The 115,343-nt window shown below is 71.5% G+C and carries 88 protein-coding genes and 2 pseudogenes (1 of these 90 running past the window's edge); 41 read left to right on the top strand and 49 right to left on the bottom strand.

Annotated features, from left to right (window positions below; genetic code table 11):
* Positions 1-439 carry the 5' portion of an FHA domain-containing protein gene (locus ACWCV9_RS17225; protein WP_450787507.1) on the bottom strand. The gene continues 113 nt to the left of window position 1, outside the view, so only the first 439 of its 552 coding nucleotides appear in the window; it begins with the start codon at positions 437-439; the stop codon falls past the left edge of the window.
* Positions 440-631: 192 nt separating this feature from the next.
* On the opposite strand from ACWCV9_RS17225, the gene treZ reads away from it, so the two are divergent.
* The gene (gene treZ, locus ACWCV9_RS17220) at positions 632-2,377 is read left to right on the top strand and encodes a malto-oligosyltrehalose trehalohydrolase (protein WP_450787506.1); all 1,746 of its coding nucleotides are present in this window, start codon (positions 632-634) and stop codon (positions 2,375-2,377) included.
* A 70-nt stretch (positions 2,378-2,447) separates the two neighbouring features.
* Here the strand turns inward: treZ and ACWCV9_RS17215 are convergent, their stop codons facing one another.
* From ACWCV9_RS17215 to ACWCV9_RS17200, 4 genes are all read right to left on the bottom strand, one after another.
* On the bottom strand, positions 2,448-3,392 hold the full coding sequence (locus ACWCV9_RS17215) for an aminoglycoside phosphotransferase family protein (RefSeq protein WP_450787504.1): 945 nt from the start codon (positions 3,390-3,392) through the stop codon (positions 2,448-2,450).
* A gap of 51 nt (positions 3,393-3,443) precedes the next feature.
* A complete protein-coding gene (locus ACWCV9_RS17210; RefSeq protein ID WP_450787502.1) occupies positions 3,444-4,571 on the bottom strand; it encodes an aminopeptidase P family protein in 1,128 nt (375 codons plus the stop codon).
* A gap of 214 nt (positions 4,572-4,785) precedes the next feature.
* Complete coding sequence (locus ACWCV9_RS17205) at positions 4,786-5,349, bottom strand: PDZ domain-containing protein (RefSeq protein ID WP_450787500.1); 564 nt, start codon at positions 5,347-5,349, stop codon at positions 4,786-4,788.
* Between the two features lie 152 nt (positions 5,350-5,501).
* On the bottom strand, positions 5,502-6,368 hold the full coding sequence (locus tag ACWCV9_RS17200) for a LysR family transcriptional regulator (protein WP_450787498.1): 867 nt from the start codon (positions 6,366-6,368) through the stop codon (positions 5,502-5,504).
* Positions 6,369-6,474: 106 nt separating this feature from the next.
* Between ACWCV9_RS17200 and ACWCV9_RS17195 the strand changes: the two genes are divergently transcribed.
* The gene (locus tag ACWCV9_RS17195; RefSeq protein ID WP_450787496.1) at positions 6,475-7,197 is read left to right on the top strand and encodes a CTP synthase C-terminal region-related (seleno)protein; all 723 of its coding nucleotides are present in this window, start codon (positions 6,475-6,477) and stop codon (positions 7,195-7,197) included.
* Here the strand turns inward: ACWCV9_RS17195 and phsA are convergent.
* Positions 7,185-9,002 carry an O-aminophenol oxidase PhsA gene (gene phsA / locus ACWCV9_RS17190; protein WP_450787697.1) on the bottom strand — a complete coding sequence of 606 codons (1,818 nt, stop codon included), beginning with the start codon at positions 9,000-9,002 and terminating at the stop codon, positions 7,185-7,187. The two genes, ACWCV9_RS17195 and phsA, sit on opposite strands and share 13 nt — an antisense overlap.
* A 263-nt stretch (positions 9,003-9,265) precedes the next feature.
* Between phsA and ACWCV9_RS17185 the strand changes: the two genes are divergently transcribed.
* A complete protein-coding gene (locus tag ACWCV9_RS17185; RefSeq protein WP_450787494.1) occupies positions 9,266-10,804 on the top strand; it encodes a hypothetical protein in 1,539 nt (512 codons plus the stop codon).
* On the opposite strand, the gene cyc2 is transcribed toward ACWCV9_RS17185, so the two are convergent.
* Positions 10,797-12,959, bottom strand: coding sequence for a germacradienol/geosmin synthase Cyc2 (gene cyc2 / locus ACWCV9_RS17180; RefSeq protein WP_450787492.1), 2,163 nt, complete (start codon positions 12,957-12,959; stop codon positions 10,797-10,799). The genes ACWCV9_RS17185 and cyc2 overlap by 8 nt on opposite strands.
* Before the next feature lie 178 nt (positions 12,960-13,137).
* On the opposite strand from cyc2, the gene ACWCV9_RS17175 reads away from it, so the two are divergent.
* Together ACWCV9_RS17175 and ACWCV9_RS17170 are read left to right on the top strand one after the other, a co-directional pair.
* Complete coding sequence (locus ACWCV9_RS17175; protein WP_450787490.1) at positions 13,138-13,920, top strand: alpha/beta hydrolase; 783 nt, start codon at positions 13,138-13,140, stop codon at positions 13,918-13,920.
* Entirely contained in the window at positions 13,917-15,179 is a 1,263-nt protein-coding gene (locus tag ACWCV9_RS17170; protein ID WP_450787488.1) for a cytochrome P450, read from the top strand. The genes ACWCV9_RS17175 and ACWCV9_RS17170 overlap by 4 nt, the downstream gene beginning before the upstream one ends.
* Here the strand turns inward: ACWCV9_RS17170 and ACWCV9_RS17165 are convergent.
* The 3 genes from ACWCV9_RS17165 to ACWCV9_RS17155 all read right to left on the bottom strand — a co-directional run bounded on the left by ACWCV9_RS17165 (position 15,156) and on the right by ACWCV9_RS17155 (position 18,020).
* The gene (locus tag ACWCV9_RS17165) at positions 15,156-16,355 is read right to left on the bottom strand and encodes a damage-control phosphatase ARMT1 family protein (RefSeq protein WP_450787486.1); all 1,200 of its coding nucleotides are present in this window, start codon (positions 16,353-16,355) and stop codon (positions 15,156-15,158) included. The two genes, ACWCV9_RS17170 and ACWCV9_RS17165, sit on opposite strands and share 24 nt — an antisense overlap.
* A 22-nt stretch (positions 16,356-16,377) precedes the next feature.
* Positions 16,378-17,025, bottom strand: coding sequence for a ScbR family autoregulator-binding transcription factor (locus ACWCV9_RS17160; RefSeq protein ID WP_385840640.1), 648 nt, complete (start codon positions 17,023-17,025; stop codon positions 16,378-16,380).
* Between the two features lie 332 nt (positions 17,026-17,357).
* The gene (locus tag ACWCV9_RS17155; RefSeq protein ID WP_450787484.1) at positions 17,358-18,020 is read right to left on the bottom strand and encodes a Tat pathway signal sequence domain protein; all 663 of its coding nucleotides are present in this window, start codon (positions 18,018-18,020) and stop codon (positions 17,358-17,360) included.
* 616 nt (positions 18,021-18,636) lie between these two features.
* Between ACWCV9_RS17155 and ACWCV9_RS17150 the strand changes: the two genes are divergently transcribed.
* Together ACWCV9_RS17150 and ACWCV9_RS17145 are read left to right on the top strand one after the other, a co-directional pair.
* Positions 18,637-19,335: a DUF6230 family protein gene (locus ACWCV9_RS17150; protein WP_450787695.1), complete on the top strand. Its 699-nt coding sequence runs from the start codon at positions 18,637-18,639 to the stop codon at positions 19,333-19,335.
* A gap of 5 nt (positions 19,336-19,340) precedes the next feature.
* Entirely contained in the window at positions 19,341-19,790 is a 450-nt protein-coding gene (locus ACWCV9_RS17145; RefSeq protein WP_450787483.1) for a DUF6114 domain-containing protein, read from the top strand.
* A gap of 60 nt (positions 19,791-19,850) precedes the next feature.
* Here the strand turns inward: ACWCV9_RS17145 and ACWCV9_RS17140 are convergent, their stop codons facing one another.
* Both ACWCV9_RS17140 and ACWCV9_RS17135 read right to left on the bottom strand, forming a co-directional pair.
* On the bottom strand, positions 19,851-20,816 hold the full coding sequence (locus ACWCV9_RS17140) for an ABC transporter substrate-binding protein (protein WP_450787481.1): 966 nt from the start codon (positions 20,814-20,816) through the stop codon (positions 19,851-19,853).
* Positions 20,817-20,894: 78 nt separating this feature from the next.
* The gene (locus ACWCV9_RS17135; protein ID WP_450787479.1) at positions 20,895-21,314 is read right to left on the bottom strand and encodes a CBS domain-containing protein; all 420 of its coding nucleotides are present in this window, start codon (positions 21,312-21,314) and stop codon (positions 20,895-20,897) included.
* 243 nt (positions 21,315-21,557) lie between these two features.
* Here ACWCV9_RS17135 and ACWCV9_RS17130 point away from each other — a divergent pair, with 243 nt between their 5' ends.
* Positions 21,558-21,983: a CBS domain-containing protein gene (locus ACWCV9_RS17130; RefSeq protein WP_385840634.1), complete on the top strand. Its 426-nt coding sequence runs from the start codon at positions 21,558-21,560 to the stop codon at positions 21,981-21,983.
* Between the two features lie 13 nt (positions 21,984-21,996).
* Here ACWCV9_RS17130 and ACWCV9_RS17125 read toward each other — a convergent pair whose 3' ends face one another.
* The 8 genes from ACWCV9_RS17125 to ACWCV9_RS17090 form a co-directional block, all read right to left on the bottom strand.
* Positions 21,997-22,665 (bottom strand): ABC transporter permease, encoded by a 669-nt coding sequence (locus ACWCV9_RS17125; RefSeq protein WP_450787477.1) that lies wholly within the window; start codon positions 22,663-22,665, stop codon positions 21,997-21,999.
* On the bottom strand, positions 22,662-23,315 hold the full coding sequence (locus tag ACWCV9_RS17120; RefSeq protein WP_450787476.1) for an ABC transporter permease: 654 nt from the start codon (positions 23,313-23,315) through the stop codon (positions 22,662-22,664). The genes ACWCV9_RS17125 and ACWCV9_RS17120 overlap by 4 nt, the downstream gene beginning before the upstream one ends.
* Positions 23,312-24,430, bottom strand: a complete 1,119-nt coding sequence (locus ACWCV9_RS17115; protein WP_450787474.1) for an ABC transporter ATP-binding protein — start codon at positions 24,428-24,430, stop codon at positions 23,312-23,314. The genes ACWCV9_RS17120 and ACWCV9_RS17115 overlap by 4 nt, the downstream gene beginning before the upstream one ends.
* A 52-nt stretch (positions 24,431-24,482) precedes the next feature.
* A complete protein-coding gene (locus ACWCV9_RS17110; RefSeq protein WP_450787473.1) occupies positions 24,483-25,805 on the bottom strand; it encodes a PP2C family protein-serine/threonine phosphatase in 1,323 nt (440 codons plus the stop codon).
* An 81-nt stretch (positions 25,806-25,886) separates the two neighbouring features.
* Complete coding sequence (gene msrB / locus ACWCV9_RS17105; protein ID WP_450787471.1) at positions 25,887-26,294, bottom strand: peptide-methionine (R)-S-oxide reductase MsrB; 408 nt, start codon at positions 26,292-26,294, stop codon at positions 25,887-25,889.
* A 23-nt stretch (positions 26,295-26,317) separates the two neighbouring features.
* Positions 26,318-27,709, bottom strand: coding sequence for a UDP-N-acetylmuramate--L-alanine ligase (gene murC, locus ACWCV9_RS17100; RefSeq protein ID WP_450787470.1), 1,392 nt, complete (start codon positions 27,707-27,709; stop codon positions 26,318-26,320).
* Positions 27,710-27,814: 105 nt separating this feature from the next.
* Entirely contained in the window at positions 27,815-28,288 is a 474-nt protein-coding gene (locus tag ACWCV9_RS17095; RefSeq protein WP_385840625.1) for an indole-3-glycerol phosphate synthase, read from the bottom strand.
* A 129-nt stretch (positions 28,289-28,417) separates the two neighbouring features.
* Entirely contained in the window at positions 28,418-29,254 is an 837-nt protein-coding gene (locus tag ACWCV9_RS17090; RefSeq protein WP_450787468.1) for a pyrimidine reductase family protein, read from the bottom strand.
* 37 nt (positions 29,255-29,291) lie between these two features.
* Here ACWCV9_RS17090 and zapE point away from each other — a divergent pair, with 37 nt between their 5' ends.
* The 8 genes from zapE to ACWCV9_RS17050 all read left to right on the top strand — a co-directional run bounded on the left by zapE (position 29,292) and on the right by ACWCV9_RS17050 (position 36,631).
* Positions 29,292-30,410, top strand: coding sequence for a cell division protein ZapE (gene zapE / locus ACWCV9_RS17085; RefSeq protein ID WP_450787466.1), 1,119 nt, complete (start codon positions 29,292-29,294; stop codon positions 30,408-30,410).
* A gap of 153 nt (positions 30,411-30,563) precedes the next feature.
* Positions 30,564-30,959, top strand: a complete 396-nt coding sequence (locus ACWCV9_RS17080) for a hypothetical protein (RefSeq protein WP_450787465.1) — start codon at positions 30,564-30,566, stop codon at positions 30,957-30,959.
* 99 nt (positions 30,960-31,058) lie between these two features.
* Positions 31,059-31,637 (top strand): carbonic anhydrase, encoded by a 579-nt coding sequence (locus tag ACWCV9_RS17075; RefSeq protein WP_385840620.1) that lies wholly within the window; start codon positions 31,059-31,061, stop codon positions 31,635-31,637.
* Between the two features lie 8 nt (positions 31,638-31,645).
* Positions 31,646-33,130 (top strand): SulP family inorganic anion transporter, encoded by a 1,485-nt coding sequence (locus ACWCV9_RS17070; RefSeq protein WP_450787463.1) that lies wholly within the window; start codon positions 31,646-31,648, stop codon positions 33,128-33,130.
* Between the two features lie 80 nt (positions 33,131-33,210).
* A complete protein-coding gene (locus ACWCV9_RS17065; RefSeq protein WP_450787461.1) occupies positions 33,211-34,023 on the top strand; it encodes a slipin family protein in 813 nt (270 codons plus the stop codon).
* A gap of 9 nt (positions 34,024-34,032) precedes the next feature.
* Positions 34,033-34,878, top strand: coding sequence for a PPK2 family polyphosphate kinase (locus tag ACWCV9_RS17060; RefSeq protein WP_450787460.1), 846 nt, complete (start codon positions 34,033-34,035; stop codon positions 34,876-34,878).
* A 17-nt stretch (positions 34,879-34,895) separates the two neighbouring features.
* Positions 34,896-36,422 carry an FAD-dependent oxidoreductase gene (locus ACWCV9_RS17055; RefSeq protein WP_450787458.1) on the top strand — a complete coding sequence of 509 codons (1,527 nt, stop codon included), beginning with the start codon at positions 34,896-34,898 and terminating at the stop codon, positions 36,420-36,422.
* Positions 36,423-36,448: 26 nt separating this feature from the next.
* Positions 36,449-36,631, top strand: coding sequence for a hypothetical protein (locus tag ACWCV9_RS17050; RefSeq protein WP_385840613.1), 183 nt, complete (start codon positions 36,449-36,451; stop codon positions 36,629-36,631).
* On the opposite strand, the gene ACWCV9_RS17045 is transcribed toward ACWCV9_RS17050, so the two are convergent.
* Positions 36,623-37,294, bottom strand: a complete 672-nt coding sequence (locus ACWCV9_RS17045; protein WP_450787457.1) for an ABC transporter — start codon at positions 37,292-37,294, stop codon at positions 36,623-36,625. The genes ACWCV9_RS17050 and ACWCV9_RS17045 overlap by 9 nt on opposite strands.
* Positions 37,291-38,175 (bottom strand): ABC transporter ATP-binding protein, encoded by an 885-nt coding sequence (locus tag ACWCV9_RS17040; RefSeq protein ID WP_450787456.1) that lies wholly within the window; start codon positions 38,173-38,175, stop codon positions 37,291-37,293. Before ACWCV9_RS17040 ends, ACWCV9_RS17045 begins: the two co-directional genes overlap by 4 nt.
* A gap of 59 nt (positions 38,176-38,234) precedes the next feature.
* On the opposite strand from ACWCV9_RS17040, the gene ACWCV9_RS17035 reads away from it, so the two are divergent.
* Positions 38,235-38,951 (top strand): peptidyl-tRNA hydrolase, encoded by a 717-nt coding sequence (locus ACWCV9_RS17035; RefSeq protein ID WP_450787454.1) that lies wholly within the window; start codon positions 38,235-38,237, stop codon positions 38,949-38,951.
* A gap of 37 nt (positions 38,952-38,988) precedes the next feature.
* Here ACWCV9_RS17035 and ACWCV9_RS17030 read toward each other — a convergent pair whose 3' ends face one another.
* Positions 38,989-39,906, bottom strand: coding sequence for a GNAT family N-acetyltransferase (locus ACWCV9_RS17030; RefSeq protein ID WP_450787452.1), 918 nt, complete (start codon positions 39,904-39,906; stop codon positions 38,989-38,991).
* Between the two features lie 161 nt (positions 39,907-40,067).
* On the opposite strand from ACWCV9_RS17030, the gene ACWCV9_RS17025 reads away from it, so the two are divergent.
* The 4 genes from ACWCV9_RS17025 (at position 40,068) to ACWCV9_RS17010 (ending at position 45,445) form a co-directional block, all read left to right on the top strand.
* On the top strand, positions 40,068-41,522 hold the full coding sequence (locus tag ACWCV9_RS17025) for a multinuclear nonheme iron-dependent oxidase (protein WP_450787450.1): 1,455 nt from the start codon (positions 40,068-40,070) through the stop codon (positions 41,520-41,522).
* Between the two features lie 289 nt (positions 41,523-41,811).
* On the top strand, positions 41,812-42,522 hold the full coding sequence (locus ACWCV9_RS17020; protein WP_450787448.1) for a DUF4142 domain-containing protein: 711 nt from the start codon (positions 41,812-41,814) through the stop codon (positions 42,520-42,522).
* A 97-nt stretch (positions 42,523-42,619) separates the two neighbouring features.
* The gene (locus tag ACWCV9_RS17015) at positions 42,620-43,405 is read left to right on the top strand and encodes a TIGR04222 domain-containing membrane protein (protein ID WP_450787447.1); all 786 of its coding nucleotides are present in this window, start codon (positions 42,620-42,622) and stop codon (positions 43,403-43,405) included.
* Between the two features lie 396 nt (positions 43,406-43,801).
* Entirely contained in the window at positions 43,802-45,445 is a 1,644-nt protein-coding gene (locus ACWCV9_RS17010) for an alpha/beta hydrolase (protein ID WP_450787445.1), read from the top strand.
* 12 nt (positions 45,446-45,457) lie between these two features.
* Here ACWCV9_RS17010 and hemQ read toward each other — a convergent pair whose 3' ends face one another.
* Positions 45,458-46,189 carry a hydrogen peroxide-dependent heme synthase gene (gene hemQ, locus ACWCV9_RS17005; protein WP_385840602.1) on the bottom strand — a complete coding sequence of 244 codons (732 nt, stop codon included), beginning with the start codon at positions 46,187-46,189 and terminating at the stop codon, positions 45,458-45,460.
* A 5-nt stretch (positions 46,190-46,194) separates the two neighbouring features.
* On the bottom strand, positions 46,195-47,649 hold the full coding sequence (hemG, locus tag ACWCV9_RS17000; RefSeq protein WP_450787444.1) for a protoporphyrinogen oxidase: 1,455 nt from the start codon (positions 47,647-47,649) through the stop codon (positions 46,195-46,197).
* Positions 47,650-47,737: 88 nt separating this feature from the next.
* On the opposite strand from hemG, the gene ACWCV9_RS16995 reads away from it, so the two are divergent.
* Positions 47,738-49,129, top strand: a complete 1,392-nt coding sequence (locus tag ACWCV9_RS16995; RefSeq protein WP_450787442.1) for an FAD-dependent oxidoreductase — start codon at positions 47,738-47,740, stop codon at positions 49,127-49,129.
* A gap of 6 nt (positions 49,130-49,135) precedes the next feature.
* Here the strand turns inward: ACWCV9_RS16995 and ACWCV9_RS16990 are convergent, their stop codons facing one another.
* The gene (locus tag ACWCV9_RS16990) at positions 49,136-49,405 is read right to left on the bottom strand and encodes a hypothetical protein (protein ID WP_385840599.1); all 270 of its coding nucleotides are present in this window, start codon (positions 49,403-49,405) and stop codon (positions 49,136-49,138) included.
* A 91-nt stretch (positions 49,406-49,496) separates the two neighbouring features.
* Between ACWCV9_RS16990 and ACWCV9_RS16985 the strand changes: the two genes are divergently transcribed.
* Complete coding sequence (locus ACWCV9_RS16985) at positions 49,497-50,321, top strand: rhomboid family intramembrane serine protease (protein WP_450787440.1); 825 nt, start codon at positions 49,497-49,499, stop codon at positions 50,319-50,321.
* A 3-nt stretch (positions 50,322-50,324) separates the two neighbouring features.
* On the opposite strand, the gene hemE is transcribed toward ACWCV9_RS16985, so the two are convergent.
* Positions 50,325-51,383 carry a uroporphyrinogen decarboxylase gene (gene hemE / locus ACWCV9_RS16980; RefSeq protein WP_450787438.1) on the bottom strand — a complete coding sequence of 353 codons (1,059 nt, stop codon included), beginning with the start codon at positions 51,381-51,383 and terminating at the stop codon, positions 50,325-50,327.
* A gap of 130 nt (positions 51,384-51,513) precedes the next feature.
* Here hemE and ACWCV9_RS16975 point away from each other — a divergent pair, with 130 nt between their 5' ends.
* The 3 genes from ACWCV9_RS16975 (at position 51,514) to ACWCV9_RS16965 (ending at position 54,608) form a co-directional block, all read left to right on the top strand.
* On the top strand, positions 51,514-52,191 hold the full coding sequence (locus ACWCV9_RS16975) for a DUF3000 domain-containing protein (protein ID WP_450787436.1): 678 nt from the start codon (positions 51,514-51,516) through the stop codon (positions 52,189-52,191).
* Positions 52,192-52,479: 288 nt separating this feature from the next.
* The gene (locus tag ACWCV9_RS16970; protein ID WP_158925899.1) at positions 52,480-53,136 is read left to right on the top strand and encodes a response regulator transcription factor; all 657 of its coding nucleotides are present in this window, start codon (positions 52,480-52,482) and stop codon (positions 53,134-53,136) included.
* A 182-nt stretch (positions 53,137-53,318) separates the two neighbouring features.
* Positions 53,319-54,608, top strand: a complete 1,290-nt coding sequence (locus ACWCV9_RS16965; RefSeq protein ID WP_450787434.1) for a ribonuclease D — start codon at positions 53,319-53,321, stop codon at positions 54,606-54,608.
* 58 nt (positions 54,609-54,666) lie between these two features.
* On the opposite strand, the gene ACWCV9_RS16960 is transcribed toward ACWCV9_RS16965, so the two are convergent.
* The 3 genes from ACWCV9_RS16960 to ACWCV9_RS16950 are packed head-to-tail and all read right to left on the bottom strand — an operon-like array spanning position 54,667 to position 57,676.
* A complete protein-coding gene (locus tag ACWCV9_RS16960; protein WP_450787432.1) occupies positions 54,667-55,497 on the bottom strand; it encodes a carbohydrate ABC transporter permease in 831 nt (276 codons plus the stop codon).
* The gene (locus ACWCV9_RS16955; RefSeq protein ID WP_450787430.1) at positions 55,494-56,390 is read right to left on the bottom strand and encodes a carbohydrate ABC transporter permease; all 897 of its coding nucleotides are present in this window, start codon (positions 56,388-56,390) and stop codon (positions 55,494-55,496) included. Before ACWCV9_RS16955 ends, ACWCV9_RS16960 begins: the two co-directional genes overlap by 4 nt.
* Entirely contained in the window at positions 56,357-57,676 is a 1,320-nt protein-coding gene (locus ACWCV9_RS16950) for an ABC transporter substrate-binding protein (protein ID WP_450787429.1), read from the bottom strand. Before ACWCV9_RS16950 ends, ACWCV9_RS16955 begins: the two co-directional genes overlap by 34 nt.
* Positions 57,677-57,832: 156 nt before the next feature.
* Here ACWCV9_RS16950 and ACWCV9_RS16945 point away from each other — a divergent pair, with 156 nt between their 5' ends.
* The 4 genes from ACWCV9_RS16945 to ACWCV9_RS16930 all read left to right on the top strand — a co-directional run bounded on the left by ACWCV9_RS16945 (position 57,833) and on the right by ACWCV9_RS16930 (position 64,720).
* Entirely contained in the window at positions 57,833-60,217 is a 2,385-nt protein-coding gene (locus ACWCV9_RS16945; RefSeq protein WP_450787427.1) for a glycoside hydrolase family 2 protein, read from the top strand.
* Positions 60,217-61,275, top strand: coding sequence for a LacI family DNA-binding transcriptional regulator (locus tag ACWCV9_RS16940; protein WP_450787425.1), 1,059 nt, complete (start codon positions 60,217-60,219; stop codon positions 61,273-61,275). The genes ACWCV9_RS16945 and ACWCV9_RS16940 overlap by 1 nt, the downstream gene beginning before the upstream one ends.
* A gap of 101 nt (positions 61,276-61,376) precedes the next feature.
* Complete coding sequence (locus ACWCV9_RS16935) at positions 61,377-62,594, top strand: thiolase family protein (RefSeq protein ID WP_450787423.1); 1,218 nt, start codon at positions 61,377-61,379, stop codon at positions 62,592-62,594.
* Positions 62,591-64,720 (top strand): 3-hydroxyacyl-CoA dehydrogenase NAD-binding domain-containing protein, encoded by a 2,130-nt coding sequence (locus tag ACWCV9_RS16930; protein ID WP_450787422.1) that lies wholly within the window; start codon positions 62,591-62,593, stop codon positions 64,718-64,720. Before ACWCV9_RS16935 ends, ACWCV9_RS16930 begins: the two co-directional genes overlap by 4 nt.
* 63 nt (positions 64,721-64,783) lie before the next feature.
* Here the strand turns inward: ACWCV9_RS16930 and ACWCV9_RS16925 are convergent, their stop codons facing one another.
* Together ACWCV9_RS16925 and ACWCV9_RS16920 are read right to left on the bottom strand one after the other, a co-directional pair.
* Positions 64,784-65,800, bottom strand: a complete 1,017-nt coding sequence (locus ACWCV9_RS16925) for a hypothetical protein (RefSeq protein ID WP_450787420.1) — start codon at positions 65,798-65,800, stop codon at positions 64,784-64,786.
* Positions 65,801-65,951: 151 nt separating this feature from the next.
* Positions 65,952-70,313 carry a LamG-like jellyroll fold domain-containing protein gene (locus ACWCV9_RS16920; protein ID WP_450787418.1) on the bottom strand — a complete coding sequence of 1,454 codons (4,362 nt, stop codon included), beginning with the start codon at positions 70,311-70,313 and terminating at the stop codon, positions 65,952-65,954.
* Positions 70,314-70,704: 391 nt separating this feature from the next.
* Here ACWCV9_RS16920 and ACWCV9_RS16915 point away from each other — a divergent pair, with 391 nt between their 5' ends.
* Entirely contained in the window at positions 70,705-79,281 is an 8,577-nt protein-coding gene (locus ACWCV9_RS16915) for a ricin-type beta-trefoil lectin domain protein (protein WP_450787416.1), read from the top strand.
* Between the two features lies 1 nt (position 79,282).
* Positions 79,283-79,807 (top strand): SMI1/KNR4 family protein, encoded by a 525-nt coding sequence (locus ACWCV9_RS16910; RefSeq protein WP_450787414.1) that lies wholly within the window; start codon positions 79,283-79,285, stop codon positions 79,805-79,807.
* 192 nt (positions 79,808-79,999) lie between these two features.
* Here the strand turns inward: ACWCV9_RS16910 and dctA are convergent, their stop codons facing one another.
* Together dctA and ACWCV9_RS16900 are read right to left on the bottom strand one after the other, a co-directional pair.
* On the bottom strand, positions 80,000-81,403 hold the full coding sequence (gene dctA / locus ACWCV9_RS16905) for a C4-dicarboxylate transporter DctA (protein ID WP_450787413.1): 1,404 nt from the start codon (positions 81,401-81,403) through the stop codon (positions 80,000-80,002).
* A complete protein-coding gene (locus ACWCV9_RS16900; RefSeq protein WP_450787411.1) occupies positions 81,400-82,518 on the bottom strand; it encodes a PrpF domain-containing protein in 1,119 nt (372 codons plus the stop codon). Before ACWCV9_RS16900 ends, dctA begins: the two co-directional genes overlap by 4 nt.
* 147 nt (positions 82,519-82,665) lie before the next feature.
* Here ACWCV9_RS16900 and ACWCV9_RS16895 point away from each other — a divergent pair, with 147 nt between their 5' ends.
* Positions 82,666-83,574, top strand: a complete 909-nt coding sequence (locus ACWCV9_RS16895; protein WP_450787410.1) for a LysR family transcriptional regulator — start codon at positions 82,666-82,668, stop codon at positions 83,572-83,574.
* Positions 83,575-83,586: 12 nt separating this feature from the next.
* On the top strand, positions 83,587-83,970 hold the full coding sequence (locus ACWCV9_RS16890; protein ID WP_385840577.1) for a PIN domain-containing protein: 384 nt from the start codon (positions 83,587-83,589) through the stop codon (positions 83,968-83,970).
* 44 nt (positions 83,971-84,014) lie between these two features.
* On the opposite strand, the pseudogene ACWCV9_RS16885 reads toward ACWCV9_RS16890, so the two are convergent.
* The 10 genes and pseudogenes from ACWCV9_RS16885 to ngcE form a co-directional block, all read right to left on the bottom strand.
* Positions 84,015-84,185 (bottom strand): annotated as a pseudogene (locus ACWCV9_RS16885) (RNA polymerase subunit sigma-24); the annotation flags it as partial.
* A gap of 24 nt (positions 84,186-84,209) precedes the next feature.
* Complete coding sequence (locus ACWCV9_RS16880) at positions 84,210-85,733, bottom strand: amino acid permease (protein ID WP_450787408.1); 1,524 nt, start codon at positions 85,731-85,733, stop codon at positions 84,210-84,212.
* 121 nt (positions 85,734-85,854) lie between these two features.
* Positions 85,855-87,783, bottom strand: a complete 1,929-nt coding sequence (dxs, locus tag ACWCV9_RS16875) for a 1-deoxy-D-xylulose-5-phosphate synthase (protein ID WP_450787406.1) — start codon at positions 87,781-87,783, stop codon at positions 85,855-85,857.
* Between the two features lie 166 nt (positions 87,784-87,949).
* Positions 87,950-89,272, bottom strand: coding sequence for a sugar ABC transporter permease (locus tag ACWCV9_RS16870; protein WP_450787405.1), 1,323 nt, complete (start codon positions 89,270-89,272; stop codon positions 87,950-87,952).
* Positions 89,269-90,060 (bottom strand): ATP-binding cassette domain-containing protein, encoded by a 792-nt coding sequence (locus ACWCV9_RS16865; protein WP_450787404.1) that lies wholly within the window; start codon positions 90,058-90,060, stop codon positions 89,269-89,271. The genes ACWCV9_RS16870 and ACWCV9_RS16865 overlap by 4 nt, the downstream gene beginning before the upstream one ends.
* A 209-nt stretch (positions 90,061-90,269) precedes the next feature.
* Positions 90,270-91,367: a substrate-binding domain-containing protein gene (locus ACWCV9_RS16860; protein ID WP_450787694.1), complete on the bottom strand. Its 1,098-nt coding sequence runs from the start codon at positions 91,365-91,367 to the stop codon at positions 90,270-90,272.
* 133 nt (positions 91,368-91,500) lie between these two features.
* Complete coding sequence (locus ACWCV9_RS16855; protein WP_385840571.1) at positions 91,501-92,700, bottom strand: ROK family transcriptional regulator; 1,200 nt, start codon at positions 92,698-92,700, stop codon at positions 91,501-91,503.
* 204 nt (positions 92,701-92,904) lie between these two features.
* Complete coding sequence (locus tag ACWCV9_RS16850) at positions 92,905-93,828, bottom strand: carbohydrate ABC transporter permease (protein ID WP_450787402.1); 924 nt, start codon at positions 93,826-93,828, stop codon at positions 92,905-92,907.
* 4 nt (positions 93,829-93,832) lie between these two features.
* The gene (locus ACWCV9_RS16845) at positions 93,833-94,759 is read right to left on the bottom strand and encodes a carbohydrate ABC transporter permease (RefSeq protein ID WP_450787400.1); all 927 of its coding nucleotides are present in this window, start codon (positions 94,757-94,759) and stop codon (positions 93,833-93,835) included.
* A 37-nt stretch (positions 94,760-94,796) separates the two neighbouring features.
* On the bottom strand, positions 94,797-96,242 hold the full coding sequence (gene ngcE, locus ACWCV9_RS16840; protein WP_450787398.1) for an N-acetylglucosamine/diacetylchitobiose ABC transporter substrate-binding protein: 1,446 nt from the start codon (positions 96,240-96,242) through the stop codon (positions 94,797-94,799).
* Positions 96,243-96,613: 371 nt separating this feature from the next.
* Here ngcE and ACWCV9_RS16835 point away from each other — a divergent pair, with 371 nt between their 5' ends.
* Positions 96,614-100,417 (top strand): GH92 family glycosyl hydrolase, encoded by a 3,804-nt coding sequence (locus tag ACWCV9_RS16835; RefSeq protein WP_450787396.1) that lies wholly within the window; start codon positions 96,614-96,616, stop codon positions 100,415-100,417.
* Positions 100,418-100,435: 18 nt separating this feature from the next.
* On the opposite strand, the gene ACWCV9_RS16830 is transcribed toward ACWCV9_RS16835, so the two are convergent.
* Positions 100,436-103,702 (bottom strand): GH92 family glycosyl hydrolase, encoded by a 3,267-nt coding sequence (locus tag ACWCV9_RS16830; protein ID WP_450787394.1) that lies wholly within the window; start codon positions 103,700-103,702, stop codon positions 100,436-100,438.
* Between the two features lie 135 nt (positions 103,703-103,837).
* Complete coding sequence (locus tag ACWCV9_RS16825) at positions 103,838-104,929, bottom strand: lytic polysaccharide monooxygenase auxiliary activity family 9 protein (RefSeq protein WP_450787392.1); 1,092 nt, start codon at positions 104,927-104,929, stop codon at positions 103,838-103,840.
* A 203-nt stretch (positions 104,930-105,132) separates the two neighbouring features.
* Here ACWCV9_RS16825 and ACWCV9_RS16820 point away from each other — a divergent pair, with 203 nt between their 5' ends.
* Entirely contained in the window at positions 105,133-105,498 is a 366-nt protein-coding gene (locus ACWCV9_RS16820; protein ID WP_450787390.1) for a hypothetical protein, read from the top strand.
* 74 nt (positions 105,499-105,572) lie between these two features.
* Here the strand turns inward: ACWCV9_RS16820 and acnA are convergent, their stop codons facing one another.
* Positions 105,573-108,290, bottom strand: coding sequence for an aconitate hydratase AcnA (gene acnA / locus ACWCV9_RS16815; RefSeq protein ID WP_450787388.1), 2,718 nt, complete (start codon positions 108,288-108,290; stop codon positions 105,573-105,575).
* Positions 108,291-108,507: 217 nt separating this feature from the next.
* On the opposite strand from acnA, the gene ACWCV9_RS16810 reads away from it, so the two are divergent.
* The 3 genes from ACWCV9_RS16810 to ACWCV9_RS16800 all read left to right on the top strand — a co-directional run bounded on the left by ACWCV9_RS16810 (position 108,508) and on the right by ACWCV9_RS16800 (position 112,216).
* A complete protein-coding gene (locus ACWCV9_RS16810; RefSeq protein WP_450787386.1) occupies positions 108,508-108,840 on the top strand; it encodes a hypothetical protein in 333 nt (110 codons plus the stop codon).
* A gap of 148 nt (positions 108,841-108,988) precedes the next feature.
* Complete coding sequence (locus tag ACWCV9_RS16805) at positions 108,989-110,518, top strand: helix-turn-helix domain-containing protein (RefSeq protein WP_450787384.1); 1,530 nt, start codon at positions 108,989-108,991, stop codon at positions 110,516-110,518.
* Positions 110,519-110,656: 138 nt separating this feature from the next.
* Complete coding sequence (locus tag ACWCV9_RS16800; protein ID WP_450787382.1) at positions 110,657-112,216, top strand: hypothetical protein; 1,560 nt, start codon at positions 110,657-110,659, stop codon at positions 112,214-112,216.
* A 25-nt stretch (positions 112,217-112,241) separates the two neighbouring features.
* Here the strand turns inward: ACWCV9_RS16800 and ACWCV9_RS16795 are convergent, their stop codons facing one another.
* Positions 112,242-113,768 (bottom strand): hypothetical protein, encoded by a 1,527-nt coding sequence (locus ACWCV9_RS16795; RefSeq protein WP_450787380.1) that lies wholly within the window; start codon positions 113,766-113,768, stop codon positions 112,242-112,244.
* Positions 113,769-114,063: 295 nt separating this feature from the next.
* Between ACWCV9_RS16795 and ACWCV9_RS16790 the strand changes: the two genes are divergently transcribed.
* Together ACWCV9_RS16790 and infA are read left to right on the top strand one after the other, a co-directional pair.
* A complete protein-coding gene (locus tag ACWCV9_RS16790) occupies positions 114,064-114,861 on the top strand; it encodes a GNAT family N-acetyltransferase (protein WP_450787378.1) in 798 nt (265 codons plus the stop codon).
* 66 nt (positions 114,862-114,927) lie between these two features.
* Positions 114,928-115,152 carry a translation initiation factor IF-1 gene (infA, locus tag ACWCV9_RS16785; protein ID WP_385840556.1) on the top strand — a complete coding sequence of 75 codons (225 nt, stop codon included), beginning with the start codon at positions 114,928-114,930 and terminating at the stop codon, positions 115,150-115,152.
* 68 nt (positions 115,153-115,220) lie between these two features.
* Here the strand turns inward: infA and ACWCV9_RS16780 are convergent.
* Positions 115,221-115,343, bottom strand: a pseudogene (locus ACWCV9_RS16780) (neutral zinc metalloprotease); the annotation flags it as partial.

Below are 115,343 nucleotides of genomic sequence, written 5' to 3'. Positions count from 1 at the left end.
CGAGGTCCCTCAGGACCCACAGCTCGCCCTCGCGCCGGAGTTCGGCGTGCTCACGGGAGACCGTCTCGTGGGTCAGGCGCAGCCCACTGGCGGGGTCGCGGCCGATGCGCAGCGGTCCGCGCTGCGCGGGGTGCGGCAGCAGCAGCTTGGGCAGCCGCTCGGCCTGCCAGGCCCGGCGCAGCCGTACCGTGAAGCCGGAGACGGCCTCCACGGTGCCGAGGACCGCCCGGGAGAGGCGGTTCTCGCGGGGCAGGTCGGCCACGAGGACGGCGAGTTCGTCGGCATGGCGGGCGGCGAGCGCCAGCTCCATGCGGTGCACGAACGTGTCGTGCGAGATGCGGCCCATCGCGACACCGTCCCGCAGCACCTGCAACGCCTTGTCGCGCTGCGCGTCGGACAGCCGCGCGGGATAGGTGGGGAACTCGAAGGACGACGTCACGGAGGTGATTGTCGGTCAGTGAACCCCTGGTGTCCAGAAACCGTGGAATCGGTGCCCACCTGCGAGTACTGCCACGACACCGATCGGGAAAGGGATCGAATGCGGAGGCGGATCGATCGTCCTGGCGGCACGATGGGACCGCGGGACATCACGGTGAGCAGGCGATCCATCACAGACGAAGGGGAACCGTCCGTGCAGTTCGAGGTGTGGGCACCGCAGGCAGACCGAGTGACGCTCCAGTACGCGGGCGACACGCGCGCGTTGGCGCGCGATCCCGCGCGGGCGGGCTGGTGGACGGGGGAGGCGGAGGCCGAGGACGGCACCCGGTACGGGTTCGCGCTGGACGACGGTCCCGTGCTGCCGGACCCGCGCTCGCGCCGCCAGCCGGACGGCCCGGACGGGCTGAGCGCGGTCGTGGACCACGGACGGTACGCGTGGCGGGCGTCGTGGGCGGGGCGCGGGCTGCCGGGTGCGGTGCTCTACGAGCTGCACGTGGGCACGTACACCCGCGAGGGCACCCTGGACGCGGCCGCCGACCGCCTCGGTCACCTGGTGGAACTGGGCGTGACACATGTGGAGTTGATGCCCGTGTGCCCGTTCCCGGGGCGGCACGGCTGGGGGTACGAGGGGGTGTCGCTGTGGGCGGTGCACGAGCCGTACGGCGGCCCCGAGGCTTTGAAACGCTTCGTGGACCGGGCGCACGAACTGGGGCTGGGCGTCGTGCTGGACGTCGTGCACAACCACCTGGGCCCGTCCGGCAACTATCTGCCGCGCTTCGGGCCGTACTTCACGGATACGCACACCACCCCCTGGGGTGCGGCGGTGAACCTGGACGCGCCCGGTTCGGACGAGGTCCGGGCCTTCCTCGTCGGCAGCGCGCTGGCGTGGCTGCGGGACTACCGGATCGACGGGCTGCGGCTGGACGCGGTGCACGCGCTGTACGACACGCGCGCGTGCCACTACCTGGAGGAGCTGTCGGCCGCCGTGGACGGGCTCGCCGAGGAGGTGGGGCGCCCGCTGTTCCTGATCGCCGAGTCGGACCTGAACAACCCGCGGTTCATCACCCCGCGCGCGGAGCAGGGCCTGGGCCTGCACGCCCAGTGGAACGACGACTTCCACCATGCGCTGCACACCGCGCTGACCGGTGAGTCGCAGGGCTATTACGCCGACTTCGCCCAGGCCCCCTTCGCCGCGCTCGCCAAGACGCTCACCGGCGGGTACTTCCACGACGGCGGTTACTCCAGTTTCCGGGGCCGGCGCCACGGGCGTCCGCTGGACCGCGCGCGCGTGGCCGGGCACCGGCTGCTCGGCTACAGCCAGACCCACGACCAGGTCGGCAACCGCGCCCAGGGCGACCGGCTCGCGGCGTCCCTCTCCCCCGGTCTGCTGGCCTGCGCGGCCACGCTGACGCTGACGGCGCCGTTCACACCGATGCTGTTCATGGGCGAGGAGTGGGCGGCCGGCACGCCCTGGCAGTTCTTCACCGACCACACCGATCCGGAGCTGGCCGAGGCGGTACGACAGGGCCGGCGGCGGGAGTTCGCGGCGCACGGCTGGGCCGCGGAGGAGGTCCCGGACCCGCAGGACCCGGCGACCCGCGAGCGGTCCTGCCTGGACTGGTCGGAACCCGGCCGCGACCCCCACGCGCGCGTGCTGGCCTGGTACCGGGAGCTGATCGCACTGCGCCGGGACCAGCCCGACCTCACCGATCCCGACCTCACCGACATCAAGGTGGCCTACGACGAGGACGCCCGCTGGCTGGCCTTCCGGCGCGGCGACGTACGGGTGGCGGTGAACCTGGGCAAGCAGCCGGCGGCGATCCCGCTGGGCACCGCCCGGGTGGAGGTCCTCGCCGCCTGGTCCCCGGTGTCAACCCCGGGCCCGGACGGCCTGCTCCACCTCCCGGCAGAGTCCTCCGTGGTGCTGACCCAGCCCTGAGACAGGGTGCTGCACGGCGACGGGGTCGCGGGAAGGGCGGTGTGCGCGGGCTCGTCGGGGCAGGGGGCCGTCACGGGTCAGGGGTGTCTTCCTTGAAGTCCGTCACCCGTTCCAGAAGGATCGGCTCCCACGCCCGCCGCAGCTGGGTTCGCAGCAGGGTCGGGGAGCCTCCCGCGCGGCCCTCGATGTGGTCGGTGAGCCGCATGACGGTGTCGCAGCGGGCGAGCCACAGGCCGCGCAGGCAGGGGCGGGCGCCGTACCCGGCGAGGGTCGCGGCGCGGACGGCGGCCGGCGAGCCGACGGCGAGGGCGAGTCCGGCGATGTCCTCGGCGGGGTCGCCCACGGCCGCCCGGGTCCAGTCCAGGATGCCGCGCACCCGGCCGTCGGCGCTGACCACCACGTGCTCCCCGGTCAGCCCGTGGTGGGTGAGCACGGCGGTGCCGGGCTGCGCGGCGAGCTGGGCGGCGCCCGCGGGGGTGAGCTGGAGCAGCCGGGCGGCGTCGAACTCGTCGGCCGCGGCGAGCCGTTCCGCCGCGTGCACGGCCATCCGGCGCAGCGCCTCCAGCGAGCGCGGGGCGGTGCGCGGCACACCGAGCGCCTCGGCCTGGCGTGCGGGCACCGCGCGCAGCCCGGTGAGCAGCCCGGCGAGGTCGGCCTCGCCGAGGGCGGAGACGTCGTGCTCGTCGGCCGTGCCGCCGGGCACCTTGGTGTCGAGGGTGTAGGCGAGACCGGGCGCCCAGTCGCCGTGCGCGACGCTGGTGGGGACGGCGAGCGGCAGATGCGGGCGGACCAGGTCCCGCAGCCGCAGTTCCCTGCGGCGCAGCGCCGAGGCCTCCCGGTCGGGCGCCAGGCGCAGCACCTGGCGGGTGCCGACGTACCAGGTGTACTCATGGCCCTCGCGGACCGGACGGACGTCGGGTCCCGCGGTGCCGGCCGCCTTGTCGCCGCTGTCCTTGATCAGCGAACGGACCAGTCTGCGGACGGTCTCCGCGGTGGGTGTCGGTGCCTCGGTCATGGTCGGATGTCGCCGTTCCGGGTGTCGTCGAGGGTGTGTCTCCTGAGCCTCTCAGTCCACTATGACCATCTCACGCGTGGTGGTGTTGAAACGGCGGCCGCCGTCCTCCGTGACGGTGACGATGTCCTCGATCCGCACGCCGAAACGGCCCGGCAGATAGATGCCGGGCTCCACGGAGAAGCACATGCCGGGCACGAGCGGCTGCTCCTCGCCCTCGATCATGTACGGCGGCTCGTGCGTGGTGACGCCGATACCGTGCCCGGTGCGGTGGATGAAGTACTCGCCGTACCCGGCGTCGGCGATCACCGCGCGGGCGGCACGGTCGACCTCCTGACAGGCCACGCCCGGCCGTACCGCCCGGAAACCCGCCTCCTGGGCGGCGCGCACGGTGTCGTGCACCCGGCGTTCCTCCTCGGTGGGCTCGCCGACGTGGACCGTGCGGGTGGTGTCGGAGCCGTAGCCGTCCTTCAGCCCGCCGAAGTCGAGGACGACCATGTCGCCGTGCCGGATGACACGGTCGCCGACCTCGTGGTGCGGGTTGGCGCCGTTGGGGCCCGAGCCGACGATGGTGAAGTCGACCTGGGAGTGGCCGAAGCGGCGCAGCAGGTCGGCGAGGTCGCGGCCGATGTCGGACTCGCGGCGGCCGGCGAAGGGAACCTTCCGGATCTCCTCGAACGTTGCATCGGCAGCCGCTCCGGCGGCTGCCAGGAGTTCCAGCTCGGCGGCGTCCTTGACGGCGCGCAGCATGGGCAGGGCGTCGGTGAGGGAGGCGTAGGAGGTGTCGGGCAGCGCCCGTTGCAGGCCGAGCAGATGCATCGCCCAGGTGTTGTCGCTGATGCCGAACCGGCCGCGGGCGTCGAGGAGGGCGGCGGTCACGGCGTACGGATCCTTGCCGTCGGTCCAGTCGCGCAGCGCCGGCGCGGCGGCGCCGGCCGCCTGCTCGGCGTCGGGCGCCTCCAGCGTGGGCACGACGAGGACGGGGTCACGGCCGGCGGCGAGGACGAGCACGGTGAGCCGTTCGGTGACCGCGGTCGGCGTGTAGCCGGTCAGCCAGACCATGTCCGGGCCGGGTGCCACGAGCAGGCCCGCGAGGCCCGCGTCGGCGGCGGAGCGGGCGGCGCGTTCCATACGGGCCCGGTAGTCGGCGGCGTTGAAGGGCGCGGGCGCGCTACCGGTCATGACTGGCCTCCGTAGCGGACGGGAGAAGCGGGCGGGGATGTCTCTCGGGCAGCATCCTGCCCGGAAGCACAGGGCCCCGCGAGCCGGTCGCACGGCGTCGGGCGGGACGCGGTCCGCGCCGAGGTGGCCCCGGGGCATGGGACCGTCATGACGCGCGGGACGGGTGGTGAGCCCCAGCAGGTTTTCCGGGACCGGCCTGACCTGGCCGGCCCGGTCAGATCACCACTCCCGGCACCACCGTCAACTGCTCGTAACCCCCGCTGCTGTGACGGATGGTGAGCAGCACGCCGCTGCCGGGCCGGGCGTGGGCCACCGCGCGGGCGAGGTCGGCCGCGGTGTCGACCCGGACGGCGCCGAACTGGAGCAGGACGTCCCCGCGGACCAGACCGGCGGTGTAGCCGGGCCCCGGCACATGGACGCCCACCACCAGCGCCCCGACCTTCCCGGCGTCGACGGCCTCCACGCCCAGGGTCGCCGCGGGCCCTGCCGGGGCGGGGCTCTGGGTGGCGGCGGGGCCGGGTCCGGTCGAGGGGGCGGGCCTCGGTTCCGGGCGTTGCAGCTCGGCGAGTCTGCTCATGCCGATCACAGTGGCGCCGACCGCTCCGATGCCGACCCCGGACAGCACCAGCACGGCGCCGGTGAACAGGCCGAACAGCAGGGTCCGCAGCCGCCGGCCGCGCCGGCGCGCGGCGTGCGGGCGGCGGGCGGGGCCGGGGGTGCCGGTGTCACGCGGGTCCTGTCCGGGCATCGGCTTGGGACGCAACGCAGTCTGTTCCATGGTTCGCTCGCCTCCGGCTGGTGCCTACCCGGGGCGCCGGGCCGCGACAAGACACGAACGAGTGAGACTGGCCGGAGCGTGGTGCAGGGTATCCATCCCCTGAGGGTGCTCGTCGCCCCCCGCGGGTGGCCCCCTCCGCCGCCCGCACCCCCTCATGCATCCGGCACCAGCCTGCTCATGAGCTGGGCCGCCGCTCCCCTCGGGGTTCCGCCGTGGAGGAGTTCCGTGCGGTGGACGAGGCGGGGGTCGGTGAGGGGGACGGCGGTCGTGCCCGGTACGGCCTCGGCGGTCGAGCGGGGCAGCAGGACCAGACCGTGGCCGGCGGCCGCGAGGGCGGTGAGGGTGCGCAGGTCGGTGCCCTCGTAGCGCAGGGCGCGGCGGAAGGCGCCGCCACCGGTGGCGGCGCGCAGCTGCGGTAGCGGCAGGGCGGCGTCGGGCGCGTCGAGCCAGCGGGCGTCGCTCAGGTCGGCGAGGCGCAGGCCGGGGCGGCCGGCGAGAGGGTGGGCGGCGGGCAGCAGGACGCTCACGGGCTCCTCGGCGACGCCGTGGGTGCTCAGCGGTGCCACATCGGACAGCCGCAGCGGATCGCTCGGCGCGGCCAGCCCGTCGACGAGGCCGAGATCGGCGGTGCCGGTCGCGACGGCGGCCGGGATCTCCTCGCGGGTGAGCACGCGCAGGGTGACGCCGGAGGGCGGCAGTGCGGCGAGGACGGCGGCACCGAGGGCGGTGGGTGTGGTGGCGAGGGTGAGGCCCTGGGCGGGCGCGGCGGCCATGCGGGCGACATCCGCGCGGGCCGCGTCCAGGCGCAGCAGCAAGGGACCCGCGTGCTCCAGCAGCCGCTCCCCGGCCGCCGTGGGCGTGACCGGACGCCGGGTCAGCAGGGCCGCGCCCAGATCCAGTTCGAGCGCGGCGATGTGCTGGGAGACCGCCGACTGGGTGTAGCCCAGCTCGCGGGCGGCCGCGGAGAAGGAGGCGAGGCGCGCCACGGTGACGTACGTGCGCAGCAGATGGGGGTCCATGCGGCTCAGGATCCCACCCTGCGGGGCCTGCACCATCAGCTCTGCTTATCGACCGTGCATGAATCATCGTTGGACGTGAACAAGTGGCCGAGCCGAGGATGGGGCCATGACGAACACCGCCACCGTCGCCCTCGTCGGCGACCGCTCCCCGAACGTCGTGTCGCACACGCGTGTGCCGCTCCTGCTGGAGGCGCTGGCCGCGCAGGACCGGCTGGTCCTGGACGCCTACTGGATCCCGTCCGAGGACGCCGAGGCCGACGGAGCCGTGCGCGGTTTCGACGCGGTGTGGGTGCTGCCGGGCAGCCCGTACCGCAGTGAGGCGGGCGTCCTCGCGGCCGTACGGACCGCGCGCGAGGAGGGCATTCCGTTCCTCGGCACGTGCGGCGGCTTCCAGCACGCGCTGCTGGAGTACGCGCGGAACGTGTGCGGGCTGAGCGGGGCCGCGCACGCCGAGAACGACCCGGGCGCCGAGGATCCGCTCATCGAGCCGCTGGCCTGCTCGCTGGTCGGGCACGAGGCCGCGGTGGTCATCGAGCCGGGCTCCCTGGCCGAGTCCGTGATCGGCTCGGCGCGCACGGTCGAGCGGTACTTCTGCGCATACGGGCCCTCCCGCCGCCTCGACCCGCTCCGCGCCCATGGCCTGCGCTTCTCCGGTCACGACGAGGACGGCCGGGTCCGGGTCGCCGAACTGCCCGGGCACCCGTTCTTCCTGGCGTCGCTGTTCCAGCCGGAGCTGGCCGGCGACGGCTCGCGCCCGCACCCGATCGTCCGGGCGCTGGCGCGGGCCGCCGTCGAGCACGCGGCGGCGCGGCTCGCTCAGCCCGTGTGACCCTCGCCATGGCCGCCATGGCCGCCGTGCGCCGCGTCGTGGCTGAACTTCATGGCCTCGGCCGGCATGACGACGAAGGGCCGCATCATGCCCTCGTCCTCGTGCTCCAGCAGATGGCAGTGGTACATGAACCGGCCGTACGCGCCGTCGAAGCGGCCCATGACGCGCAGCAGCTGGCTGCCGGGCACCCGGAAGACGTCCTTGTAGCCCCGCTCGTTGGGGGCGAGCGGGATCACCCGCCCGGTGTCGTACCGGATCGGGGTGCGGGTGCCGCCGACCGCCGGGTCGAAGCCGGACACGTCGTAGGCGTCCCGGCCGAGCAGCTGGAAGTCGGCCAGGTGGATGTGCATGGGATGCACGATCGGCGCCAGGTTGAGGAAGCTCCACTGCTCGTAGCCGCCCTCGGGGACGGTGAAGCCCAGACCGTCGTTGAACGTCCGTGCGATGCGCCGGTAGGTCTTCGTGGTGCCGTCGGGTCCGGTGACCTGGACGATGCCGTCGGCCGGGAGGGTCAGTCCGGCGGCGTCCTCGACCTCGGTCATCTCCCAGATCTCCGGGTGGCCGCCGCTGCCCCTGGTGGGCGGCGGGGTCAGCAGGATCAGGCGATGGCCGTGCGGGAGGTCGTGGGTGAGGCGGCGGAAGGAGCCGGAGAGGACCGCGGGCAGCTCGAAGGTGTCCTCCTCGCAGGCGTCCCGGACCCGGAACTCCAGGACGTCGGGGTGGCGCACGTCCCCGGCCGGGTCGGGCACCCCGGCCGGCTGGTTGCGGCCCTTGTTCACCAGCCTGAGCGTCCGGCCGGCCAGCGCCCGGAAGTCGACCAGGAGGTCGAACCGCTCGGCCGGGGCCGCGGTCAGGGCGGGCAGGTCCGCGTCGAAGTCGACGGGCACCGGGCGCGGCAGCAGCCCGCCGTCGCTGCCGATCTGGTGCACGGTCCCGGGCACCGGTGTGCCGTCCTCGTCGATCAGTACGAGGTCGTAGATGCGCGCGTTGGAGGCGTTGAGCAGCCGGAAGCGGTACCAGGCCGCGTCCACGTCGGCGTACGGCCAGATGCGGCCGTTGACCGTGGTGTACGGGCCGGTGAAGGGCAGCGTGACCGGCTTCCCGGTCTCCGGGTTGCTCTGCTGGACGATGACCGTCTTGTGCAGCAGCCGGCCGTTGAGGCGGCCGTCCTCGTCGGTGTCGAGGTTGCGGTCGGCGATGATCAGCGGGATCTCCCGCTCGCCCGAAGGCAGGTGGAGGGCGTCCTCCTCGTCGTCACGGAGGAGGTAGGTGCCGAACAGGCCGGACATCACGTTCCACCGGGTGATGTTCATGGCGTGGTCGTGGTACCACCACTGCACCGCCTGGTGGTCGTTCGGGTACTCGGACAGCTGGGCGTCGCCGTGGCCGACGGCGTTGTCCGCCCAGCCGTCGTTGCCGCCGCCGGTCTGGGCGCCGTGCAGATGGGTCACCGTCCAGGCGGGCAGCGCGGCGACGTCCTTGTCCGGCTCGACGCCCTCGCGGCCGGGCTCGGTGGAGGCGGGCGGGGTGCCGGGCGCGCGGGCGGGCACCTGGACCGCGGTGACCGGGTACTCGGACTCCTTCGGTATGCGGTTGGTCCAGGCGATCCGGACGCGCTGTCCGCGCCGCACCTCGATGGTCGGGCCGGGCACATGGCCCTCGTAACCCCACATCAGGGTCGGCGGCAGCTGCGGGTGCAGCCGCACCCAGGTCGGACGCTGGGCGATCTCGGTCTCGTGCCGGACGTCGCCGGCGGCCGGGCGCAGGACGGGCGGGACGGTCAGCGGCGCGAGGTACGGCGTCAGTTCGGCCGTGACCGGCGGCTGTTCCGCCCCCTCCGGTCCGTGTTCCGGATGCTGTCCGGCTGCTTCGACGGTTCCCGCGATGAGGTCGGTCAAGATGAACACCCCCGTGTGTTCTGTGGTGGTTCCCCCTTGTCCCGCAAGACTCCCGGCGGGCCGACGGCGTTCCGTGAATGCCCCGTTCCGCACGCGAACGTCCGGAAACAGTCGGTCCGGGCAGGCCGGCCCGGGCGGTGTTGTCAGTGGGCGCTGTTACGTTCTGTGACATGAGCGATCGTCTTCTGCGGCAGCTGCGCCGGCACCGGCACCTCGCCGAACTGGCCGCCTTCCCCTTCGGCTTCGACCTGGACCGGGCCGCCCGCGGCCATGTCGAACCCGTCCGCCTGGCCTCGGGCGGCCCGCTGGAGGTGCTCGCGGGCGACGACACCGGAGGCACCTTCTTCCGCTGCCCCGACGGGTCCGTGCTGTACGCCGACTCGGAGGGCGGCGCCGGGATCGTCGGGTCGAGCGTGGACGAGGCGCTGGAGATCCTCATCGGCCTGCCCGGCTGGCCGGATCACCTCGATCTGTCACCGGCGGACGGCGCGGAGACGATCCTCGCGCGCGTGGCGGAGACGGAGGAGGAGCTGCGCGAGTGCTACGGCATCGACGCCGAGCGGGCCGAGCTGCGCGCGGCGCTCGGGCTGCCGGAGCGCTCCCCGGTGGAGCTGGTCGGCATGCTGCACGCGGCCCTGCTGCGCACCGAACCGGAGCATGTGCTGCTCAACGCCGAGGAGGGGCTGGCCTACCAGCTGCTCGACGGCCATCCCCGTCCGCCGCTGTGGGAGCGGGTGCTGGCCGAGGGACGGGCCGGACTCGCCCGGCTGCGCGCCGGGGACACGGCTGTGGCCGGCGATCCGGTGCGGCGCCGACTGGTGCTGCGGGCCGCACAGTTCGACCGCGCGGACGGCGATCTGCCCCTGCTACGGCTGCTGCTGCGCCGGGAGGCGGAGTCGTCCATGACGGACGAACTGCGGCTCGCGGCCGTCCTGGTGGGCCTGCACGGCGATCCGGCGGACCTGCCGCTGCTGCACGAGGTGCGGGAGACGGACTTCGACACCTGGTGCGGCCTCGGCGGGATACCGGAGCCGGACGCCGACGGGGCCGCGCTGCGCCGCTGGGCCGAGGGGCTGGACGCGTCCCTGTTCGGCACCGACCCGGCCGACGAGCCGGAGTCGACCTGGACCGACCTGGCTGCCGCGCAGGGGCTCACCGAACTGGCCCGGGTGGCCCTGATCCGGCGGCTGGACGCCATCGAGCTGAACCAGAGCCTGCTGCGCCGGCCCGGCGACCCCACCGCGCTCGACCCGTCCCCGCTCGCCGCCCTGGCCTTCGACTTCGAGCACCTCGGCGACCTGGACCAGGCGCTGCGCGCCCAGCGGCTGTACGCCGCGCTCCGGGACAGCGCCTGGGACCGGGTGTCGGCCCTGCACGACCAGGCGCGGCTGGAGCGGGCGACGGGCCGGCTCGTCCCGGCCGCGCGGTCGCTGGCCCGGCTGCGGGAGATCCTCACCGCCCCGGGTGACGACTCGCTCGGGTACTGGCGGGAGGTGAACCTCGGCCGCTATCTCGCCCAGGAGCACTACGCGCTCGTCCGCGCCCTGGCCGACGCGGACCTCCTTGCGGAGGCGCGTGCGGCCTTGGCGGGCGGCGGTGCGATACGCGCCGAGCTGCGCGGGGCGGCCCGGGCGGGGCTGGACGAGACCGCGGCGGAGGCGGCGGAGCACATCGCCGCGGCCGAACGGCGGACCGCGGAGGTCAGCTGACGAGCTGGAGGGGTGGTGCCGGGGTGTGGCCGGGCAGGAAGCCATGGGCCCGGCGGCCCAGCCACTCGGCCTTGTAGCGGTCCACCTTCCGGTGCCAGTTGAGAATCCCGGCCAGCCAGTTCTGGAGGTCCAGGACATAGGCGTCCATCGCCGCGCGCGCCTCCTTCGACAGTGCGAAGTCGTCGCAGAGCACGGGTAGTTCGTGCGCGATGACATGCTCGAACTGCTGCATGCGCTGGGTGGTCAGGTCGTGGACGACCCGGAGCGCGGTGGGATAGTCCATGCCGAAGAAGTTCTGTACGACGAGGACGGCGTTGTGCATCTCGCCCTCGTACTCGATCTCCTTCTGGTACGAGAAGATGTCGTTGAGGAGGCACGCGTAGTCGATGGCGGCGTTCTCCAGGGAGCGCACCGGGCCGCTGCGGTAGACCTCCGGCGGGATGGCGGGGCCCTGGCCCATCCGGCACAGGCTCAGGGTGAGGTCGGAGCCGAAGGTGGAGCGGCGCATCTCCAGGTAGTCGACCGGGTCGGGGACGCGGTTCTGCATCTGGTTGGACAGCTCCCAGACCCAGCTCTCGGTCATCGTGTCCACGGACGCCTTGATGGTGCGCCGCTGCTCGGCGGTCATGGTGGCCGTCGTGCGGGTCCACAGGTCGATCAGCCCGCGCTCCATGGCGTTGGCGGGCACCAGGGCCGGCTCGCCCTCGACGGGCATGCACGCGGAGAGCCGGGCCGTGGTCAGCCGGGCAGCAGCCAGGTCCCGGCGGTGGCCGTAGACGAGCGGGTAGTAGTCGTCGCCGTAGGTGCCCCAGGCGAGCCACTGGGCGCTGAGGTCGAGGGCCTCGGGGGTGGCGTCCGGGTCCAGGCCGGCGGAGCACAGGGCGAGGTCGTAGGCGGCGAGCTTGTCCTCGTCCCAGACGCCTTCCTGGAGGATGCCCATGCGGTGCGACCAGGTGACGAGGTTGGTCCGGGCGCTGTCCAGGTGCGCGCTCAGCTGGAGCGGGTACGGCATGCGGAACTCGGGCAGCACGGACGGGCCGACCTTCTGGTACGGCACGTGCGCGTAGGCGCGCAGGCGTTCCTGGGCGGCCGAGGCGAGCAGTGCGCCGATGTCGGCCGCGGAGGTGCCGGGCCCGCTCGGGAGCTGCCACGGCGACCGGGAGCGCGCGCCCTTGTTCATGTAGCGGCTGGAGCGCATGTGCCACTCGTGGCCGCCGGACTGCCAGTCCTGGAGCCCCTTGGTGTAGGCGGCGACCGCGGCGACGTCGACGGGGGTGAGGCCCTTCTCCAGGGCGACGGCGGGGACTTCGGTGAGCGCGGTGTGCTCGAACTGGTGCAGCCGGGAGGTGAGGATGTCGTTGACGGTGTCGGCGGCCTCCTGGGTGGTGCAGCCGAAGAACTTCTCCAGCACGAGGACGCCGTTGCTGTTCTCGCCCTCGTCCTCGACCTCGCGCTGGTAGGAGAACAGGTCGTTGCGCAGATGGACGGCGTCGGAGAAGGTCTCCATCAGCACGCGCAGCGGCCGGGTCCCGGCGACCGCCGCGGGCACCTCGGCGGTCGCGTACTCCACGAGCCCCGCCGACCAGGGCGCGCCGCCCACCTTGCGGCGCATCTCGATGTACTCGACGGGGTTGGCGATCCGCCCCTCGTTGATGTTGGACAGCTCCCACATCGACTCGTTGAGCAGGTGCTCGGTGGCGACGGCGAAGCGGCGGCGCCAGGCCGCCGACATCGAGGGCACGGTGCGCTCCCACAGGTCCTTCAGGCCCGCCTCGACCGGGTTCGCGGGCTCGGGCACCTCGGTCGCGAGGTCGAGCGGCATGAACAGCGGCAGGCGGTCCAGGTGGGCCTTGCCCGCGGCGCGGTCCTGGGTGCGCTTGAACATGTCAAGGAAGTGGTCGTCGAAGAAGAACACCCACACATACCAGTCGGTGATCAGCGAGAGGGCGGGTCCGTCGCAGTCGGGGTGGGTGTAGGCGCACAGGAGCCCGTAGTCGTGCGCCTCCAGGTCGGCCTGGTCCCAGATTCCGGAGCCCTCCAGCATGCCCATCTCGCGTGCCCACTCGGTCGAGTGGGCACGGGCCTCGTCGAGGTGCGGGTTGAGCCGCGCGGGATACGGCATGTAGAAGTGCGGGAGTTCGAACGGCTGCGTCATGGCCGGGGCCCTACCCGGGCCCTCCATGGCCCATCCACCGGGAGACACATGATCACACCATCGCGTGAAGTGTCGTCGAAACACGGATGTTCCCGCGCGCCGGTGTGCACGGGGGCGCCGGGCGGCGCGTTGTGCCGGTGCCCTTGCCGCGGCCGTGCGGGGACGTCACGGTAGGCCCATGACCTCCTTCGTACTGCCTCATGAGGTGCACGGCGACGGCGCCCACAAGGTGTTCGCGGTGCACGGCTGGTTCGCCGACCGGTCCGCCTACGCGGCCGTCCTGCCGGACCTGGACCGTACGGCCTTCGCTTACGCGCTGGTGGATCTGCGCGGCTACGGCGAGGCCCGCGACGCCGGTGGCGCGTACACGACCGCCGAGGCGGCCGGGGATCTGCTGGTGCTGGCCGACCGGCTCGGCTGGGCGCGGTTCTCGGTGATCGGGCACTCCATGGGCGGCGCGGTCGCGCAGCGGCTGCTGGCGCTCGCCCCGCACCGGCTGCGCCGGATCGTCGGGGTCTCCCCCGTGCCCGCCTCGGGCATGCCGCTGGACGGCGAGCAGGGCGCCCTGTTCACGGAGGCGGCGCACAAGGCGGAGAACCGCAGGGCGATCATCGACATCACCACCGGGGGCCGCCGTCCGGCCGCCTGGCTGGACCGGATGACCGCGCGCTCGCTGGAACGCAGCGACGCCACGGCGTTCCGGACCTGGCTGGACTCCTGGGCGGGCGAGGACTTCCACACGGAGGTCAAGGGCAGCGAGGTGCCGGCGCTGGCGGTCGCGGGCGAGCTGGATCCGGCACTGTCGGCCGAGGTCATGACGCAGACCTGGATGGCCTGGTATCCGCGGGCGCGGCTCGTCAGCCTGCCGGGGGCCGGGCACTACGCCATGGACGAGACCCCGCTGGAGCTGGTCCGCACGGTCGAGGACTTCCTGCGCGCGGACGGGGACGCACCGGCGTGAGCGTGCGCGCGACGCCGCCGGTCCCCGACGTCTTCGACCCGCGCCGCTATGCGGCCGGGGTGCCCTACGACGACTACCGCGTGCTGCGCGACCACCATCCGGTGGCCTGGCAGGAGGAGCCCGAGGTGCTGGGCTGGCCGGCCGGGCCGGGTTTCTGGGCGGTGACCCGGCACGCGGACGTGGTCCGGGTGCTCAAGGACGCGGCGACGTTCTCGTCGTACCTCGGCGCGACGCAGATCCGGGATCCGGAGCCGGCGGATCTGCCGTTCATCCGGCGCATGATGCTCAATCAGGACCCGCCCGCCCACGGGCGGCTGCGCAGGGTGGTGAGCCGGGCGTTCACCCCTGGGCGCGTGGACCGGTTCGCCCAGGCCGCCCGGGAGCGGGCGCGCGGTCTGCTCGCCGGGGCACTGTCGGCGGCGCGGGCGGGTGACGGCACCCTCGACCTGGTCGGCTCCGTCACGGACGAGTACGCGCTGCTCAACCTGGCGGATCTGCTGGGGGTGCCGGAAAGCGACCGGGGCCTGCTGCTGCACTGGACCCGGCGGGTCATCGGCTACCAGGATCCGGACGAGGCGGGGCCGCAGGTGCGGGACGCGGCGGGCCGCCCGGTCAATCCCCGCTCCCCGGCGCTGCTGGCGGACATGTTCGGCTACGCCCGCCGGCTGGCCGCGCACCGGAGACGGTGTCCCGCCGACGACATCCTGACCACTCTCGCCCACGACCCGGATCTCGACGACGCCGACCTGGAGATGTTCTTCTTCCTGCTCACGGTCGCGGGCAACGACACCGTGCGCAGCGCGGCCCCCGGCGGCCTGGCGCAGCTCGCCGCGCACCCGGAGGCGTACGAGCGGCTGCGCACCGGGAAAGCGGAACCGAGCCCGGCGGTGGAGGAGTTGCTCCGGCTGCATCCGCCGGTGCTGACCTTCCGGCGGACGGCCGCCCGGGACACCGAACTGGCCGGCCGGCGGATCCGGGCGGGTGACAAGGTCGTGGTGTTCCATGCCTCGGCCAACCGCGACGAGCGGGTGTTCGCCGACCCCGACCGGCTGGATCTCGCCCGCTCGCCCAATCCGCACGTGTCCTTCGGCGACGGCCCGCATGTCTGCCTCGGCGCCCACTTCGCCCGGTTGCAGCTGCGGATCCTCTACGAGGAGGTGCTGTGCGCCCTGCCCGAGCTACGGCTCGTCGGGCCGCCGGTGCGGCTGGTGTCGAACTTCATCAACGGCCTCAAGTCACTGCCGGTGCGGGCCGCGTGAGGCGTTGACCTGGATGAGGGCGTGGGTGCCCGCGGTGCGCCAGCGCTGTCCCTCCGCCGCCACCAGGGCACTCTCGGTGGCGGCGGTCAGGCCGGTGATCACGTCGGACTTCAGGGTGCGCAGCGCCGCGACCGGGCCGGGGAACCAGGCGGTCGCCTCCTGGAAGGACGTGGTCGGCGGCCACCACCGGTCGCCCACCAGACGCCGGTAGTTGAGGTCGCCCTTGAAGACGGTGAGCGCGGCGGCGGCGAACTCGGCGCGCAGGTCGTCGGGCATGTCGGCGTACGGCAGGGGGGCGCACGAGAAGGGGTGCGCGCGCACGGTCAGCCGGCCGTCGGCCAGCGCCGACCAGAGCGCCCGGCCGTGTCCGGCGGCCGCGCCGCCCGCCGCGCGCAGCCGGTGCAGGGCGTCGACCACGTCGGCGGTCGTGGCGTCGGAGACGTAGTACGGGTACGGCTTGACGTGCAGCACGGCGCGGGCGGCCCGGCCCTCGGCGAGCAGATGGGCGATGAGCAGCAGGTCGGGGGCGAGTTCGCGGCCCGCGTTGTCGGCGACCAGGACCAGGGTGCCCGTGCCGCCGGGCGGCAGCAGCCGCCACAGGGTGTCGCTGTCGTCGGCGACCAGCGCGGGCGCCGGCTCGCCGGCCTCGGCGCCCGCGGCGGAGAGCCGGAAGCCGAGGTCGGCGCGGTTGCCCCAGAGCGAGCCGTGCAGCAGGGCGTGCGCGCGCTCGGCCGCGGGCCGGTCGTGCAGCTCGTCCAGGGCCGCCAGTTCGGCGTCGGTCTCCGGGGCGTCCAGTTCCGCGCGTTTGAAGGGGCGGAAGGGGTCGATGCCCTGCCAGGCGCCGGGCCCGAACCAGCCGACGGCGTCCAGCAGCCGGCGGTAGAAGTAGCTCTCGGCCCACAGCCACGGCACCTCGTACCAGGACCGGCCGGTGTGCTCGGCCAGGCCCCAGGCGTGCCACCGGTCGCGGTCCGGCGCGTCGCCGGGCAGCGGCTCCACCGTGCCCTCGGTGCAGCTCTTCAGCAGCTCGTCCAGGGCCCTGTGCTGCCCGGGGCCGTATGGAAAGGCGTCCCGCACCTGCCGGATGATCGCGGGGTGCCGCTCGGCCAGCACGCTGTGCGGGAACGAGCCGGGTTCGTTGCCGAGGATCACGGGTGCGAACGGGGTGTCGGGCATGTCGATCACCGTACCGCGGCGGTCAGGCGGTCCTGGTCTCCCGCTCCAGCTGCGTGGCGAGGGTGACATAGCGGGGGCGGCGGTGCACCGGGACCAGGCTCCGGATCAGCAGGTGCCACATCTCGGCGATCCGGCGCGGAAGCCGTCCCACCGGTTCGAGGGAGCGTCCGGCGACACGGGTGCCGATGAAGAAGCAGACGAGGGAGTGGGCGACGACGCCGACGTCCAGGTCGCTGTGCACGTCGGCCTCTCGGATGGCTCCGCTGAACTTGCGGGTGGCGAACTCCAGCGCCTCGGTGAAGGGGTGCCGCAGCGGCGGCCGTACGGCGACGTCCGCGGTGGCCAGCCGGAGTCCGGCGCGCGGCACCGGGTCCTCCACGGCGAGCCGGGCGACGCCGAACGTGCAGCGCATGAGGGCCTCCAGCGAGGAGTAGCCGCGACTCTCGACATCGGCCACGACCGCTTGCGCGGACTTGAACTGGAGTTCCAGGATGGCGTGGGCGAGGTCCTCCTTGGCGGCGAAGTGGAAGTACAGCGCGCCCTTGGTGACCTTCGCGTGTGCGACGATGTCACTCAGACTGGTGGACTCGTAGCCGTGCCGGTCGAACAGATCGGCGGCGGCCGTGATGATCGTCGACCGGGTCTGCTCAGCGCGTAACTGCCTCGCCATCGGTGGACCCCTCCTCGCGGCTCGGACGAACAGGACATGCGGTTTGTTTTAGCCCCTTGCACACGATAACTCACCGAATGCCAGCGGGAATCCCCGGATTGATCGCCACGATACGAGGCCGACGGCCGGCTCCTCAACGGGGCCGCACGCGGGAGCAAAACAGCCGATTCGGTCTGTGACCGGCCCCGGGACCGGAAAGCCGTGCGACAGGGCGGGTGTCACGGGGAACTCCGCACACGAGAAGAGCCGCCGGCGACGGCACTCCGTGACGGAGGCCACGCACGGCGGCTCGGGATCCTCGGTGCCGGCCTCGAAGCCGACCGGGCCCGGGGTCAGTTGACGAAGACCCTGGCTCCGTTGTCGGTGACGGGGGCGTACTTGGCGGTGAAGTAGCCGCTGGAGAAGCAGAGCGAGGATCCGGACACCTTGGTGAACTGCTGGTTGGTGAAGGCGATGCTGTTGTCGGTGTTGTCGGCCTTTCCGGTCAGGGCGGGGGCCTGGTAGACGCAGGTGACGGTGCCCAGCAGGGTGGTCAGCTTGACCGTGGTCTGGATGGTGGAGCCGCTGGCGGGCGAGACGGTGAGGGTGCCGTCGGAGGCGACCGTCGCCGAGTAGGGCAGGTTGTTGACGGTGATGCCGCTGACGCCGAGCACACCGGCGACGTTGCTGGTGCAGCTGCTGCTGTCGAAGGTGTGCGCGACGACCGACTCGGTGGCCGTGCCGGGCGCGGTGGGGTTGCCGGTGACCTTGGCGGTGAACTGCGAGGACTTGCAGCTGACCCCGCTGGTGCCGGTCGCACTGGAGTAGAGGGTGGCGGAGGTGCCGGAGGCGAGGGGCGCGGTGAGGGTGTCGCCCACGGCGGCCGCGGTGCCGCCGGCGCCGCCGGCGCCGCCGGTGGTGAGGACGGCGCTGCCGTCGGCGGAGGCGGGACCGGCCGTCGCGAGGGCGAGCGCGGTGGCCGTACCGGCGAGGGCGAGGAGGGTACGTGTGCGCATGCGGGTGCCTCTTTCCAGGAGTGGGGGGACGGGTGGGGTGAGGTGGGGGGTGGGCGTGCGGATGCGGCCGGAGGCGGGGGGTTGACCTGCGGCCGCACCCGGACAGGGCAGGGCCGGGCACGGAGAAGGAGGAGAAGCGACCGTGCCGAAGGCGTGCCGAAGTCATGCCGGAGGTGAGCCGGCGAACGCGGCGGCCGTCGGGATGAGCGGTCGCCGAATCGCCGTACGGGCGGAAGCGGTTGCCGTGCGTGCCGGGAAGCGGGGCTCGCGGCCTTGCCGCCGCCCCTGCTGCAACTCGGTGGATCCGGCGCCACGGATCCGTGGAAACACCGGAAGTTGTAGACCTGATGAACCATCAACGTCAAGGCTGAAAAAGGCAGTTGATGGGGACGGAAAGCGGTGCACGCATGTCCGACACCGTTTTTTCACATCTCCCTTGACCCCCCGAAGTAACCGGCGGTAACTTCCTGGAAGCTACCGCCGCGTAACGAGAAAGCCCTTGCACCCGCCGGGAGTGCGAGGAGGCGTCCGCGGCGGCCGCTGTCCGCGCCAGGACACGCGCCACTGGAGCCCAACCCGCATCCGATCCACTCGATCCATGCCCATGGGAGCAGACATGGCCTCGTCCCCGGACGTCCCGTCCACCGGCAACACCCCCGAGAACCCGGAAAGCGGTTCCCCGTCCGCACGCCCGAGCGCCGCCGGAACCGCCGCGGGCGGCGAAAGACGGGGGCGGGTCCGGGCCCGCAGGGCCGCGGTGATGGCGGTGCCCGCCACCCTGATCGCCGCCGGTCTCGCGGTGCTCACCGCGCAGGGCGCGCTCGGTGTGCAGTTCGCGATCTCCGGCATGCCGTTCACCGTCACCGCCACCGAGCTGAACGGCACCGGGTTCGAGCAGTTCGGCGGGCTGGACAACATGGCGGACGGCAGCCCGAACGCCGGGGACTCCGGCGGCCAGGTGCTCATCGTCACCTCGGCGATCAGGAACGCCACGCTGGACCACCTGTGCCAGAGCGTCGACCTCGGCGGCACCAATCTGCTGATCACCGCGGGCAGCGGCGCGCAGAAGGTGCAGGCGAGCGATCTCACCACCGACTCCACCGAGTTGTCGGGCAACGCGGAGTTCAACAACATCGAGATCGGCAACGACGCCAGCACGCTGACCAAGGCCGGCAAGAAGGGCCCGATCGGCGTGTTCAGCCAGCAGGCCGACACCGTGCACATCGGCAATCTGCGCCAGACGAACTACGCCACGACCGCCGGTGTGTTCAAGCTGCCGGGCCTCAAGCTCCGCTTCAGCGACTCGGGTTGCTGAGCACCGTGCCGGAGCGTCCACGCCGGGGAGCGCGGCTCGCCTTCCGCGGCTGGCGGGCCCGCCGGCCGTTCTGGGGCGGGCTGCTGCTCGCCCTGGGCGGCGGGGAGATCCTGCTGACCGAGAAGGCCTCGCTGAAGGTCGTCATGCACATCGGGATGCAGGGTCTGGCCGGCTATCTGCTGCCCGCCCTGATGCTGCTGCTGGGTCTGCTGATCCTCTTCAACCCCGCACAGCGGCTCTTCTACTCCGTCACCGGCATCCTGCTGTCCCTGGGCACCTGGCTCACCTCCAACCTGGGCGGCTTCTTCATCGGCCTGCTGCTGGGCGCGACCGGCAGCTGCCTCGCCTTCGGCTGGCTGCCCGACCAGGAACCGCGCGTCGGCCGCCGGGAACGCCGCAGGCGGGCCCGGGCCGCGGCGCAGGCGGCACAGACGGCACAGGCCGAGGGCGCGTGAGGGGGCTGCCCCCCTCACGCGCGCGCGACCGCCGGCCCCCGGCCCCCGGTGACGGGTGGTTCAGCCGAGGCCGGCGGAGCCCAGCCACGCCCGGGCCACGTCCAGCGGGTCCTTCTTCTGGGCCTGGACCTGGGTGTCCAGGTCCCGCAGGGTCGCGGTGTCCAGCTTGGCCGAGACCGCGTTGAGCGCGTCCACGCCCTTCTTCGGCAGCGCGCCCTTGCGCACGAGCGGCTGGATGTTCTCGAAGCCGAAGAGGTTCTGCGGGTCCTGGAGGACGACGAACTTCTCCTTGGAGATGGTCGGGTCGGTGGTGAAGATGTCCGCGACCTGCACGGTGTTCCGTTGCAGCGCCGCCTGGGTGAGCGGGCCGCCCGCGTCCAGCGCCCGGAAGGACCTGAACTCCAGACCGTAGACCGACTTCAGGCCGACCAGGCCCTGCCGCCGGGCCTGGAACTCCGGCGAGGCGCCGATGACCAGGTCCTTCGCCAGGGGCTTCAGATCGGCGATGGAGGACTTCCCGGTGAGGCCGTACTTCCGCGCGGTGGCCGCGTTGACCGTCACCGAGTCCTTGTTCTGCGCGGCGGACGGCTCCAGCAGGGTGAGCCCCGCGTCCAGCTTCGCCTCGATGGCCGAGGTGGTGGCCGCGGTGGTCTTCGGCGCGGCCTTGGGGTCCAGGTAGGCGAGCAGTGCGCCGTTGTACTCCGGCAGCACCTGCACCGAGCCGTTCTTGAGCAGACCGTAGGTGGTCTCACGGCTGCCGATGTTGGGCTTGTAGGTGACCTTGATCCCCTTGGCCTTGAGCGCCTCTCCGTAGAGGTCGGCGAGCAGGGTGCTCTCGGGGAAGTTGTTGGAGCCGACGACGACCGTGCCGGCGCTCGCCTTGCCGCCGCCGTCCGACAGGGGGTCGCGGGAGCTGCCGTTGTGGGAGGAACAGCCCGTCAGCAGGGCTGTCGCCGCCGCGAGGACGACCGCCGCCGCGCCCCGACTCCGCCGGATGGGCCTGCTGTTCTGGGTTGTTGAAGTCACCCGCCGATCCAACCCAGGTCGTTCTCGGTCAGTCAAGGGCGTCGGATCATCAATTTACCTGGCGTTACGATCAGGTGCTCAGGCGTTCGGCGGGGCCTCGCTGATGTGGGCGAGGACCGAGTCCGGGTCCCGGACCAGGGCCAGGTCGCCCAGGCTGAGGGTGCCGACCAGCCGGTCGTCCTCCAGCACGGGCAGCCGTCGTACGGCGTGTTCGCGCATCAGCCGGATCGCGTCCTCGACCGGGTCCTCCGGCGAGCAGGTGTACAGATCGCCGCTGCACACGTCGCCGGCCGCCGTGGTCGCGGGGTCGCGGTGCTCGGCGACGGCCCGGACCACCAGATCGCGGTCGGTCACCAGGCCGAGGACATGGCCCGACTCGGCGACGACGACGTCCCCGATGTCCCGCTCCCGCATCAGCCGCGCCACCTCGGTGAGCGGCGTCCGCTCCGTCACCGTCGCCGGGTCCGGCGTCATGATCTCCCGGACGTGCTGCACCATGACCGCCTCCCTGGGCCTCGCGGTACGCCGGTCCCTGCGGCCGGCGCGCTCCGGGTACCCGGCGCCGCCCGGCCCACCCGCGCGACCGGCCCACCCGCCCTGCCGGCCCAGCCGCGCGGACAGCCCACCCACGTGGTCGGCCCCGCCGTTTCGTCCCGCCGCCGGTGGCTACCCGGTGTCGCGGACCGCCCGGCGGTCCGGCCTGCCCCTGTCCCTGCTCTCTTCCCTGCCCAGGAGGTACCGATGAGCCGGCGGATTCGAGACGTGATGTCGTGCGGTGCGGTGGCGGTGGAGCCGATGACCACCGTGGAGCGCGCGGCGCTGGTGATGCGGGAGCACGACGTCGGTGACGTTCTGGTGGCCTACGACTGCGATCTGTTCGGCGTGCTCACCGACCGGGACATCGTGGTGCGGGCGCTCGCCGAGGGCCGGGACCCGCACACCACCCCGGTCGGCCAGGTGTGCAGCAAGCCGCCGGTGGTGACGGTGTCGCCGGAGGACACCACCGACCACGCCATGGAGCTGATGAGCCGGCACGCCGTGCGCCGGCTGCCCGTCGTGGAGCGCGGCGGCTGCCCGGTCGGCATGGTGAGCATCGGCGACCTGGCCACGGTCGAGGACCCGCACTCCGCGCTGGCCGACATCAGCGCCGCCGACCCCGGCCACTGAGCGCCCGCGCGGCTCAGCGGCCGCGGCGCACGCCCGGCGACACCGTCAGCCGGGCCACCGCCCAGAAGACCCCGAGGGTGACGAGGGCGAGCCCGGCGACCAGGGTGGCGCCGCCGACGACCTTCTCGTAGCTCTTCTGGTAGAGCCCGTCGATGATGTACCGGCCGAGGCCGCCGAGGCTGACGTACGCGGCGATGGTGGCGGTGGAGATGATCTGCACCGCCGCGTTGCGCAGACCGCTCAGGATCAGCGGCAGCGCGACCGGCACCTCCACCTGGAACAGCACCCGTGCCTCGGACATGCCCATGCCCCGCGCCGCGTCCACCGGGGACGGGTCGACGGAGCGGACCGCCTCGTAGGTGGTGACGAGGATCGGCGGTACGGCGAGCACCACCAGCGGGATCATCACCGGGAGCAGACCGAAGCCGATCCAGATGAACATCAGTACCAGCAGGCCGAAGCTGGGCAGCGCCCGGCCGGCGGTGGCGATCAGGGACAGCGCGGTGCCGCCGCGGCCGTAGTGCCCGGTGACCAGGCCGACCGGCAGGCCGATCAGGGCGGCGATCAGCAGGGCCTCCCCCGCGAAGGCGAGGTGCTCGGCGAACCGGGTGGGGATCCCGTCGTAGCCGTGCCAGTGGGTGCTGTCGGTGAAGAAGGCGCGGGCGAAGTCGAGGACGTTCACCGGGCGGCCCCCGAGCGTGCCATCCAGGGCGTCAGCAGCATCCGGAGCAGGACCAGCGCGCCGTCGGCGAGGGCGCCGAGCACTCCGATGGTCACGACCGCGTTCACGGCCAGGGCGGGCCGGTGGTAGGTCATGGCGTCGTAGAGCAGATTGCCGAGCGCGCCCTGGTTCCCGATGAGCATGCCGACGCTGACCAGGGAGATGCTCGACACGGTGGCCACCCTGAGGCCGGCGATGATCGCGGGTACGGCGATGGGCAGCTGCACCTGGAGATAGCGGCGTACCGGGCCGAAGCCCATGGCGCGGGCGGCGTCCAGGGTCTGCGGCGGCACCGAGCGGACGCCGTCCACGATGGCCGGGACCAGCACCACCAGGCTGTACAGCGCGAGCGGGATCATCACCGTGGTCTCGCTCTGCCCGAAGTAGTCGATGAGGACGACGAAGAGGGCCAGCGACGGGATGGCGTACAGGACGGTGGTGACGCCGAGGACGGGCGGGTAGAGCCAGCGCAGCCGCACGCACAGCTGGGCGACGGGCAGCGAGACGAGCAGCCCGGCCAGCACCGGCAGCAGGGCCTCGCGCAGATGCAGTCCGACGAGGCCGGCGTAGCTGTGCTGGAGGTCGCTGGGGAGGTCGAAGAAGCCGTTCATCGTACGGCCCCCGCGTCGCTGTCCGCGGTCGCTTGGCGGTGGGCGGCGCGGATGGCCTCGCCGATGTCCTGCTGGGAGACCACACCGACGGCGCGTCCCTCGCCGTCCACGGCGACGGCCCAGCCGGTCGGGGAGAGGACGGCGCCGTCGAGCGCCGTGCGCAGCGAGTCGACGCCGGGCACGAACGGCCTTCCGTACGGCAGGAGTTGGTGCCGGTCGACGGGGCCGTCGCCCTGGTGCCAGCCGAGTGGCCGGCCGTCCTCGTCGGTGACCAGCAGACAGGGGGCGTCGGCGCGGGAGGCGAGCTGCTCGGGCCCGGCGTCGGCGGGGACGAGCGGCGCGGTCCGCAGGCCGAGCCCCGCCGAGGAGAAGAAGGACAGCCGGCGGATGCCCCGGTCGGCGCCGAGGAAGTCCTCCACGAAGGGGTCGGCGGGCGCGCTGAGCAGGTCTGCGGGCGAGGCGAACTGGGCGAGCCGGCCGCCGGTGCGCAGTACGGCGACCATCGTGCCCAGCTTGACCGCCTCGTCGATGTCGTGGGTGACGAAGACGATGGTCTTGCCCAACTCCTCCTGAATGCGCAGGAGTTCGTCCTGGAGCTGCTTGCGGACCACGGGGTCGACGGCGGAGAACGGCTCGTCCATCAGAAGCACCGGCGGGTCGGCGGCGAGCGCGCGGGCCACGCCGACCCGCTGCTGCTGGCCGCCGGAGAGCTGGTAGGGGTAGCGCCGGGCGAGCGAGGTGTCGAGGCCGACCCGCGCCATCAGCTCCGCGGCCCGGTCCCGGGCCTGCCGCCTGCGCTCGCCGAGCAGCCGGGGCACGGTGGCGATGTTGTCGAGGACGGTGCGGTGCGGGAAGAGTCCGGCGTGCTGGATGACGTAACCCATCGAGCGGCGAAGGGTGTTGACCGGCTGCCGGCGGATGTCGGTGCCGTCGAGGAGGATGCTGCCCTCGGTGGGCTCGACCATCCGGTTGATCATCCGCAGCGTGGTCGTCTTGCCGCAGCCGGAGGGGCCGACGAGGACGGTGATCGCGCGATCCGGTATGTCCAGCGACAACCGGTCGACCGCGACCGTGCCGTCCGGGTACCGCTTGGTGACTGCGTCTATCCGTATCAAAGCGCCGCGTACCCTTCGGGTCTGACCGGTCCTGGACTGATGCGGGTCGAGTCTAGACCGCGGGGTGACCACGATCGGGTGAGGTGGGGGCCCTGCCGGTTTCCGGGCGGGTGGTGCGGCGGGGTTGCGGGCGGGCGCCGAGGACGGCCACGTCGTCCTCGGCGTTCCGGGCGTCCAGGTGGCCGAGGACGGTGTCGAGGATGGCGTCGAGACCGGCGTCGGGGGCGAAGCGGAGGGCGGCCAGCCGGGCGAGGGAGTCGTCGATGTCCTCGCCGCGGCGTTCCACGAGCCCGTCGGTGAACAGCACCAGCGTCTGCCCGGGCTCCAGGGTGTGGGTGGTGACGTCGTACCCGCCGAGCCCGGTGCCCAGCGGCGGTCCGACCGGCACCGGCAGCAGGGTGGCGGCGCCGTCCCGGTTGATCAGCAGGGGCGGCAGGTGACCGGCGCTGGCCAGCGTCAGCTGGCCCCGGGCGGGGTCCACCCGGACGAGCAGACAGGTCGCGGGCCGGTGCTCGGCCTCACCGGCGGCGAGGTCGTCCATCTGCCGCAGCACCCGGTGCGGCGGGAGGTCGGCGGAGGCGATGGCGCGCAGCGAGGAACGGTAGGCGTTCATGTCGACGGCGGCCTCCAGCCCGTGCCCCATGACATCGCCGACGACCAGCAGGGTCCGGCCGAAGTGCAGCCGTACCGTCTCGCACCAGTCGCCGCCGACCAGGGCGCGCCGGCCGGCCGGGAGGTAGCGGGTGGCGACGTCCAGGTTGGGGTGCGGCCGGCCGGGCTCGGCGAGCAGGGCGCGTTGCAGGTCCACGGCGGTGCGGCTGACCCGCTCGTGAGCGCGGGCGTGCCTCAGGTGGGAGGCGGCGCGTTCGGCGAGCAGGGCGAGCAGCTCGCCCTCCGCGTCGCCGGGCGGCCGCCCGGCGCTCGCCCACACCAGGACGCCGTACGTGTCGTCGCCGCTGGTCAGCGGCGCACAGAGCGCGGTCCGGCGTTGGGTGCCGGCGGGCTGCTCCAGCCAGGTCCGTGCCGGCGTGTCCAGCACCGGTACGGCCGTCTGCCGGGCCACGGCGGTGGCCCAGCGGGCGTCGGGCAGCAGGTCGGTGTCCCCGGTGATCGCCGTGTACCCGGAGAGGGTCCGCCCGTGGCGGAGCAGTACGGCGGCGGCCCCACCGGTCAGCCGTACGGCGGCCCGGGTCAGCTCCGTGCAGGTCGTGGCCTCGTCGAGGGTGGTCCCGATCGCGGCCAGGGCCGTGCGCAGCGTGCCCGTCGGCACGGCGGCGGGCTGCGTGTCCGCGCAGGGCTCCCCGGCACCGCCGTCGCGGCGGTGGCGCAGGCCGACGGCCACGGGCCGGCGGCGGGACCGGATCCAACGCGGCACACCCAACACCCTCACAGCGTCTCAAACCAGAACAAGCAGGACAGGCCGGTCCAGCCGCTGCTCGGCGCCGACGGCCGAGCCTCAGGCCTGGTCCGGGGTCAGCCGCAGCGAGATCGAGTTGATGCAGTAGCGCTGGTCGGTGGGGGTCGGATAGCCCTCGCCCTCGAAGACGTGTCCGAGGTGGGAGCCGCAGCGGGCGCAGCGCACCTCGGTGCGGACCATGCCGTGGGACCGGTCCTCGACCAGTTCCACGGCGTCCGTGTCCTTCGGGTCGTAGAAGGACGGCCAGCCGCAGTGCGACTCGAATTTGGTCTGCGAGGTGAACAGCTCGGCACCGCAGGCCCGGCAGGAGTACACGCCCTCGGTCCTGGTGTCGGTGTACTCACCGGTGAAGGCCGGCTCGGTGGCGGCCTGGCGCAGCACCGCGTACTCCCCCGGAGTCAGCTCCGCGCGCCACTGCTCGTCCGGCTTCTCGACCTCGTACGACATGGGTCCTATCCCCTCACTGCTGCTTACTGCCGCGCCAGGCGGTCCAGGATCAGCGGGCCCAGGTCGGTCACGTCGCCCGCGCCCATGGTGAGAACGAGATCGCCCGGCTTCGCCATTCCCGCGATCACCTCGGGGATCTCCGCCTTGTCGGACACGGCGGTCACCTCGGCGCCCGCCGCGCGCGCGGCCTCGATGATCAGCTCGCTGGTGACGCCCGGGATCGGGTCCTCCCGGGCCGGGTAGATGTCGAGCACGGCCGAGGCGTCCGCGAGGGCCAGCGCCTGGCCCATCTCCTTGCCCAGCTCCTGGGTGCGGGAGAACAGGTGCGGCTGGAAGACGACGAGGATGCGGGAGTCGCCGGCGGCGGCCCGCATGGCCTCCAGGTCGGCGGTCATCTCGGTCGGGTGGTGCGCGTAGGAGTCGATCACCTGCACCCCGGACGCCTCGCCCTTGAGCTGGAGGCGCCGCTTGACCCCGGTGTAGGCGGCCAGCGCGGGCGCCAGCTCGGCGGCCGGGATGCCGAGGGCGGCACCGGCGGCGAGCGCGGCGACGGCGTTGAGCGCGTAGTGCCGGCCGGGCACGGAGACGGCGAAGGTCAGCTCCTGCCCGTCGAGGACGGCGGTGACCTGGCTCTTCAGGCCCTGCGGGACGATCGACAGCACGCGTACGTCGGCGTCCTCGGCCTCGCCGTAGGTCACGGTCCGCACGGAGCCGGCCAGCCGCCGGGTCAGTTCGCGCGCGCCCTCGTGGTCGGCGGAGATCACCAGCGTGCCGCCGGGCACGATCTTTCCGGCGAAGGTCTCGAAGGACTCGTAGATCTCGTCCATCGAGGCGTAGTTGGCGTGGTGGTCCAGCTCGACGTTGAGGACGATGGCGACCTCGGGGGCGTACCGGTGGAAGCTGCGGTCCGACTCGTCGGCCTCGGCGACGAAGATGTCGCCCGTGCCGTGCAGCGCGTTGGAGCCGGGGGCGTCCAGGTCGCCGCCGATGGCGTACGACGGCTCCAGCCCCAGCTCGGTGAGCGAGACGGCCAGCATCGAGGTGGTCGTGGTCTTGCCGTGCGTGCCCGCCACGGCGATCGGGCGCAGCCCGTCCATCAGGGCGGCGAGTGCGTCGGAGCGGTGCACGGTGGGGATCTCCAGCTCGGCGGCGCGGGCCAGCTCGGGGTTGTCCTTGCGGATCGCCGACGACACGACGACACAGCTCGCGTCGTCGGCGAGGTGCTCGGCGGCGTGCCCGATGTGCACGGTCACGCCGAACGAGCGCAGCGCCTCGGCGGTCGCCGACTCCTTGGCGTCGCTGCCGGCGACCTTGGCCCCGCGCTGCGCGAGGATCTTGGCGATGCCCGACATTCCGGCGCCGCCGATGCCGATGAAGTGCGGTCGGTCCATGGCGGTAGGAAGGCCGGGTGCCATGCGTTTCTCCCCAGGGGCGGTACGTGACTAGAGCGGGCCCTAGCCTATGCGCTGCGGCACCGGGCCCCGCGCAGCGAGGGCCGACCGGCTCCGCGCGGGCGTCGGCTAGGCCTTGCTGTGCGAGAACAGCTTCAGGACCGGTACCCCCACCTTGTGCCGGGCCCGGGAGGCCCAGTCGCGGTGGAAGAACTCCTCCACGTAGTGCGGGTCCGTCAGCACGATCACCTCGTCGGCGGAGACCGAGGCCACCAGGTCCTTCAGCGCGTCCAGCGGGTGGTCCTCGACCAGCGAGCCGTGCGCCTCGCTGCCGGCCGCCCGCAGGGCCGCCAGGGAGACCTCCAGCGCCCGCCGGCCGACGCTGAGCGCCTCCTCCCCCTCCGGCGTCTCTCCTTCGCGGACGGCCTCGTCGAGTTCGCCCAGCGCGATGTCGTCGATGGCCCGCAGCAGCCGGTCCGCCTGGTCTCCGCGCGGCTGGAGCAGCACATGGAAGGTCACCGGCTCCTCTCCGTGCAGGGTGGTGACGAACTCCACGTCGGCGGACGTCAGGGCCTTCTCGATCATCAGAACGCTTGTGAACACCAGGCGCCTCTTCTCCTTTGGGGCCCGGACAAGGCCCTTGCGGAAACCATCCTTCCCCGTGATCGCACGGGTACTGCCGGACTAAGTCTGCCCGCCGGGAGCTAACCGGAACGGTAGATTCCGCTGAATTCAGGACCGCTGGTAACGACCGAACAGAAATCCGTCCTCTTCCAGCAGGGACGCGAGCGAGAACCGGCGCGGCACGGTGACCGACGGCCCCCCGGCGATCCGCTGGGCGTCACCGGCGGTCAGCATCGGCGAGACGGTCAGACACAGCTCGTCCAGCACCTCCGCGGCGACCAGCTGGCCGAGCAGCCGCGGACCGCCCTCGGTGAGCAGCCGGGTGTGACCGAGCCCGGCGAGGGCCTCGACGGCCCGCGCCGGGTCGACGCCCATGCCTTCGCCGGCGATCACGACCCGGGCGCCGGCCCGCTCGGCGGCGGCGACCCGGTCGGGGGCGGCCGCGGCACCGGTGAGGATCAGCGTGGGCACCGTGGGCGAGGTGAACAGGGGCAGCGAGTAGTCCAGGTCCAGGCTGGCGGTGACCACCGCGACGGCCGCGGCCGGGGCCTGTCCGGCGGCCTTGCGGGCCCCGGCGAACTCGGCCCGCGCGCGGGCCGGGCGGTAGCCCTCCATCCGCACCGTCTCCGCGCCGACCACGATGACGTCCGCGAGCGCCCGCAGCGTGCCGAAGATCCGCATGTCGGCGGCGCTGGAGATGGGCTGGGAGCGGCCCTCGTGCTGGGCGGCGCCGTCGAGCGTGGAGACCATGTTGGCCCGCAGCCACGGCCGCGGGGCGCCCTGGGCCGGCGCCGGGTAGGCGTACGCGGCGGCCAGCTCGGCGAGGCTCCACTCACGGTCCGCGAGCGTCCCGGCGTCCGACGCACCTCCGGCGCCCTCGGCGCCAGGGGCCGTACCGGCGGTCTGGGCTGCTGTTTCGTCGGTCACAGGGAACAGGCGTCGCATGCCGTGCAGTCTGACACGGCGCTTAGCATGGATAACCGTGTCGTCCTCCACCACCGCCCCCGGTTCCGCCCCGCTGACCGACGCGGGCCCCTTCTCCCTGTGCGAGCGTGAGCCGCACGTGCCCGCGGACCGGCTGGTCGCCGAGATGGTGCCGCCGCCGCGCTTCGACTCGGTGCGCTTCTCGACGTACATCCCGGACCCGAAGCAGCCCAGCCAGACCGAGGCGGTCGGCGTGCTCGAGGGCTTCGCGGCCGGGCTCGGCGGGGCGCACGCCTCCGGCGCCGGGCGCCGCGGGTTCTTCGGTTTCGGCCGCGGGAAGGCGGCCAAGGCCCCGGCGGGTCCGCGCGGGATGTATCTGGACGGCGGCTACGGCGTCGGCAAGACCCATCTGCTCGCGTCCCTGTGGCACGCCACCCCGGCCGAGCCCGCGCTGAAGGCGTTCGGCACCTTCGTGGAGCTGACCAACCTGGTGGGCGCGCTCGGCTTCCAGCAGACGGTACGGACCCTGTCCGGCCACCGCCTGCTGTGCATCGACGAGTTCGAGCTGGACGACCCGGGCGACACGGTGCTCGTCTCGACGCTGCTGGGCAAGCTGGTCGAGGCGGGTGTGGCGCTGGCCGCGACCTCCAACACGCTGCCCGGGAAGCTGGGCGAGGGCCGGTTCGCGGCCGCCGACTTCCTGCGCGAGATACAGGGCCTGTCGGCGCACTTCCGCAGCCTGCGCATCGACGGCGAGGACTACCGCCACCGCGGTCTGCCCGAGGCGCCGTCGCCGTTCACCGACGAAGAGGTGACGAAGGCGGCGTACGCCACCGAGGGCGCCTCGCTGGACCACTTCCCGCATCTGCTGGAGCACCTCGCCCGGGTGCACCCGAGCCGGTACGGCGCGCTGACCGACGGCCTCAAGGCGGTGTGCCTCACCGATGTGCGGCCGGTGCCGGACCAGTCGACCGCGCTGCGCCTGGTGGTGCTCGCCGACCGGCTCTACGACCGCGAGGTCCCGGTGCTGGCCTCGGGGCTGCCCTTCGACCGGCTGTTCAGCGAGGAGATGCTGAAGGGCGGCTACCGGAAGAAGTACTTCCGCGCGATCTCCCGGCTCACCGCGCTGGCCCGGGACGCCAAGGGGCTCGTGCACGACAACCGGCACAGCGACTAGTTCACGCCACCCGACAGCGCTTTCCACGCTTCCTTCGGCACGTAACCCTCCGTTAACCCTGCAAAGGACTTTGCAGGGTTAATCTGTTTCTTGACCAACCATTGACCAATGTTTGGTCCAAGCGAGAGGCGTGGACTTCCCGGAGGGGGGCGCATGTTCCGAGGTACGACGACCCGCACCCGGCTCGCCCTGCTTGCCGTCACCCTGCTCGCCCTCAAGTTCTTCGCCCTCACGGGCCCCTTCGCAGCCGCGCACACGCTGAGCCATGCGAAGGCCAAGGCCACTTCCGGAACCGTGCTGTCCGCGCATCCCGTGCGCCACAAGCCCAGCACCCTGCGCGACGGTGGCGGCACCCAGGACGCCGCGTCCACCCAGCATCTGCGCGACCGGCAGCGCGGCTCCGGCCACGGATGGCCGGCGGATCGCGCACCGATATCCCGGCAGTCCGCCGACGCGCGGACCCCGGGCGTGACCGGCGCCCCGCACCCGCACGCCCCGAGAAGCTCCAGAGCCCACGCCCCGGCGGCGCTTCAGGTCTTCCGCTGCTGACGGCCGCTGACAGCCGCGCCGCGCCGCGGCTCCGCTCCCCCCACCCCTGTCGTGCACGTCCGACGCGCCACGCAGGCGCGCCAGGAGGAACCCACACACATGCAGCCCCTCATCGACAACGCCCGTACGTTCGGACAGCGCCCTGAGGAGTTCGCCCCGCTCGCCGAAGGCCAGTCCCCCGAGGTCCTCTTCATCACCTGCTCCGACTCCCGGGTCGTCCCGGCCCTGATCACGGGCGCCCGCCCCGGCCAGCTCTTCGAGCTGCGCACCGCGGGCAACATCGTCCCGCCGCACACCTCCGAGCAGCCCACCAGCGAGGCGGCCACCATCGAGTACGCCGTGGAGGTGCTCGGCGTCCGCGACATCGTCGTGTGCGGCCACTCGCACTGCGGTGCCGTCGGCGCGCTGGTGCGCGGCGACGACCTGACCGCCGTACCCGCCGTACGCGACTGGCTCGCGCACGCCACCCCGCGCCCGGCCGGCGCGCCCGAGGACCCGGAGGTCGCCGAGGGCGTGCAGGCCCATGTCCTGACCCAGCTGCTGCGGCTGCGCTCGTACCCCTGCGTCGAGCGCAGACTGGCGGACGGCCGGCTGACCCTGCACGCCTGGTACTACGAGGTGCACACCGGCTCCGTACGGACGCACCGCCCGCAGACCGACACCTTCGAGTCCCTGTGAGCGCGCCGATGACCAGCAACGACACCACTCCGATAGCCCGTTTCCCCTATCTGCGGCAGGACTTCGCCGCCTCGCTCGTGGTCTTCCTGGTCGCGCTGCCGCTCTGCGTGGGCGTGGCCGTCGCCTCCGGGGTCCCGGCCGAACTCGGCCTGGTCACCGGCATCGTGGGCGGCATCGTCACCGGGCTGATGCGGGGCAGCAGCCTCCAGGTCTCGGGGCCGGCGGCCGGCATGACCGTGCTGGTCTTCGAGGCGGTCAAGGAGTTCGGGCTGCCGATGCTCGGTGCGCTCGTCCTCGCCACCGGACTGCTCCAGGTGGGCATGGGCCTGCTGCGGCTCGGCCGCTGGTTCCGCGCCATCTCGGTCTCCGTCGTGGAGGGCATGCTGGCCGGGATCGGGCTGGTGCTCGTCGCCGGACAGCTGTACCCGGCGCTCGCCGCGAAGGCTCCCGACTCCGGCCTGGGCAAGATCGCCGGGCTGCCCGGGGCGTTCGTGGACGCCCTGGGCGAGGGCAGGGCGCTGGCCTCGCTCGCGGTGTGCGCGGGCACCGTCGCGGTGCTGCTGCTGTGGAAGCACGTCCCGGCGAAGGTGCGCACACTTCCCGGCCCGCTGGCCGCGGTCGGCCTCGCCACGGTGGCCGTGTTCGCGCTGGACCTGCCGGTGGCCACCGTCGAGGTGCAGGGGCTGCTGGGCTCGGTCCAGCCGCCGCCGCTGAGCGCGTTCGGCGAGCTGGCGGCCGTCGGCGCGCTCGGCACGGTCCTCGCGTTCACGCTGATCGCGTCCGCCGAGTCGCTGTTCAGCGCGGCGGCCGTGGACCGGCTGCACTCCGGCCCACGCACCCGGTACGACCAGGAGCTGGTCGCCCAGGGCGTCGGCAACGCGCTGTGCGGGGTGCTCGGCGCGCTGCCGATGACCGCGGTGATCGTGCGCAGCGCGGCCAACGTCCAGGCGGGCGCCCGCACCAAGGCCTCCCGGGTGCTGCACGGCGTATGGCTGCTGCTGTTCACCGCGCTGCTGCCGGGCGTGCTCGGCTACATCCCGATCCCGGCGCTCGCCGGCATCCTGATCTATTCCGGGGCGAAGCTGGTCCCGGTCCGGGCGCTGGCCGCGCTCTGGCGCGAGCAGCGGGGCGAGGCGGTGGTCCTCGCCGCCACGGCCGTGTCCATCGTCGCGGTCAGCATGTTCGAGGGGGTGCTGATCGGCCTGGCGCTGGCGGTGGTCAAGACCGCCTGGGAGGCCTCGCACGGCAAGCTGGAGATCGTCGACAAGGGCGCCGGCCCCATCGAGGCGTATCTGTCGGGCAACGCGACCTTCCTGCGCCTGCCGAAGATCCTGGACACCCTGGAGTCGCTGCCCCAGGACCGCCCGGTCCGCCTGGACCTGTCCGGGCTGCACCATCTGGACCACGCCTGTCGTACGGCCCTGGAGAACTGGGCCGAGCGGCACAGCGCGGCCGGCACCGAGCCGGTGCGGGTGCTGACCGCCGCCGCGTAATCCCGGCATGGCCGCTTCGGCCGCCGCGGGCATATCGTTGCAGCAACAGACAAACCAGACCTCTGTGCGAGGAGGTCGACATGGTCCAGGAGCTGCTGGGAGCGATCGCCGCGGCGGCCGTCTTCGGTCTGGTGTATCTCGCGATGGCGGCCCGCGTGGTCAAGCAGTACGAGCGCGGGGTGCTGTTCCGGCTGGGCCGGGTGGCCGGTGACGCCCGGACGCCCGGCTTCAAGCTGATCATCCCGTTCGTCGACCGGCTGCAAAAGGTCAACATGCAGATCGTGACGCTGCCGGTCCCCGCCCAGGAGGGCATCACCCGGGACAACGTCACGGTCCGCGTGGACGCGGTCGTCTACTTCCGGGTGATCGACCCGACGAGCGCGCTGGTGAAGGTCGAGGACTACAAGTTCGCGGTCTCGCAGATGGCGCAGACGTCCCTGCGCTCGATCATCGGCAAGAGCGACCTGGACGACCTGCTCTCCAACCGCGAGAAACTCAACCAGGGGCTGGAGCTGATGATCGACAGCCCGGCCGTCGGCTGGGGTGTCCAGGTCGACCGGGTGGAGATCAAGGACGTGTCCCTGCCGGACACGATGAAGCGGTCCATGGCCCGCCAGGCCGAGGCCGACCGGGAGCGCCGGGCCCGGATCATCAACGCGGACGCGGAGTTCCAGGCCTCCAAGAAGCTCGCGGAGGCGGCCCAGCAGATGGCCGGGACGCCGGCCGCGCTGCAACTCCGGCTCCTCCAGACCGTGATGGCGGTGGCCGCGGAGAAGAACTCCACGCTGGTGCTGCCGATCCCGGTGGAGCTGCTGCACTTCCTGGAGCGGGGCGGACAGGGCGGGCAGCAGCAGGCGCTGCCCGACGGGGACGGCGAGGTCCGGGGTGGTTAGGGGCTGCGGGTGACCGGGGAACTCCGCGATGTGCTGCGGCTGCCGGTCGGGGAACCGGTCGAGCTGGCCGCGTACGACAGCCGGGCCACGCCCGAAGCGCCCGGCGGGAAGAAGGTGTCCCGGGCGGACACGGGCCGGATGGGCGCGTGTCTGGCCGAGTTGCAGGAGCGGCTGTGGGCCGCCGGGACCGCGGGGGACCGGCGGCGGGTGCTGCTGGTGCTCCAGGGCATGGACACCAGCGGCAAGGGGGGCACGGTCAAGCATGTCATCGGCCAGTTCAACCCCTCCGGCTGCCGGATCCGGGCGTTCAAGGCGCCGACGGAGGAGGAGCGGCGGCACGACTTCCTGTGGCGGGTGCGGCAGGCGCTGCCCGAGCCGGGCGAGATCGGCATCTTCGACCGCTCGCACTACGAGGACGTCCTCATCGCCCGCGTCCGGCATCTCGTCCCGCCCGCCGAGATCGGCAGCCGCTACGGCCTGATCAACGACTTCGAACGGTCCCTCGCCGAGGACGACGTGACCCTCGTCAAGTGCTTCCTGCACATCTCGTACAAGGAGCAGCGGCGCCGGCTGCTGCGCCGGCTGGACCGCCCGGACAAGCAGTGGAAGTTCGCCCCCGGCGACATCGACGAGCGCTCCCGGTGGCCCGCCTACCAGGAGGCCTACCAGCTGGCCCTGGAGCACTGCGCGGCGCCGTACGCGCCCTGGTACCTGATCCCCGCGGACCGCAAGTGGTACCGCAACTGGGCCGTCAGCCGGCTGCTGCTGGAGCATCTGACGGCCCTGGACCCGCAGTACCCGAAGCCCGGGTTCGATGTGGCGGAATGCCGGGACCGGCTGCTGAACCAGAGGTAGGCGGGTACCCGGCGCGCATGCGCGAGCAACCGCAACTCACGGATTCGTACTGGCTGCGGACCGCCCCGGGGCCCGAGCTTCCCGCCCTGGACGGGGATCTGGACGCCGATGTGGCCGTCGTCGGCGCGGGCATCGCCGGGCTGAGCACCGCACATGCGCTGGCCCGGGCCGGGCTGCGGGTGGTGGTGCTGGAGGCCGGGCGGGTGGCGGCCGGGGTCACCGGCTACACCACCGCCAAGCTGACCGCCCAGCACACCCTGGTCTACGACCGGCTGCGGCGCACCCGTGGCCCCGAGGCCGCGCGGCTGTACGCCCGCTCCCAGTCGGAGGCGATCGAGCATGCCAAGGGGCTGGTGGACGAGCTGGGCATCGACTGCGAGTGGGAGACCCGGGACGCCTACACCTTCGTACGGGACCAGGCGCGGGTGGACGAGGTGCGGGCGGAGGCGGAGGCCGCGCGGGAGGCGGGGCTGCCGGCCGCGTTCACGACCAGGACCGGGCTGCCGTTCCCGGTGGCGGGCGCGGTCCGGGTGTCCGGACAGGCGCAGTTCCACCCGGTCAGGTATCTGCGGGCGCTCACCGAGGATCTGCTCGCGCGGGGCGGGCAGGTGTACGAGCGGACGCGGGTCGTCGGTCTCCAGGAGGGCGGGCGGCCCTGCCGGGTGACGACCGAGGCCGGCCACACGGTGACCGCCGGGGACGTGGTCGTCGCCACCCACTACCCGGTGTTCGACCGCGCCCTGCTGTTCCCCCGCCTCTCCCCGCGCCGGGAACTGGTGGTCGCCGGGCCGCTGGGCGACGGCGCCGACCCGGAGGGCATGTACATCACGCCGGAGGAGAACACCCGGTCCGTGCGCACCGCGCCGTTCGGGGCGGACGGGCAGCGGCTGCTGGTGGTCACCGGGGAGCACTTCACGCCCGGCACCGGCGATGTGCGGGCCGGTCTCGACGCCCTCGCCGGCTGGGCCGAGCGGCACTTCCCCGGCGTGACGCTGAACCAGGCCTGGGCCACCCAGGACAACGACGCCACCGACACCGTGCCGATGGTGGGCCCGCTGCACCCGGCCGCCCGGCACACCTATGTGGCCACCGGCTTCGGCGGCTGGGGGCTGAGCGGCGGCATCATGGCCGGGCTGCTGCTGACCGCGCTGATCACCGGCCGGGACTGCGCCTGGCGGGAGCTGTACGACCCGCGCCGGCTGAAGCCGGTGGTGCGGGAGGCACCGGCACTGCTGAAGACGCAGGCGGAGGTGGCCCGGCACTTCGTCGGCGACCGGCTCAAACCGCCGGCCTCGACGGACGACATCGCGCCCGGCGACGGCGCCGTGGTCCGGGCGGCCGGCGGCGGGCGGGTCGCCGTGCATCGGGACGACGCGGGTGAGCTGCATGCGGTCTCGGCCCGCTGCACCCACCTGGGCTGCCTGGTCGGCTTCAACCGCGCCGAACGCGCCTGGGAGTGCCCCTGCCACGACTCCCGGTTCGCCGTCGACGGCAGCGTGCTCCAGGGTCCGGCGGTGCACCCGCTGGAACGGCGGGAACCGTGACGGCCGCCGCTCACTACGCTGGACGTATGAGCGACGAGGACTACTGCACGGTCGCCGCGGCTCCGCGGCCGCCGCAGGCCGACGGCCCGCCGTACGCCGAGTGCGTGCTGTGCCGGCAGCCCACGGAGTACCCGGAGTCGTACAAGGGCATCACGCTGTGCCCGGTGTGCGAGTGGCAGGAGGCGCAGCGCACCGCCTGTTCAGGGTGAGCGGCGCGCGGTGAGACCCGCGGCCAGGGCGAAGGCGGCCGCCGTGAGGACGGCCGCCCCGGCCAGCGGCAGCAGCGACAGCGGCGCCCGGCCGGTCTGCGAACCGATCACCAGACCACTGACCGCGGCCTGCGCCGGGGACCCGGTCACCACCACCGCGAGCAGCGCGCCCAGCAGCATCGCCGGGACCGCGCGGCCGGTGGACCGCAGCACCGGCCGGTTGGTGAGCGCGCCGACGGCCGCGCCGAGCAGCGCGCAGACGAGGGTCGCCGGCAGCCCGGCCGCGGCCGCCCGCAGCCGGGGCACCGGGATCCGGTGGCCGTTGCTCGCCGCGTCGCTGACCAGTGTGAAGACCGCGGTCGCGGCCACCCCGAGCAGCACGGCCGCCAGCAGCGCGGTCAGCAGACAGGCGAGGTGGGCCCGGACCGGCCCGCGCGCGGCGGCCACACACGCCTGGGCCGCGGGCGGCTCCGCCGTGACACAGATCCGTACCAGCCAGGCGGCGACCGGCAGCAGCCCGGCGGCCGTGTAGCCGAGCGAGTCGAGGATCGGCTCGCCGCTCTGCACACCGACCCCGAGGAAGGCGACGTAGAGGATCACCGGCGGCAGCCACCGCTGCGAGCGCAGCAGCAGGTCGGCCTGGTAGCGCAGGAGTGCGGTCATGGGCGGTCCTGGAAGTGGTCGGGGGCAGCCGCGGGGTCCGGGGGCGTGGCGACGCTCGCCACGTGCCAGGGCAGGTCGGCCGTGAGCAGCGCGCGCAGCAGGACGTCGGAGCGGGCGGCGGGGACGGTGAGCCGGTAGGTGCCGGGCGTGGTCTCCTCGGCGGAGGCGAGGGCGCGCACCGCGTCCGGCGGCAGCTGTCCGCCGGCCGGTCCCCGGACCGTGATCCGGGCGAGCGGCCCGGTCTGCGGACGCGGCGTCGCGGTACGGCGCTCCAGCCGGCCGTCGGTCACGGCGTACGTGGCGTCCGGCGCCCCGGCCAGCCGGCGGGGGTCGTGGTCGACGAAGACGACGGCGCCCCCGGCGGCGGTCCGCTCGGCCACCGCCCGCTCCAGCTCGGCCCGCGCGGCCGTGTCCAGCCCGGTCCACGCCTCGTCCAGCACCAGCAGTTCCGGCTCGCCGAGCAGGGCCTGGGCGACGGCGACCTTCTGGCTGCTGCCCTTGGACAGCCGCGCCATCGGCGTACCGGCGTAGGCGGCGGCGCCGAACCGCTCCAGCCAGGTGCCCGCGGCGCGGGCGGCGTCGGCGCGGCCGAGGCCGTGGACGGTGCCGAGGTGGGTCAGATAGCCGATCGTCGTGAAGGGCAGGGCGGAGGGAAAGCGTTCGGGTACGTAGGCGGTGCGCGGGCGGCCGGTGACCCGGCCCTCGGTGGGTGCGTCGAGGCGGGCCAGCAGCCGGAGCAGGGTGGACTTCCCGGTGCCGTTCGCCCCTTCCACCCGGATGAGGGTGCCGGGGGCGACGGTGAGGTCGACCCCGCGTAACACCCAGGGGCCGCGCAGGCCGTAGCGGCGGCCGACGGCGGTCAGGCGCAGGTCATGGTGCATGGGGCCATTGTGGTCGGCCGGGCGGGGTGCGGGGGCCGCGCCCCGTAGAGTTGGCCGGTGTGAGCAGTGTTTCAGCGCCCCCCGGAGACAGCCCCTTCCACGCCGACCGCACGGTCCGCGACGAGGCACCGCAGTTCGTGCTGCCCCTCGTGGTGCGGATCGAGCGTGCCGCGCCGCCGGCCCGTACCGACGCGCTGGAGACGGCCGCGCGGGCGGTGCTGGTGCTGCTCGGTGACACCCGGGCGCTCGGTGACGGCGAGTGGGCCGAGGCGGTACGGAACTGGGAGGACGCCCGGATCCGCAAGGTGGTCCGGCGGGCCCGGGGCGCGGAGTGGCGGCGGGCCGAGGCGCTGCCCGGCATCACGCTCACCGGAACGTCCGCGCAGGTACGGGTCTTTCCGCCCGTCCCGCTGGACGGCTGGCCCAAGGAGCTGGCCAAGCTCCAGGTGTCGGGCACCGAACTGGACGACCCGGAGCCGCCGCCGGCGGCCGGCTCCGCCGAGCCGGTGCTGTGGCTCAACCCCGAGCTGGAGATGTCGGCCGGCAAGGCGATGGCGCAGGCCGGGCACGGCGCCCAACTGGCCTGGTGGGCACTGTCCGACACGGAGCGCACCGCCTGGCGGGACGCCGGCTTCCCGCTGGCCGTCCGCACCGCGGACCCCGCCGCCTGGCCGGAACTGACCCGCTCGGGGCTGCCGTTGGTCCGGGACGCGGGCTTCACCGAGATCGCCCCGGGCTCCTGCACGGTCGTGGCGGACCATCCCGCCCTGCGCTGACCGCCCGCGCGGCTGACCGCCCGCGCGGCGACGGACCTCAGGAACCGGCGCGCGGCAGGGGGAGGGAGCGGGCCTCCTCCAGGACGCGGTAGCCCGTGCTGGTGTACAGGCCCATCGCGACCTCGTTGCCGCCCCACACGGTGAACATCAGCACCGAGTCGCCGGCCGCGAGCGTCGCCTGTTCACCGGCCGTCATCGCGGCCCGGCCGTAGCCCTTCCCCCGGTGCTGCTCGTGGATGTACAGGGAGTAGCCGTAGCTGACCCCGGGAAGGTACCCGTGCTTCAGCCAGCCGGTGCCGATCCGCTCCCCCGCCGCCTCCAGCACCAGGAAGGTGTGGTCCGGCGTGTCGAGGCCCTCGGGGACCAGCTCCGCGAAGTCCCGGTCGGCCTTGCGTACGGCGTCCTCGGGGCTCAGGAACCCGGCCCGGATGATGTCCCCGGCGTACTGGGCCTTCTCGGCGGCGACCCACTCGGGATACTCGTCCGGCGTCATGGGCCGCACGGTGACGCCGTCCAGCGCGTCCGGCGGGGAGTCGATCGGCCGGGTCCGGAACTGGGCGCGGACGCCGTACCCGGCGAACAGCTCGCCGGCGGGCTCGGTGAGCGTCACGTCTATCCGGTGTGCGCCCCGCTCCTCGCACCAGGCCTCGGCCCAGTCCCGGGCGGTCTGCTCGTGGCCCCGGCCGGCGTGGCGCGGGTCGATGTGCAGGTCGTGGATCCGGCCCGTGGGGACGCCGTTGCGGTCGTCGGCCGTGGCCACGGCGATGTGCCCCACGCGGGTCCCGGCGTCCGTGATCTCGGCGACGGTGCAGTCAGCGACGTCGGCGCGGCCGTTCTCGATCAGACGGTCCGCCGCGGCCGCGGTCAGCCCGGCCGCCGTGTACGCGGTGTGCAGCCGCCGCTCGAAGTCCGCCTGCCAGTCGGTGGTTTCGCCCAGGATGCTGATCTCGGTCATCAGCGCACAGTAGCTTCCGCTGTCATGATCCTGATCGGAATATCCCGCCGAAGCCCGCGCCTCCGGCGGAACCTCAAATGTTGCTCTGAAGGAAGCCCGTAGGTGATTCGGTGCGGTGCGCCGGGGCCATACCCCCCTCACGGACGAGGAGGGGGACACGGATGCGGGCACTGGGCACGGGGATCGGGTGGCGGCCGGAGATCGCCGAGGCCGTGGAGCGCATGCCGGGCATCGACTGGGTGGAGGTCGTGGCGGAGAACGTCTGCCCCGGCCATCTCCCCGAGTCCCTGCTGCGGCTGCGGGAGCGCGGGGTCACCGTGATCCCGCACGGCGTGTCCCTCGGCCTCGGCGGCGCCGACCGGCCCGACCCGGACCGGCTGACGGCGCTGGCGGAGCGGGCGGAGGCGCTGGGCGCCCCGCTGGTCACCGAGCACATCGCGTTCGTCCGCGCGGGCGGCCCGCGCACCGCGTCCCCGCTGCTGGAGGCCGGGCACCTGCTGCCGGTGCCGCGCACCCGGGACGCCCTGGACGTGCTGTGCGAGAACGTCCGCATCGCCCAGGAGGCGCTGCCGGTGCCGCTCGCCCTGGAGAACATCGCCGCCCTGTTCGGCTGGCCGGGCGAGGAGCTGACGGAGGGGCGGTTCCTGTCCGAGCTGGTCGAGCGGACCGGCGTACGGCTGCTGATCGATGTCGCCAACCTGCACACCAACCGCGTCAACCGGGGCGAGGACCCGGCCGAGGCGCTGGCCGCGCTGCCGCTGGAGGCGCTCGCCTACGTCCATGTCGCGGGTGGCTTCGAACGCGACGGCGTCTGGCACGACAGCCACGCCCACCCCGTCCCCCGCCCGGTCCTCGACCTCCTGACCGACCTCTCCACCCGGGTGGCCCCGCCCGGGGTGCTCCTGGAGCGTGACGAGAACTTCCCCGAACCAGCTGAGCTGGAGGCCGAGTTGACGGCGATCCGGGCGGCGGTGGCGGTGGGGCGGGGGCGGGGTGCGGCGCGGGGTCCCGCTGATGACGGTGCGGTTGGGCGGGCTCGGGGTACGGGGCGGGGTACCGCTGATGCCGGTGCGACCGAGCGGGCTCGGGGTACGGGGCGGGGTGCCGCTGATGCCGGTGCGGCCGGTGGCCGTACGGCGGCCGGGGGCGGGGGTGTGGCCGTGCTGGCGCCGGCGACGGCCGGGGTGGAGGTCCGCGAGGCCACCCGGCAGCGGCTCGGGGTCGCCCAGGCGGCCGTGCTGTCGGCGCTGGTGGCGGGGACGCCGGTGCCGGAGGGGTTCGACCGGGTGCGGATGGGGGTGCAGGCGCGGGCGCTGGCGGCGAAGCGGGCGGACGTGGTGGCGAAGGTCGCGCCGGAACTGCCGAGGATTCTGGGGGCGGGGTACCGGCCGGCGTTCCTGGAGTACGCCCGCGAGCGGCCGATGAGCGGGGGGTACCGCCGGGACGCCCTCGACTTCGCGGCGCATGTGCTGCGCAGCGGGGCGCCGTTGCCGGGCGGCGCGGACGCCGCGCTGCGCGAGTGGTGGCTGGACCGGGCGGGCCCGGCACCGAGGCCCCACGGGCGGCGAGCGCGGATTGCCCGGGCGGCGCGGAGGGTGCTGCCGGGGAGGAGGTGAGGCGCGGACGGTACGGGCGGGCGGGGCGCGGCCGTGCAGGCGGGCGGGGCGCGGCGCGGCCGGAGCGATACCGACCCGTGGCCGGAACCGGCGCGCACCCCAACTGCCCCGACGACACGCACCCCAGCCGCGCCGCCCCCGGCCGGAAACAGCGCGCTTCCCAGCCGTGCCTCCCCGCGACCCTCCCCCATCGCCCACCGCCCAGTAATATCCAACCCCGCACCAGCCCGTACCACCCCGCACCCGCCCCCCGACCCACCGTGGTGTGCGGTGCGTAGCAGGAGTCACCATGCGACCGCGTCCCCCGATCCAGGGTCGAGGCATATTCAGCGGCACCGGGCTCGTCATCGCGGCCCTCGCGGCGACCACGGTCGCGCTGCTGTACCCGCTGTGGACCTACGCCGACCGGCAGCAGCCCGCCGGCGCGGCCACCCTGAGCGCCCGGACCGTGACCACGCCGTACGGCCCGCTGTCCGCGCAGGACCAGGACTTCATCACCAAGGTGCGGCTGGCGGGACTGTGGGAGCTGCCCGCCGGCCGGCTCGCGGAGCACAAGGGCACCACCCCGGCCGTACGCGCGGCGGGCCGGCACCTGATCGACGGCCACACCTCCCTCGACGCGCATGTGCGCACCGTCGCCACCCAGCTCGGCGTCCCGCTGCCCAACGAGCCGAACGAGCAGCAGAAGCAGTGGCTCGCCACCCTGAACACGGCCCAGGGCCAGGACTTCGACCGCCAGTTCGCCGGCCTGCTGCGCCTCGCCCACGGCCGGGTCTTCTCGCTGGTCGCCGCCGTCCGGGCGGGCACCCAGAACTCCCTGGTCCGCGATCTCGCCGACGACGCCAACGCGACCGTCCTCGACCACATCAAGGTCCTGGAGGCGACGGGGTACGTCGACTTCGCCTCGCTCGCCCGCCAACTGGCGGCCTCCGCCACCCCCGTACCGACCCCGCCCGCGGTCGCACCCGCCTCCGCCGTCCCGGTCACACCCGGCCCCTGACCTGCGCGGCGAACGGAACGTCACAAAGCCGCAACAGCGCGTCCGGATACGGGAAATGCCATGGCGCGGGCCCGGGGCCGTGACATAGAAACACGTCATGTTCTGGGTCCTACTCCTGCTCCTGGCCTGGGCTTTCGCCGGTACGGCCTGTACCCGGCTGTGTCTGGCGGCAGCCCGCGCGGCCGCCGTCGACACGGATGCCGCGACAGCGGACCGGGAGCACGCGCTGACGTTGTACGAGGCGGCCTTCCTCTCCGGCGGCCCCGCCCGGGTCGCCGACGTGACCCTCGTGTCGATGGCCCGGCAGCGCCGTCTGCTGCTCGCCCACACCGGCTGGGCCACCGTGGTGGACCCGCGGGGCCGGGACGAGCTCGAGAAGTCCGTCATAGGGGCGATAGGGCCGGAGGGCCAGTCCCGGATCGCACCGGTGCGGGCGCGGACGGCCGGCGCGGAGGCGGTACGGCGGCTGGCCGACGGACTGGTGCACGCGGGCCTCGCGGTACCCGACGGCGCCCGTACGGGGACCGTGGGGGCCGCCGTACGGCAGGTGCGGGCCGCCGCCGCGGCCGCGCTGCTGCTCGGGGTGACCGCGCTGCTGCTGCCCGTCGAGTCGGGGACGTCCCGGCTGCTGGTCGGCCTGTGGTTCGCGCTGCCCGTCGTCCTGTCCCTGAGCTGCCTGGCCATCGCCCGCTTCGAGGTGCACCCGTACTCGCGCTGGGCCTCCCCGGCCGGTCAGCGACTGCTGGGCGCCCTGGCCCGCAGGCCGGCCGGTGACGAACGGTCCTTCCTCACCTCGGTCGCCATGCGGGGCGTCCGCGCGATCGGCGAACCGGAGCTGCGCGCGGCCTTCGCCCACCGCGACCAGCCCCACTGGCGGGACTAGGGCCTTTCTTTCGGATCAGGTCGGCTGCGGCGCCGGCGCCTTCTCGGCCGACCCGAGCGGGCTCTGGTGCGTGCAGATGCAAGGCGGAGGACCGAGTCGACGCGGAGCGATGGGGGTCCCCCCGCGCGAGCGCAGCCGAGCGTGGGGGAGAGGGACGACAACGCAGCAGATGTGCGTGCCAGGGCCCGCGACGCCGGCAAGATCCGAAAGAGAGGCCCTAGGGGCAAAGAGAGGTCCTGAGGGCGCCGAAGGGCTTCGGGGGGCGCACAGGGGGCATTGGCGCCGACACCGGCCGGGTGGTGCTTGCCTTCCCCGACAGTCATACGAAACATCCCTTTTGTGGTCGCCGGGCCATGGCAGCCGTGCCATCGCCGCCGCTCACCGAAGGGATTCGCGATGAGAACTGCCGCCCTGTACTCGGCCGCCGGTTCCCTGCTCCTGACCAGCCTGGCCGCGGCCCCCGCGGGCGGCGCACCCGGCGGTCCCGGCAGCCTCCCCGGCACCCCCGGCACGGCCGAGCTGCGCGGCACCGCGGTGGCCGTGGCCCGGGCCCGGGCGGCGGGTGTCGACTTCGGGGCCTGTTCCGCGGCCGACGTACCGGACGCGCCGGAGGGCCTGGAGTGCGGCACCGTGACCGTCCCGCTGGACTACGCGCACCCCGACGGCAGGCGGATTCGGCTCACCGTCAGCCGGGTCCGGGCCACCCAGCGGGACCCGCGCAACAGCAAGCGGAAGGTGCCCCGGCAGGGCGCCCTGGTCTACAACCCGGGCGGGCCGGGCGCCTCCGGCATGTACTTCCCGCTGATCGGCGCGGTCCCGCAGTGGAAGCAGATCGCGGCCGCCTACGACCTGGTCGGCTACGCCCCACGCGGAGTGGGCCGTTCGGCGCCGCTGTCCTGTGTGGACCCCGCGCACTTCCTCAAGGCACCGACCGCGGCGCCGGAGCACCCCTCGGAGAGCTACAAGCGGCAGCGGATCGCCCAGGCGAAGGCGTACGCCCGCGGCTGCGCGCAGCGGTCCGGGAGCGGCCTGCGCTTCTTCAACTCGCTCAACAACGCCCGTGACCTGGACGTCCTGCGGGCGGCGCTGGGCGAGGACCGGCTGACCTTCATGGGCGCGTCGTACGGCACGTACTTCGGCGCGCTGTACGCGGCGATGTTCCCCTCGCATGTGCGGCGCATGGTGCTGGACTCGGCGGTGGACCCGGACCCGGAGAAGATCTGGTACCGCGACAACCTGGACCAGTCGGCCGCGTTCGAGGACCGCTGGGCGGACTTCCGGGAGTGGATCGCCCACAACGACGCCGTGTACCGGCTCGGTGACACCCCCGCGAAGGTGCAGCGCAGTTACGACACGGCGCGGGAGCGGCTGGGCCGGAAGGCGGCGGGCGGCACGGTCGGGCCAGGCCAGTTGCAGAACGCGTTCCTGACCGCGGGTTACTACGACGACTTCTGGCCGAGCCGGGCCGCCGCGCTCTCGGCCTATCTGCACGGCGACCCCAAGCCGCTGGTCCGGCTGGCCGCCCCGAGCCCGGAGACGGCCGCGGAGGCGGAGAACGGCAGCGCGGTGTACACGGCCGTCGAGTGCAACGACGCGCCATGGCCGACGGACTGGAAGGTGTGGGACCGGGACAACACCCGGCTGGCCCGCTCTGCGCCCTTCGAGACCTGGGACAACGCGTGGATGAATCTGCCGTGCGCCTACTGGCCGGCGCCCCGGCAGCGGCCGCTGGACGTGCGGACCGGGCCGGGTGAGCTGCCGCCGGTGCTGATCCTGGCGGCCGAGCGGGACGCGGCCGCGCCGTACCCGGGGGCGCTGGAGATGAGCCGGCGGCTGGCCGGTTCGGCGCTGGTGACCGAGCGGGACGCGGGGACGCACGGCATCGGGGGCGGCCCCAATGCGTGCGTCAACGCGTACCTCGATGCGTATCTGCTGGCGGGACGGGTGCCGGAGCGGCATGCGTCCTGTGCCCCGCACAGGCCTCCGGCGGCCGGGCCGAGGGCGCAGAGCACCCTCGCCGGCAGGGTCGGCCGGCGGTGAGGCGGCCTGCGCTCAGGCCAAGCCTGCCACCAGATCCGCGATGTCCTTCCTGCGGCCCGTGAAGAAGGGGACCTCCTCGCGGACGTGCATGCGGGCCTCGGAGCCGCGCAGGTGGCGCATGAGGTCGACGATGCGGTACAGCTCGTCGGCCTCGAAGGCCAGAAGCCACTCGTAGTCGCCGAGCGAGAAGGAGGCGACCGTGTTGGCGCGCACGTCCGGGTAGCCGCGGGCCATCTTGCCGTGGTCGGCGAGCATGCGGCGGCGGTCCTCGTCGGGCAGCAGGTACCAGTCGTAGGAGCGCACGAACGGGTACACGCTCACGTAGTTGCGCGGGGTCTCGTCGGCGAGGAACGCCGGGATGTGCGAGCGGTTGAACTCCGCGGGGCGGTGCAGCGCCATGTTCGACCACACCGGGGTCAGCGCACGGCCGAGCCTGGTGCGGCGGAACAGGTTGTACGCCTCCTGGAGCTGGTCGCTGGTCTCGGCGTGCCACCAGATCATGAGGTCGGCGTCGGCCCGCAGGCCGGAGACGTCGTAGGTGCCGCGGATCGTCACGTCCTTGGCGGCGAGCTGGTCGAACAGCTCCTGGACCTCGTCGGCGTATCCCGCGCGGTCCTCCGGCAGTACGTCCTTCAGCTTGAAGACGGACCAGAGGGTGTAGCGGATGACCTCGTTGAGGTCCTTGGCCAGCTTGCCCTTGTTCGGGATCCTGCCGGACTCGGTGGTGGAGGCGTCGTCACTCATGTCCCTTATTCTCCTGCTCCGCCGTGCAGACTCTGCACCGGGGCCGCGGTGAGCTGCTGCACACCGCGCAGATCTCCGCCCAGCTGGTCCACCGCGGCATTGGCGCTCGCGATGCACGCCGGGATGCCGACGCCGTCGTACTGCGCCCCGCACACCGCGAGGCCGGGCAGCTTGGCGATGTGTTCCCGGACGCGGGCCACGCGCGCGTGGTGGCCCACCGGGTACTGCGGCAGGCCGTCGGTCCAGCGGGTGACCCGGGTGCGCAGGGGTACGGCGTCCAGTCCGGTGGCCTCCCGCAGGTCGTGCCGGGAGACCTCCACCAGTTCGGCGTCGTCGCGCTGGAGGATCTCCGTCTCGCCGTGGCGGCCGACCGAGGTGCGCAGGACGACCACGTCGGGGTCCTCCTCGGCGATCCAGCCCCACTTGCGGGAGGCGAAGGTGGAGGCCTTGATGGTGCGGCCGTCGACGGGCGGGACGAGGAAGCCGCTGCCCTCGGGCAGGTCCAGCCCGGTGCGCCGGTAGGCGAGGGTGACCAGGGCCATGGAGGCGTACTCGATCGCGGCCAGTTCGGCGGCGGCCGCCGGGGACTCGGCGCGCAGCAGCCGCGCGGCGGCCGGGGCGGGTACGGCGACGATCACCGCGTCGGCGTGCAGCTCCCGGTCGCCGGCCGCGACCCGCCAGCCGCCGCCGGCCTCCCGGCGCAGCCCGGTCACGGGCGTCCCGGTGAGGATCTCGCCGCCGCGCGCGCGGACGGACTCGGCGACGGCGAGGGGCAGTGTGCCCACCCCGCCCTCGATGCCCATGAAGACCGGGCCGGTCTGCGCGCTCGCGGCGGCCTTGGCCTGGATCTCCCGGACGCCCTCGGTGAGGGAGGCGTGGGCGCGGGCGGCCTGGAAGAGCTGGGGTACGGCCGAGCGCATCGAGATGCGGTACGCGTCGCCCGCGTAGACCCCGCCGAGGAGGGGCTCGACCAGCCGGTCGACGACCTCGCGGCCGAGCCGGGCGGCCACGTACGCGCCGACTGCCACGTCGTCACCGATCTCGGTGCGGGGCAGGCCGGCGTCCTGCTCGATCCGGGCCAGGCCCTCGTCGGACAGGACTCCGGACAGTGCGGCGGCGGTGCCGGGGACGCCCATCACATGGCCCTTCGGCATGGGACGCAGGGCGCCGCGGGTCCAGATCGAGGCGGTGGCGGTGGCCGGCGGCTGGAGCCGCTCGCCGAGGCCGACTTCCCGGGCGAGGGCCACTGCCTCGGGGCGGCGGGCGAGCATCGACTCGGCGCCGAGGTCGACCCGCACGCCCGCGATCTCGCCGGGCAGCAGCTTGCCGCCGACCCGGTCGGAGGCCTCCAGGACGGTCACGCGGACGCCGCGTGCCAGCAGGCGGTGGGCGGCGGCCAGGCCGGCGATACCGGCTCCGACGACGACGGCGTGCTCCGCTTCGGTACCCCTTGCGCTCATGCCCCCACTCTCTCAGACCCCGCTGACACTCCGTCCGGGACCCGGGATCACCGGGTGCGGACGGCGGGTCCTGCCCTAGCGTGTCCCCATGGGCAACGGTGGCATGGAGCGGCTGGTCGTGATCGGCGGGGACGCGGCGGGGATGTCCGCCGCGTCACAGGCGCGGCGGATGAAGGACCCCGGCGAGCTGGAGATCGTGGCGTTCGAGCGCGGGCACTTCACCTCCTACTCGGCGTGCGGCATCCCGTACTGGGTGGGCGGCGACGTGGCCGAGCGCGACGACCTGATCGCCCGCACCCCCGAGGAGCACCGGGCCCGCGGGATCGATCTGCGGCTGCGCACGGAGGTGGTGGAGATCGACATTCCCGGACAGCGGGTACGCGCGCGTGACGTCGATTCCGGGGCCGAGTCCTGGACGTCGTACGACAAGCTCGTCCTCGCCACCAGCGCCCGCCCGGTCCGTCCGGACCTGCCCGGCGCGGACGCCGCGGGGGTGCACGGTGTGCAGACCCTGGACGACGGCCAGGCCCTGCTCGACACGCTCACGCGTGCGCGTGGGCGCCGCGCGGTGGTCGTGGGGGCGGGCTACATCGGCGTGGAGATGGCCGAGGCGCTGCTCCACCGCGGCTTCGAGGTGACCGTCGTCAACCGCGGCCGGGAGCCCATGTCGACGCTCGACCCGGACATGGGCCGGCTGGTGCACCGGGCCATGGAGGGCCTGGGCATCGCCATGGCGAACGACGCCGAGGTCACCAAGATCCTCACCGACGCGGACGGCGGTGTCCGCGCGGTGGCCACCCGGGAGGCCGAGTACCCGGCGGACGTGGTGGTCCTCGGGATCGGCGTCCGCCCGCAGACCGGTCTCGCCGAGGCGGCCGGTCTCCCCCTCGGCGCCCACGGCGGCCTGCTCACCGACCTCGCCATGCGGGTGCGCGGCCACGAGAACATCTGGGCGGGCGGCGACTGCGTGGAGGTGCTGAACCTGGTCTCCGGCCAGGAGCAGTACGTCCCGCTGGGCACCCACGCCAACAAGCACGGCCAGGTCATCGGCACCAACGCGGGCGGCGGCTACGCCACCTTCCCGGGCGTGGTCGGCACGGCCGTCAGCAAGGTGTGCGACCTGGAGATCGCCCGTACGGGGCTGCGCGAGAAGGACGCCCGCAGGGTGGGTCTCGCGTACGAGACGGTCACCATCGAGTCGACCAGCCGCGCGGGCTACTACCCGGGTGCCTCCCCGATGACGGTCAAGATGCTCGCCGAACGCCGTACCGGCCGGCTGCTCGGCGTGCAGATCGTCGGCCGGGAGGGCGCGGCGAAGCGGGTGGACATCGCCGCGGTGGCGCTCACCGCGCGGCTGACGGTGGAGGAGATGACGGCCCTGGACCTCGGCTACGCCCCGCCCTTCTCCCCGGTGTGGGACCCGGTCCTGGTGGCGGCGAGAAAGGCGGCGGCGAAGGTGCGTCAGGGGGCGGCCCGGTGAGGCGCCCTATGCCGACCCGCTGATCCGGGGCAGGGCGGACACCGCCGCGCCGCCGGTGGCGTCCGCGGGCTTCGCATGGGTGGCGGTCGGCCGGGCCGAGCGCAGGCGGTGGCTGACGGCCTCGTCCAGCGTCACCGGCCGCCCGGTCTGCGCCGCCAGCCGGCCGGCGTCCTGGCCGAGCCGGGCGACGTCCTCCCAGGGGAGCCGTATCACCAGTGACAGCTCGGCCTCGCCGTCGGGCAGAGCATGCAGAGCCGGAACCTGTGCAGCGTTCATCGCCTGTCCTCACGTCGGTTGTGAAGAGATACGCACACCCGCTCGGAGGTGTTCACCGATTCACCCGGCCCGCCTGGGGCAGTAGTCCTGTGTGGTCATCCCCGTCCATGACGTGAACCCGGTGCGCCGCACCCCCTGGGTGACGTACGCCCTCATCGCCGCCAATGTGCTCGTGTTCATCTCCACGCCCGGCATAGCCGGTTCCGTGGCCGGCGGCAGCGATCTGGTCCAGCTGTGCCGGCTGCACGCCTTCATGGACCACTACGCGGCGGTCCCGCGGGAACTGATCCACCATCAGCTGCCGCGGGTGGTGCCGACCGGTCAGGCGGGGCTGGGCCCGCACGGCCCGGGCTGTGTCGTGGGCCCGCCCGGCTACCACAAGTCGCCGGCGCTGTCGGTGTTCACGGCGATGTTCCTGCACGGCAGCTGGCTGCACCTGCTCGGCAACATGCTCTTCCTGCTGATCTTCGGCAACAATGTCGAGGACCGGATGGGGCACATCCGCTTCTTCCTCTTCTACGTCGTCTGCGGCTATGCGGCCGGGTACGGCTTCGCGCTGCTGAACGCCGGTTCCGGCGAACCGCTGATCGGGGCGTCCGGGGCGATCGCCGGGGTCCTCGGCGCGTACATCGTGCTGTGGCCGAAGGCCAGGGTGTGGGTGCTGGTGCCGTTCCTGGTCTTCCTGCCGCTGCGGCTGCCCGCCTGGCTGGTGCTGGGCTTCTGGTTCGCGCTCCAGGCGGTGTACTCCTCGGGGCACGGCGTCTCCGGCGCCGGCACGGTGGCGTACGCGGCGCACGTGGTCGGCTTCGTGGCGGGCGCGCTGCTCGCCTGGCCGCTCAAGCCCGGTACGCCTGCCCCGCCGGAGCCGCGCGGCCTGCTGTTCGGCAGGCGCGCCCGGCCCCGGTACACATGGTGAGGTTCAGCGCGCGCTCGCGGCGTGGACGTACTCGACGAGGCGGGTGAGCGCGTCCGGGTCGGTGTTCGGCATGACCCCGTGGCCGAGGTTGAAGATGTGTCCCTCCAGCCCGGCGGCGGCGTCGAGCACCTCCTGGGCCTTGGCCTCGACGGTCTCCTTGCCGGTGAACAGCACGGTCGGGTCGAGGTTGCCCTGGAGCGCCTTGCCCGGGCCGACGCGGCGCTGGGCCTCGTCCAGCGGGACCCGCCAGTCGACGCCGACCACGTCCGCGCCGGCCTCGCCCATGAGCCCCAGCAGCTCGCCGGTGCCGACGCCGAAGTGGATGCGCGGGACGCCGTACCCGGCGACGGCGTCGAAGACCTTCGCCGAGGCGGACATGACCGAGGCGCGGTAGTCGGCGGGGGCGAGGGCGCCGGCCCAGGAGTCGAAGAGCTGGACGGCGCTCGCGCCGGCCTCGATCTGGACCTTCAGGAAGGCGGCCGTGATGTCGGCGAGGCGGTCCAGCAGGTCGGCCCAGAGCTGCGGGTCGCCGTACATCATCGCCTTGGCGTTCTCGTACGTGCGGGACGGGCCGCCCTCGACCAGGTAGCTCGCGAGGGTGAACGGCGCGCCGGCGAAACCGATCAGCGGGGTGCCGCCCAGCTCGCGGGTGAGCAGCCCGACGGCCTCGGTGACGTAGGGCACGTCCTCCGGGGTGAGGTCGCGCAGCCGGTCCAGGTCGGCGCGGGTGCGGATCGGCTCGTCGACGACCGGGCCGACGCCGGGCTTGATGTCCAGGCCGACGCCGATGGCCTTGAGCGGGACGACGATGTCGCTGTAGAAGATCGCCGCGTCGACGTTGTGCCGGCGGACCGGCTGGAGGGTGATCTCGGTGACCAGCTCGGGGCGCATGCAGGAGTCGAGCATCGGGATGCCCTCGCGGACCTTGCGGTACTCGGGCAGGGAGCGGCCGGCCTGGCGCATGAACCACACGGGGGTGTGCGGTACGGGTTCGCGGCGGCACGCCCTGAGGAAGGCGCTGTCGTACGTGGGGGTCGGCTGCGTGCTCTCGTTCGCGGTCACAGGGGCAAGTTTCGCATGCCGCCGCTTCGCCGCCCGCCCGGCAGGGGGTGGCCCGGCGGCGGGGCGCTCGGGCATGCCGTAGGGGTGTCTTGCCCTGCGCGGGGGCCCGCTTCGCCTTACTCTTCCCCGCATGGCTGCGGCTCACGGACAAATGTCGGACGACTCCGACGGAATGGACGACGTGCAGGACACCGAGGGGGCGGACCGGCGTTCCCGTGCTTCAGGCCCCCCGGCTTTCCGGGCCGCGGTCGACGCCCTGCGCGGCTGCCGGCTGCGGCCGCAGGTCGAGGTGGAGCCGACGCCGGCGCCGCAGCGGCTCGCGCCGTACGCGTACGCGCTGGAGGCGGTGGTGGTCGACGGCGAGCAGGAGCTGGCCGACGGCCGGCTGGTGCTGCTGCACGACCCGGCCGGGCATGACGCGTGGCGGGGCACGTTCCGGCTGGTGACGCTGGTGCGGGCGGAGCTGGAGCCGGAGATGGCGGCCGATCCGCTGCTGCCCGAGGTCTGCTGGTCGTGGCTGACCGGTGCGCTCCAGGCGCGCGGGCTCGGTTACGGCGAGCCGAGCGGCACGGTCACCCGGGCGGGGTCGCACTACTTCGGGGGGCTCGCCGAGCGGCCGCCCGCCTCGCAGATCGAGATCCGGGCCTCCTGGACGCCTCGCGAGGGGCTGGGCGGGGTGCCGGACACCGCCGCGCACCTGGCCTCCTGGTGCGATCTGCTGGCGCAGGTGGGCGGGCTGCCGCCGGCCGGTGCGGGGGACGCGTCGGTGGTGACGCTGCCGCAGCGCCGGGGCCCGCAGCCGCACTGAGCCGCCACCGTCGAACCGTCGAACCCGCGAAAACACGGTGAGCGCCGTATTGACCATCTCTTTGTCGATACGGCCACTTTCCGCATCGGAATCGCATCCGCTTGAACCGACTCGATCTTCGGATGATCGATCGCGTGTCCGAATTGCACGGATTGTTACTCACTAGATCGTGATCATTCTCTAAAGGCGGACGGGTTTGCTGCCGAAGACGACTGTGACCTTGAAAGCACGTTTAGTCCCGGCTTCATCCCCCCAAGCCGGCCCCGTCCCCCCACCCCAGGAGGCCTGGTGTCCGTTCTCCTCGAGCAGCCCGCAAGCCTGGTCGCCTACCGCCCGAACAAGCCCACCGCCATGGTGGTCGTGGCCGACCCGCGCGTCCGTTCCACCGTCACGCGCCACCTGTGGGCGCTCGGCGTGCGCGATGTCATCGAGGCCTCGTCCATCGCCGAGGCCCGCCCCCGTATCGGAAACCCCCGCGACATCTGCGTCGCCGACGTCCACCTGCCCGACGGCTCCGGCCTGACCCTGCTGTCCGAGACCCGCGCCGCCGGCTGGCCCAACGGTCTCGCCCTCTCCGCCGCCGACGACATCGGCGCCGTCCGCAACGCCCTGGCCGGTGGCGTCAAGGGCTACGTCGTCACCGGCACCCGCACCAACATCGGGCTGCCCACCCGGCCCGGCGCCACTCCCCTCGGCGCCGCCCGGATGCACCGCCGCCCCCCGGGTGCCCCGAGCCACCCGGGCGGCTACCGGGAGCTGTCCGGACGCGAGGTCGAGGTGCTCCGGCTGGTCGCGGAGGGCCAGTCGAACAAGGCGATCGGCGTCTCCATGGGGCTGTCCGCGCTCACCGTGAAGAGCCACCTCGCCCGTATCGCCCGCAAGCTGGGCACCGGCGACCGGGCCGGAATGGTGGCCGTGGCCCTGCGCACGGGGATCATCCACTGAGCCCGCACCGCGACCGCCCGCCCACCCGGGACCCCGCCCGCCCCCCGAGCCGGCCGGGGCCGCCTCCGGCCCTTCCGGGTGAACCCCGCGTTTCCCCGGCCTGACTGGATTACGACCCTCCGGCGCCCGTCGACGGAACGTTCCGTCGACGGGCGCCGTCCGCGCACGGATACCCTTGACAGGTGACCGACGCCCAAGACACCGCAGCAGACAGCTCCCTGCGCATCACCGGAGGCACCCCTCCGGACGACGCCGGATCTTCTGTCGTGGGGGCGCCGACACCCTTGCTGGAGCCCCGTGAGGGCATTCCCCCGGTGGTCGCCGACGCGGCCACGCTGGCCGAGGTGATCGCCGCGTTCGAGGCGGGCTCCGGCCCGGTCGCCGTCGACGCCGAGCGCGCCTCCGGCTACCGCTACGGCCAGCGCGCCTACCTGGTCCAGCTGCGCCGCGAGGGCGCCGGCACCGCCCTGATCGACCCCGTCGCCTGCCCCGACCTGTCCGGTCTCGGCTCGGCTCTGTCCGGCGTCGAGTGGGTGCTGCACGCCGCCACCCAGGACCTGCCCTGCCTGCGGGAGATAGGCATGGTGCCGACGGGGCTGTTCGACACCGAGCTGGCCGGCCGGCTCGCCGGCTTCCCCCGGGTCGGCCTCGGCGCGATGGTCGAGAACGTCCTCGGATACGTCCTGGAGAAGGGCCACTCCGCCGTCGACTGGTCCACCCGGCCGCTGCCCGAGCCGTGGCTGCGCTACGCCGCCCTGGACGTCGAGCTGCTGGTCGACCTGCGCGACGCCCTGGAGAAGGAGCTGGACCGCCAGGGCAAGCTGGAGTGGGCGCTCCAGGAGTTCGCCGCGATCGCGGCCGCGCCGCCGGCCGAGCCCCGCAAGGACCCCTGGCGGCGGACCTCCGGCATGCACAAGGTGCGCCGACGCCGGCAGCTGGCGGTGGTACGGGAGCTGTGGGAGACCCGGGACCGGATCGCCCAGCGGCGGGACGTGTCGCCGGGCAAGGTGCTGAGCGACGCGGCCATCGTGGAGGCCGCGCTCGCCGTTCCGGCCAATGTGCACGCGCTGGCCGCGCTGAACGGCTTCGGGCACCGCATCGGGCGGCGCCAGCTGGAGCAGTGGCAGGCCGCGGTGGACCGGGCCAGGGCGCTACCCGAGAGCGCGCTGCCGCAGCCGGGGCAGCCGGTGGCCGGGCCGCCGCCGCCGCGGGCCTGGGCCGACAAGGACCCGGCCGCCGCCGCACGGCTCTCGGCCGCGCGCGCGGGCGTGACGGCCCTGGCCGAGCAGCTCGCCCTGCCCCAGGAGAACCTGGTCTCCCCGGACACCGTCCGGCGCCTGTGCTGGGAGCCGCCGAAGGTCGTGGACGCGGCCTCGGTGAGCACCGCCCTGGCCGGCTACGGGGCACGGCCGTGGCAGGTGGAGCTGGTCACCCCGGTACTGGTCGCCGCCCTGGCCAAGGAAAGCGCGTAACTCGAGGAGCTTGCGTAGCCGCCGCAGCGCTGTCGCGCGTGCGGCGGCTGCGGCGTGGCTATCTCGTGGCTCCGCGCAGGAAGCCGTTGTAGATGAACCTCTGAAGCGCCAGGAAGACGATCAGGGTCGGCAGGATCACCAGGACCGTGCCGGCCGAGATGATCTCCCAGTGGGCGCCGTAGGGGCCGCGGAAGCGGAACAGTGACGTCGAGATCACGCCAAGATCCTGGGACGGCATGTACAGGAAGGGGATGTAGAAGTCGTTGTAGACGGCGATCCCCTTCACGATCACCACCGTGGCGATCGCCGGTTTCAGCAGGGGCAGGATGATCCGCCAGTAGACGGTGAACGCGTTGGCGCCGTCCAGGCGGGCCGCCTCGTCCAGGGAGACCGGGATCGAGCGGATGAATTGCAGGAAGATGTAGATCGAGACGATGTCCGTGCCCATGTAGAGCACGATCGGGGCCCAGCGGGTGTCGAACAGGCCGAAGCTGTTGACGATCTGGAAGGTGGCCACCTGGGTGGTCACCCCCGGGACCAGCGCGGCCAGCAGGAACAGGGCCACCACCAGTTTCTTCAGGCGGAAGGCGAAGCGGTCGATGGCGTAGGCCGTCATCGAGCCGATCAGGACTGTGCCGCCGATGGCGAAGGCGCAGATGAACAGGGTGTTGCCGAACGCCTGGAGCATCCGGCCGTCCCGGAACGCCGTCACGTAGTTGTGGAAGTTCAGCAGGTCGTCGGGGAGGGTGAGGGCACCGCTGTCGTTCGCCATCTCCGTGCCGGACTTCAGCGAGGTGAGCAGGACGACGCCGAGCGGGAGCAGCACGACGACGGTGGCGGCGACCAGGCTCGCGTAGACCAGGGCGCGGGCGGCGACGCGGCGCGTCATACGAGGTCCACCCGGTCGTCGGGGACGAGCCTGCGCTGCACCCAGGTCACCGCGAGGACGATCAGGAGCAGCACGATCGCCGCCGCCGAGGCCAGCCCGGTCTTGTTGTACTGGAAGGCCAGCTTCACCGTCTGGGTCACGAAGGTCTCGGTGCCGGTCGCGCCCCCGGTCATGATGTACGGCACCTCGAAGACCGACAGCGAGCCGGAGACGGAGAGGATCACGCTGAGGGTGACGACCGGTTTGATGCCGGGCGCGATGATGTGGCGGAACTGCTGCCAGCGGTTCGCGCCGTCCAGCTCGGCGGCCTCGTACAGCTCGCCCGGGATGGACTGGATCGCGCCGAGGAAGAGGACGAAGTTCAGGCCCGTGTAGCGCCAGACCGAGACCCCGGCGAGCGAGGTGTTCGCGGAGACGGGGGTGCCGAGCCAGGCGTGGTCGCTGTGCACGCCGGCCAGCCGCAGCACGGTGTCGAGGGTGCCGCCGTCCTGGAAGAAGTACAGGAAGACGAAGCCGATCGCGACGCCGTTGATCAGGGACGGGAAGAACAGCACGCCCTTGAAGAAGTTCCGGAAGCGGACCTTGAAGCTGAGGACGGTCGCGAAGTACAGGGCGGCCACGATCTGGAGCACGGAGGCGGCGAGGTAGTAGCCGCTGACGAAGAAGACCTCGAACAGGTCCCGGCGGGTGAAGATCTCGCCGTAGTTGTGGGCGCCGGTGTAGTGGAGTTCGGGGCTGACGCCGTCCCAGTCGGTGAAGCTGTACGCGACCATGTTGGCGATCGGCGCGTAGGTGAAGGTGATCAGCAGGGCGAGCGGGAGGAGCAGGAACAGCCAGGGGGTCAGGGTGCGCCGGCTCATCAGGAGCCCACCCGCTGCTCGGCGTCGGTCCACTTCCGGCCGAGGCCGTCCAGGAAGGCGTCCAGGCTGCCGGAGCGGGCACCGCGGGCCAGGTCGACGAGGTTCTGCCGGTAGTCGGGGGCGTTGATGCCGACCTCGGACTCGGAGTCGATCAGTTTCACCCGGGCGCCGTCGGTGTCGTCCAGCTCGATCAGCTTCACGCCCGCGTCCTGGTACGGCTTGAGGACGTTCGGCAGGGGGGCGTGGATGCGCGGGGAGATCGCCAGGTTGTCGCGGTCGTAGCCGGACTTGTCGGTGAACCAGTCGATCCAGGCGCGGGCCGCGTCCTTGTGGGCGGAGTGGATGTTGACGGCCTGGTTGTAGTCGGGGCCGACGACCGCGCAGAACTTCCCGCCGGCCTGGGCCGGGAAGGGCATGAAGCCGATGTCGTCGGGGTTCACCCCGGCCTTCTTCGCCGCGTCCCGGAACTGGATGACCGCCCAGGTGCCGAGCCACTGGGTGGCGATCTGTCCCTTCGCCAACCGGGCTTTGGACGCTTCCCAGTTGGTGGTCGTCGGGTCCTTCTCGGCCAGGCCCTGGTGGACGATGTCGTAGAGCAGCGTGTCGCCGACGCGCAGGTCGGCGCCGGGCGCCCACGGGTTGCCGGTCGCGAGTTGGGTGGTGGCCCTGGTGTCGCAGTGCACCGAGCCGTTGACGAAGGTCCAGGCGGTCAGCGGCCACTGGGCGGCGAAGTTGGTGTAGTACGGGATCGCGCCGGTCTTCTGCTTGACGGCCTTCAGAGCGGCGAGGAACCCGGCGGGGGTGGTGGGCCACTCGGTGACGCCCGCCTGCCGCCAGACGCGCTTGTTGTAGACGAAGCCGGGGGTGACGCCGATCGGGCTCTGGCCGTACACCTTGCCGTCGACGGTGGTGAAGTCGGTGAAGCGGTACTTGCTGGAGCGTTCGGCCCGGCTGCCGAGGGAGGCGAAGAACCTCGGGTAGTCGCTCTTCTTGATGACCCCGGGGATCATCAGGACGTCACCGTAGTTCTCGGTGTTCATCCGGATCTTGACTTCGGACTCGTAGTCGGTGAGGGCCTGGAACTTCACCTTCACCTTCGGGTACGTCCTGTTGAACTCGGCCGCGTACCGGTCCATCGTGCCGTCCTGCACGAGGTCGGTGCGCTGGGTGAGGACCGTGATGGTCCCGCTCACCTTCGCCGGGTCGGTGGGCGCGGCGGCGTCCTCGCCCCTGGTCGCGCCTCCGGTGCCGGTGCAGCCCGCGAGCAGCAGGGCGGCGGCCGCCAGGGCGGTGGCGAGGGCGGTCGTACGGCGGTTCATGTGCATCAGCTCCGTTCGCGAAATGACGGACGAGCACGTGCGGGGTTGGCTGGTTCGGCACTCTGACAGCGCTTTCCTCAACCGGTAAAGTCCCAATCCCGCCAAGGATGGCAGAACCACGTCCAGTGCTGGCATAGACCGGTTTAGGGAGTGTGCATGCTGGAGGTCACACCGCTCGGCGACGGCTGGATCCTGCGGCACGAGGGGGCGGAGCTGCCCGCCCGGGTGCCGGGGTGTGTGCACACCGATCTGCTCGCGGCCGGGGTGATCCCGGATCCCTTCCTCGGCACGAACGAGCGCGCGGTGGCCTGGGTCGGGCGGCGGGCGTGGACGTACGAGAGGGAGCTGCGCGCGGCCAGCGGCCACCAGCGGACCGATCTCGTCTTCGACGGGCTGGACACCGCCGCCCGGATCACCCTGGACGGCCGGCTCCTCGGCAGCGTACGGAACATGCACCGCTCGTACCGCATCCCCGTCACCGGCCTCACGGGCCGGCTGGCGGTGCGGTTCGAGTCCGCCTACGCCGAGGCGAAGGCGGTGCGCGACCGGCTGGGCGAGCGGCCCGCCGCCTATGCCGAGCCGTACCAGTACCTGCGCAAGATGGCCTGCTCCTTCGGCTGGGACTGGGGGCCCACGCTGGTGACGGCCGGAATCTGGCGCCCGGTGCGGCTGGAGCACTGGTCCACCGCCCGGATCAGCCGGGTCCGGCCGCTCGTGACCGTCGAAGAGGGCACGGGCGTGGTCGAGTTGCACATCGAGGTGGAGCGGACCGGCGCACCGGCCCGGCTCGCGGTCGAGGCCCGGGTGGCCGGGCGGACGGCGCGGGCCGACCTGGCCGGGGCGGGCGGGACGGTGCGGGTCCGGGTGCCGGACGTACGGCTGTGGTGGCCGCGCGGGTACGGCGAACAGCCCCTGTACGACATGGAGGTGACACTCCTGCACGAGGACGCGCCGCTCGATGTGTGGCGGCGCCGGATAGGTTTCCGGACGGTGGAGCTGGACCGCCGGCCGGACGCCCACGGCACCGGGTTCACCCTGGTCGTCAACGGGGAGCGGCTGTTCGCCCGGGGGGTCAACTGGATCCCGGACGACGTCTTCCCGTCCCGGGTCGGCCGCGAGCGGTACCGGGAGCGGCTCGGGCAGGCCGCCGCGGCGGGCGTGGACCTGGTCCGGGTCTGGGGCGGCGGGATCTACGAGAGCGAGGACTTCTACGACGCCTGCGACGAGCTGGGCCTGCTGGTCTGGCAGGACTTCCCGTTCGCCTGCGCGGCCTACCCGGAGGAGGAACCGCTGCGCGGGGAGGTGGAGGCGGAGGCCCGCGAGAACGTCGTACGGCTGATGCCGCATCCCTCGCTGGTGCTGTGGAACGGCAACAACGAGAACCTGTGGGGCTTCCGGGACTGGGACTGGGAGCGGCGGCTGGCCGGGCGGTCCTGGGGCGAGGGGTACTACCTGGGGGTGCTGCCGCGCGTGGTGGCCGAGCTGGACCCCACCCGGCCGTACACGGCGGGCAGCCCGTGGTCCGGCTCCTGGGACCGGCACCCCAACGACCCGGCGCACGGCACCCACCACTCCTGGGAGGTGTGGAACCGCGCGGACTACGCCGACTACCGGCTGAGCGTGCCGCGGTTCGTCGCGGAGTTCGGCTGGCAGGCGCCGCCCGCCTACGCCACGCTGCGCCGGGCGCTGCCGGACGAGGAACCGGCGGCGGACTCCCCCGGCATGCTGCACCACCAGAAGGCGGACGACGGCAACGGCAAGCTGGAGCGCGGCCTCGCCCGCCATTTCGCCACGCCGGTACGGGACTTCGACCGCTGGCACTACCTCACCCAGGTCAACCAGGCGCGGGCGGTGGCCGCCGGGATCGAGCACTGGCGGTCGCACTGGCCGGTGTGCGCGGGCACGGTCGTCTGGCAGCTCAACGACTGCTGGCCGGTGACCTCCTGGGCGGCGATCGACGGGGACGGGCGGGAGAAACCGCTGTACCACGAGCTGAAGCGGCTGTACGCGGACCGGCTGCTGAGCCTGCGCGCGGCGGACGGTTCCGTGCAGCTGGCCGCGGTCAACCAGTCCGCCGACGCCTGGACGGGGTCGGTGCGGCTGCGCCGGATGACCGTCGACGGCGCGGTGCTCGGCGAGGCAGGCGTCGAACTGGCCGCCGCGGCGCGGTCGGTGGCCCGGACCGCCGTACCGCCGGAGCTGCTGCCCGCCGGGGCGAAGGAGTTCCTGGTCGCCGACACGGAGGGGCCGGGCGATGCCGAGGGGCTGCGTGCCCTGCACTTCCCCGTGCCGGACCGGGACATCCCGTATCCGCGGCCGGAATTCGAGGTGGAGGTGGCGCCGGGGGCGGTGACGGTCACGGCCCGGACCCTGGTGCGGGACCTGCTGTTGCAGGCCGACCGGCTGGACCCGGCGGCGCGGGCCGACCGCGGCCTGATCACGCTGCTGCCCGGCGAACGGGTCACGATCGGGGTGTCCGGCTGGCAGACTCCGGATCCGTCCGCCGCCCGGTCCGCCCTGTACTGCATGGAGCCCGCCTGATGAGTCCGACACCGCCGCCCCGCGTCACGATCAAGGATGTCGCCGCGCGCGCCGGGGTGTCCAAGGGGGCCGTGTCGCTGGCGTTCAACCACAAGCCGGGCCTGTCCGAGGCGACCCGGGACCGGATCTTCGCGGCGGCCCGCGAGCTGGGCTGGGCGCCGAGCCACACGGCCCGTTCGCTGGCCGGGGCGCGGGTGGACGTGGTGGGCCTGGCCATCTGCCGGCCGGCCCGGATGCTGGGCCTGGAGCCCTTCTACATGGAGTTCGTGTCCGGGGTGGAGAGCGTGCTGAGCGAGCACTCCTGCTCGCTGCTGCTGCGGCTGGTGCGCAGTCCGGAGGAGGAGGCCGGGCTGCTGGAGTCGTGGTGGCGGGGCCGGCACATCGGCGGTGTCATCCTGGTCGACCTGCGCGCGGACGACCCCCGGGTGCCGGTGGCCCGGCGGCTCGGGCTGCCCGCGGTCGCGGTCGGACACCCGTCCCTGACCGGCGGGCTCACCTCGGTGTGGACCGACGACACCACCGCCGTCACCGAGGCGGTGCGGTATCTCGCGGCGCTCGGGCACCGGCGGATCGCCCGGGTGGGCGGCGCGGCGGCCCTCGGCCACACCGGGATCCGGGCGGCGGCCTTCGACGAGGCCGGGCGGGCGCTGGAGCTGGCCGGGGCCTGGCAGGTGGCGACCGACTTCTCCGGCGAGTCGGGGGCGCGGGCCACCCGCTCGCTGCTGACGGCGCCGGCCCGGGACCGGCCGACGGCGATCGTGTACGACAACGACATCATGGCGGTGGCGGGGCTCGCGGTGGCCGCGGAGATGGGGCTGCGGGTGCCGGCCGATGTGTCGCTGCTGGCCTGGGACGACTCGCAGCTGTGCCGGCTGACCCACCCCACGCTGTCGGCGATGAGCCATGACGTGCACGGCTTCGGCGCGGAGGTGGCCAGGACCCTGTTCGGGGACATCGCGGGCGGCGGTCCGGGGTCGCATCCGGTGCCCACTCCGGTGCTGACGCCGAGGAGCTCGACGGCTCCGCCGGGGCCGCCGGTGTCCGCCATCGGGGTGTGACCTTCGCCGCTAAGGCGAACAGGACTGGGCAGCTACATTACTCGGCAGTAGCATGGGCTTAAGCAAGCGCTCAGCGTTCCGCACCCTGGAGGAGAGCCATCGTGCCTCGTACCGTCAGGGACGTCGTCTTCGTCGACGGCGTCCGTACCCCGTTCGGCAAGGCGGGCCCGAAGGGCATCTACCACGAGACCCGCGCCGACGACCTCGTCGTGAAGGCGATCCGGGAGCTGCTGCGCCGCAACCCCGGTCTGGACCCGAAGGCGGTGGACGAGGTCGCCATCGCCGCGACCACCCAGATCGGCGACCAGGGGCTGACCATCGGCCGCACGGCCGGCATCCTCGCGGGCCTGCCGCAGTCGGTCCCCGGCTACTCCATCGACCGCATGTGCGCGGGCGCGCTGACGGCGGTCACCACGGTTTCCGGCTCCATCGCCTTCGGCGCGTACGACGTCGCCATCGCCGGCGGTGTCGAGCACATGGGCCGCCACCCGATGGGTGAGGGCGTGGACCCCAACCCGCGGTTCGTCTCCGAGAAGCTCGTCGACGAGTCCGCCCTGTTCATGGGCATGACCGCGGAGAACCTGCACGACCGCTACCCGCAGATCACCAAGCTGCGCGCCGACGAGTACGCGGTGCGCTCGCAGGAGAAGGCCGCCAAGGCGTACGCCAACGGCAAGATCCAGCAGGACCTGGTGCCGATCTCGGTGCGCCGTACCAACCCGGAGGCCGGCGAGACCGGCTGGGGCCTGGTCACCGCCGACGAGCCGATGCGCCCGGGCACGACCCTGGAGAACCTGTCCGGTCTGAAGACGCCGTTCCGCGTCCACGGCCGGGTCACCGCCGGTAACGCGGCCGGTCTGAACGACGGCGCCACCGCGTCGATCGTGGCGAGCGAGGAATTCGCCCGCGAGCACGGCCTGCCGGTCAAGATGCGCCTGGTGTCGTACGCCTTCGCGGGCGTCGAGCCGGAGGTCATGGGCTACGGCCCGATCCCGGCCACGGAGAAGGCCCTCGCCAAGGCGGGCCTGTCCATCTCCGACATCGGCCTGTTCGAGATCAACGAGGCCTTCGCCGTCCAGGTCCTGGCCTTCCTCGACCACTACGGCATCGCCGACGACGACGCGCGGGTCAACCAGTACGGCGGCGCGATCGCCTTCGGTCACCCGCTCGCCTCCTCCGGCGTCCGTCTGATGACGCAGCTGGCCCGCCAGTTCGAGGAGCAGCCGCACGTCCGCTACGGCCTGACCACCATGTGCGTCGGCTTCGGCATGGGCGCGACGGTCATCTGGGAGAACCCGCACTTCGAGGGGGACAAGTGAGCACCACCGCCGAGCTTCTGAAGCAGGCCTCGGACCTGTTCCCCGACGAGGTCGTCACCAGTGCGCACGTGCGCCACTTCGACCTGCCGTTCGGCGCCGGCCGCTTCGCGCTGATCACGCTGGACAACGGCCTGGACCACACCAAGCCGACCACCTTCGGCCCGGCCTCGCTGGCGAACCTGAACACCGCCATCGACCAGGTCGAGAAGGAGGCCGCCGACGGCGCCATCGTCGGTGTCGGCATCACCGGCAAGCCGTTCATCTTCGCGGTCGGCGCCGACCTCAAGGGCGTCGAGCTGCTGAAGGAGCACGAGCACGCGCTCGCCATCGGCAAGGGCGGCCACGACGTCTTCAAGCGCCTCGGCAAGCTGGCCGTACCGACCTTCGCCTACTACAACGGCGCGGCGATGGGCGGCGGCGTCGAGGTGGGCCTGCACTGCACCTACCGGACCGTCTCCAAGGCGATCCCGGCGTTCTCGCTGCCCGAGGTCTTCCTCGGCCTGGTCCCCGGCTGGGGCGGCTGCACCCTGCTGCCGAACCTGATCGGCGCCGACAAGGCCGTCTCGGTCATCATCGAGAACTCGCTGAACCAGAACAAGCAGCTCAAGGGCGAGCAGGTCTTCGAGCTGGGCATCGCCGACGCGCTGTTCGAGGGCGCCGACTTCCTCGAGCAGTCGCTGCTGTGGACCGCCCAGGTCCTCAAGGGCGACATCCAGGTCGAGCGTCCGGTGATCGACCGCGGCGAGGCCTGGGACCAGGCCGTCGCGCGCGGCCGGTTCATCGCCGACGGCAAGGTGCACGGCGCGGCCCCGGCCGCCTACCGCGCCCTGGACATCATCGCCGCCGCCAAGAACGGCGACCTCCAGCAGGGTTACGACGCCGAGGACCAGGCGCTCGCCGACCTGATGATGGGCGGTGAACTGCGTTCCGGCATCTACGCGTTCAACCTGGTGCAGAAGCGCGGCAAGCGCCCGGCCGGCGCCCCGGACAAGAGCCTGGCCCGCCCGGTCACCAAGGTCGGTGTCGTCGGCGCCGGCCTGATGGCCAGCCAGCTCGCGCTGCTCTTCCTGCGACGCCTGGAGGTGCCGGTCGTGCTGACCGACATCGACCAGGAGCGCGTCGACAAGGGTGTGGGCTACGTCCACGCCGAGATCGACAAGCTCCTCGGCAAGGGCCGTATCAACCAGGACAAGGCCAACCGCCTCAAGGCGCTGGTCACCGGTGTCCTGGACAAGGCCGAGGGCTTCGCGGACGCGGACTTCATCATCGAGGCCGTGTTCGAGGAGATGGGTGTCAAGCAGAAGGTGTTCGCGGAGGTCGAGGCGGTCGCCCCGGCGCACGCGATCCTCGCCACCAACACCTCCTCTCTCTCCGTCACGGAGATGGCCTCCAAGCTCCAGCACCCCGAGCGGGTCGTCGGCTTCCACTTCTTCAACCCGGTCGCGATCCTGCCGCTGCTGGAGATCGTCCGCGGTGAGCGGACCGACGACGCCTCGCTGGCGACCGCGTTCGCGGTGGCCAAGAAGCTGAAGAAGACCGCGGTCCTGGTCAAGGACGCCCCGGCGTTCGTCGTCAACCGCATCCTGACCCGCTTCATGGGCGAGATCCAGAACGTCATCGACGAGGGCACCCCGGTCGCCGTCGCCGAGAAGGCGATCGAGCCGCTGGGCCTGCCGATGTCGCCGCTGGTCCTGCTGGAGCTGGTCGGCCCCGCAATCGGCCTGCACGTCTCGGAGACCCTCAACAAGGCGTTCCCGGACCGCTTCACGGTCTCCCCGAACCTCAAGGCGGTCGTGGAGGCGGGCAAGCGCGGCTTCTACGTCTACGACAGCGGCAAGCCGGAGCTGGACCCGGAGGTCGTCGCGCTGCTGAAGCAGGGCGACAGCGTCCTGTCCGAGGAGCAGGTGCGCGAGCGCGTGCTGAACGCGGTGACGCAGGAGATCGGGCTCATGCTCGACGAGGGCGTCGTCGCCGAGGCCCAGGACATCGACCTGTGCCTGATCACGGGCGCCGGCTGGCCCTTCCACCTGGGCGGCATCACGCCGTACCTGGACCGTGAGGGCGTCTCGGAGCGGGTGAACGGCAAGCGGTTCCTCGCACCGGGCGTGGCGAGCGTCCCGGCGTAACACCGGTACGACAGCGAAGGGCCCCCGCCGCGGCGGGGGCCCTTTCCTGTTCTTTCCCTCTGCTCAGACCTGCCGCCACGCCTCCAGCGCCAGTCCCGGCTCGTCCTTGCGCCGGGTGAGCAGCAGCCGGCCGGTGGACGGCGACAGGGTCGCGGCCACCACGCGGTCGTCCGCGTCCTTGGTCAGGGCGACCAGCGCGTCGACGGGCAGCTGCGGGCCCGACTCCGTCCACCAGGCGCCCGCCGACTCCTGCTCCGAGGGGTAGGCGGCGAAAGCGACCCGGCCGCTCTCCGAGCGCTGGGCGAGCACGGTGCAGTCGTAGCCGTCGAGTTCGCAGCGGACCGCGGCGACCGGGCCGGGGCCCGCCGCACGCACCAGGACCACCGGCTTGCCGCCGGGACGCCAGGCGCACAGGTCGCCCGAGGGGTCCGTGTAGAAGAGGGTCGTGCGCTCGGCGGAGGTGGCGAGGGCGCGCAGCGTGCCCGGGCGGACCGGGGCCTTCAGCGGCTCCTGCATGACCGGGGTGGCGCCCGGCTCCTCCTGGCGCCAGTGCAGGACGCCGTCGGGGACGGCCGCGTACACCTCCACCAGGCCGGACTCGCCGGTCACCGCCGCCAGCCCGTCCTGGACCTTGCTGCCGCGCAGATCCCGCCAGGGTTCCCAGCCGCCCGTCTCCTTCTGGGCGACATGGTGCACCCCGGCGCCGTTGTTGCGGACGAACACATGGGCGCGGCCCTGGGCGTCGACCGTGACCGCGGGGGTGCCCGTCCGGTCGCCCTTCTTCTTCGGGTGCCCGATCGGGTTCCAGTCCAGGGGCGCGAGCAGCGGGCGGAAGTGCGTGGAGTGCACCAGGCCCGACTCGCCCTCGACCGTCGGCCGCCAGGCCACCAGGTGGGCATAGCCGTCGGCACCCCCGCCGACGCCCACCGAGGGGTGCAGCCGCTGATCGCCGCCCGCCTTGCGCGGGGCGGTCCAGGTGCCGCCGGGGATCTGCTCCGCCCTGGTGAGGACGGCATCGCCCGACAGCTGGTAGACAGTGAGTCGGCCGTCTCGGCCGCACAGAAGCCAGTCGCCGTTCACCGGTTCACTCTAACCGTGCTGCTCGAAGCGGCAGCGGGTGGGCCCGACGGCCCGTGGAGGGGACGCCCGCTGCCGGCGGCCAGGAGCTGGAAGAAGAACAGGCGCTCGACCGGGCAGTCGGCCGAGCGCCTGTCGGGTCCCGTGGCACGAATCAGTCGAGTTGCGTGACAGCTGGGTTGTCGCCCTTCGCAGCGGCGTCAGCGGGCGGCAGGGCCATGTTGTAGACGTGGATGTCACTGATCTTGCCGTCGGTGTATTCGCCGTAGGTGCCTTTGTAAAGGCGGCGGCCGATCTGGAGGGGGCCGGTGGCGTTCCAGGAGCTCCCGCTGAACGTCTTGGTACCGGCCTGGCGACCGTTGACGTAGAGAATGAGCTGGTCGGTATCGGCGTCGTAGACGCCGACCAGGTGGGTCCAGGCCCCGACTGCCGGCCTGCCGCCATAGGCGGCCGTGAAGGAGGGGCTGGCCGTGTCCTCGTCGTGGCGGCCGAACGCCCAGGCGTGTGCACCGGAGGAGTAGTAGAGCTGGAAGCCGTTGGCGTTGCCCGCGCTGTCCGACTGCGAGACGAAGGTCGAGTTGTCGGCCAGGGAGGTGAGGTTGACCCAAGCCGAAACGGTGAAGCTCCCTGAGGTGTCGACCGCCGGACCGGTTGTCGCGGCGTAGCCGGTGGTCCCGGTGAGGTTGAGGACATTACCCCGCTTGGTGTCATTCACCCAGGAATAGGCGCCTGTCAGTGAGGCGGTGAGCCCGCCGCTGCAATCGGAACTCGTGGCGTTGGCGCAGTCGGCCGCTGTTGTGCCGGTGCCTTCGGCGAGGGGCCACGTGTGGGTCGCGGTGTTGGCGGCGTTGCCGAGAGAGACGGGGGTGCCGAAGGCGGCGGTGGTGCCTGTGGGGGTGATGCCCGGGTATTCGGTCAGCTCTCCGTTGGTGTCCACGGCGTAGAGGTCGGGGTTGCCGTCGGAACCGCCGCTGCTTGCGTTGGCGTCGCCTGGAGAGGCCACCTTCGGATACCCCTTTGCTGCGAGGACGGCGGAGAGGGCGGTGCCGGGGTTGGTGCTCCAGTTTGCCGGCGTGCTGCTGGTCCAGTTCTGATTCGCGCCGCCGGTGCAGGTGTAGATCTGCACCTGAGTGCCGTTGGTGGTGCTGCTGCCGGGATCGTCCAGGCATTTGCCGGACTGGGGGTTCTTCAGACTGCCGTTCGGGCCGGGGGTCCACTTCTGGGCGCCGGTGCCGTTGCATGTGTACAGCTGCAGGAGTGTGCCGTTGGCGGTGGCCCCTCCGGGAACGTCGAGGCACTTGCCGAGCACACGCAGGGAACCGTCGCTGAGCAGCGCCCACTTCTGCGCCGCGGTGCCGTTGCAGCCATAGATCTGGATCTTGTTGCGGTCGTCGGTGAGCGCACTGTCGTCGTCAAGACACAGGGCTCCTCCGGTGGACGTGGTGAGCGTGGAGGTGAGGTCGGAACGGACAGGGGCGTGCAGAAGCGGGGGCAGGCCGCTGGTGTGGTCGACGTTGAGAGGGAAGGTGTAGATGGTGCCGGAGGCGTCGTCGCGGGCCCACAGGGTGTATGTGCCGCCTGAGACAGTGCTGTTGCCGTTCGAGTCCTTGGCGACCATGGCGCCCACGGTGCCGGGCGCAATCAGGGTAAGGCCGGACCAGTCACCGTCGCCGAGCAGCAAGGGGTTGGCGAGGTGCTTGCCGTTGTCGGACTGGTAGATCCAGAGCTTTCCGTTCTCCATGGTGATGACGGCGGGGTGGCCCTGCTCGTTGCCGTAGACGTTGCCGGGCGCGATGAGCTGGCTGATGTTCCAGGGTGTTGTCGGGTCGTAGCCTGCGCCGGCGCAGCGGTTGTTGGGAACGGTCGGCTGACACGGGTCCTTGGGCACAGGGTCGCTGGCACGTTTTCCGATGTAGCCAGGGAAATTGGACCAGGAAACGAGGGGAAAGGCGCTGTCGTCCTTGGGATCGAGGTCGTTCGGGACGACATACAACTGGGCGGTCTTGCCGTTGTACGCGAACAGGTCGTCCGCATCGGTTCCGTGCAGATTGCCTCGGTGGGCGATCAGATAGTTGCTCCAGCTGGTGCCGTCGGGCGAGTCGGCCGGGGTGGAGACGATCACGGGGCCGTTGATCGCGGGTGCGGTACCGGTGACCGGACCGGTCTGTGCCGGGGTTGCGCTCTGGGCGGCGTCGGTGTTGCCGGGGAGCAGTTCGAGATCGCCGGTCTTGGTGGTGGCGAGCAGGTCGGGGATGCCGTCGCCGCTGATGTCACCCGGTGTGATCTTGGCGTCGGGGTTCCAGGGGACGGTGAAGGTGTAGCTGGTTGGAGCCTGGGAGATGTTGCCGGCCGTGTCGACTGCGGCGACGTAGAGGGTGTGCACTCCCCAGTTGGTGATCGGCACGGTCACCGTAGCGGTCGCAGTGCCGGAGCTGTCGGTGCTGGTGACGGACGCCTTGGTGCCGGTGGTGGCGGTGGGCTGGCTGTCCAGCTGCCACAGGAAGTGGTCGACGCCGCTGGACAGGCAGGGGTTCGGGGCGCAGCTGGAGTCGGAGGAGGCGCTGTCGGCTGCGGTCACGGTGAAGCCGGTGGTCTTGCCGGCTCCGGCATAGACCACCGGAGTGGCAGGACCAGTACCGACGGGCGGGAAGGAGGGGTTCGTAGCGACAACGGGAGTGTTGGGCGGGGTGAAGTCGGTCTTGAACCAGCAGTGGTCGCTGGTGTCGGAGGTCAGGTACAGCGGTTTGCTGTTGTCCTGGGCGTACACGTCCCAGCCGTATTCGTGGCCGTCCTTGAGTGTGAAGCCGATCGGCACGTCGGCGTCGGAGCCGCTGGAGAGGTAGCCGCTGCTGGGTGTGGAGTCACTGTAGGCGTTGCCGCTGGAGTCAAGGACGGTGCGATCCCAGACGTGGTAGTGGGCCTTGACCAGTTCACCGGAGATGTTCGCTGTGACGGTGGAGTGGAGCTGGATGTTGCTTCCGGCGTCGGAGTAGGTGGTGGCGCCGATCCAGCCGTCGCTGTCCGTGACGCAGGCGCCGCCGGCTTTCTTTGCGGCCGGAGTGGTGTGCAGGCTGGTCGGGACGGCCGGTGGGATGTCGAACTTGACCGTCAGCGTGAGGACGCTGGACATCCGCAGGTAGTCGTCATTGCTGGAGGAGATGTTCTCGTCACCGTAGAGACCGACGGTCCAGTAGTCGCCGCTGGAATTGTGGTACTGCGCCATCCGCTGAGCCTGGCCGGTGACCGTGAAGGTCGCGGTGTGATTGCTGCAGTTGCTATTGGCGTTGGCCGCGCTGGGGATCGTGACCGTGACGGGCTTGTAGTCGTCGTCCCAGGGCCAGGGCTTGTTGTTCCAGTCGGTTCCCGAGTCGATCGACCCGGTGGTGTGCAGTGTGATCGGCTGGTTCTGGGAGCAGTCCCAGCTGGCCGCGTACGTGGAGCTCACCGTGATCTCGGCGTCGTAGACCTGCATAGAAGGGTCGAGGCTGCTGGTGGGGATGGCGTAGTAGGAACGCTCCAGGCCTGCGCCGCAGACACCGCCTGTGCGCTGATAGCCGACGCCCTCGCCGCCGCTCTGCGGCTTGTCGTACTGCGGACTGTCGGCGCAGGCAGAGCTGGAGTAGACCTCGTCGTAGTGGCCGGAGGTCTTGGTGACCGGGTTGCTGAACGGATCGATGTACACCGGGTAGGTGGTGCCCGGGTCGTTGAGTACGGACGTGTCCGGCGTCAGCGTCAGGCCGCTGGAGGTGGTGCTCATCGGCACCGTGTCCACTTTGGCTCCCTGCCCGGGTCCGTCGGCGGAGGACGTCGCGAGGACGTCACCCGCCGTGGTGGTGTCTGCCGTGGGCGCGGACTCCGTCAGTGCGCCCGGGCCAGTGGTGGAGTCCCACATCAGCGGCCGAGGGCTGGTGTAGGCGACCGTGCCGTCGGAGGCGGTGGCGTCCATGCCGCCCGCATCGGTGGCGGAGAGAGTAAGGCCGTGGGTGGAGGCCGCTTCGGTGAGCTTCTTGACGTCGGGGCTGGCGGCGGCGGTGGCGTCATGAACGACCAGCACGTCGCTGAAGCCGCCCTGGTCGGTGACGGACACGGACAGGTCCACGCCGGGGAGTACCGACTTGTACAGCGCGGTGTCGTCGCTCACGGTGGGGGCGGGAAGAGTGAAGGGCATGGTCAGGGCCATGCTGTGCCCGTCCTCGTCGGTCAGGGTGACCAGGGGGCCGCTGCCGCCGCCGGACAGAGTGACCGCGTTCGGGGTGGCTTTGGGCGAGAGGGTGCCGTCCGGGTTGGTGGCGAGCGTGGCGTCCACGGGCGTCCATCCGCCGTCCTTGAGCACCCGCACGGGCATGACGTCGATGGTGGAGGAGAACGTGCCGTCGGGATTCGCGGTCACGGTGGAGGTCTGCGTCGTCATGGCGTCGACGGGGACGTCCTTGCCGCTTGCCACCGCCTGCGCTTGAGCGGCCAGCAGGGGATCGCTCGGCGTCGAGGTGTCGGCGCTGGCGGGAAGGGTGGGCATTCCGACCAGGAAGACGGCGACAGCCGGAACGAGCGTCAGACGGCGTGTCAACTTCCGCCTCCGGTGGTGCCTTCGGGTGTGTCTGGACAGCACGGGACGGATCCCCCTCCGGATGTTGAGCGCTTCGCGCTCGTGATCTGCGCCACACCTGCGGGTGTTAGAGGTGTGGCATGTGGTGCTTGCGGTGTCCTGTTTGCCTCACCGTGGTGGTGTTCACCCCTTCACAGAACAGGCACATCAGACACACAGTTGCCATACACCCAGGCCACAGCATCAGCACAGGCTATTGAGTTGTGTACCTGCCATCAATAGCCTCCCGAGGATCACGCAGCTCGTGTGATCGGGGACGCGGCGGCCCGTCACGGACCGCCGGGCGTGGGGGGTTACAGGGGTGAGCGGCAAGCGGCGTTGGTTCGCAAGCGTCGAGTACCGGATCTGGGGTCGGACGCTGACCCTCGCCACAGCGGCGGTCGCCTTGCTGGCACTCCTGGTGCCGGCGGCGTTCGCCCAGGGCGCCGTTTTCGGTCCCTATCGCTTCCACGGCACCGTGTGGAGGCCGAAGGAACTGCCGACAACTCCGGCGGTCGGCGGTCACTCTCTTCACCGCCCGACCGCCGTCCAACCCAAGGGCTACAAGGCCCTGACCCGGTACCGCGTCGCCAAGCCGGCATGGCCGCATGCAGGCACCAAGACGGTCGGCCTGGCCCGTGCCGTTCCCGCACCAGCGGCCAAGGCGGCTGGGACACCCAGCGCCGCTGGGAGCACGCCACCCACTAGGCCGGTGAAGACGACGCCTGCCAGCAAGCCCGTAAAGGCGGGCAGCCTGCCGGTATGGGTTGCCCCGGCGCCCGCCTCCGGACGCAAGGCGAAGAGGGCCGCCGCGACTGCTCCAGAATCGGTTCAGGTCAAGGTCGCCTCCCACACGCAGACCCTGCGCGCAGGTGCGGACGGCATGCTGCTCGGCTTCACTCGCACCGATGGGAAAGCCGGCAAGGGTCGGGCGCGCGTGATCATCGACTACTCTTCGCTGGCGAAGGCGTACGGTGGCGGCTTCGGCTCCCGGCTTCGGCTCTATCAGGTTCCCGCCTGCTCCTTCACCACCCCTCATCTGTCGCGTTGCCGGATGCGCACGCCGATCGCCTTCTCCAACCGGGCCGCCGCAGACCAGCTGATCACCACCCTCACTGTCGGCTCCTCCACCGGTAGCGCACCGCTCGCCTCCCACGGCACGGCCGCCCCGATGACCATGTCCGCCGACACCACCGCAGTTGAGGTCACTTCGGGCAGCTCCGGGTCCCAGGGCAACTACGCGGCGACGTCCCTGAACCCGTCCGGGAGCTGGCAGGCCTCGGGCACCGGCGCGTTCACGTACTCCTATCCGATCGACGTGCCTTCCGCGGTGGGGGGCAACGCCCCGCAGGTGGGGCTGTCCTACAACTCGCAGTCCGAGGACGGCGAGACCTCGGCCCGCAACTCTCAGGCATCCTGGGTCGGTGACGGCTGGGACTACCAGCCGGGCTTCGTGGAGCGAACGTACCGCTCCTGCGGGACGCTGCTGGACAGTAGCGGCAACAGGATCCTGAAGGGGTCGGGTGACGAGTGCTGGGGCGGTGACAACGCCACCATCTCCTTCGGTTCGCACTCCGGGCAGCTGGTGCCGGACGGTGTCGACTCCAGCGTGTCCGGTGAGATCAAGCAGTGGCGGCTGCAGGGCGACGACGGCACCCTGGTCCAAGAGCTGTCCGGTGCCCCCAACGGGCTGCACGACGGTGTCTACTTCCGTGTCCTGACCACCGACGGCACGGCTGCCTACTTCGGTGCCGACCACGCGCCGACCGGCCCCGGCACCTCCGGCGGGATGCAGTCCGGTACGCCTTCCGACTCCTCGACCGACGCCGCCTGGGGCGTGCCCGTGCTGCACCCGGAGTCGGGCGACCCGTGCTACGACTCGGCCAAGGGCAAGGCGTCCCAGTGCGACAAGCACGAGGGCTGGCGATGGAACGTGGACTTCGTCGTCTCACCGAACGGGTTCGTGCAGCGCTACGACTACACGACCGAAACCAACTACTACGACCTCGGCGGGGGCCAGGCGGCTTCCGGTGACTCCGGCACCCTGACCTCCTACATCCGCGGCGGCAAGCTCGACTCCATCTCCTACGGCTACACCCTCGACGACGAGCAGGCCGGACACACCCCCGCCGCCCAGGTCACCTTCACCTCCAAGCAGCGCTGCCAGACCACCGACACCTTCACCGACTGCTCCGCGGGCAACCTCAACGACAACACGGCCCCGCACTGGCCCGACGTTCCCTGGGACCTGCACTGCGACTCCACCGACAGCACCACGCTGCCGCCCGGGTCGACCTCGGTGCCCACGAACGTCTGCGTCACCGCGGCGCCGACGTTCTGGACCACCAACCGGCTGGACAGCATCACCACCAAGGTCCACGTCAAGGACTCCTCCACCGATGCCCTGACGGCTGTCGACAGCTATCAGCTCGGGCAGGTGTACTCCGACGCCGGCGGCACGGTGGATCCGGTCACCGGTACAACCGTCGATCCCAAGGACGCGGGTTCGCTGCAGGCCGTGATGTGGCTGCAGTCGATCCAGCACACCGGCAAGGACACATACGGCAACGGCAACAGCGACATCAAACTGAACGAGGTCGCCTTCACCGGCACGGAAATCGACAACCGGGTCAACGACGCCTCCCCGTCAGCACCGCCGCTGTACCGACCGAGGATCTCCTCGATCCAGACCGAGACCGGCGAGTCGATCGCGGTCGACTACAACCTCAACCCGTGTGCCGGCAAGACGCTGGAGATTGCATCCGCAGATTCCAACACCAACTCCTGCTACCCGGTGTACTGGACCGTGCCGGGAGCATCGAAGCCGATCGCGGACTGGTTCAACAAGACCACCGTGCACACGGTCACGACGTCCGACCTGACGATCGCCGCGCAATACAAACCGGACTCTCAGAACATCCCGGCAGGCTCGGAGGCTCAGGTCTCCACCTACAGCTACTCCGGGGCTGCCTGGCACCGCGATGACTCGGCGCAGACAGACGACCAATACCGCACCTGGGACCAGTTCCGAGGCTTCCGGACCGTCACGGTACAGACCGGTCAGGCCCCCGAGCCGGTGACCCAGAAGACCACCACATATCTGCAAGGCATGGACGGTGACTACAAGGCCGACGGCACCCGCCGCTCGGTCAGCGTGGATGCCAGGGTCGGCGGCTCCACCGTGCAGAGTGTCACCGACGTGAACCAGCTCGCGGGCACCGCCCTGGAGAGTGACACCTACACCGCCGCCGGCGGGACCATCGACGCCGAAACCGTCAACGGCCCGTTCACCTTCACCACCACCGCACACGCGGCCCAGACACCCTGGACGGGCTGGACCCAAACCGACAACCCCGGCCAGGCCAAGCCCGCTCTGTCCACCCTGCCGGATGTCACCGCCTATCGCGTCAAAACCTCCCAGTCGCACGGCTACCACCTGCTCACCAACGGGACATGGCGCCACACCCAGACCGACACCACCTACGACAGCCAGGGCCGCGTCTCCACCGTCGACGCACACGGTGACGTCAGCGTGGCCGCGCAGGAGAAGTGCGCCACCACGACCTACGCGACGCCCCCGGCCGGCAACCCGATGGCCCTCACCTACCCGGACCAGGTCACTGCCGTCAGCGGGCCGTGCGGCACCGCGCCCAGCGCCACGACGCTGCTCGCGGACAAGAAGCTCTACTACGACTATGACGGCAACGGCAGCCTCACCGACCTGGGAACCTTCGGGCAGCTCGACCAGAGCGGCAGCACGGCGATCGGCCAGGTCACCGCAGTCCGTACTGCCACCGGCTACAGCGGCACCACCGAGAACTGGCAGACCAACTCGGTGATGAAGTACGACGGCGCAGGACGGATCACCGACGAGTGGGATGCCACCGGGCAGAACACTCACACCGCCTTCACCCCGTCCTGGACCTCAGCAGGCGCCAACACCAACCCGACCAGCATCACGACCACCAACTCCCGTAACTGGCACATCAGCTCCACCCTCGACGCTCTGCGCGGCCTGCCCACCGAGAACGTCGACGCCAACGCCCGCAAGACCGACATCGCCTACGACGCCCTCGGCCGACGCACCGCCGTCTGGCTGCCCGGACACGACAAGGCCACCGGCCAGAACGCGGACAGGACGTTCGACTACTCAATCAACCCCGGCGCGGTCGCGGCCCCCGGCGGCACCATCACCTCGCCCGGCGCCCCGTCATCCGTCACCACCAAGACGCTGCGCGAGGACGGCACCTACAGCACCTCGATCACCATCTACGACGGCATGCTGCAGCCGCGACAGACCCAGGCCACGGCAGACGGCGACAGAAACTCCGGCCGGATCATCTCCGACACCTTCTACGACTCCCACGGCTGGCAGACCGTTTCGTTCTCCCCCTACTCCGAGCCGAACAACACCCCGTCCACCACCGTGTACGCGGCGAACGAGAACCAGGTCCCGTCGGAGACCACGACCGCGTACGACGGCCAGGGGCGTCCGGTCACCAGCACGCTGTGGCATCAGGCGGTCCAGCAGTGGCACACCACTACCAGTTACCCAGGCGCCGATGAGACGGACACCACCGCATCCGTCGGTGGCCGCTCCACCGCGACCTACATCAACGCCCTCGGTCAGACCACCAGCACCGTGGTCAAGAACACCGGCAGTACGGTCATCCTTCACACAGGCGCCGTCATTCCGTCCGGTACGTCGCTGACCTCCGACAGCGTGCGCCTGACCATGCAGGCCGACGGCAACCTGGTCCTGACCGCACTGGCAACAGGCAAGACCATCTGGTCCAGCGGAACGGGCGGCAACCCCGGCGCTTACGCCAAGTTCGGCACCGACGGAAACCTGGTCATCTACACGCCCTCCGGCACCTCCAAGTGGACCACCGGCCTGACCGCCACCACCGGCGCCACCTTCCGGGTCCGTAACGACTCCACCGTGGTCGTCGTCGCCAGCGACAGCAGCACCGTGCTGTGGCGGCAGGGCACCGTCAACGCGATCCCCGCGGCCAACGCCACCACCAAGTACACCTACACACCCGCCGGCCGGATCGACAGCATCAAGGACAACGCCGGCAACACCTGGGACTACAGCTACAACCTGCTGGGCCAGAAGACCTCCCAGACCGACCCGAACACCGGAACCACCACGTTCGACAAGTACGACGTGGTCGGCAACCTCCTCCAGACGACCGATCCGCGCGGGCAGATCCTTTCCTACACCTACGACTGGGACAACCGCCGCACCGCCGAATACGACGGTCCCTGGTCCGCGACCCCGGACCCCGCCAAAAAACGCGCGTCCTGGCAGTACGACACCCTCGAAAAGGGATACCCGACCTCGTCCACGCGCTACGTGGGCGGTACCTCCGGATCGGCGTACACCCAGGCAGTCACCGGCTACAACACCGCCTACCAGCCCACCGGCAGAACCCTGACCATCCCGGCCGGCGACGGCTTCGCCGCGGCCGGGCAGTCCACCGCACCCAGCAGCGGCACCGTCACCTACACCCAGGCCTCCTTCTACACCCCGAACATCGGGTTGCTGTCCACACTCCGCTACCAGGCGGACGGAAACCTGCCCGCCGAGGACATCGACTACGGCTACACCCAGCAGGGCAACCTGGACGGCATCGGCGGCTTCATCACGTCGGCCAACACACCGGACTACCTCGACACCGCCGTCCACGACCCCTTCGGCCGCGTCCTCCAGGCCAACTACGGCCCCACCGGCAAGGAACTGGCGACCTTCGCCCAGTACGACGCCACCACGGGCCGCGTCACACAGACGTCGAGCATGCTGCAGACGTCCGCCACTGCCCTGGACGTGGCCAACTACCGCTACAACCAGGCCGGCGAGATCACCGCGATCGACGACCTACAGGACAACACCACCCACGACACCCAGTGCTTCGCTTACGACTCCTTCCAGCGCCTGACCGCCGCCTGGACGGACACGGCGGGCATCACCAGCTCATCCAACGCACCCGTGGGAGCCATCGGCGGCTGCACCACCCCCTCGGTACAGACCACGACCACCGCACCGATCACGACCACCACGGTCGGCGGCCCGGCCCCGTACTGGCAGACCTATAACTACGACCTGCTCGGCGACCGCACCAACATGGTCGACCACGACACCACCGGCAACGCGCTCAACGACACCACGCAAACCACTACGTACGCCGGGGAAGACGGCACTGCCCCCGCCACCCTGCCCAACCAGGCAGGTCCTACCACCAGCAGCAATCCCACCACCGGCACGGCGACCTGGACATCGAGCTACACGGACACCGCCTACACGCCGAACAAGAACGCCGGCAACACGATGAGCCGGAAGGTCACTACCACCGGCCCGCTCACCTCGACGTTCACCCTCACTGGTGGCGGAAAGCTCTGCATCGACGACGCGTCGGCTGCTGCGACCCCCGGCAACAAGGTCGACGTCTACACCTGCAACGGCACCAACGCCCAGAAGTGGACCCTCGGCACCGACGGCACCGTCAAGGTCCTCGGCATGTGCCTGGACACCACCGGCAACGCCACGACGTCCGGCACTACCGTGGTGATCGACACCTGCAGCAGCGACGCCACCCAGAAGTGGGTGACCACGACCGCCGGCAAGCTGGCCAACAAGGCCAACAGCTCCATGTGCCTGACCGACCCCGGCGCCAGCGCCACCAAGGGCACCCAGCTCACCGTCGCCACCTGTTCCAGCTCGGGCCAGACCTGGAGCACCATCACCACCGGCGCGCTGCCCCCCGGCCAGACCCAGACGCTCACCTACGACCCTGAAGGCCGCACGGCCACCGTCACCAACCCCTCGAGCACGCACAACTACACCAGCAAGTACCTCTACGACGCCGACGGCAACCTGCTGGAGCAGTCCAGCGCCACGGACGGCACCGACAAGACCCGCATCCTGTATCTGTTCGGCGGCACCGAACAGATCACGCTGAATGTCTCCGCCAAGACCTGGACCGGCCTGCGCTACTACGCCGGCCCCGACGGCACGACCATCACCCGCTCCAGCACCGGCACGGTCAGCTACCAGATCGCCAACGGCCAGGGCACAGCGACAACGGCAATCGACGCCGGCAGCCTGGCCGTCACCCGCCGCTACTACGACCCCTACGGCAACCCTCGCGGTACCAAGCCCGCCACGTGGGTTTCCACCGACGAGAACCACGGCTACCTCGGCCAACCCACGGACGCCACGACGGGCCTCGACCTCCTTGGCGCCCGCAACTACGACCCCAACCTCGGCCGCTTCCTCACCCCCGACCCGATCTTCGAAGCCGGCGACCCGAACCAGATGGGCGGCTACACCTACGCCGCCGACAACCCCGCCACCAAATCCGACCCGAGCGGCCTCTTCCTGCCCGACATGAACGACGGAGGCGACGCAGGCACCAGCCCCTCCACCGGCAACAGCAACACCGACAACTCCAGTGGCAGCACAGGGAGCGGCAGCGGCAGCACGGCCAGCGGCACCAACGCCCCTCCTGGAAATCCCTACGCCTGCGGTCGATTCGGACAATGCGGACCGACGGTCAACTACAAACACGACCCCGCGAAGATCTTCGTCAAGCTCGTCATCGAACCTTTCTGGGATTTCGCCCTCTGCTCAGCCGGAACTTTCGAGGCTTTTGGGAATGGTTTGCGGGGTGGAAATCCACACCAGGACGCATGCAACGTCGCTGGCGGGGCGTACTCGGGCGGCCTCGGCAGCGGTGAGGGTGCCGTCGAGGGAGCTGCGGCGACCGACGTCGAAGGGGCGGTCCAGGGGGCAGTCGATTCAGCCGATAGCGACGCGGCCGCTGCGGCCACCAGGGCCGGCGCCAACGCCAGGGCAGTAGACAATTCTGCCTCCGATGAGGCTGACATCGTCGCGGCGAAGAAAGCCAACGCGCAGGAAAGCGCCAAGGAAGCGGACGCCTCAGCGACCAATCCCAGCGATCCAGAATCGGGCAATGCGGGAAGTAAGCCCGCACCTGAAACAAGATCAAGCCGCTGCAGCTTCTCGCCGGACACCCCCGTCCTGATGGCGGACGGCAAGACCAAGCCCATCGGCAAGATCAAGACCGGCGACAAGGTGGACGCCGCCAACCCCGAAACCGGCAAACATCGAGGCGCCCGCGCCGTCCAGCACGTCTGGATCAACCACGACCACAACCTGCTCGACCTCACGATCCGCACGAAGGACGGCCACACCGCCACCCTTCACACTACTGCCAACCATCCCTTCTGGGACGACACCACTCATACCTGGACCCCGGCAGGCAAACTCCACCACGGCGACACCCTCAACACCACTACCAACGGCCACGCTTACGTCGTCACCACACGCCCGGCGCCCGGCACGGCCAACCGCTGGAACCTCACCGTCCAGCAGCTTCACACGTATTACGTGATGGCCGGATCCACTCCGGTCTTGGTTCATAACACGAAGGGCTGCGAAGCAGATCCGACGTGGGGTGGGAGCGTACAATTTGCGGGGCCGGACTCCTTGGGGCGCCCTCAGGGCATGTCCGCTGCCGTTAGTCGCCCAATGATTGGGGAAGGTACGCCAGCAGACGCTGACATTCGTCCGCCGGGATTCACCGGGGGGCGTCCGATTGGAGACCAAGCTCGTGGGCACTTGCTTGGCAGGCAGCTCGGCGGCTCTGGTGACATTTCTGAGAATTTGGTGACACTTCTTCAGAATCCCGTGAACACTCCCCTCATGAGCGGCTTCGAAAGGCAAGTTCGACTGGCTGTAGAAGGTGGTCAATTTGTCCAGTACTCGGTCACTCCCATATATCAGGGAAATAATCTAATGCCACGCGCCGTAACCCTTTCCGCGTATGGCAGCGGAGGCTTCAGTCTAAATGTCTCAATCTTGAATGGGAGGTAGCATGAGCATCGACGAACTAGTGTCCGTCGTGTCACCTCCCCCTGGTGTCCAGCCGGATGAAGTCGACTGGCAATCTGTCGAGCACCTGATTGGCTGCACCTTGCCCGCCGATTACAAGGAGCTGGTCCGGCGATACGGTCCGGGTTGCTTCTCGAAGTTCATTCACATTTATCAGCCGTCGAGTGAACTGCGGGCAATCGATCTTCCTACTCAGGTTGGCGAGTCATTGTGGGCGCTCAGATATCTGAGGGACGCTGGTGAGCCAATACCGTATCGGATCAACGATCCAGCGGAAGTGCTCGCTTTCGGCCGAACGGACAACGGGGACATCCTCTTCTGGAGGCGCACGGACATCGATGATCCCGACACATGGACCGTTCTTGTTAAGGAGCCTCGGGGTGAAGAGTGGTTCGAATTCCCTGGCGACATGTCGGATTTCTTGGCCAAGGTCCTAGAGCGCACAATTTCTGTGCCTATTTTTCCGCGGAGATTCCCGACAATGACACCGCTCTTCGAACCCTACTAGCAGCCTTCCTTGATTGCGTAAGCGGCCCCGCCGAAATTTGTTTCGCTGGGGCCGCTGTGGTGTCTGATCGGAGTCTCGCCTTCGCGTAGGCCGGTGCACAGGGCGCGAAGTGGGACCTGCCTGGGCCCGACGGCCCGCCGAGGGGGTGCCCGCTGCCGGCGGGCGGAAGCCGGAAGACCGGCGCACGCACTCTCAGTTCGCGGCGGGGACCGGGTCGCGGGTCGGTCCGGGCATCGCCGCGGGGGCGGGCGTCTGCTGCGGATCGGGGTCGGCTGTCGCCGCGGAGGGAGCGTAGGGGATCTCTCCGCGCAGGACGGCCTTGGCGCGGTCCGTGTCGAGCTCGCCCTCCCAGCGGGCGACGGCCAGGGTGGCGACGCCGTTGCCGACCAGGCTGGTCAGGGCGCGGGCTTCGGACATGAACCGGTCGACGCCGAAGATCAGCGCGAGGGCGGTGACCGGGACGTGCGGGACGGCGCTGAGAGTCGCGGCCAGGGCGATGAAGCCGGAGCCGGTGACGCCCGCGGCGCCCTTGGAGGTGAGCAGCATGACGGCGAGCATGGTCAGCTGCTGGGTGAGGCTGAGGTCGATACCGAGGGCCTGGGCGAGGAAGACCGAGCCCATGGTCAGGTAGATGGCGGTGCCGTCGAGGTTGAAGGAGTACCCGGCGGGCAGCGTGATGCCGACGACCGGTTTCGAGGCGCCCACGTGCTGGAGCTTGGCCATCATGCGCGGCAGGACGGGCTCGGTGGAGGAGGTGCCCAGGACGATCAGCAGTTCCTCCTTGATGTAGCGCAGGAAGGGCAGCATCCGCAGCCCGTTCAGGCGCATCACGGTCCCGAGGACGACCAGGACGAAGAGGAGGGCGGTCAGCCAGAACGAGCCGACCAGCAGGGCCAGGTGGCGCAGGGTGCCCAGGCCGTAGTGGCCGATGGTGAAGGCCATCGAGCCGAACGCGCCGACGGGGGCCAGCCTCATGATCCAGCGGATGAGCGTGAACAGGACCGTGGAGAACTTCTCGATGCCCCGGGCGATGTTCAGGCCGGCCTCTCCGCTGGCGTGCAGGCCGAAGCCGAACAGCACGGACACCAGCAGCACCGGCAGGATCTGGTTGCCGCTCAGGGCGCTGACCAGGGTGGCCGGGATGACGGACAGGAGGAACCCGGCGAAGCCCTCGTGGGCCGTGGTGGCCTCCGGCGGCAGGCCCTTGGCGGACAGGGTCGACGGGTCGATGTGCAGACCGCTGCCCGGCTTGACGACGTTGACGACGACCAGGCCGATCACCATCGCCACGGTGGTCAGCACCTCGAAGTAGACCAGAGCCTTCAGGCTCACCCGGCCGACCGCGCGGGCGTTGCCCATGGAGGCGATGCCGTGGACGACGGTACAGAAGATGACCGGCGCGATGAACATCTTCACCAGCGCGATGAAACCGTCGCCGAGCGGCTTGAGGTCGGCGCCGGCGGACGGCCACAGCCCGCCCACGGCGGCGCCGAGGAGGACACCGATCAGACACTGGACGTAGAGGTGGGACAGCATCCGGCGGATGCGGCCGGGTGGTGCGGTGACGGTACCCGGGGCGGCGTCGTTGCGGCTCATGCGGGGCGTCCTTCCAGGACGGGAACGAGGAGTTCGGCTCGGGCGATACGCCGGGCGGCGCGGTGCAGCAGCACCGTGGGGGACGCGCCGTCCGGTGCGGGGACGGCTCGGGCGGCGATCACGCCGGCGGGGGTGCCCAGGCGCAGCGTGCCGTCGGCGGTCTGCCGGGCGACGCGGTGGGCGAGGGTGCCGGGGGTGGCGGCGGCCGTGGTCAGGGCCACGGCGGAGGTCAGGCCGATCGCCGGGTGCGGGGCGTGCATGGAGACCATGCGTACGGCCAGGTCGTACTCGTCCTGGTTGACGAGTGTGCCGTGAGTGGTGCGGTAGGGGGCGGGGCGGGCGACGATGCCCACCTTCGGCACCGCGTGGCTGACCGGATCGCCCTCGCGGGCCAGGCCCATGGCCAGCGCCGCCTGGCCGCGCAGCAGGGTCAGCGCGGGCACCGCGGCGGCGAACGCGGTGAGGGATTCCGTGCCGTCGAGGCCGAACGCCTTGGCCTCGAACAGAGCGGCCGGCGCACCCGCGTCCACCAGGGTCGCCTCGACGGGACCGTCCGGGCCGGTCAGTTCGTCCAGTGCCCGGCCGGTCGGCAGAGCGCGGCCGGTCGTCGAGCCCGCCGGGTCCTCGAACCCGAGCAGGACCGGAACGCCCGGTGCCGAGGTGCCCGGCACCACGGCCGTGCCCTCCTCCGGGACCACGCCCCACGGGGTGGGGATCGTTCCGGTGAGGCGGGCCCCGGTGTTGACGTTGAGCATGCGGACGGTGGTGGTGTCCGACGTGATCGGCACGAGATCGTGGTGGACGGCGTACAGGGCCACGGCGGTGGCGCAGTTGCCGCAGTTGCTGGCCCACTCCACGCGCTCGTCGCCGATGCCGACCTGGGCGAAGGCGTACTCGACATCCACACCGGGCCGGGTCGACGCCTGGACGACGGCGGCCTTGGAGGTGGTGGAGGAAGCGCCGCCCACGCCGTCGATCTGGCGGGGGTCGGCGGCGTTGAAGGCGGCGAGCAGCAGGGCATCGACGTCCACGCCCGTGGCGGCCACGTCACGGTGGTCGAAGAGCCAGCACTTGCTGGTCCCACCCCGGATCATTTCGCCCTTCAGACGCAGCACAGCCGACTCCTCACAGACAGGGAAGGGGAAGCCCACCGACGGTCTCGCCGCGGCGTGGTGTCCTCCACGGTGGGTGACGGCAGCGTGAAGTACAATCTCGGAAATCTTTATGGCTATTAAGCTGAAGTGAACGCTGGAGGTGGCGGCATGCTCGACGTCCGGCGCATCCTGCTGTTCACGGAGGTCGCCCGGCGCGGCTCGGTGACAGCGACCGCGCGCGCCCTCAACTACACACCGTCAGCGGTGTCGCAGCAGATCAGCCGCCTGGAAGCGGAGGCGGGACAGCCCCTGCTGGAACGCCACGCCCGGGGCGTCACCGTCACCGACGCCGGACGGGCGCTGGCCGAACGGGGGGAACGGATCGAACGCGAACTGCGGGCCGCGGAAAACGAACTCGCCGACTTCGCCGGCCTGCGCGCGGGCACCCTGCGCATCGGCACCTTCCCCACCGTCGGCGCCTCGCTCCTCCCGCAGGCCGTGACCGCCTTCCGGGACGCCCACCCCGACGTACGGCTGACCGTCCGCAGCGCCCGCATCGCCGGACTCTGGACCATGCTGGAGAACCGGGAGATCGAGATGTCGCTGATGTGGGACTACGACTGGAGCCGCATCGACCGGGAGGACATCGTCATCACCCCCCTCCTCGATGACCCGCCGGCCCTTCTGGTCAGCGACCACCATCCCCTCGCCGGCCGTCACACCGCCTCACTCGCCGACTTCGCACACGACCCCTGGATCACCCGCGCCGACCATCACCCGGTGGCCGAAGCCCTCGTCCGCGGCTGCCGCGCCGCCGGCTTCGAGCCCCACATCGCCTACGAGGCCCACGACTACCAGGAAGCCCAGGCCATGGTCGCCGCCGGCATCGGCGTCGCCCTCGCCCCCACCCTGGCCCTGGAGGGCATCCGACCCGGCGTCGACGTCCTGCCCCTGAAGCCGCCGGCCCCCATCCGCCGTATCCTCCTGGTCCGTATGGCCGACCACACGCTCACCCCCGCCGCCCTGACCTTCGCCGCACTCCTCCGCGACGCCGCTGCGGCCCGAACCCCTCGATGACACCCTGACGCCATGACCGACGCCCTTCCCCTCCCCCTCCTCCTCGTCGACGGCGCCAATGTCGTCGGGTCCGTGCCCGACGGCTGGTGGCGGGACCGCCGGGCCGCCGCCGAGCGGCTGCGCGACCGGCTGGTGCCGTACGCGCGCTCCGGTGTGGCGGGGCTGGGCGGGCCGGTGGAGCTGGTGCTGGTGCTGGAGGGCGCGGCCCGCGGGGTGGCCGCCGTACCCGGGGTGCGGATCGAGGAGGCGTCCGGCAGCGGCGACGACCGGATCGTGGACCTCGCGGCCGCGGCCGGCGACCGCCCCTGCCTGGTCGTCACCGCCGACCGCGAGCTGCGCCGCCGGGTGACCGAGCTGGGCGCGGAGGTGACGGGACCGCGCGCGGTGCTCGGCTGAGGACCGGCGCGCCTCGCGGTCGACGGCTCAGCGGGAAGTGGCCGCAGCTGTCGCAGCCCGCCCATGTCGCCGTCCCTCAGCGCGTCGAAGAACCGGGTCGCCGGCTCCTGGCGCTCCTGACGGTCGGCTAGAAGCGCGGCCGGGCCGGCCGCCATGTGCCGCCGGGCCCGTCCCAGCGGCTGCCGGCACGCCGCCTCCGACCGCCCCAGGGTGCTGAGCCGCTTCAGAAACAGCAGCGCCTACGGCGCGTTTCCCGGGGGTGGCTGGGGGACCTCGCCGGCCGGGGTCTGCTCGCGCAGGGCGAGGCGGCTGTGGGTGCGGCCGTAGAAGAAGTAGACCGCGAAGCCGATGACCATCCAGATCGCGAACCGGAGCCAGGTCTCGGCCGGCAGGTTGAGCATCAGCCACAGCGAGGCGCACACCGACAGGATCGGGACGAACGGCACCCACGGGGTGCGGAAGGCGCGCGGCAGGTCGGGACGGGTCCGGCGGAGGATGATCACGCTGATCGCGACGACGACGAACGCGAACAGGGTGCCGATGTTGACCAGTTCGGCCAGCTGGCTGAGGCTGGTGAAGCCGGCCACGATCGCGATGATCACGCCGAGCAGGATGGTGGGCCGGTGCGGGGTCTTGAACCGGGGGTGGACGCGGGAGAAGAAGCGGGGCAGCAGGCCGTCCCGGCTCATCGCGAAGAAGACCCGGGTCTGGCCGAGGAGCAGGATCATGCAGACGGTGGTCAGACCGACGGCCGCGCCGAAGCTGATCACGCCCGCGTACCAGGGGTGCCCGATGGCCTTGAAGGCGTCGGCCAGCGGCGCGGCCACCGACAGCCTGGTGTACTTCTCCATGCCGGTGACGACGATGGACACGGCGACGTAGAGCACCGTGCAGATGAGCAGGGAGCCGAGGATGCCGCGCGGCATGTCCCGCTGCGGGTTGCGGGTCTCCTCGGCGGCCGTGGCGACGATGTCGAAGCCGATGAAGGCGAAGAACACCACCGAGGCCGCGGTGAAGATGCCCATCACACCGAAGTTGGCGGGCGCCCAGCCGAACATCAGCTGGATCAGCGGGGCCTTGAGACTGCCGCCGGCCGGCACCGGCTGGGCCGGCGGGATGAACGGCGAGTAGTTGCCGGACTTGACGAAGAAGGAACCGGCGACGATCACGATGAGGACGACGGCCACCTTGACGGCCACCACCAGCGAGGTGATCCGGGCCGACAGCTTCATGCCGAGGACCAGGATGGCGGTCAGCACCAGGACCAGGGCGGCGGCGAGGATGTCGAAGCCGAAGCCGGAGGCGTTGTCCCGGCCGGACAGATAGGCGGGCAGGTGCCAGCCGGCGTTGTCCAGCAGTGAGCGGATGTAGCCGGACCAGCCGACGGCCACCACCGCCGTGCCGAGCGCGAACTCCAGGACCAGGTCCCAGCCGATGATCCAGGCGGGCAGCTCGCCCAGCGAGGCGTAGCTGAAGGTGTACGCCGAACCGGCCACGGGGACCGTGGAGGCGAACTCGGCATAGCAGAGGGCGGCGAGCGCACAGACCACGCCGGCCGCGACGAAGGCCAGGGACACCGCCGGACCGGCGTTGTTCTTGGCGACCTGTCCGGTGAGGACGAAGATGCCGGTGCCGATGATGACACCGACGCCGAAGACGGTCAGGTCGAGCGCGGAGAGGGACTTCTTGAGTGAATGCTCCGGCTCCTCGGTGTCCCGGATGGACTGCTCGACGTTCTTCGTCCTGAACAGCGTGCTGCTCACGTACCTACCTCCCACGCAGAGGGTCGGGAAGCGTATGCCCGGCACTGGCAGGTTCACGCAAGCGGGCCGGTTCCGCCACCGCAGAAAGCGGCGCAACCGGCCCGGGAGGGTGCGTACGGCGTCAGTCGCGCGCCGGTTCGACGGAGTCGACGGCGTCCGCCGGACGGTCGAACCTGCCGTCGAGCTTGGCGACCAGCCCGGTGACCTGGCGGGCGATGTCGGGGGCGGTCAGCCCGATCTCGGCGAGCACCTCGGCGCGGGAGGCGTGGTCCAGGAAGCGCGGCGGGATGCCGAAGTCACGCAGCGGTACGTCCACGCCCGCGTCCCGCAGCGCCTGGGCGATGGCGGAGCCGACACCGCCGACCCGGCTGTTGTCCTCGACGGTGACGACGACCCGGTGCCGCTCGGCCAGCGGGGCCATCGCCTCGTCGACGGGCTTGACCCAGCGCGGGTCGACCACGGTGGTGGAGATGCCCTGCTTGTCGAGCAGACCGGCGACCTCCAGGCACATCGGAGCGAGGGCGCCGACCGAGACCAGCAGCACGTCCGGCTTGTCGGTGCCGGGCTCGCGCAGCACGTCCATGCCGCCGACCCGGCCCACGGCGGGTACCGCGGGGCCGACCGCGCCCTTGGAGAAGCGCACCACGGTCGGCGCGTCCTCGACGGCCACGGCCTCGCGCAGCTGGGCGCGGACCTGGTCGGCGTCGCGCGGGGCGGCCAGCCGCAGCCCGGGCACGACCTGGAGGATCGACATGTCCCACATGCCGTTGTGGGAGGCGCCGTCGGTGCCGGTGACCCCGGCCCGGTCCAGCACGAAGGTGACGCCGCACTTGTGCAGGGCCACGTCCATCAGGACCTGGTCGAAGGCGCGGTTGAGGAAGGTGGCGTACACCGCGAAGACCGGGTGCACCCCGGCGTAGGCGAGACCGGCGGCGGAGACGGCGCCGTGCTGCTCCGCGATGCCGACGTCGTACACGCGGTCGGGGAAGCGCTTGGCGAACTTGTCCAGGCCGACCGGCTGGAGCATGGCCGCCGTGATGGCGACGATGTCCTCCCGCTCCTCGCCCAGCTTCACCATCTCCTCGCCGAACACGGAGGTCCAGTCGGCGCCGGAGGTGGCGATCGGCAGACCGGTGTCCGGGTGGATCTTGCCGACGGCGTGGAAGCGGTCCGCCTCGTCCTGGAGGGCCGGCTGGTAGCCGCGGCCCTTCTCGGTCAGGCAGTGCACGATCACCGGGCCGCCGAACCGCTTGGCGCGGGCCAGCGCCGACTCCAGCGCCTCGATGTCGTGGCCGTCGATCGGGCCGACGTACTTCAGGCCCAGGTCCTCGAACATGCCCTGCGGGGCGATGAAGTCCTTCAGGCCCTTCTTCGCGCCGTGCAGGGTCTCGTACAGCGGCTTGCCGACGACCGGGGTCTTCTCCAGCACCTCCCTGGTGCGGGCGAGGAACCGCTCGTAGCCGTCGGTGGTGCGCAGGGTCGCCAGGTGGTTGGCGAGGCCGCCGATGGTCGGCGCGTACGAGCGCTCGTTGTCGTTGACGACGATGACCAGGGGCCGGTCCTTGGCGTCGGCGATGTTGTTCAGCGCCTCCCAGGCCATACCGCCGGTGAGCGCGCCGTCACCGATGACCGCGACGACCCGGCTGTCCCGCTGCTTGAGCTGGTTGGCCTTGGCGATGCCGTCGGCCCAGCCGAGCACCGTGGAGGCGTGGCTGTTCTCGATGACGTCGTGCTCGGACTCGGCCTGCGCGGGGTAGCCGGACAGGCCGCCCTTCATCTTGAGCTTGGAGAAGTCCTGCCGGCCGGTGAGCAGCTTGTGCACATAGGACTGGTGGCCGGTGTCCCAGAGCACCTTGTCCTTCGGGGAGTGGAAGACGCGGTGCAGGGCGATGGTCAGCTCGACCACACCGAGGTTGGGACCGAGGTGACCGCCGGTCTTCGAGACGGCCTCGACGAGGAAGCTCCGGATCTCCTCTGCCAGCTGGTCCAGCTCCTCCAGGCTGAGCCGGTCCAGATCGCGCGGTCCCCTGATGCGGGTCAGCAGCGGCACCCCGTGCCTCCTTGCAATAGAGCTGATCGAGCTTGTTACCGGACTCGCCAGAGTCTAATGTTCCGACTTTGCGGCACACGACAGCCCTGGCAATTTGCGGCTCCGGCAACACAAAAAGGGGCGTGGGGCTGTTTCGGCCCCACGCCCGTTCGGTGAGACGGCGCTGTTACGCGCGTCCCGCCGTCTTCTGCGTCTTCCGGGTGATCGAGTCGATCACGACGGTGGTCAGCAGCACCGCGGCGGTGATCATGTACTTCACCGGCTCGGCGATGGACTCCAGCTGGAGGCCGTACTGGATCGAGACGATCACCAGCACACCCAGCAGCGCGTTCCAGGTGCGGCCGCGGCCGCCGAACAGCGAGGTACCGCCGATCACCGCGGCGGCGATCGCGTTCATCAGCAGGTCACCGGTACCGGCGCTCTGGTTGGCCGACGCGATCTTCGAGGCCAGGAACAGACCGCCGATCGCCGCGAAGCCACCGGAGATCGCGAACACGGAGATCCGCACCGCGGTGACGTTGATGCCCGCACGCCGCGAGGCCTCGACGCTGCCGCCGAGGGCGAAGATCTTGCGGCCGTAGGCGGTACGGCGCAGCAGGAAGTCCGTGCCGACCAGGAAGGCCAGGAAGACGACCGTGGCCAGCGGCAGGCCCTTCCACTGGTTGTACATGTAGGCGGCGGCGAAGGCGATCACGGCCAGCAGCGCGGTGCGCAGCAGGGTGTCGCTGAGCGGCCGGGACGGGACGCCCACGGCCTCCCGGCGCCGGTTGCTCAGGAAGGAGGTGAGGAAGAACACCGCGACCACGACGACCGCGAGCCCGTAGGCGGCGGCGACGTCGGAGAAGTAGTACGTGGTGAGCTTGCCGACCAGACCGTGGGGGTCGAGGTTGATCGTGCCGTCCGCGCCCAGCACCTTCAGCATGAAGCCGAGCCAGAACAGCAGACCGGCCAGCGTCACGGCGAAGGCGGGGGCGCCGAGCACCGCGAAGAAGAAGCCGTGCAGCGCGCCGATGGCGACACCGGCGGCGACGGCGACCAGCACGGCCGCCCACTCGGGCCAGCCCTGGTTCACCGCGAGGACACCGGCGAGGGCGCTGGCCGCGCCGCTGACCGAGCCGACCGACAGGTCGATCTCGCCGAGCAGCAGCACGAACACGATGCCGACCGAGATCATGCCCGTGCCGACCATCGTGATGGTGATGTCGTTGATGTTCTGCGCGGACAGGAAGTTCGAGTTCAGGACCTGGAAGATCACACAGATGATCGCGAGGCCCACGACGACCGGCAGGGAGCCCAGCTCGCCGGCCTTCATCTTGCGCTTGAACTCGTCCCAGTAGCCGAGGATGCCTTCCTGGCGGACCAGCAGCCGGGGGTCGACCGCGGCGACGGAGGGAACCGCGGCCTCGGGGTTCTCCACCGCCTGCGCCGTCTCGGCGCTCTTGTCGAGGCTCGCCTTGTCGGCGTTCGCGGAGGTCTTGTCGATGCTCACTTGGAAACCTCCCCGGTCGTGCGCGCCGCACGGCGGGTCACGGCGTTGTCGGTGGCGCCCGTGATGGCGGAGATGATCTCCTCCTGGGAGGTCGTCTTGACCTCGAAGACGCCGTTGTTGCGGCCGAGGCGCAGTACGGCGACCTTGTCGGCCACCGCCTTCACGTCCGCCATGTTGTGGCTGATGAGGATGACGGCGAGGCCGCGCTCACGCAGCCGCTCGACCAGGTCGAGGACCTGGGCGGTCTGCTCCACGCCGAGGGCGGCGGTGGGCTCGTCGAGGATCACCAGCTTGGGGTCGCCGAGCATGGAGCGGGCGATGGCCACGGTCTGGCGCTGACCGCCGGAGAGCGAGGCGATCGGGATACGGACGCTGGGGATGCGGATCGAGAGCGTGGTGAGCAGCTCGCGGGAGCGGCGCTCCATCTCGACCTCGTCCAGGACGCCCCACTTCTTCAGCTCTCGGCCGAGGAAGAGGTTGCCGACGACATCGATGTTGTCGCACAGCGCGAGGTCCTGGTAGACCGTCGCGATGCCCAGGGCCTGGGCGTCGTGCGGACGGGTGATGGTGACGGGCTTGCCGTCCCACTCGATGGCACCCTCGTCGATCGGGTGCACGCCGGCGATCGTCTTGACCAGCGTGGACTTTCCGGCGCCGTTGTCGCCGACCAGGGCGACCACCTCACCGGCGTGGACCTCAAGCTCTACGTCGGTGAGCGCCTGAACGGCACCGAATCGCTTGGAGACCCCGCGCAACGCCAGCACGGGCGTAGCGGACACGTGAACCATCTCCTTCGCCGCCTGACCCGGCGGGAGGTTGTGCAGAAAGTTTGGGGGGGTAGTTCCGTCCGGCGCCCCGCGCCGAGCTTGCGGGGCTGTATGAGTGCGCGGGGCACCGGAGGAGCCTGGGGCGGCCGGCCGTGTTCCCCAGGGGCATTCAAGAGCGGATGCCCGTTTCAGGGGAAGGGACCGGGCCGGGTGACCGAAGGTCGGTCCGCCTACTGGAGGCCGATCTTCTTGCAGGCGGCCTTGTAGTCGGCGGTGCAGATCTCGTTGACCGTGTACACGCCGTCCTTGACGACGGTGTCCTTGATGTTCGCCTGGGTCAGCGAGGTGACCGGGACGAGCACCGAGGGGACGTCCTTCTGGGAGTTGCTGGAGACCTTGTCCTTGGCGACGGAGTCCAGCGACTTGCCCTGGGCGAGCGCGACGGCCATCTCGGCGGCGGCGTCGGCCTCGGGGGCGTACGGCTTGTAGACGCTCATGTACTGGGTACCGGCGACGATGCGCTGCACACCGGCCAGCTCGGCGTCCTGGCCGGTGACCGGGACCTTGATGCCCGCGGCGTCCAGGGCGGTGATGATACCGCCGGCCATGCCGTCGTTGGCGGAGTAGACGCCCGCGATCTTGTCCTTGCCGACCGCGGAGATCGCCGCCTCCATCTCGGAGTTGGCGTTGTCCGGCGACCACTCCTTGGTGTCGTACTCCTTGGCGATGGTCACCTTGCCGTCGAGGACGGAGTGCGCGCCCTTCTTGAACTGGGCGGCGTTCGGGTCGGTGATCGAGCCGTTGATCATGACGATCTTGGAGGACTTGGTGGCCTTGCTGCCCATGGCCTTCAGCAGGGCCTGGCCCTGGGTCTTGCCGACCTCCTCGTTGTCGAACGAGGTGTAGGCGCTGATCGGGCCCTCGGCGAGGCGGTCGTAGGCGACGACCTTGATGCCGGCGTCCACGGCCTTCTGCACGGAGTTCTGGATGGCCTTGGCGTCGACGGCGTCCACGATCAGGACGTCCACCTTGTTGGTGACCATGGTGTCGACCTGCTGGGCCTGAAGGTTCGCGTCCTGGCGGGCGTTGTTGTACTGAATGGTCGCCTTGCCGTGCGTCAGCTCGCTGATCTTCTTCTCGATCAGCGGGCGGTCGAACTTCTCGTAACGCGCGGTCTTGTTCTCCGGAAGCAGGAGACCGACCTTGATGTTGTCGCCCTTCGGGGCCGACGAGGAAGAGGTGCCGCCCTTCGACTCCTTGGCACTGCCACAGGCGGCCAGCGAGACGGCCATGGCACCCGCGGCAACGGCAACGGCGGCACGACGCATACGTGCGTTCACTTCAGAAACCTCCCTGACGAGGCCGCGTCGTTGCGGCCGAGGTGGCTGGAAGTCAACTCGGCCACACGTGCGACGTCAAGAAGTAAATCCTTAACGAGATGGCAACGGTGCCATCCGTTCTCTAAGTGAAGGCAGGGGTGGCGACCGGCGGAGTGCCGTCCAAAAGGGTTGAATCACCCATCTCGCTGAGGGCGAGGGCGAGCGCCCCCAGCACCTCCGCGCGACCACCAAGTGCCCCGGGGAGAACGGACAGTTGGCGCGCCGCGCTGGGGATGGCGTAGCGGCCGACGGACTCCCTGATCGGCCCGAGCACCAGCTCACCGGCCTCGGCGAGATCACCGCCGAGCACCACCCGGCTCGGGTTCAGCAGATTGCAGAGATTGGCCACTCCACTGCCGATATGGCGGCCGACGTCGGCGATCACCCGACGGCAGCCCGGGTCTCCGTCCCTGGCCAGCCGTACGACGCCCTCCATGGTGAGGTCGGGGCCGTGACTGGGCTGGAGCAACGGCAGCACATAGCGCGCGGCCGCGAAGGTCTCCAGGCAGCCGCGGTTTCCGCAACGGCAGACCGGGCCGGATTCATCGAGTGTAATATGTCCTATTTCGCCCGCAGTGCCACCCGGGCCGCGGTAGATCTTCCCGTCGATGACCAGACCGGCGCCCACACCGCTCGCGACCTTGATGTACGCGAGGTCGCGCACCCCCCGGCCGGCGCCCCAGACCAGCTCCCCGAGGGCGCCGAGGTTGGCGTCGTTGTCCACGTGCACCGGCACGCCGAGCCGCTCGCGCAGCTCCTCGGCGGGCTTGGTGCCGCCCCAGCCCGGCAGGATCGCGGTCGAGCCCAGCGTCCCCGACTCCACGTCGATCGGACCCGGCACGCCGAGCCCCACCCCGGCCACCTTGGACCGGTCCACGCCCGTTGCTGCGATCAGGCGACTGACCAGCTCCTCGGCCCGGTCGAAGCCCTGCGCGGCGGAGGCGTCGACGTCCAGCGGCTCGGACTCCTCGGCCAGCACCTGGTGGGCGAGGTTGCCGATCGCGACGCGCAGATGGGTATGCCCGAAATCGACTCCGATGACGATGCCGGCGTCCCCGCTCAGACTGACGCTGCGGGCGCGCCGCCCGCCCGCCGAGGTGGGCGTGACCTCGACGGTTCCGCCGTCCTTCAGCTCCCGCACGATATTGGAGACGGTCGCGGCGGACAGACCGGTCGTCCGCGCGATCTCCGCCTGCGTGAGGGACCCGGCCAGGCGTACGGCCCGGACCACCCGCTCCAGGTTGGCTCGGTGCAGCGACGACTGCGACCCTGGAGTCTCCACGACGACCTCCTGAGCGCGGGGCCGCTTCGGCGAGGCCCCGCGTATGTCCAACTAGTGAACTCTAAGCTGAGCTGTTCGGGTCGCCTTCCGTCAAGAGGTTGAACCGTTTCCGGGGACCCGGACATACGCGTGCACGCCGCCCCCGAAGGGAAGCGGCGTGCGTACGAGCGGTCGCGCGGCGTCACCGCGCAGCGGGTCCCGGGGCTACTTCAGCGCCCCCGCGGTCAGCCCCTGGACCACCTGGCGCTGGAAGACGATGTACGCCCCGAGCACCGGCAGCATGGCCATCACCAGGCCCGCGAACAGGCCGGACCAGTCACCCTTGTAGCCCTGGCTGACCGCCAGCTGGACCAGTCCCTGGGTGAGGACGTGCTTGTCGGGGTCCGTGTTGAGGACCGTGGGGAGCATGTACTGGTTCCACTGGCCGAGGAAGTTGAAGATCCCCACGCTGATCAGGCCGGGCTTGGCCATCGGGAGCATGATCTGGAAGAACGTTCGCGTATGGGAAGCTCCGTCCACGAAGGCGGCCTCCGCCACCGAGGTGGGCAGCGTACGGAAGAAGGCCGTCAGGAAGAACACCGTGAACGGCAGCGAATACGCGATGTAGACCAGGATCAGGCCGTGGAGCGTGTTCAGCAGGCCCATGTTGTTCACGACGAAGAACAGCGGGACCAGCGCCAGCATGATCGGGAAGCTCATGCCGCCGACGAACAGGAAGTAGATGAACCGGTTGCCCGGGAAGTCGAAGCGGGCCAGGACATAGGCCGCCATCGAGCCGAGCACCAGCGTGCCGACGAGCGAGCCGCCCACCACCAGGACGGTGTTGAGGAAGTAGTCGCTCATGTTGGCGTCGGTCCAGGCCCGCGCCCAGTTGTCGAAGTGCAGCGTGTGCGGCAGGGCCCAGGGCGAGCTGAAGATCGAGCGGTCGTCCTTGAAGGAGGTCATCACCGCCCACAGCAGCGGCATCACCACCATGATCGCCCAGATGACCAGCACCCCGTGGGAGAAGGCGTTGAGGACACCGCCCTCCCGCTGCGGACGGGCGGGCCGCGGCGGCGGGACGTCGGTCTTGGAGACGGTCGCGCCGGACTCGGCCGGCAGCGGGGCGGGGGTCTCGGTCGTCTTCATCGCTTCAGAACTCCAGCCGCTCGCGACGGCCCAGCTTCATCACGATCGCCGCGAAGGCGAGCGTGACCACGAGCAGGGCGACGCCGATGGTGGTGGCGTAGGCGGCCTGACCGTCCCGGAACGCCTTCTGGTACACGTACAGGACCAGCACGGTGGTCGAGTAGTCGGGCCCGCCCGGTCCGGTCGTCATGATCTGCACGACCGCGAAGGACTCGGCGCCGAGCGCGAGGATGCCCATGTACACCCAGCCGGACTGCACGGTGTCCCACAGCAGCGGCAGGGTGACCCGGAAGAACGTGGTGGCCCGGCTCGCCCCGTCCAGCAGCGCCGCCTCGTACAGCTCGGCCGGGATCGAGGCCATGCCCGCGGAGAACAGCACCACGAAGAACCCGACCGTGGACCAGACGAGCACCGCCATCACACACCACAGCGCGAGATCGGGGTCGCCCAGCCAGAGCGGCTGGACGGAGCCGAGGCCGATCCCCCGCAGCACGGAGTTGACCGCGCCGCTGTCCGGGTTGTACGCGAACTGGAACAGCAGCGCCACGATCGCGATGGACAGCACCTGCGGGAAGAAATACACGATCTTGTAGAAGGCGGAACCCCGCACGCCCGAGATCACCGGGCCGCCCCGTCTCCGCCGTCCGCCCACATTGATCATGAAGGCGAAGAACAGGGCCAGACCGATCGTCACCAGGGGCAGCACCAGGGCGAACAGCAGACTGTGCTCCAGCGACTTCCAGAAGATGTCGTCGTCGAGCATTCTCGAGTAGTTCTGGAAGCCGACCATCTTGAATTCGGGGCTCAGGCCGGTCCAGTCCGTGAACGAGTAGTAGATGGACTGGATGAACGGCCACACCACGAAGAGCGCGTACAGTCCCAGGGGCACTGCCAGAAACCCCACGATGAACCGGTACTTGCCGTGCTGCATCGCCACTCCGGTGCGGTCAGGTGCGGTTGCTGGGCGCTTACTGGTGCTTGTAGTGCTTGATCGAGCTGTCCTTGGCCGCTTCGTCGGCGAAACCCTGGATCTTCTGGATCGCCTCGGCCGGGGTGAGCCGGCCCGCCATCATCTCGCCGAGACCGGCCACCCCGATCTTCTCCTTCTGCAACTGCACGTACCAGTCCTGGAGCCGCGGATTCACCACGTTGGATCCGGCCAGCCGGAGGGCCGCCACGCCCGACTTCAGGCCCGGGGTGAGGGTGATGCCGCTGGTGCCGCCGTTGTAGGCGGTCAGCGACTTCACCTTGGCGGTGAAGTTCTTCGAGGAGGCCTCCGACAGCATGATGCGCAGCTGCTCCATGCCGCCCTCGGGGTTCGCGGCCTTGGCCGGCACGATGAACGGCTCGCCGCCGGACGCCCAGATGGTGCCGAACGGCAGCTTGTCGGAGCTGTCGATGCCGGAGGGCGCCGAGACCGCGAGGTCGAAGTCCTTCGGGATGACGTTGGCCGACTCGTTCTCCACCCAGGAGCCGTTCGGGATGAACAGCGCCTTGCCCTCGGCCCAGGCGGTCTGCGACTGGATGTGGTCCAGGCCCGGGGTCCCCCGGAGGATGTAGCCCTTCTTGAACAGCTCGTAGTACGCCTCGAAGCAGGCCTTGACCGCCGGGTGCTTCCAGGCCCCCGGCTCCAGGTTGTCGATGGCGTCGAGCACCTCGCGCCCGCCGACCTTGCCGATCATCGGGTAGAGGGAGAAGGGGAGGTAGTACGGGTACTTGCCCGCGTAGGTCCAGCCCGCCATGCCCTTCTTCTTGGCCTTCTCGCAGACCTTCAGCATCTCGTCCCAGGTCTGCGGGTACTTCTCGTCGAGCGAGTCGAGGGCCTTCTGCGAGTACCAGACGCCGTAGACCGTGTAGGCGTAGTAGAGGACCCACACCGGCTTGCCGTCGAACTGGCCCATCTCCACGATGCCGGGGCGCAGCGTGTCCCGGACCTTCTTGTTCGGGTCGTCGTACGACGGCGCGTCCAGCAGCGGGGTGAGGTCCGCCAGCTGGTTCTTGCCGACGAGCACCCCCATGTCCATCTGCTCGGCGCCGGAGTTGTCGATGAGGTCCGGCGGGTTGCCCTGGTTGAAGCGGGGCTGGAGGGTGGACTGGATCTTCTGGGTGGCGGCGAACTTCACCGTGGCCTTGGGGAAGTCCTTCTCGTAGACCTTCACCGCGTCCTCGGCGTACTCCTTGCCGAAGCCGCCGTCGAAGAGGACGAACTCCATCTTGGCGCTGTCGTTGACGCCGAGCGGGTTCCTGGCGGTCTTCTCGCCGGCCTTGGCCTTGCTCTGGCCGCCGCCCCCGCTGCTGGCGCACGCGGACAGCAGGCCCATGCCCGGTGCCGCGACCAGGCCGAGCGCCGCAGACCGCTTGATCAGTTCGCGCCGGCCGACACCCTCGACGCCGTGCTCGGAAGTGGATCCCATGCTCAAGTCCTCGCCTTCTCCAGGACTCAGGCGGTGAACCGGATCCTCCCCGGCACCGCGGGCTGGTCGTGCTGGGTAGTGCAGGGTCATGCAGGATCGTGCAGGGTCGTGCTGGAAACGCCGACAGGTATAGTCCATTTCCGGTCGGCTGAGCAAGATCGAATGCAGTACGGGCGCCGGGTCTTTTCCGAGTTGAGACCTCGCGGAAATCTGGCGCCCCCGGGGCCGGCCGGGTGGAAAAACCCGCGACACAAGTCCCTGAATGCCACACCCAACGCCCTTGACATCAACGGCCACTTGACCACCTACTGGTGTCCGTGCCCCGAAGCTGACAACGTTGTCTCAAGGGGGCGCAGGAGGGGAATCCGTAGATGCAGCGGAGAACTCGGCACAGACACGGTCCGGCGGTCGTCCTCACGGCCGCCTTTGTCATGGCGGCCGGCGCCCACGGCGCCGCGGTCGCGCTGCCCGCCAAGGACCCGGTCCCCGACCGCGAGTTCGCATCCTCGTTCGAGACGGGCGATCCGGCACCCGACTGGCTCAACACCGTCGACACCGGCCCCGACGGCGGCAAACGCGCCTCGGGCGTGGACGGCGGCTACAGCACCGGCATCCCGGGCAATGTCACCGACCATGTCACCGACATCCGGGCGAGCGGCGAGAACAAGGGCGCGGGCGAGGTCAAGGAGAACCTCGCCGACGGCGAGCCCGGCACCAAGTGGCTGACCTTCGAATCCACCGGATGGGTGGAGTTCGACCTCGACAAACCGGTCAAACTGGTGACCTACGCGCTCACCTCGGCCAACGACAACGCCGAACGCGACCCGCGCGACTGGACGCTGCTCGGCTCCACCGACGGCAAGGACTGGAAGACCGTCGACACCCGCTCCGGCGAGACCTTCGACGAGCGGTACCAGACGAAGTCGTACGACCTCGACCAGCCGGCCGAGTACCAGCACTTCCGTCTGGAGGTGACCCGCAACAACGGCGCCACCGGGATCCTCCAACTCGCCGACGTGCAGTTCTCCACCGGCGGCGGGGGCGGCCCGGTGCCGCAGGACATGCTGACCCTGGTCGACAAGGGCCCGACCGGCTCCCCCACGGCCAAGGCCCGCGCCGGGTTCACCGGAAAGCGGGCCCTGCGTTACGCCGGTCGGCACACCGCGGGCGGCCGCGCCTACTCGTACAACAAGGTGTTCGACGTGAACGTGAAGGTCGGCGGCGACACCGAGCTGGCGTACCGGATCTTCCCGTCGATGGCCGACGGCGACCGCGACTACGACGCCACGAACGTCTCCGTGGACCTGGCCTTCACCGACGGCAGCTATCTGAGCGACCTGGGCGCGCTCGACCAGCACGGGTTCCCGCTGTCGCCGCGCGGGCAGGGCGCCTCCAAGTCGCTGTACGTCAACCAGTGGAACAACGTGGTCTCCCGGATCGGCTCGGTGGCGGCCGGCCGGACGGTCGACCGGATCCTGGTGGCGTACGACTCCCCCGACGGCCCGGCGAAGTTCCGCGGCTGGATCGACGACCTCGCGCTGCGTCCCGTACCGCCCCAGCCGCCGAAGGCGCATCTCTCGGACTATGCGCTGACCACCCGGGGCACCAACTCCAGCGGCAGCTTCTCGCGCGGCAACGACTTCCCGGCCACGGCCCTGCCGCACGGCTTCAACTTCTGGACGCCGGTGACCAACGCGTCCTCGCTGAGCTGGCTGTACGAATACGCACGTGCGAACAACGCCGACAACCTGCCGACCATCCAGGCGTTCAGCGCGAGCCATGAGCCGAGCCCGTGGATGGGCGACCGGCAGACCTTCCAGGTGATGCCCTCGGCCGTGCACGGCACCCCCGCCACCGGCCGGACGGCGCGCGAGCTGCCGTTCCGGCACGAGAACGAGACCGCGCGGCCGTACTACTACGGCGTCCGCTTCGAGAACGGCCTCAAGGCCGAGCTGGCCCCGACCGACCACGCGGCCGTCCTGCGCTTCACCTATCCCGGTGACGACGCGAGCGTGCTCTTCGACAATGTCACCGAGCAGGCGGGCCTGACCCTGGACCAGGAGCACGGGGTCGTGACCGGCTACTCGGACGTGAAGTCGGGCCTGTCCACGGGCGCGACCCGGCTGTTCGTGTACGGCGTCTTCGACAAGCCGGTGACGGACGGCGGCTCCAGCGGGGTGAAGGGCTATCTGCGGTTCGCCGCGGGCGCCGACCGCACCGTCACGCTGCGCCTGGCGACCTCGCTCATCAGCGTCGACCAGGCGGAGGACAACCTGCGCCAGGAGATCCCGGACGGCACCTCCTTCGACACGGTCCGGGACCGCGCGCAGCGCACCTGGGACCGGCTGCTGGGCAGGGTCGAGGTGGAGGGCGCGAGCCCGGACCAGCTGACCACGCTGTACTCCAGCATGTACCGGCTGTACCTCTATCCGAACTCCGGCTTCGAGAAGGTGGGCGGGACCTACGCGTACGCCTCGCCCTTCTCCCCCATGCCGGCCCAGGACACCCCGACGCACACCGGCGCGAAGATCGTCGAGGGGAAGGTGTACGTCAACAACGGCTTCTGGGACACCTACCGGACCACCTGGCCGGCCTACTCGCTGCTCACCCCCGGCCAGGCGGGCGAGATGGTGGACGGGTTCATACAGCAGTACAAGGACGGCGGCTGGACCTCCCGCTGGTCCTCCCCCGGCTACGCCGACCTGATGACCGGCACCTCCTCGGACGTGGCCTTCGCCGACGCCTATGTCAAGGGCGTGAAGTTCGACGCGCGGGCCGCGTACGAGGCGGCTCTGAAGAACGCCACCGTCGTCCCGCCGATGTCCGGGGTGGGCCGCAAGGGCATGGCCACCTCGCCCTTCCTCGGCTACACCAGCACCGCCACCGGCGAGGGCCTGTCCTGGGCGATGGAGGGGTACGTCAACGACTACGGCATCGCCCGGATGGGCCAGGAGCTGTACCGCAGGACGGGCGAGCGCCGCTACCGGGAGGAGTCCGCGTACTTCCTCAACCGCGCCCGGGACTATGTGCGGCTGTTCGACCCCAGGGCGGGCTTCTTCCAGGGCCGCGACCCAGACGGCGGCCGGCGGGTCGACTCCGCGTCGTACGACCCGCGCGTGTGGGGCTACGACTACACGGAGACCAACGGCTGGGGCTACGCCTTCAGCGTCCCGCAGGACAGCCGGGGCCTGGCCAACCTGTACGGCGGCCGGCAGGGCCTCGCGGACAAGCTCGACGCGTTCTTCGCCACCCCGGAGACGGCCTCGCCGGACTTCGTCGGCTCCTACGGCGGCGTCATCCACGAGATGACCGAGGCGCGGGACGTCCGGATGGGCATGCTCGGCCAGTCCAACCAGCCCGCGCACCACATCGCCTACATGTACGACGCGGCCGACGAGCCCTGGAAGACCCAGGCGACGGTCCGCGAGATCCTCTCCCGGCTCTACCTCGGCAGCGAGATCGGGCAGGGCTACCACGGCGACGAGGACAACGGCGAGCAGTCCGGCTGGTACCTCTTCTCCGCGCTCGGCTTCTACCCCCTGGTCATGGGCAGCGGCGACTACACCATCGGCTCCCCGCTGTTCAAGAAGGCCACCGTGCACCTGGAGAACGGCCACGACCTGGTCGTCAAGGCCCCGGCCAACAGCGCGCGGAACGTCTACGTCCAGGGCGTCACCTTCAACGGCCGCCCGTGGACCTCCACATCGCTGCCCCACTCGCTGCTGGCCCGGGGCGGTGTGCTGGAGTTCCGCATGGGCGCCGAGCCGTCCACCTGGGGCACCGGGGAGGACGCGGCGCCCGTCTCGGTCACCCAGGACGACAAGGTGCCGGCGCCGCGCGCCGACGTGCTGAAGGGGGACGGCGCCCTGTTCGACAACACCTCGGCGACCGACGCGACGGTCACCTCGGTGGACCTGCCGGTCGGGGAGGCCACCCGGGCCGTCCAGTACACCCTGACCTCCTCGACGGACCGCGGCACGGCGCCGACCGGCTGGACCCTCCAGGGCTCGACGGACGGCAGCACCTGGCAGACCCTGGACCACCGCTCCGGCGAAACGTTCACCTGGGACCGGCAGACCAGGGCCTTCACCATCGCCGAGCCGGGCCTCTGGACGAAGTACCGGCTGGTCCTGGACGGCGCGTCGACGCTGGCGGAGGTGGAGCTGCTGGCCTGAGCCGCCTCCCGCGGGCGCTCAGCCGGTGGCCAGGGCGAACACGTGCAGGCCCGCGTCGTCCGGCAGCCGTACGCTCCTGAGCGTCCTGCCGGGCGGCGCCCGGTGCGGCGTCGTGGCGAGGACGTACGTGGTCACCGGGTCCCGCCCGGAGCCCGCGGCATTGCGGTACGGCATCGTGGCGACCACCTCGTTGCCGTACCGGACGGTGCCGCTGCCGCCGTCGGCCGTCCAGTCGGTGAAGGACAGATCGGCGGTGCCGGTGGTGCCGTCGCTGTAGGTGACGGTCGCGGCGGCCCGCCGGTCGCCGTCGACCGCACCGCCGACGAAAGACAACGCCCGTGTCCCGGGTGGGAGTTCGATGGTCTGGCCGTGGGCCGAGGCGTTGTCGGGACGGCCGGCGGGCGAGTCCGGCCAGACGAACCCGAGCCCGCCGGCCGTGCCGTGCGCACCGGCCCGCAGTCCGGCCGCGGCGAGGGCCTGCCGGGAGTAGCTGAAGCCACCGCCGTCGAAGTCGGCCTCGGTGTGGTCGCCGGTGTCGTCGGACACCCCCGTCGAGTCGTAGGCGGCGAGCAGAGTGCCCGGCGCGGCCACGGTCAGTGCGACGGGCTGCGTGTACGACGTGCCCCCCGCGGTGAGGGTGACCCGCACGTCGGCGAAGCCCTGGGCGGCACCCTCGGCCGCGGTGAGCGTGATCTCCCGGCTGCCGCCGGTCACCGTGCCCTCGGTGGGGGCGGCCGTGACACCGGCCGGGGCCGTCACCCGGAAGCGCACCCCGGGCCCGGCGCCGCCGCGCAGCGCCAGCGCGCGCACGGCGATCCTGGTCCTGCCGCCGGGTGCCAGGGTGGCGGTGGTGGGGCCCACCGCGAACTGGTACGGCTGCTCGCCCGCCCGGAAGGACGGCGGCGGGGCGTCCGCTCCCCAGGTGCGGTCGGGGGTGGCGGACAGCGTGTAGTCGAGCCGGCCGCCGTCCCGGACGAAGGACGCAGGCAGCCACGGGCGCCGGGAGACGAGACCGTCGACCCTCAGGGACCGTACGTAGGGCGCGTCGGCCGCCGCCCGCGGGGCGCGGACGGAGATGTCGTTGCCGTACGGGCGGTGGATCTCGATCCGCGGGAACAGCGGTGAGGCGAGGACCAGTTCGGCCCGCGAGGGCACCTGGGGGTACATGCCGAGGGCGGCGAAGACGTACCAGGAGGACATGGCGCCGAGGTCGTCGTTGCCCGGGATGCCGCCGGGTGCGGCCGACCACAGCAGCCGCATCGCCGCGCGCACGGTCTGCTGCGTGCGGTACGGGGCCCCGGCGTAGTCGTACAGATAGGGCACGTTGATCGACGGCTCGTTGTCCAGCTCGGCCCGGGTGCCGCCGCTGCCGGTGAAGGCCCAGCCGCCGCCGGGGTCGTGGAAGAAGGCGTCGAGCCGGGCGAGGGCCTTCCCGCGGCCGCCCATCGCGGCGAACAGCCCGGCCGGGTTGTGCGGGACCATCCAGGTGTACTGGGCCGCCGTGCCCTCGACGAAGCCGGCGCCGGTGCCGGGGGTGAAGTCGGTGACCCAGCCGCCGTCGGCCCTGCGGTCGGCGATGTAGCCGCCGCCGGGGTCGGCGGCGATGTCGAAGGTGTTCTGCCACCACTGGGCGCGCCGGGCGAAGGCGGCTGCCATGTCCGGCCGGCCCGCGGCCGCGGCGAGCCGGGAGAGGGAGAAGTCGGCCGTGGACATCTCCAGGGTCTCGGCGGCACCGCCCCAGGCGTTGGAGGTGCTGGGCATGTAGTGCAGGGCGAGGTACCGGTCGAGCGAGGGCCGCTGGCCGACGGAGAGCACCGGCCGCCCGGCGGCGGACAGGTCCTGCGGTGTGGGTACAGTCGCCGCCCGCACCAGAGAGTCCAGCGCGCCCTTCAGATCGAAGTCGGTGCCGCCGAAGGCGTGGATCCCGGCCAGCGCGGTCGGCGCGGGGTCGCCGTTCATGACATGGGTGCCGCTCGCGCCGTGCAGCCAGCGGTCCCAGGTGCCGCCGTTCTGCCGGGCCAGGGTGTACAGCGACTGGGCGATGTCGGAGCCGGTGCGGGGGTCGAGGAGGGTGAGCAGCTGGAGCTGGTCGCGGTAGACGTCCCAGCCGGAGAAGGTGCCGTACTGGGCGCGGTGGCCGGGGCCCACCGGGTGCACCTCGCCGTCGCTGCCGCGGTATCTGCGGTCGGCGTCGCTGATGACGCCGGGATGCAGCAGCGCGTGGTACAGCGCGGTGTAGAAGGTGGTCCGCTCGGCGTCCGTGCCGCCGCCGACGCGGATGGCGGCGAGGCGGTCCCGCCAGGCGCGGCGGGCCGCCTCCCGGACGGCGTCGAAGGAGCGGCCGGGCGGGTTCTCCGCGGCGAGGTTGGCCTCGGCCCCGGCCGGACCGACGTAGGAGATGCCGACCTTGACGTGCACCGCCGTGGTGCCGGGCGCGAACGTCACGTATCCGCCGGCGCCCTTGCCCGCGACCGGCCGTCCGTCGTGGGCGAAGCCGCCGGTGCCGCCGGAGGTCTGGCGGGTGCCGGGGGCAAGCGTGCCGTCCTTCCAGGTGCCGGTGGTGGTGAAGGGGCGGTCGAAGTGCGCGGTGAAGTACAGGGTGTAGTAGGCGCGCCGGCCCTCCGGGTCGAGGTAGCCGCAGAAGTTGCCGGAGGTGACGGAGCCGGAGACGGTGCGTCCGGCGGGGTCGATACGGACGGTCGAGTCCGCCGAGCCCACTTCGGAGTCGGCGGTGCGGACGAGCAGTGCGGCGGGCCTGCCGGCCGGGAAGGTGAAGCGGCCCGAGCCGGTGCGTGCGGTGGCGGTGAGGTCGGCGCCGGCTCCGGAGGCGAGGCGGACCGCGTAGTGGCCGGGCTCGGCCCGCTCGTCACTGTGGCTGAAGTCGGAGGCGTAGACGGCGTTGCCGGTGTCGCTCGCCGGGGAGGAGGTGACCTCGCCGGCGTGGGGGTAGAAGGGGATGTCGCCGCTGCCGCCGGCGCAGCCGGTGCCGGACATGTGGGTGAGGCTGAAGCCGCGGATGCGGGGGGCGTCGTACTGGTAGCCACCGGGGGCGGCGGTCCGGGTGGCGTCGCCCCGGGTGTTCTCCGGGCTCCAGGAGAGCATGCCGAAGGGCACGACGGCGCCGGGGAAGACGTTGCCGCCGTTGCGGGTGCCGATCAGTGGATCGACGTACGCCGTGGGGTCGGCGACGAGCGCGGGCCGAGCCGCGGTCGCCGCCGGGGCGGGGGTGGTGGCACCGGCCGTGAGGAGCGCGGCCAGCAGCAGGGACACGGGTCTGAAACGCACGTGCGCCACCGGTACCGGCGGCGGGGCGTCCGGGCGTGCAGGCACGCCGGTGGCGTCACTCGGGCGGGCCCTCCCGGGGCGCGGTCGGGCACGGAGGTGCGGGCCCGCCGATCCTTCCCGCACCTCCGCCGCCGGTCAGCCGACCTGGCAGGGCAGGGTCGTGGTGCCGTCCCCGCCGTCGCCCTGGACGACATAGCCGAAGGTCGTGCTCTGCCCCGGACTCAGGGCGCCGTCGTAGTCCGCGTTGTGGACCATCACGTCCTGTCCGGAGTAGGTGGCGTTGCCGTTCCAGACACTGGCCACGGACTGGCCGGAGGGCAGGGTCCAGCCGACCATCCAGCCGAGCATGGGGACGTCACCGGTGTTGGTGACGGTCACCTGGGACTGGTAGCCGCCGGGCCAGCTGCCGGTGGTGGTGCGGGTGGCGGTGCAGGTGCCGGGCGGCGGTCCGGTGGGGTGGCCGGGGTCGTGGACGCCGGTGACCTCGCCGTTGCCGCCGTCGAAGACCACGTCGGAGCAGGAGTAGAAGGTCTCGGTGCTGTCCGAGCGCTGCCAGACCATGTAGATGATGTGCCGTCCGGACTTGTTCCGGGGCAGCGTGCCGGTCCAGGAGTAGTGGCCGTCGACCGTGCCGGGGGTGCCTTGGAGTGGCGGGTGGTCGATGGTGAGGAAGGGCTGGTCCTCCATGTCGTCCCAGGTGAGCGGCTTGGTCGGGTCGTAGGTGTCCTTGGTGATGTAGACGCGGAACCAACCGGGGTGTGCCGCCCAGGCGTTGTAGGAGAAGTCGATGGTGGCGCCGGCGGTCAGATGGGTCACCGGCCAGTCGTCGCGGGCGAGGTCGAAGCCGGCGAAGGCGGGGTTTCCGCCGCTGCACAGCCGGCCGTCCGGCACGAAGCCGCGGGTGCGGCCGGCGCCGTCGGAGCGCAGCACCGAGAACCAGTTGTAGAACGGCGTGGTGCCGCCGGCCTGCTGGGCCGCCCGGCAGGCCGGGTTCACGGGCTTGATCTCGCCGGTGCCGGTGAGCGCGTCCTGCCAGCACAGGAAGGTCCGGCTGCCGGGCTTCAACGGCGTGCCGTGGGCCGAGGCGGGGGTGCCGGCGGCGAGGACGAGGCCGAGGGCGGGCAGGGCGGTGAGGAGGGCCAGCAGAACGAGGAGCAGGGCTGTGCGGCGGGTGCGACGGGTGCGGCGCGGTAATCGCGCACCCGGGATCATGGTTGTCGCGAGCATGACATAACAGCCTTTGGTGTCGAGGTCGCGTACGGAAGAGGGAAGCCGTGGGGTGGGCCGCCCCCAGGCGCGGCGGGTTCCGGTCCACCGAGCGATGGGAGCGCTCCCACCCCACTGCTTGGGAAGCTAGCGCCGACGGCCTCCGGTGTAAACGGCCGTGCACCGGTCGGACGGCGGAAACTGGAGAGGAGGGAGGTTCTGCCATGGCACGGCTGCTCGTCGAGGACGGCGGACTGGTGCTGCGGCTGTCCTTGAGCGAACGGCTCCGGGCGCGGCGCGGCACGATCCGGCTGCCCTGGACGGTGGTGGAGGCCGCGCGGATCGAGCCCGACTGGTGGCGGACGCTGCGCGGATCGCCGGTGAACGGCACGCACCGCCCGGCACACTGCCTGGGCGAGCGCCGTCATCCCGCCGGACGGGACTTCGTGGCGGTGCGCAGCGGCGGCCCGGCCGTCCTGGTCGGCCTCCGGCCCGGCGCCCCCTTCACCCGCATCGCCGTGACCGTGCCGCAGGCCGAGGCGGAGGAGACGGTGCGGGCCGTGCGGCGGCACCGGACGCGGCGGCGTTAGTTATGGGAGGGGTACGGCGAAGGGCCGCATCCCCGGTGGTGGGGATGCGGCCCTGGACCGCTGTGCCGTACCGCTTACTTGCGGATCAGGCTGCGCAGCACGTACTGCATGATGCCGCCGTTGCGGTAGTAGTCGGCCTCACCGGGGGTGTCGATGCGGACGACCGCGTCGAACTCGACACCGGTGTCGGTGGTGACCTTGACCGTGCGCGGCGTGGTGCCGTTGTTCAGCTCGGTGACGCCGGAGATGGAGAAGGTCTCCTCGCCGGTCAGGCCGAGGGACTCGGCCGAGGCGCCCTCCGGGAACTGGAGCGGGAGCACGCCCATGCCGATGAGGTTCGAGCGGTGGATGCGCTCGTACGACTCGGCGATGACGGCCTTGACGCCGAGGAGCGCGGTGCCCTTGGCCGCCCAGTCGCGGGACGAGCCGGAGCCGTACTCCTTGCCGGCCAGGACGACCAGCGGGATGCCGGCGGCCTGGTAGTTCTGCGAGGCGTCGTAGATGAAGGACACCGGGGCGTCGGGCTGGGTGAAGTCGCGGGTGTAGCCGCCCTCGGTGCCCGGCGCGATCTGGTTGCGCAGGCGGATGTTGGCGAACGTACCGCGGATCATGACCTCGTGGTTGCCACGGCGGGAGCCGTAGGAGTTGAAGTCACGACGCTCCACACCGTGCTCGGTGAGGTACTTGCCGGCCGGGGTGTCGGCCTTGATGGCGCCGGCGGGCGAGATGTGGTCCGTCGTCACCGAGTCGCCGAGCTTGGCCAGGACGCGGGCGCCGGCGATGTCCTCGACCGGGGCCGGCTCCATGCCCATGCCCTCGAAGTACGGGGGCTTGCGGACGTAGGTGGACTCCGGGTCCCACTCGAAGGTGTTGCCGGTCGGGACCGGCAGGGACTGCCACTGCGCGTCGCCCGCGAAGACGTCCTGGTAGGACTTGGAGAACATGTCCTCGCCGATGGCGGCGGCCACGACCTCGTTGACCTCGGCCTCGGTCGGCCAGATGTCCTTCAGGTAGACCGGGTTGCCGTCCTGGTCGGTGCCCAGGGCGTCACGGGTGATGTCCACCTTCATGGAGCCCGCGATGGCGTACGCGACGACCAGCGGCGGGGACGCCAGGTAGTTCATCTTGACGTCCGGGTTGATCCGGCCCTCGAAGTTGCGGTTGCCGGACAGCACCGAGGTGACGGCGAGGTCGTGGTCGTTGACGGCCTTGGAGACCTCCTCCGGCAGCGGGCCGGAGTTGCCGATGCAGGTGGTGCAGCCGTAGCCGACGAGGTTGAAGCCCAGCTTGTCCAGGTACGGGGTGAGGCCGGCCTTCTCGAAGTAGTCGGTGACGACCTTCGAACCCGGGGCGAGGGTGGACTTGACCCACGGCTTGCGGGTCAGGCCCTTCTCGACCGCCTTCTTGGCGACCAGGGCGGCGCCGATCATGACGTACGGGTTGGAGGTGTTGGTGCAGGAGGTGATGGCCGCGACCGTCACCGCACCGTGGTCCAGCTCGTAGGTCGTGCCGTCGGGGGCGGTGACCTGGCAGGGGTTGGACGGGAAGCCGTTGGGGTGGGCGGCCGGGGCGTCGGAGGCCGGGAAGGACTCCTTGCCCGCCTCGTCGACGTCGTCGACGTAGTTGCGGACGTCCAGCTTGAACTGCTCGGCGGCGTTGGCGAGGACGATGCGGTCCTGCGGGCGCTTCGGGCCGGCGATGGACGGGACGACCGTGGACAGGTCCAGCTCGAGCTTCTCGGAGAAGTCCGGCTCGGCCTTCGGGTCCAGCCAGAGGCCCTGCTCCTTGGCGTAGGCCTCGACCAGCGCGACCTGCTGCTCGGAGCGGCCGGTCAGGCGCAGGTAGTTCAGGGTCTCGTCGTCGATCGGGAAGATCGCGGCGGTGGAGCCGAACTCCGGCGACATGTTGCCGATGGTGGCGCGGTTGGCCAGGGAGGTGGCGGCCACACCCTCGCCGTAGAACTCGACGAACTTGCCGACCACACCGTGCTTGCGCAGCATCTCGGTGATGGTGAGGACGAGGTCGGTGGCGGTGGTGCCGGGCTGGAGCTCGCCGGTCAGCTTGAAGCCGACGACGCGCGGGATCAGCATGGAGACCGGCTGGCCGAGCATGGCGGCCTCGGCCTCGATGCCGCCGACGCCCCAGCCGAGGACGCCGAGGCCGTTGACCATGGTGGTGTGCGAGTCGGTGCCGACCAGGGTGTCCGGGTAGGCCTTGCCGTCGCGGACCATCACGACACGGGCCAGGTGCTCGATGTTCACCTGGTGGACGATGCCGGTGCCCGGCGGGACGACCTTGAACTCGTCGAAGGCGGTCTGGCCCCAGCGCAGGAACTGGTAGCGCTCCTTGTTGCGGCCGTACTCCAGCTCGACGTTCTGCTTGAAGGCGTCGTTGGTGCCGAACTTGTCGGCGATGACCGAGTGGTCGATGACCAGCTCGGCGGGGGCCAGCGGGTTGATCTTGGCGGGGTCGCCGCCCAGTTCCTTCACGGCCTCACGCATGGTCGCGAGGTCCACGACGCACGGCACGCCGGTGAAGTCCTGCATGATCACGCGGGCCGGCGTGAACTGGATCTCCTGGCTGGGCTGGGCCTGGGAGTCCCAGCCGCCGAGGGCGCGGATGTGGTCGGCGGTGATGTTCGCGCCGTCCTCCGTGCGGAGCAGGTTCTCCAGCAGGACCTTGAGGCTGTACGGCAGGCGGGCCGAGCCCTCCACCTTGTCCAGCCGGAAGATCTCGTACGACTCGTCGCCCACGTGCAGCGTGCTGCGGGCGTCGAAGCTGTTCGCCGACACGACAGTCTCCTTCATTGATGTGCGCGTACCACCGTCAATCCTGCCGCCACGCCGGCTGGGCCGATCCGCTAAGGTAAGGCTAAGTTAGGCGACCCTTACTGGGGTGGCGGCTGCGGTGCGCCTCGGCAGATATCTCGATGTCGAGATAACTCTAGTACATGGGCGCCCGATGGTCATGCCCGGACACCCCCACACCCCGGTCGGGGATCATGGAGCCATGCATCTCGACACCGCACTGATCGGCCGCTGGGACAGCTCCCCTTTCGACGTCGGCGTCATGGAGGCCTCGGAGCTGGAGTTCCGCGAGGACGGCCGGGGCAGCGGGACGGTGGTCAACGCGCTGAGCGAGGACACCGAGGAGTTTTCGTGGCACTGCCCGGAACCGGGCGTGGTGGAGATACGCGAGGACTCCGGCGGAACCGAGCGGTTCCAGTACACGGTCGGCGCCGCCACACCGCCCTACGGGCCCGCCCCCGTACCGGCCGTCACCTTCGAGCCGCATCTGCTCTTCACTCAGCAGTACGCGCGCGTGCACCCATCTTCCGCCTGATACCCCCCGGAAGCAATATGATCCGGATGTACCGGACATCGGCCGAAGCGTCCGGTACATTCCGCGACACCGCAGGCCACTGACGTGTCGTCACCCGAATGGACCCCCCGATCGGGCGCCATCTCATATCTGAGATAGCCTCAACCTCATGGCAGACGACTACCTCGTACGCATCGGCAAGCTCATCCGTGACGCCCGGCAACACCGGGGCTGGACACAGACGCAGCTCGCGGAGGCCCTCGGCACCAGCCAGAGCGCGGTCAACCGCATCGAGCGGGGCAACCAGAACATCAGCCTTGAGATGATCGCCCGCATCGGTGAGGCCCTGGACAGCGAGATCGTGTCGCTCGGCTACGCGGGCCCGATGCACCTGCGGGTCGTGGGCGGCCGCCGGCTGTCCGGCGCCATCGACGTGAAGACGAGCAAGAACGCCTGCGTGGCGCTGCTGTGCGCCTCCCTGCTCAACAAGGGCCGTACGGTGCTGCGCCGGGTCGCGCGGATCGAGGAGGTCTACCGCCTGCTGGAGGTGCTCAACTCCATCGGCGTGCGCACCCGCTGGATCAACGACGGCGTCGACCTGGAGCTGGTACCGCCGGCCGAGCTGGAGATGGCGGCGATCGACGCGGAGGCCGCCGTCCGCACCCGCTCCATCATCATGTTCCTCGGCCCGCTGCTGCACCGCATGGACCACTTCAAGCTGCCCTACGCGGGCGGCTGCGACCTCGGCACCCGGACCATCGAGCCGCACATGATCGCGCTGCGCCGGTTCGGTCTGGACATCGCCGCCACCGAGGGCCAGTACCACGCGCAGGTCGACCACACGGTCCGGCCCGACCGCCCGATCGTCCTGACCGAGCGCGGCGACACGGTGACCGAGAACGCGCTGCTGGCCGCCGCCCGGCACGACGGCGTGACGGTCATCCGCAACGCCTCCTCCAACTACATGGTCCAGGACCTGTGCTTCTTCCTGGAGGCCCTCGGCGTCACGGTCGAGGGCATCGGCACCACCACGCTGACCGTGCACGGCGTGCCGAACATCGACGTCGACGTCGACTACTCCCCCTCCGAGGACCCGGTCGAGGCGATGAGCCTGCTGGCCGCCGCCGTGGTGACCGAGTCCGAACTGACCGTGCGCCGCGTCCCCATCGAGTTCCTGGAGATCGAGCTGGCGGTTCTGGAGGAGATGGGCCTCGACCACGACCGCTCGCCCGAGTACTTCGCGGACAACGGCCGCACCCGCCTGGTCGACCTGACGGTCCGCCCCTCCAAGCTCGAGGCGCCGATCGACAAGATCCACCCCATGCCCTTCCCGGGCCTGAACATCGACAACGTCCCGTTCTTCGCGGCGATCGCGGCCACCGCGCAGGGCAAGACCCTCATCCACGACTGGGTCTACGACAACCGCGCGATCTACCTCACCGACCTCAACCGCCTCGGCGGCCGCCTCCAGCTGCTGGACCCGCACCGGGTCCTGGTCGAGGGCCCGACCCGCTGGCGCGCCGCGGAGATGATGTGCCCGCCCGCGCTGCGCCCGGCCGTGGTCGTCCTGCTGGCGATGATGGCCGCCGAGGGCACCTCGGTGCTGCGCAACGTCTACGTCATCAACCGCGGTTACGAGGACCTCGCCGAGCGTCTGAACTCGGTGGGAGCGCAGATCGAGATCTTCCGGGACATCTGACCGCTACGGCGGCCACCGGGGCGGAGATCGCTGGAACCGGTGGCCGCGCGCGGCCGCGATGGACGCCTGGTCGTGTCCGCCTCCGCGGGGTGCTCGTTGACCCCCGGGGGGCGGGCACACACCGGGAGGAAGAGCGGGATGACGCAGGCCGCGGTGAGCGAGCTGGAGGAGCGGGTACCGGGACGCCGGTGGACGGTGCGGATGGATCCCGTGGGGCGGGGCAGTGCGACGGTGCGCGTCTCGTGCAGCCGTCCCGCGTGCGCCGAGCAGCGTCTGCCGTCCGCGGCGGCCGGCCGTGCGGCCGCGGCAGCCCACCTCAAAGCCCACCTGCGCGCAGCCCCCGCCCCCAGGGCCGGGGCGTACTGCGCGTGCAGGGCCGAGGGCTGCCACGCCCATCTGTCCGACGCCGCCCGGCATCCGCGTGCCGAACCCTGGCGGTGCGGCGGACCGGTCGTGCTGGCCGTGCTCACCGACAAGGAAGGACGCTGGTGGCAGGCCTTGGAGTGCTGCTCGCGGTGCGCGGCCGCCACCCCCGGAGCACGGACCGCGGCCGTCTCCGGGGCGCCCGGCCCGCGGACCGGTGACCGCCCGGCCGCCCCGGCCACGGGTCCCGGCGCGGGTCCGACCACGGGTGCGGGCATGGGCGTGCCGCAGTTCTCCGACCGTCAGGCCGCCGCCGGGGCGAGGGCTCCCGCTCCCCGCTCGGCACCCGCCCGGCGCCGCCCCGCGCAGGCGAAGATCTCCCAAAGGGTCATCCCGCACGACCTGCGGCCCGCCGCCCTGCGGGACGAACTCGTAGAACTGGGTGGCCTCTTCCGCGCCTACCAGCAGCGCGCCGAACCCGACCTGGAGCTGCTCGCCGGCCTCCAGGAACGCAAGGCCCGCGCCTTCACCGCCTGGGCCGATGCCACCGGCGACGGCGCTCTGCGGTGGGAGGCGCAGCGTGCCGAGCGGGCCGCGGCCACCATCCGGCTCCAGCACCAGTACCGCACCGGCGGCATCGCCGGAGTCGACGGTCCGGCCGTGCCGCGGCTGCTGACCGTACCGACGCAGTGGGAGCACGTGCGCTCCGTCCTCGCGTACGTGGCCGGCCACAGCCCGCTGCCCGGACCGGACGCACGGCTGCTGGTGCTGATGGTGACGTTGCGCACCGCGCACACCGGCACCGGCAACCTCGTCGGACGGGACCTCACGGGGCTGGGCCTGACCGATCCGGAGGACCTGGTCGAGCAGCTGACCGGCTGCGGCTGGCTCACCCTGCCGGGCACCGCCGGCGACCTGCTCGCCTCCCGGCCGGAGAACCCCGTCCCGGTCACCGTCCCCTCCCTGGTCCCCCGGGAGGACGGCAGGAGCCCGTTCACGTTCGGCAGGAAGATGCGGCCCAGACTCTCCGGATGGGCCCAGAAGGTGGTCTCGGACAAGAAGCTCCGCAAGGCCAAGGCCGGCGCCGGCACCCGGCTGCTCGCCCTGACGCTGGCCACCCGGAGCGATGCCGCGGGACGCCTCGGTCCCGGCGGTGAGGGCCTCCCCCACGGCGCTCTCACCTCCTGGGTCCCGGTCGGCACCGGCGAGTTGCGGCACCTGGTCGACCAGCTGACCGCGGCGGACTGGCTCACCGACGCCGCGCTCACCGACACCCACCTCACCGGCCGGCTGACCGAACGCGTCCTCCCGCTCACCTGTCCCCTCCAGCCTTGAGGCACCGGTGGGGATGCACGGCCGATCAGCCGGGGCCTGGGAGGGGACTGCTGCTCTCTCGTGCGTGTGCGGCGGGCGACACATAGATCCGCAGGCCTTCGCGCCGGAAGGACGGCCAGGCGCGGGCGTAGGAGGGCGGCGCGCTGCTGCCGTCGGTCAGGACCGCGACCGGTATCCGCCGGGCCGTCCGGGTGAGGGCGGCCGCCGTGGTGTTCGCGTTGTGACCGCTGATGTCGACGGAGGAACAGCCGGCGTAGAAGGCGATCGGGACGTTGTCGCCGCCGGTCACCAGGCACGGCGCCCGCACCCCCAGACGGTGCAGCGCCCGGGCCGTCCGCGCCCAGCCGCGGTGCCCGGCGGTGGCCCCGTCGACCGTGCGCTCCAGCACCACCAACTGGACCGCCAGATGCCCGGCGAGCCCGAGCGCCACCACCGTCACGGCCACCGGACGCCAGGTGCGCGGCGCCGCGGTGACCAGGTGCGCCAGGGCGTCGGCAACCGGAATCGCCAACAGCGCGTAGGCCGGGAGCAGGAAACGGGGAGCGGCGTAGCCGATCAGGAACAGGTACGGGAAGGCGGCCGTGGCGGCGCAGGCCAGCGGCGTCAGCGTGGCGGCCGTACGCCCGCCGCGGACCGCGACGACCAGCGCGAGCGCCGCGAGGACCGGGAGCGCGAACCACCAGGCGGACACCGCCGGATCCGGCAGCGCGCCGCCGCACGGACGGCACAGCGTGCGGCCGACCAGGCTCCGCACCTGGTCGTCCACGGCGAGGTTCCAGCCGAGCCCGCCCTGGATGCGGGAGCCGTCGGCCAGCCGCCGGGCGAGACCGCCGTACCCGGTGTACGCCTCGACGACCCATTCGGCCGCCCCGGCCACCAGTCCTCCCACGAGCGCGGCCGGCGGCTTCCAGTGCCGCCACCGCCGTACGACGACCGGCGCGGCGAGCAGCGGCAGGCACGCCCAGACCGCGTCCGTCGGGCGCATCAGCGCCATCAGCGCGGCGCTCGCCGCCAGGCCCCACACAGGAGCGCGCCGCGCGCGGTCCTGCTGGGCACGGAGGAAGCAGCCGGTACCGGCGAGGGCGCCGATCGCCACCCAGAGGTTGGGCATGGCCTGGGGGCCGTAGTACAGCGTCACCCACAGCGACGCGAAGAGCGCGCCGCCGAGAGCGAGGACCCGGGCGGGGAACAGGCCGCGCCAGGCGCGCAGCGCGAGGAACAGTGCCAGTCCCGACAGCAGGGCCAGATAGATGCGCAGCAGCGCGGTGGACGACGACCAGGAGGCGATCGGTGCCACCAACAGCGAGACGCCCCGGGCGCGCGGCGCGCTGAAGAACGCCGCGGGGACATGCGCGCTGACCTGGCTGACGTACACCGTCTCGTCCCAGCCCAGCCCCATGCCGGGCCGGACGAGGGCGAGTTGGGCGAGGCTGAAGGCCACCGCGACCGCGGCCGGCCAGCCGTCCCGGCGCCGGTCCCGCCAGGTGTCCGCGAGGGGTCGCGGTCGGCTGCGGGCCGGGTGCCCACGCTCCGTGTTCACGGTTCTGGTCATGCACGACCTCCGCCCCTGCGGCCCGGAGGACAGGGGGTGAGCGCGAGGGATCGGAACAGGGTCAAGCTAACCCGCGCCTCCCCGGCCCGCAGCGCGAGGCGCCGGGCTCCGCTAAATGAGTTGGTGCGGCAGGGCTTCGCTGCTAGCGTCTGAGCAGCCGTGAGAAAGAGCGAGGAGGTGAGACCCGTGAAGGCTGTTTTCGTGTGGGTGCTCCCCCTTGTCGTCACGGTGGGCGGTTGACGTAGGTGTCGCCGGGAGCGCCCCTGTCAAGGCACTCCTGTGAGAGGTACCACCTATGAACCCTGTGCGTTCCATTCCCGGCGCGGACAGCCATCCCGTCGTGGTCACGCGGGTCGCGGACACGCAGTGGCACGCCCTGGAGGACGACCGGACCGTCGGCCGCGGCCACGCCTCGCGCCGCCCCGACGGACGGCTCTTCATCAGTGTCGACGCATGGCACGGCGCGGTCTTCGACCGTCTCGCCGACGCGATGTCGACGGACCTTCCGGCGCCCCTGTACACCGTCGTCGACGAGACCGACCACGACACCAGGTCCGCCTGGGAGCGGGCCGGCTTCGCCGTCGCCCGCCACGAGCGGGGCTGTGTCGTGCCCACCGACCCGCGGATCACCGGGCTCGGCTCGGTGCGGCCCCCGTCGGGGGTGACGGTCGTGCCCGCCGGCGAGGCGGAGGAGGGGCCGCTGCGCGCCCTGGACCGCCTCGTCCGTGACGAGGTCGAGGCGACCGTCGGCTGGCGGACGATGCCGGCCGAGGTGCTGCCCCGCCCGGCGGGGACCACCGTGCTCGACCCGTCGAAATACTTCGTGGCGCGGCAGGGCGACGCGTACGTGGGGCTGCTCCGCATGGGGCCGCTGACCCGGCAGCCGCGGATCGGGCTGGTCGCAGTCCGGTCGGACAGCCGGCGCCGCGGCATCGCCCGGGCGCTGCTGGCCCACGCGCTGGATGCGCTGCACCGCTCCGGTACCGCCTCGGCATGGGCCGAGGTGGACGAGTCCAACGCGGCGGCCATCGCCCTGTTCAAGAGCATCGGTGCCCGGCGCGCGCCCGGCACCCTGGAGCTGGTCCTGCGCTGACGCTCCCAGCCGCACCACAGCACACCACACCGAGACCCCGTCGCCGTACGGGAGAAGCGAGAGACCATGACGAAGACATCAGGGGGCGTGGAAGTCGAGGGCACCGTCACCGAGTGCCTGCGCAACGCCACCTTCAGGGTGGAACTGGAGAACGGGCACACGGTGCTCGCCCACATCAGCGGGAAGATCCGGAAGAACTACATCAAGATCCTGCCGTACGACCGCGTGCTCGTGGAACTCAGCCCCTACGACCTGAGCCGCGGCCGGATCCGGTACCGCTACCGGTCGTAGCGCGAGGCACGCGTGTCCCGCACACGGACGGATTCCGTGTGCGGGACCGGGTGTTCAGTCCGCGCCGGTCAGCTGGTCGTCAGGGAGGTGTCGTCGACGACGAAGCTGGTCTGGAGGGAGGAGTCCTCCACGCCGTTGAACTTCAGGGTGACCGTCTGGCCCGCCAGCGAGGACAGGTCGAAGGTCTTCTG

The organism is Streptomyces sp. NPDC001606 (assembly GCF_053596835.1).
The sequence above is the reverse complement of the archived record's forward strand: the minus strand, read 5'-3'. Positions and strand labels throughout refer to the sequence as shown.

Bases quoted from the DNA above. Each gene is read 5' to 3' on its own strand.
- ACWCV9_RS17215 (WP_450787504.1), bottom strand. From the start codon at position 3,392: ATGACCGAGGCACCGACACCCACCGCGGAGACCGTCCGCAGACTGGTC.
- ACWCV9_RS17210 (WP_450787502.1), bottom strand. From the start codon at position 4,571: ATGACCGGTAGCGCGCCCGCGCCCTTCAACGCCGCCGACTACCGGGCC.
- ACWCV9_RS17205 (WP_450787500.1), bottom strand. From the start codon at position 5,349: ATGGAACAGACTGCGTTGCGTCCCAAGCCGATGCCCGGACAGGACCCG.
- ACWCV9_RS17200 (WP_450787498.1), bottom strand. From the start codon at position 6,368: ATGGACCCCCATCTGCTGCGCACGTACGTCACCGTGGCGCGCCTCGCC.
- ACWCV9_RS17195 (WP_450787496.1), top strand. From the start codon at position 6,475: ATGACGAACACCGCCACCGTCGCCCTCGTCGGCGACCGCTCCCCGAAC.
- ACWCV9_RS17185 (WP_450787494.1), top strand. From the start codon at position 9,266: ATGAGCGATCGTCTTCTGCGGCAGCTGCGCCGGCACCGGCACCTCGCC.
- cyc2 (WP_450787492.1), bottom strand. From the start codon at position 12,959: ATGACGCAGCCGTTCGAACTCCCGCACTTCTACATGCCGTATCCCGCG.
- ACWCV9_RS17175 (WP_450787490.1), top strand. From the start codon at position 13,138: ATGACCTCCTTCGTACTGCCTCATGAGGTGCACGGCGACGGCGCCCAC.
- ACWCV9_RS17165 (WP_450787486.1), bottom strand. From the start codon at position 16,355: ATGCCCGACACCCCGTTCGCACCCGTGATCCTCGGCAACGAACCCGGC.
- ACWCV9_RS17160 (WP_385840640.1), bottom strand. From the start codon at position 17,025: ATGGCGAGGCAGTTACGCGCTGAGCAGACCCGGTCGACGATCATCACG.
- ACWCV9_RS17155 (WP_450787484.1), bottom strand. From the start codon at position 18,020: ATGCGCACACGTACCCTCCTCGCCCTCGCCGGTACGGCCACCGCGCTC.
- ACWCV9_RS17150 (WP_450787695.1), top strand. From the start codon at position 18,637: ATGGCCTCGTCCCCGGACGTCCCGTCCACCGGCAACACCCCCGAGAAC.
- ACWCV9_RS17135 (WP_450787479.1), bottom strand. From the start codon at position 21,314: ATGGTGCAGCACGTCCGGGAGATCATGACGCCGGACCCGGCGACGGTG.
- ACWCV9_RS17130 (WP_385840634.1), top strand. From the start codon at position 21,558: ATGAGCCGGCGGATTCGAGACGTGATGTCGTGCGGTGCGGTGGCGGTG.
- ACWCV9_RS17120 (WP_450787476.1), bottom strand. From the start codon at position 23,315: ATGAACGGCTTCTTCGACCTCCCCAGCGACCTCCAGCACAGCTACGCC.
- msrB (WP_450787471.1), bottom strand. From the start codon at position 26,294: ATGTCGTACGAGGTCGAGAAGCCGGACGAGCAGTGGCGCGCGGAGCTG.
- murC (WP_450787470.1), bottom strand. From the start codon at position 27,709: ATGGCACCCGGCCTTCCTACCGCCATGGACCGACCGCACTTCATCGGC.
- ACWCV9_RS17090 (WP_450787468.1), bottom strand. From the start codon at position 29,254: ATGCGACGCCTGTTCCCTGTGACCGACGAAACAGCAGCCCAGACCGCC.
- ACWCV9_RS17080 (WP_450787465.1), top strand. From the start codon at position 30,564: ATGTTCCGAGGTACGACGACCCGCACCCGGCTCGCCCTGCTTGCCGTC.
- ACWCV9_RS17075 (WP_385840620.1), top strand. From the start codon at position 31,059: ATGCAGCCCCTCATCGACAACGCCCGTACGTTCGGACAGCGCCCTGAG.
- ACWCV9_RS17070 (WP_450787463.1), top strand. From the start codon at position 31,646: ATGACCAGCAACGACACCACTCCGATAGCCCGTTTCCCCTATCTGCGG.
- ACWCV9_RS17065 (WP_450787461.1), top strand. From the start codon at position 33,211: ATGGTCCAGGAGCTGCTGGGAGCGATCGCCGCGGCGGCCGTCTTCGGT.
- ACWCV9_RS17055 (WP_450787458.1), top strand. From the start codon at position 34,896: ATGCGCGAGCAACCGCAACTCACGGATTCGTACTGGCTGCGGACCGCC.
- ACWCV9_RS17050 (WP_385840613.1), top strand. From the start codon at position 36,449: ATGAGCGACGAGGACTACTGCACGGTCGCCGCGGCTCCGCGGCCGCCG.
- ACWCV9_RS17045 (WP_450787457.1), bottom strand. From the start codon at position 37,294: ATGACCGCACTCCTGCGCTACCAGGCCGACCTGCTGCTGCGCTCGCAG.
- ACWCV9_RS17040 (WP_450787456.1), bottom strand. From the start codon at position 38,175: ATGCACCATGACCTGCGCCTGACCGCCGTCGGCCGCCGCTACGGCCTG.
- ACWCV9_RS17030 (WP_450787452.1), bottom strand. From the start codon at position 39,906: ATGACCGAGATCAGCATCCTGGGCGAAACCACCGACTGGCAGGCGGAC.
- ACWCV9_RS17025 (WP_450787450.1), top strand. From the start codon at position 40,068: ATGCGGGCACTGGGCACGGGGATCGGGTGGCGGCCGGAGATCGCCGAG.
- ACWCV9_RS17020 (WP_450787448.1), top strand. From the start codon at position 41,812: ATGCGACCGCGTCCCCCGATCCAGGGTCGAGGCATATTCAGCGGCACC.
- ACWCV9_RS17015 (WP_450787447.1), top strand. From the start codon at position 42,620: ATGTTCTGGGTCCTACTCCTGCTCCTGGCCTGGGCTTTCGCCGGTACG.
- ACWCV9_RS17010 (WP_450787445.1), top strand. From the start codon at position 43,802: ATGAGAACTGCCGCCCTGTACTCGGCCGCCGGTTCCCTGCTCCTGACC.
- hemQ (WP_385840602.1), bottom strand. From the start codon at position 46,189: ATGAGTGACGACGCCTCCACCACCGAGTCCGGCAGGATCCCGAACAAG.
- hemG (WP_450787444.1), bottom strand. From the start codon at position 47,649: ATGAGCGCAAGGGGTACCGAAGCGGAGCACGCCGTCGTCGTCGGAGCC.
- ACWCV9_RS16995 (WP_450787442.1), top strand. From the start codon at position 47,738: ATGGGCAACGGTGGCATGGAGCGGCTGGTCGTGATCGGCGGGGACGCG.
- ACWCV9_RS16990 (WP_385840599.1), bottom strand. From the start codon at position 49,405: ATGAACGCTGCACAGGTTCCGGCTCTGCATGCTCTGCCCGACGGCGAG.
- ACWCV9_RS16975 (WP_450787436.1), top strand. From the start codon at position 51,514: ATGGCTGCGGCTCACGGACAAATGTCGGACGACTCCGACGGAATGGAC.
- ACWCV9_RS16960 (WP_450787432.1), bottom strand. From the start codon at position 55,497: ATGACGCGCCGCGTCGCCGCCCGCGCCCTGGTCTACGCGAGCCTGGTC.
- ACWCV9_RS16950 (WP_450787429.1), bottom strand. From the start codon at position 57,676: ATGAACCGCCGTACGACCGCCCTCGCCACCGCCCTGGCGGCCGCCGCC.
- ACWCV9_RS16945 (WP_450787427.1), top strand. From the start codon at position 57,833: ATGCTGGAGGTCACACCGCTCGGCGACGGCTGGATCCTGCGGCACGAG.
- ACWCV9_RS16940 (WP_450787425.1), top strand. From the start codon at position 60,217: ATGAGTCCGACACCGCCGCCCCGCGTCACGATCAAGGATGTCGCCGCG.
- ACWCV9_RS16920 (WP_450787418.1), bottom strand. From the start codon at position 70,313: ATGCCCACCCTTCCCGCCAGCGCCGACACCTCGACGCCGAGCGATCCC.
- ACWCV9_RS16910 (WP_450787414.1), top strand. From the start codon at position 79,283: ATGAGCATCGACGAACTAGTGTCCGTCGTGTCACCTCCCCCTGGTGTC.
- dctA (WP_450787413.1), bottom strand. From the start codon at position 81,403: ATGAGCCGCAACGACGCCGCCCCGGGTACCGTCACCGCACCACCCGGC.
- ACWCV9_RS16895 (WP_450787410.1), top strand. From the start codon at position 82,666: ATGCTCGACGTCCGGCGCATCCTGCTGTTCACGGAGGTCGCCCGGCGC.
- ACWCV9_RS16890 (WP_385840577.1), top strand. From the start codon at position 83,587: ATGACCGACGCCCTTCCCCTCCCCCTCCTCCTCGTCGACGGCGCCAAT.
- ACWCV9_RS16865 (WP_450787404.1), bottom strand. From the start codon at position 90,060: ATGGTTCACGTGTCCGCTACGCCCGTGCTGGCGTTGCGCGGGGTCTCC.
- ACWCV9_RS16860 (WP_450787694.1), bottom strand. From the start codon at position 91,367: ATGCGTCGTGCCGCCGTTGCCGTTGCCGCGGGTGCCATGGCCGTCTCG.
- ACWCV9_RS16850 (WP_450787402.1), bottom strand. From the start codon at position 93,828: ATGAAGACGACCGAGACCCCCGCCCCGCTGCCGGCCGAGTCCGGCGCG.
- ACWCV9_RS16845 (WP_450787400.1), bottom strand. From the start codon at position 94,759: ATGCAGCACGGCAAGTACCGGTTCATCGTGGGGTTTCTGGCAGTGCCC.
- ngcE (WP_450787398.1), bottom strand. From the start codon at position 96,242: ATGGGATCCACTTCCGAGCACGGCGTCGAGGGTGTCGGCCGGCGCGAA.
- ACWCV9_RS16835 (WP_450787396.1), top strand. From the start codon at position 96,614: ATGCAGCGGAGAACTCGGCACAGACACGGTCCGGCGGTCGTCCTCACG.
- ACWCV9_RS16825 (WP_450787392.1), bottom strand. From the start codon at position 104,929: ATGCTCGCGACAACCATGATCCCGGGTGCGCGATTACCGCGCCGCACC.
- ACWCV9_RS16820 (WP_450787390.1), top strand. From the start codon at position 105,133: ATGGCACGGCTGCTCGTCGAGGACGGCGGACTGGTGCTGCGGCTGTCC.
- ACWCV9_RS16810 (WP_450787386.1), top strand. From the start codon at position 108,508: ATGCATCTCGACACCGCACTGATCGGCCGCTGGGACAGCTCCCCTTTC.
- ACWCV9_RS16805 (WP_450787384.1), top strand. From the start codon at position 108,989: ATGGCAGACGACTACCTCGTACGCATCGGCAAGCTCATCCGTGACGCC.
- ACWCV9_RS16800 (WP_450787382.1), top strand. From the start codon at position 110,657: ATGACGCAGGCCGCGGTGAGCGAGCTGGAGGAGCGGGTACCGGGACGC.
- ACWCV9_RS16795 (WP_450787380.1), bottom strand. From the start codon at position 113,768: ATGACCAGAACCGTGAACACGGAGCGTGGGCACCCGGCCCGCAGCCGA.
- ACWCV9_RS16790 (WP_450787378.1), top strand. From the start codon at position 114,064: ATGAACCCTGTGCGTTCCATTCCCGGCGCGGACAGCCATCCCGTCGTG.
- infA (WP_385840556.1), top strand. From the start codon at position 114,928: ATGACGAAGACATCAGGGGGCGTGGAAGTCGAGGGCACCGTCACCGAG.